Here is a 99081-nt window from a genome sequence, read left to right on the forward strand (position 1 = left end):
GGACTGAGGACTGAGGACTGAGGACTGAGGACTGAGGACTGAGGACTGAGGACTGAGGACTGAGGACTGAGGACTGAGGACTGAGGACTGAGGACCATGCGGTCACAACCTGTGTCAATCCCCTTCCGGGCTCCGCCCTCACCGCTCCGGACCGCGCGCCCGTGACGGGTCACGACGGGCGCAGCACGGACAGGCGCACGCCGCCTCTGGCAAAATCGGCACGCTTGCCCGGAGAGCGGCGCGACGTTCTTTCCCGCGCACGGCTTTCGCGCTACTCTCGCACAAACGGCACGCCAAGAGGCCACGAGCAGAGATGATCCGACGTATCGCACATTGCGCCGTTTGCTGCGCATGGTCCGCTCTTGCGGGCTGCGTCGATACATCACCGAAAACGCTGGAAGATGTGGCGCGGGCGGAACACCCCGGCGCCTATCTCACCCAGGTCGCCCCTGCAGACGCCATCGACCGCGCGCTGCGCGATGTGCTCTCGCAGAAGCCCGACAGCGCAACCGGTTTGGAGCACTTGGATGCGGATGGTCTTTGCTGGGCGCAAGAGACCATCCCCGCGGTGATCGGCCATGTTCCGGGCGAGGTTCTGATCCTGCCCGGCGCCTATGCCGAGGATGGCACGGAACTGCGTGCACCGATGTATCGCAAAACACTGGTGCCCAAGATCATCGAACCGAGCAAGGCGCTCCGGTTCGAGACGCCCTGCCCGTCTGTCTGGACCGAAGACTTCATTGCGACCCTGCAACGGGCCTTGCTGGCACGAGGCTATTTCAATGGCATTGTCAGCGGCCGGATGGACGATGCCACACGGGCGGCCGTGCGCCGCTACCAGACCGAGCAAGGTCTGGAGAGCGCGACGCTCTCGCTTGACACCGCCCGCACACTCGGCCTCGTGGCCATCGACTTGACCGATCTCGACGCCGCCCGGTGATCTTTCTCGATCAAGACACCGCGAGACCAGCCCTGGATGACCTGCGTAGATGTGCGGGGCGTCGATGAAATCGAACCAGTCTTCGCAATCCGGCACAAACGACAACAGGCGCCCTTTCGGACGCCTGCTGGCAGTGTGTGGGTCTCACGGTAAGCGCCGAAAGGCTTACTCCTCGGCCTCGTCGAGGCTCAGGGCAACAAAACGCGGATCTCCGCCACGGCGCACCAAGAGCAGGATCGACTTCCGACCCTCTTCGCGTGCCTCGTCGACCCGGGCCATGAGGTCGCCTGCGGTCAGCACGCGGGTCTGACCCGCTTCTGTGATCACGTCACCGCCGCGCAGACCCTTCTCATAGGCCTCGCTGTCTGCGTCCACGTCGATGACCGCAAGGCCTTCGGTATCGGCAGGCAATTCAAGCGTTGCGCGCAGATCGTCGTCCAGCGGCGCCAGCGTCAGCCCCATCAGCTCCATCTGGGCGGGTCCTTCCGGCGCATCCTCTTCGACCTGTGCGGCAGGCACCGCATTCTCCGCCTCTTCACGCCGACCAAGGGTCACGATCAGCGTCTCGGTTTCGCCGTCGCGGTTCACCACGACCCGAACCGATTTGCCGACCTGGGTATTGGCGACGATCCGGACAAGCTGGCGGGTATCCTCGACGTCGCGACCGTCAAAGGTCAAGATGACGTCTCCGGCTTCCATGCCCGCTTCGCGGGCCGGGCCTTCGGGCACATCGGAGACAAGCGCCCCCTTGGCCTCTTCAAGACCGAGCGCATCGGCGACATCCGGTGTCACGTCCTGAATGCGCACGCCCAGCCAGCCACGGCGGGTTTCGCCGAATTCCTTGAGCTGGTCGACAACGCGGGTGACAACGTTGGACGCCATCGAGAACCCGATACCGATGGAGCCGCCATTGGGCGACAGGATCGCGGTGTTCACGCCGATCACATCGCCGTCCATGTTGAACAGCGGACCACCGGAGTTGCCGCGGTTGATGGCGGCATCGGTCTGGATGTAATCGTCATAGGTGCCACTCAATGCGCGGTTGCGCGCCGACACGATCCCGGCCGAAACCGAGAAACCCTGACCCAGTGGGTTGCCCATCGCCATGACCCAATCGCCGACGCGCGCGGTGTCGCTGTCGCCGAAGGACACGAAGGGCAGCGGCCCGTCCGCCTCGACCTTGAGCAGAGCGATGTCTGTGTTCGGGTCGGTTCCAACCAGCGTTGCCGGCAATTCGTCCCCGGAGAAGAACTCGATCAGGATCTCGTCGGCGCCCTCGATCACGTGGTTGTTCGTGACGATGAACCCGTCCTCCGAGATGACAAAGCCGGATCCGAGCGCAGACGACCGGCGCGGGCGGTCACCATTGCGGCCGCGATCCTGAAATTCGCGGAAAAAATCTTCGAACGGTGAGCCTTCGGGCACGATACCCTGCGGCCCGGTGCGCCCGGCCACAGTGGTCGACGTTGTGATATTCACCACCGACGGGCTGATCATTTCGGCCAGATCGGCGAAGCTCTCAGGCATGCCGCGGCTTTGCGCGGAGGCCATCAAGGATTGCGACACGATGAGAACCATCGACAGCGTCGTCAGCCAGAAGAGCCGCAACGGCGTCGCGGTTTCGCGCGCAAGTGCGTGGATTTGGGGTTTCACGTGAACCTCCTGATTTGTGGGATTCCGGGTCGCCAGAAATGTATGCCTGTTGCGGTGGCGAGCCCGTTGACTGTCTTGGCAGTCTGACAAAGATAGGTGCGCTTGCGCAACACGTAAGACTGGATTTCCGGATCTCAAGAGAAAGTGAGGATCAAAAGCGCGTCCCCCTTGGTTTTGACCCGGTTTCAAACGTTTCAGCCGCTATTTCGAAGCGGGCCGGGCACACGCCCGTTGTGATCAACGGCAAAGGCATCGACCGCATCCCGGGACGCAACCGGATACGCATCAAAGACCCCTGAAAGCGGCAACGCATTGAAAACCGTGCTTTGCCGTGCCTGCGACAGCACCTGTGAGAACCAGAGGCTTCCACGCCTTTCGCGGCCGCCGCCCAGTCACGGACCGTCCCAAAGGGATGAATGCGCGATGATGCCACCGTTGGATCCGAGTCCGTCCAACGCCACAGGGCTCAGCCATGCACGATCCACAGCAAGACAAGACCCGTGGCCAGCGTCGCCAGTCCAAGCGCGCGCCGCGCGTCGAGCGGCATGGCGCGGAGCGCTTCAAGCAACCGTTCCACAAGCGAAGGGGCCAGTGCGTACACCAGCCCCTCGATCACGAGGACAAACGCGATCCCCGTCAGGATGACCTCTCCCGTCAATTCGAGACAGGCTCATCTTCGGTGGTTTCAGCCGGTTCGACAGCGGTCTCTTCGACAGGCGCGGGAGTTTCCTCGGCCTCTGGAGCCGGCAGGACGATCGCTTCCTCGATCGGTTCCACGACGTCCGCTCCGGTCACGGGTTGCGGTGGCAAGCCCGTTCCGCCTTCGGATGTGAAATACTCGAAGAACTGGCTGTCGGGCGTCATGACCATGGTCGAATTCGTGCCCTGCAGCGCGCGCTCATAGGCTTGAAGCGAGCGATAGAAGGCGAAGAACTCAGGGTCCGCTCCAAAGGCTTCGGCAAAGATCCGGTTGCGTTCCGCATCCGCCTCACCGCGCGTGACATTGGCTTCACGATCGGCTTCGGACTGGGTTTCCACCACGGTTCTGTCCGCAAGCGCGCGCACGCGCTGCGCGGCCTCGTTACCGCGCGCGATCTCGTCCGCGGCTTCCCGCTCACGTTCCGCCCGCATCCGCGCAAAGGTCGCCTCGAGGTTCTGCGCCGGCAGGTTGGTCTGCTTGAGGCGCACGTCCACCACGTCCAGACCAAGCGAGAGCGCTTCGGCCCGCGCCTGATCCCGGATCCGCGTCATCAGACCGCGTCTGTCGTCGGAAAGGATGGTGTCTGATGTGACCTGATCAGCACCAAGCACTTCACGGATTTTCGAGTTCAGGATCGACGAAAGCCGGTCTTCAGCGGTGCGAATGCCGCCAATACCCACGGCCTGCCGGAACTGCACCACGTCCGCGATACGATAGCGCGCAAAGGCATCGACCACGAGGCGGCGGTCATCCGACGGCGTGACTTCGATCGTCTCGGTGTCGAGAGACAGGATCCGGTCATCATAGCGCACAACTTCCTGAATGAACGGAATCTTGAACGCGAGGCCCGGGTCCTCTTTCACGGCCTTGATCTGACCGAATTGCAGAACAAGCGCCTTTTCGCGCTCGTCGACAACGAAAATGGACGACAGGCCGACGACCACGGCGACCACGGCGACGGGCAAAAGATAAGTCACCTTCATCTTAGTTTCCTCCGTTCGAGGAGCGCAGCTCGTTCAGCGGCAGGTAAGGCACAACACCGCCCCCGCCCCCTTCAGCGCCGGTCAGCGCCTGGTCGAGGATCATTTTGTCGACGTCACCCAAAACGCGCTCCATCGTTTCGAGATAGAGACGGCGACGGGTGACTTCCGGCGCCAGCGCATATTCCGTTTGCACGGCAGCAAAGCGCGATGCCTCACCGATGGCCTCGTTCACGACGCGGGCGCGATAGCCTTCGGCTTGCTCCCGGATCTGTGCGGCCTGACCACGGGCTTCCGCCACGACGCGGTTCGCATAGGCGTCTGCCTGACGTTCAAGGCGGTCACGCTCCTGTTCAGCGGCCTGCACTTCGCGGAACGCGTCAATCACCTCTGCGGGCGGATCGGCGCCTTCAAGGTTCACACGCACAACCGTGATGCCGCTCTCGTACTCGTCGAGTGTTGCCTGGATCTGGTCGCGCGCACTGTCTGCGATCAGGCCACGATCCCTGTTGAGGATCGGCGCAAGGTTGGACGCTGCGATGATCTCGCGCATCACCGATTCAGACACCGCCTGCACGGTCAGTTGCGCGTCGCGAATGTTGAACAGCAGCTTGGCCGGATCGTTGATATTCCAAACAACCTGGAAGTCGATATCGACGATGTTGGCATCGGTCGTGAGCATCAGACCGTCGCCCGAGCTACCCCGGCCCGTTCCGATATTTTCCGTCCGTTCGGACGTCACATTCACCACTTCGTAGGTCACGACGGGCCAGGGCGCGATGTTGAGGCCGGGCGTGCCGGTCGAGGAGTATTCGCCAAGGAAAAGCTCAACCGATTGTTCTTCAGGCCGCACGGTGTAAACGCTGGCAAAGAGCCAAAGGCCGAAGAGGCCCAGCACGCCGAGCAGAACCGTGCCGCGGGTGATGCCGGGGCCGCCACTGCCGCCCGGGCCGCCGGCGCCGTTATTGCCGCCGTCACCACCGCGTCCGCCCATGAGAACGCGCAAACGCTCCTGGCCCTTCTTCACCAGTTCGTCGATCTCGGGCATCTGACCGCCCTGATCGCCCGGACGGCGCGGACCGCCGCCATTGTTGCCGAATGGTCCGCGGCTGTCGCCATTATCCTTGCCGCCGCCATTGTTTCCACCACTGCCACCGCCCCCCCAGGGGCCGCCGCTATTGCCTGCCATGAAGCTAATTCCTTCCTCGCTTACGTCTGATGACGCACATGGTCCTCTAACTGTGGGCCGATGCGCGAAATTCAAGTTGTTGCGACCATTGCTCGCGGCGAATTCATGTCCGCGGGTCCTTCCATGACGCCGCCTACGCCGTCCGGACCGGGTTGCGCATGGTCACGATCTCTTCGGACATTGTCGGATGCACGGCGACCGTGCGGTCGAAATCTTCCTTGGTCGCGCCCATCTTGATGGCGACGCCCGCCAGCTGGATCATCTCTGCCGCGTTGGGCGCAACAATGTGACAGCCAAGCACCTTGCGGCTTTCGGCGCTGACGATGAGTTTCATCAGGACCCGCTTGGTGCGCCCCGCGAACGCCGATTGCATCGGACGGAAAGAGGTGCAGTAGGTCTCGATCGGTTCTTGCCGTTCGGCTTCTTCCTCGGTCATGCCAACGGTGCCCATCTCGGGCTGGGTAAAGACGGCAGACGGGATCAACTCATGGTCCACGGGCGTCTTGTTGCCTTTGAACACGGTTTCGACAAAGGCCATGCCCTCGCGGATCGCGACCGGGGTGAGGTTGACCCGGTTGGTCACATCGCCAATCGCGTAAATCGATGGGACCGCGGTCTGACTATACGCATCCACTTCGATCTGACCCTGGCGACCGAGTTTCACCCCGACCTCTTCGAGCCCCATATCCTTGGTATTCGGAGCGCGGCCGGTCGCGAACAACACCGTGTCGAACACCTTGGTCTTGCCATTGGTGGCCTTGATCCAGATCGGCCCCGCATCGGTCGGATGTCCGGTGCTGCCGCCGATCTGGCGCGCCTGCACCGGTGCGCTCATGGACTCGGCGTCCTCGGCCTCGGACGCCGGGCGCGCCTCCACGATATTGATGCCCGTATGCAGGTCGATGCCCGCCTCGCGCATCTCATCGGCGATCAGCCCGCGCGCCTCGTCGTCAAAGCCCCGCAGGATCTGTGCACCCCGGTAATACTGCGTCACTTCAACACCCAGACCATTGAGAATGCACGCAAACTCGCAAGCGATATAGCCGCCGCCAATGATCAGGATGGATTTCGGCAAAGCATCGAGATGGAAAATGTCGTCTGACACAATCCCACATTCCGCACCGGGCAGGTCCGGCCGGATCGGACGACCGCCGGTCGCAACCAGAATATGCTTGGCGCTTTTGGTTTCCCCCGTGGAGAGCGTGACCTCATGCGGACCGCTGACGGTCGCGCGCGCATCGAACATGTCCACGCCCGAGCCCTTGAGCAGACCGCGATACACCCCTTCGAGACGGTCCAGCTCGTCTTCGAGCTTGCCGCGGAATTTGCTCCAGTCAAAGGCGCCGTCCCCGATGTCCCAGCCATAGGCGCGTGCCATGCCCGGCACATCGGCATATTCCGACGCAAAGACCATGAGTTTTTTCGGCACGCATCCCCGGATGACGCAGGTGCCGCCGTAACGATCCTCTTCGGCAAGGGCGACCTTGGCTCCGGCCTCGCCGGCGGCCACCCGCGCTGCGCGCACGCCCCCCGATCCGCCTCCGATCACAAACAGGTCATAGTCGAAATCTGGCATGTTGGGTCTCCGGCGTTTTGACGTCGTCGAGAGGTATTTCACAGCGCAGGCATGAAGGCCAGCGCAGGCGGCGGGCAAATTTGGCTGCGCACCGCCCCCTTGCCGCATGCCGCGTTCGCCGCCTTCGAGCGATCAGCGCCGTTCTTTGCGTGCGGCACGCTGGCCATGCCTGTGACCCGCGCACCCGGCACGCCGCGCGAAAGGCTGCGCCCCGTGGATCCCGAGGGTCAGTCTGCGATATCGAGCCAGACCTGCACGGCGGCGACTGCAACGCTGGTCACGCCGCCAGTCTCGGGTTTGCCCTGATCCAGCCCGCCCTTTTCCGCCTCGACCGTGATGTCGCCATACGGGAAAACAGCCGCAACGGCTGCTGTATCCACCGCGTCGGGCTCTGCAACGCCGATGGTGCAGCGCACGACCATTTCGGACGGGTCCTTGCCCAGAGCATGCGCAACCGTGAGCGAATTGCGGTGCAGCGCATCCTTGACCGCCCGGATCGCTGCCTTTGTGTGATCCTGCCCGCGCAGATCCACGCCCATTCCAAACTCTGTTGCAAATCGTTTGAGCGTCATGTCTGTCTCCTTCATCCGTCACCCGGACGGCAAAACCAGCGCGCCACCGGCAAGCGGCAACGCGGCTGAACGTCAATCGTTCAGATCCGAAAACAGGTTCTCTTCGTCGACAAATGTCACGCGGTCTTCCGAGACCGTGCCCGCATTGATGTCGCGCAGTTCCACCCGGCCATCGCCGTAGCCCACCAACAGTTGATCGCAGATATCGATGAAAAGCCCGTTTTCGACAACGCCGGGGATCTGGTTGAGCACCATGCTCAACTGCCGCGGATTGCCGATGCGTTTGAGATCGAGATCGAGGATCCGGTTGCCCTCATCCGTGACAAAGAAAGTGTCACCATTCATGCGCCAGGCCGTATCGCGCCCCATCACATCCATCGATACGAGCATTTCCTCGATCAATGCCCGGGTCGCCTGCATCCCGAAGGGGATGACCTCCACCGGCAAAGGGAACGCGCCCAGCGTATCCACCTGTTTGGCGGCATCCGCGATCACCACCATCTGGTCCGAGGCAGTGGCAACGATCTTTTCCTGAAGCAGCGCGCCCCCACCGCCCTTGATCAAGGCCAGATCGTCATCGACCTCGTCGGCCCCGTCGATCGTGATGTCGAGCCAGCGCGCCTCGTCCAGCGTGACAACTTCGATGCCGACCTCGCGCGCCAGTTCTGCGGTGCGGGTCGATGTCGGCACGGCGCGGAACTTGAGCCCGTCATCGCGGACCATCTCGCCAAGGCAGCGCACCAGCCAAGCGGCGGTCGAGCCGGTCCCGAGCCCGACCCGCATCCCGTCCTCCACGAGATCGGCGGCACGGCGCGCGGCCACGTATTTGGCTTTGTCGATTGGTGAAAGCTCTCCACTCATCGCGGCGTCTCCTTGGGCACAGGACAGTTTTGCGCTCTTATAGGCGCGACGTGACCGGGGTGCGAGCGCAATTTGGCACGCGGGCTGCGGCCGGACTGCTTGGGCATCGGGGCGGTTGCGCGCGCCCTGCGCCGCCTGCAAATGCAGCCCGTCAAAGCGCTTCTCTCCAAGCCTGCAACGGTTGCGCGCGCCGCCCTTCAGCCGGGCGACAGCCCGATCCGATACCGACCCGCCGGCGTGGCTCCCGGCACCTCAAGACACGGCGCATCGACCCCGAGCAGCGTCTCCGCCACACCCACATTTGCAAGCCCCTGCAAACCATCGAGAAGCACTGTTCCGGAGGAATCCTCAATCCTTGCAATCGTGAGCAATTCATCCGCAGTTGCGACCATGGCAGGGTCTGAGCTTCCAATCGCTCCACAAATCAGGATTCTTTCGTCTCTTTGCATGAGCGACCACGCGATCAGAACGTCGCCGCGCCCGTCTCCCCACGACGTGCGCCCGCCGTTGAAGGCCTCCGTCACGGTCAGGCTCGGCGGCGCATCCGGACTGCCGGTTTCCGCCGCCGCACCCTCAAGCGCCGTGGTCACGCCAGCGATTGCGCACACCGACAGGCCCGTCAGAACCTTCCGTCCCACATCCGATCCAAGGACCATAAAGATACTCCACCCGTTCAGTGCACTGCAGGCCACCATGTCCCCCGCACGGAATGCAGGAAATGCCGCGGCGCAGCGTAGCCATTCCGCACGGCAAAAGCCCATGGCACACAGCGTCGCGCTTGGCAATTCCCCGAGCCCGAGACGCAAACGCGCGTCCTGCCCCGAAGCCGGCATACCGGCATTGTTTCATGCGTCAGGTCCGCTTTGCCGTGGAGTTGCGGCGCGGCGTCGTTTTCGAACAGTCGCGGATCAGAATTTCGCGTAGGTCAGGGGCAAGCGCGCCCAAGGAGTTGGCCATGTTCCTGTCTGTCTTCGACATGTTCAAGATCGGTGTCGGTCCGTCCTCATCGCACACGATGGGTCCCATGGTCGCCGGAGCGCGGTTTCTCGACGTGCTGCGCAAGGCGCCGTTTACCGCCCATGGGCTGCGCGCCTCTTTGCACGGATCCCTCGCGCATACTGGGGTGGGGCATGCCACCGACCGCGCCACCGTCCTTGGGCTTGCCGGGTTCACTCCCGACGCATACGACCACACGAGCGCGGAAGCCGCTCTGAAGACCATTCGGGACACCCGCCGCATCACTTCAGCGGGGCTCGGGTCGCTGGCGTTTGATCCGCGCAGCGACCTGCGGTTCGATTTCGGTCCGGCCTTGCCCGGGCATGCCAATGGCATGATCCTGATGGCCACCGACGCGCAGGGCGATATCATCCTGCAGGAGACCTATTATTCCGTCGGCGGCGGTTTCGTTCTGACCGAGGACGAACTGGCCAGGGGAAAGGACACGGATGAAGGCCCGCCCGTTCCCTACCCGTTCAAATCCGCGGCGGAAATGCTCGACATGGCCCGCGAGTCCGGGCTGAGCATCGCCGCGATGAAACGCGCGAACGAACGTGCCAGAGGCAATGCAACAACCCTTGAGCAGGGGTTGGCCCGGATCTGGTCGGTGATGGATGCCTGTATCGAGCGCGGGCTGGAAAGCGATGGCACGCTGCCGGGCGGGCTGGGGGTCAAGCGCCGCGCCCCCGACATCAAACGCCAATTGATGGATGAACGTGGGCGCAACCTGATCGCGCCGCACACGATCAACGACTGGATGACGGTCTACGCCATGGCGGTGAACGAGGAAAACGCGGCTGGTGGGCAGGTCGTCACCGCTCCCACCAATGGGGCCGCGGGTGTGGTGCCGGCGACCTTGCGCTATTGGCTGGACCATGTGCCCGGCGCGTCCCGGCGCGGCGTGCCCGACTTCCTGCTGACCGCCGCGGCGATTGGCGGCCTCGTGAAATACAACGCGTCCATCTCGGGCGCCGAAGCCGGATGCCAGGCCGAGGTGGGCAGCGCATCTGCCATGGCTGCGGCCGGGCTCTGTGCGGTGATGGGCGGGACGCCGGAACAGATCGAGAATGCGGCGGAGATTGCGCTGGAGCATCACCTCGGGATGACTTGCGATCCGGTCAAGGGGCTGGTGCAGGTGCCGTGTATCGAGCGCAACGGCCTCGGTGCGATCAAGGCGGTGTCTGCCGCGTCTCTCGCGCTGCGTGGTGACGGCACCCATCTCGTGCCGCTGGATGCCTGTATCGAAACCATGCGCCAGACCGGTCTGGACATGAGTGAGAAATACAAGGAGACCTCTCTTGGAGGGCTCGCGGTGAACGTCCCCAATTGTTGAGGCAGGGCGCAGGGCGCAGGGCGCAGGGTGCAGGGTGCAGTGAAAGAAAACCGAACACCCGCTGGTCTGACAATTCGCAACCGAAAGTTCGCGCGTTGAGCGTTCCGACAGGTTCGCAGAGTCTCAGCGCGGCATACAGAGCATGTAGCGCGCGCCCTGCCCGTTATCGGTCATGAACCGGGCTTCGCCAAACTGTCTATAGCGGAGCGCGTCACCGGGTCCGAGATCGTAACCCCGAAGGTCGATCTCCACCCGCATATAGCCTGAGATCATCACAAGGTGATGCTCCTGACCGACCGTATCGGGCACGCCGTAGCCAATTTCCGTGCCCGCGGGCATCTTGCATTCGATGATTTCCGCCCCAAGCGAAGCCGCGGCCGGCGACACCTCGCGCCGCGCAAAGCCGGTGTCCTCGTCTTTCCACGTCGGCTGTTCGTCCCGCGACACAAGCGCGGGGTAGCGGTCTTCGGTCAGCGCAACAAGCCGAGACAGGCTCATCCCATGCGCCTCCGACAACCGGTAGAGCACGTCCGCAGACGGGCTCACCTCGGCATTTTCAAGCCGCGACAACGCCGCTCGGCTTACGCCGCTCAGCCCCGCCAATTGGTCTAGCGTCCAGCCCTTCTGGGCACGCAGTGCTGACAGGCACTCCGCAAGACGCGAATTAAGCGTCGCCTTCATGGCATCCCCCGGGAGTAATTCCCGCCGTCGAGACTAGCGGGCAAGACTCTGACGACGCAAGGGAAATGACACGTGCCGCCCTGACTTCAGACACGAAACACAGCGTTTCAAGGGAAAATAGGCCAAGCCTATTGACCAAATCATGCACAGGATCACCGGAGAAGCTTGCCGCCATGCGGACAGGCTGACACCTGAGCGATTCTGTCGCCTTTCCGGCAGAACCCGGGACGATCTCTCACCTGTCCCGCCGACGCAGTCAGCGCCGCGCCGCCTTTTGGGCGTCCAGAAGCGCACGCGCCTGCGCGACCCAATGGTCACGTGTCACCTGCCCCGTGTAACCGGTCAGGTTCGCATCCATCCACGCGCATTCCTTTTCATCCCACGCGGCGATCTGTTCGAAATGGAACAGCCCCATGTCATGGCAAAGCGCTTCGATTTTGGGCCCGATACCCCGGATCTGCTGAAGCGGATCCGGCCCACCCGCACGGGGCGCGACCCGCATGGGCGGCTTGCGCCCCATTGGCATGCTTTCTGCCAAGCCGGACCGACCATGGTCGCCGTCTCTTGGATATGGGCCGTATGGAGTGCCTCCGTCGCGCCTCTCGGTTGCGCGCGACGCTGCCTCTGTTTCATCCGGAACGGGTTTCCCCGGCTCGATTGCAAGCGCGTCTTCGCGATCTTCGCGATCCCGCCGTGGCTCCGAAACGCGCGGGATCGGTGGCTGAGCTGTGTCCGCAACAACGGGCTCTGCCGGTTGTTCCGTCGCCCCTTCGTCCTGCGTTTTCTCTTGATCTGCCGTGCCATCCGCCGCTTGATCTACCGCCCCATCCGACCCGTCGATCATCTCCTTCGGATTTTCCGCGTCGAGGGCGTCGTGATGCGTCGGTGATTTGGCGTCCAATGCGGGCTTCTGCGCGTTCTTCTGTGCGTCAGGCGTGTCGTCCGCAGCTCTTCGGAGCGACGGCGCATAACGGAAAGCCGGCTCGGGTGCCGCCACCTCTGCGCGAGCTTCGCCGCGCGCCGCCGCGCGGGCCTCTGCGAGTTCGGTTTCAAGCATCTGGATGCGTCGGCTTTGCGCGCGGTGCTTTTCCTTGGCTTGCGCAAGGATCACGTCATCCGCTCCAAGCCACCGGGTGCGCGGATTGTCCGACCCGCTCCGCCCGCCAAAGATCAACCACCCGGACAAGAGGCCAACCACCCCGGCCGCGACCAGCAGCCCGGCCATTTCACCCAGCAAGAAGCCAAGACCGTCAGGTGTCATTGTCAGCCCCCTCCTCTCGTTCGGTTTGCGGCCCCGGCCTCGACGCGTCCTGCATATCCGGTCCCGGCTCCGCCTCCGACAGCGGAACAAGCGGCGGAGGAGCCACCGCCAAGGACGGCGGCGGATCGGGTTGGATCTCGCGCAGAATGCCTGCCGGTGCCGCGTCTGGCGCAGCCTGGGTCGGCGCAAGCGGGGCTTTGTCTGCGCCACTTTCTTCCGGTCGCGCGGTGGCACGCACGACATCAAGACTGAGTGAGACAGCCTCCAGCGCACCAAGCCGACGCTCGACTTGGGCAATCACATCATCATCACGCGCAACCCCTCTCAGCGAGAGCCTGCGCCCTTCGAGCGAGACCGTCCCGGCATCGAGCATATCCACCGCAGCCTGCGCCTCGCGCAGCATGTCAAACCAGTTGGACGGCGCACCGTCCGCTTCGGTGAGACCGGGCAGCGCCGCACCCGGTGGCGCAAACCCGGAATATTTCAGAACGCCGCGCGCATCCTTGTCGATCTGCGTGACAAAGGGACTGACATTTGCGCGTAAGCTGATCGCCACCCGCGTCCAGGGCGCAACCTCTGCCAACGCTGCCTGCGCCTTGGCGCGCTGCTCGGCATTGCGCGCGATCCCCTGAACGCTCAAGCGATCTCCCTCGATCTGCCATCCGCCATAGGCCAAGGCCTCGAGCGCGGTGACCCCGGCCTCAGCGAGCGCCTCCCAATTGCCCGGTGCGCCATCCGCAATCGCAAGCGCGCTCGTATCGAGCAGCGCCGCACCATAGTCAGAGGGCACATGGCCGGACAGTCTCGGCGCGCGGCCCTCGCCCTTGAGACCACCGGTGCGGAAGGGCTCGGCCAGGACGCGCACAACAATATTGTGTGTGACGCGGCGTGCGATATCCGTGCGCAGCGCTGCAATCGCCTGCTCGCGCAGCGCGTCGGAGCGGGCGACCCCTTCGAGATGGGTGTGCTGCCCGCTGATGCTCAAGGCGCCGCGGGCGAGCAGATCCAGCGCCATCATCCCCGCAGCGCTTGCCTCCCCGAAATCTGGCGGCGCGCCATCGGCCACCACAAGGGACGCCCCGGCGGCACCATACGTCTCGCGGGCCGCAAGCGACGGCACGAAACCCGACAATCGCGGCTTGCCTTCCCCGATCGACACGGCGCCAAAGAGATAGGGGTTCGCGAAAGGGATCACCGTGATCCGCACCACCAAACGGTCAGCCGGGACCGCGGCAAGTTGGGCCAGCGCCGCGTCCCGCTCTTCCTCGGACCGGGCCACGCCCTCTACCAACAGCGTCTGACCCTCGATCAGCCAACTGCCCCGGTGCAGCCTCGCAAGGGCGGCCTGCCCCGCAGTTGCCAGCGCCTCCCAATCCTGCGGCGCGCCATCCGCAATCGTCAACGCCGCAGAGGGGCCGTCCAGAAGGCGTTGCGCGTAGAGAGACGGCGCATAGCCGGAATAGGTCACAATCCCGTCTTCCCCTTTGGAGGCCTCGGAAAGATAGGGCGTGATCCGTGGCCGCAGCACGATGTCGGCCGTTGCGTCCGCCAGACCGTCAAGCGCCGCTTGAGCGGCGGCCCGGTCGTCGCGCGTCCGCGCCACGCCGGTGACGATCAGCGTTTCGTCCATCACGGCAAATTCCCCCGAAACCAGCGGTGCGAGCGCGGCATGGCCAACCTGCACCCTGTCTCGCCAGTCGTCCGGCGCTCCGTCTGCGCGCGTCAGTTGCTCGGCGCCGGGGAAAACGGTCAGATCTGCGAGCCGGGGGGCAAACCCGCTCATGGTCACCGGTCCTCCGGCATCATCCTCATCCTCGGCAGTTTCCGCCGCCGTCTTCACGGCGGTGGTTGTGAACGGGCTCATCAGCGGGATGACCGCGATCGCCACTTGCGCATCGAGCCCCCGCGCTGCGCCCAGAGCCTCTACTGCGCGATCATGCGCGCCTTGGCTGCGCGCAATGCCCGTCAGGCGGAGGCTTTCGTCCTGCAAGGTCCAGCGACCCTCGTGCAAATGGATGAGGGCGGACTGACCCGCGCTCGCCATGGCCAGCCACTGCGGCGGGGCACCGGACGCAAGATCGAGGCTCAGTGCAATATCGCCGATGGCCACGCGATCGGCTTCCGTGGGCACCGCGCCCGACAGCCCGCGCCCGCCATCCGCATCCCGCCACCCTTCGGTGATGTAGGGCGTCCGGCGCTCCAGAACGTCAAGCCGTGCGCGGACGTCCCGGACGCCTTCGATGCTCTGCAACGCCGCGACCACAGCGCGGGCATCTTCCGGGTCATCAGCGATACCGCTCACGAAGACATTCCGGCCTGTGACCTGCACCACCAGCGGGTGCCGCGCATCGGACACAACGGCCCGCGCATCGCTTAGGATGTCTGCCTGCACGTCCTGTGCATGGTCACGCCATCCCCAAAAGGACAGCGCCCCCATTCCGCATACGAACAACAAGACCCCTACAATACGTCGCACAGGCGCTCTCCCGTTCCGGCCGGGACCAAGGGCGGTGGATCAATCGGCATCCAAATCGTGGATACCACCGGCGCGGCCGGGCGCGCGATGAGACCGGCACGGGCCAGCCCCTCGATCCACGCCTGACAAGTGTGGCACCCGCCCCCGGCGGCGCGCAAGCGTGGAAATCCTGACGTTGCAGCATGAAAACCGACCAAGCGATGTCTTTGAACCAGAAAGACCGTGGTCTGAATTGCTGCCAGACTGACAAAGCAAACCGGGGTCCTGCGCCACGATGGTTCACCCGCGTCCTCGCGCCACATTGGACGGTGACGGCGCGGGGTAAGCCATGATTCGGTCAAACCGGGAAAACGGCGGCCGGGTTGCCGATCTGAAAATATGTATTTCAAACCTCTCTCTGGCGGGTCCTACGGTCGCGTCTTTCTCCAGATGTCATCGCGAGACATGAGACCGGGAGCAAGCAAATGAAAAATATCCAGAAAACGAAATAGCGGCCCTTTGCGGCCCTGTTTCCGTAAAGCGTAATCTTTAGTTTACACTTGCTATGTCTAAATTAAATGACACTATGGGGCCACGGTCGGGAGCGAGGTGCCGCGGCCGGGTAGTTGCAGGGCTGACTCGTCCGTTTCCGGGGGAGATTGTTTCTGCGCTTTGCTTGACGTTGCATTGGAGGAGTTTCCAAATGTCCGATGATACAGACAAGGTATGGCCAACCGGCCTGACCCTGAGCGAGGCCGAAGAGGTGCATAGCTATCTTATTGATGGCACACGCGTCTTTGGTGCAATTGCGCTGATCGCGCACCTGTTGGTCGCTGCCGCGACCCCATGGCTCGGATAAGGGAGGGCTGTCATGAATAATGCAAAAATGTGGCTTGTCGTCCCCCCAGCGGTGGGTGTTCCGGTCTTTCTTGGTGCCGTGGCGGTCGGATCCTTTGCGGTCCACGTTGCCGTTCTGAGCAACACGTCCTGGGTGTCCGATTTCCTTTCCGGAGTGGAGTTGGGAAGTGGCGATGCACAAGAGGCCGCCTTGCTCCAGAACACACAGACCGCCAAGGCGTCCTTCGTGATGCCGAATGCGGATGGCACGCAGCAGGTTCTGGTCATCATGCCCGACGGCACGACCACCACAGCAATCCTGCAAACCCCCGGAGCGGTGCCCGCAAGCGCGTCATCACCACTTGTGGTGGACCACTAGCACGGCCGATGTCGGGGCGTCGCAGGGCGCACCCGACCTCTGCCGAGACCTGACCTGCGGGCCATGCGTCCGCAGGTCGAACCGAACCCCGGGCACGGATGGGTCATGTTCGATTATCGCGCCATAGCATTGCGGAAACTGGCCTCGATCGGGCCGCGCTATCTGCCTTTCGCAGATGTCGCAACCGACGACGTGCCGCTCTCGCGGCTGATGCGCCTGTCCCTGTTTCAGGTGACGGTCGGCATGGCGATCGTGCTGCTTGTCGGCACCATGAACCGCGTGATGATTGTCGAACTGGATGTGCCCGCGACGCTTGTCGCGGTGATGTTGGCGTTGCCGCTCGTGTTCGCGCCGTTCCGAACCCTGATCGGATACAAGTCCGACACCTATGTTTCCGCGCTCGGGTTGCGTCGCGCACCCTTCATCTGGAAGGGCACCTTATATCAATTTGGCGGTTTCGCGATCATGCCGTTCGCCCTTCTGGTGCTGTCCGGCTATGGCGAAGCCGTGGACGCGCCGCGTTGGATCGGGCTGAGCTCCGCTGCGCTTGCCTTTCTCCTCGTCGGCGCCGGGGTGCATATGGTTCAGACTGTCGGGCTCGCATTGGCGACAGACCTCGTGGATGACGAAAGCCAACCAAAGGTCGTCGGGCTGATGTATGTCATGCTGCTTGTCGGCATGGTGGTGAGCGCGCTGGTGTTTGGCGCCCTGCTTGAAACCTATACGCCGGGCCGCCTGATCCAGGTGATCCAGGGCGCAGCCGTTGTGACAGTGAGCCTCAACCTGCTGGCCATGTGGAAGCAGGAAGCCCGCAACCGGGACCGCGCCCGGCAGATGGCCACGCACCGTCCCGAGCCTTTCGGCGTGGCATGGGCAAAGCTGATGCGCACGCCCGGCAAGCTCTGGCTGCTTGTCGTCATCGCACTTGGCACTTTTGGATTCGGCGCCGCCGATGTCCTGCTGGAGCCTTATGGCGGACAGGCTCTGGGCTTCTCGGTGGCCGAAACGACGCAGCTCACCGCCCTTCTGGCGGGCGGCACGTTGATCGGCTTTGGTATCGCCTCGCGCGTGCTGGGGTCGGGAGGCTCGCCGGAGCTGTTCGGGTTTCTGGGCGCCGTCATCGGCATTCCCGGATTTGCCGCGATCATCTATTCATCCCTCGGCGGTGGGCCGTTGCTTTTCACAACAGGCACGATCATCACCGGCCTTGGTGCAGGTCTTTTCGGTCATGCGACCCTCACGGCGACCATGCGGTCAGCCCCGCGCGAGCAAATCGGTCTTGCGCTTGGCACCTGGGGCGCGGTGCAGGCCACGTCCGCCGGTATCGGCGTGGCGCTCGCCGGAATCGTCCGAGACCTGATACTCAGCAATCAGGCCGACAGTGGCGTTGCGCCGCACACGCCCTATAATGCAGTCTTCATGCTGGAGATTGTCTTTCTTGGTCTCGCGGCCGCCGCTGTGGTTCCGCTGCTCCTGAGCAGCCGGAAAGCGGACAGGGCCAAGGCACCATCCATTCAAAAAGGGTCGTCTTCCGAGGACCTGCAATCCAACACGGCGGAGGCATCATGACAAAAGTCATAACGCGGTATTTCGAAAGTGCAGAGCGCGCCCGTTCGGTCGAGCGAGAAATGCTTCGCGAAAAGTTCTCTCGCCGGATCATTCACATATACACCGACGCCGACACGCTGGTTGATACGCTTGTCGCACGCCGGGTCGATCCCGCAACGGCCGAGGCCTATCAGCGCCGCGTGGCAGATGGCGGCGCGGTTCTGCTCGTGGAAGCCGGGTACAAGCCGCTGGGCGTCGCCAAGACAACACGCGACCTGACCGCAAAAATGGGCGCGGTTCCGCTCGGCAATCTGCCGGAGGAAGTCACCGTCAAGGATACGCGCTCCAAGAAAATCTCGGTGCTCACCGACCATCGGCATTTCCTGCTGCGCGAAAGAAACCCCTACAACACGAACTACCACATGGCGGATTGGCCGATCCCTCTGATCAGTCGGCGCAAACCCTATCGCGACATGCTGATCGATCCGCATGCGCGGATGGCCGCGTGGCCGTTGCCGCTCACTTTCCGGCGCAACCCGCGGGATTCGTTTGCCTTTCCGCGTCACGCGCGGATGGCCAATTTCATTTTGCCCCTGACGATCCGGCGCAAACCCTCCGACAGCTTCGCCTTTCCGCGCCATGCCCGGATGGCAAATTTCCCGCTGCCGCTCATCAGCCGCCGGAAACCCTTCGACAAGGTCGCCTTCCCCCGCCACCAGCGTATGGCCAACTGGCCGTTCCCGTTGCTGATCAATGGCGAGACAGGCAAGAACGCGATCATCCCGGGCTCGCCGCATATGGCCAATTACCCGATCCCGCTGATCAGCGACCGCAAGCCGGCCGACAAGTTTGCCTTTCCGCGTCACGCCCGGATGGCTGACATCCTTTTGCCCCTGCTGAGCAAACGCGAACCGGCCGACAAGTTCGCCTTCCCGCGTCACGCGCGCATGGCAGACAAGATCCTTCCGCTTGTGACAAAGCACGGGGCATCCTCGCGCAAGGGCGGTTTCTCGTTCTCCAAGATGCTGGGCTTGCCAACCCTGATCCGCCGCTGAAGGCGGATCGTTGCGGCCTCGCAACCCCGACCGAGACAGCCCGCACGGCCATGCACACCGGTCGTGCGGGTCTTGGTATGGTGATCGGTCGATTGCGGCTAGGCACTGTCCAGCGCGCGCAGGTGATCGGGCAGATCGCGCCACCGCATGAACGGGCGCGCTGTCGGACCATAACCAACCGCCCCGCCCTTCTGCCGCAGCGCATCCAGTGCGCCGGCAAGCGTCTCGCGTGCATCAGGCGACAGCGTACGGATTCCGTTGATACCGGGATAGAAGCTTTCCACCGGCGTTCCATTGGCAAACACCACCTCGTGGCGTGGCAGCATGAAATTGACATAGGTGACCGATTTTCGCCCCATGCAACGCCGCGCCTGTCCGCCGCGCATGCGGTCCAGATGCACCGCCCGTACGAAGACCTCTTCCCCGTTCACCCGCAGCAGAACCCCGTGCTGCGGTGACAGTTCAAGCGGCGCGAAGCCGCCCGCCACCTGTGGCGATACCCGGATCGGGCGCAAGGACGGATCGCGCTCCAGAGCAGCGCGGTCGAGGTGACGTGTGACCGTCCAGACGACCGGTTGCGGCCCGTGATCGCATGTCGAGACCGCATCGCCGCATTGCAGGCGCTCGACCGGGACCGGGCCCTTGGGCGTCTCGATCAACGTGCCAAGGGCGAAACACACCACGCCGGTATTGTCTGCGGTGAAGAAGCTGCTGTCCGCGCGCGCTCCTTCGAAGGTCAGGCTTCCCCGACCGAACTGTGCGTTGTCGCTATAGTCGACGGCATCGCCCCTTGCCGTTGTCGCGTTGGATTGATTGAGCACACCGTCATCGGCCTGGTCTGCATGCAATTCGCGGATATTGTCGTAAAACGCGCTGAGGTTGATGAAGTCGTTGTTGCTCCTGTCCCCGTCGTCCAGCGCGCCGGAGTTGCCGGTATTGAAGTCGGTGATCGTGTCGTCGCCATCACCCGCGCGATACAGGAACACGTCGTCACCCAGACCGCCGGTGATTGTATCGTCGCCCGCGCCGCCGTCGATCCTGTCATCGAAACTGCTGCTCACATTGGCGTCTTCGAGGGAGATCGCACGGTTGCCCGTGTCCGGTCCGGCGATCAAGACTTGAAGCCCGTTGTCGCTGCCTTGCTCCAGATAGAGGATTTCGATCAGGTGATCGCCGCCTGACAACTCCACAGCACCGGAGCCCGACGACGATGACAGCGCCGCGTCGGAACTGGCAAGTTCGACACCATCGACGTAGATCTTCGCGCTTCCGTTCGAGCTCAGGCCGATCTTGTAAGCGCCCTTTTCGCTGATCGTCAACGTGGTCGTCAGCTTGACCGCATAGGTGTCGTCACTGCCGCCGTGAAAGTTGTCGATCTGTGCGGGATTGATGGAGCCGACGGCGCCTTCACCATCGGGCGGATTGTCATTCTCCGTGCCCGAAGTGAAGCCCGCATCGGACAGCGTGGTCACGGACCGTTCCCCGTCCAGAGCGTAATATTCGTAACTGAAGGCCGTGTTGTCCTCGACCAGACCGTCGGTCTCGAAATCCGCGAGGATCAGGTCGTCTCCCGCCCCACCGGAAAGACTGTCGTCATGGATGCCGCCGACCAGGGTGTCGTTGCCATCCCCCCCTTCAAGCGTGTCGTTGCCCGCCGAGGCAATGATACTGTCATTACCCGCCCCGCCGACGAGGCTGTCATCCCCGCTCGAATTGGTCAGCGTATCGTCACCCTCTCCGCCGTCGAGAGTGTCATCACCGATGCCGGTGGAAAGCCGGTCATCCCCCTCGCCGCCTTCGATGTAATCGTCGCCCGCGCCGCCGGACAGCGTATCGGCCCCGTCGCCACCGCTGATCGTATCGTCGCCGATGCCGCCCTCCACGATATCGTCACCGGTTCCGCCAAGCAGGTTGTCTTCCCCCGCGCCACCGGAGAGCGTGTCGTTTTCCGCGCCACCCGAGAGCGTGTCATTACCCTCCCCGCCCAAAAGCTCGTCATCGCCGCCCTGGCCGTAAATGAGATCGTCTCCCTCACCGCCGCAGAGGGAATCGTTGCCCTGTTCGATCACGGTGGTGAGCGGATCCGAGATCAGATCGCCCGAAAACGTGAAACCCGATCCGGTGGTCCGCGCTTCGAGCGTGAATTCGAGAAAGGTCCGGTCTTCGAACGCCGCCGAAAACCATGCGTCTTGGTCGTCCGGGCTGTTCGCCTCCGTCCCCGATGCGCGAACGCTGCTTTCGGTTTCCGTCACCGAAAGGCTGGTCTCGTTGCTGGTGGAGTAGGTGGTGAAACTTTCCTTGCTGAGGGAGACCGCCTCGACGTCGCTGGGAAAGCGGTTCGCATCGAGGTCGTTGAAGGTCGCCACGCCATTGAGCGCAATCGGATCGCCGGTTTCGGGGTCAAAGAATTCGAAGCGGAACTGCGCCGTATCCCCCGTGCCGTTGCCATACATCAGGATCTCGAAGCCGCGCCCTCCGGCGAGGTCCACCCGCATGTTCGGATCCGATTTCCCGACGAGAACAAGACGACCGTAGACAGGGCTGCCATCTTCGAGCGTGCCGACATCCCGATAGATGACGTGGTCCTCTTCCTCTGCGAACCGGCTGCGATAGGATTTGCTCTCGACATTGTTGATGTCCAACGTGAGCGGGGAGCATTCGACGCTGAACCCGGTGCCATCCCCTGCATCCCCGTAGATGGTGTCGTTGCCCCCGCCGCCGATGATCATGTCACTGCCGCCTTCGCCGGAGGACATGTCGTCGCCGCCATGCAACTCGACCAGCTCATCCTCGTCGGACCCGTCGAAGATGTCCGCGTCGTCTGTCATTTCCAGCCGTTGGGTAACGCTGGCTGGCAACAGGTCTCCCGAGGAGGAAAGGATATCTTGCACCCAGCTCGGGAGGGTTACACTCGCTTCCGTGGCGCCGGCCGGCCCCAGCCCTTCGGTCTCGCTCTCAACCTGATCCACACCCCGACCGGAGTCGAGATCGCGCACCTGCGCGCCTGAGCCGATGATGATTGTGTCGTCATCGTTTCCGGTCTTGATGCGATCGGCATCGAGGCCGTCGCCGAATGTGACGGTGTCGTCGCCCTTATCGGTGACAATATCCTCAAACCGCGCGTCATTGCCGACAAGCATGCTGTCATTGCCGTCACCAAGCGTCCACTTCTTGTCTGTCGAGAATCCATTGCCGATAACGATGCGGTTATCACCATCGTCGGATCCGGTCAGCTTTCCAAAGGTGACGTCGTTGCCGGCGACGAAATCGAGCCCTGCGGCAAACTTCGCATCAATCGACAGGTCGTCGGCCATGACGCCATCGGCGATCAATACGGTCCCGGACAAATCCTCGCCGATGAAAAGTCTGACCGAATGGTCGTTGGACTGTGCGATCTGCACCGTAAAATGAGCGGGCCCGCCTTGTGCGCTTGCAAAGTTGATTTCGGCGTCGGCGGATGGATCAACGAGAAACACATCTCCCGGTTCGACATCAATTGTCTCTCCGGCGCGGATCTCGTTCGGAGCGAGCGAAGCCTTGATCGACGAGACGATGACATATGTCGGCATGATGCGGCCACCTGTATTGACGTAAGGTCCGACGGCATAGCGCACACGGCTTAGCGAAGTGCTAAGGACGCAGTCTTCATAAAACTGTTTCGACTATGCGACCCCAAGACGCGGTTTGGGGTTCCGTGCCACCAAGAGAGGCAGAGCGTGGCACGCGGGGTTGGGCCGCTCACCGCGGGTCGGAAGGATGCCGTTCCACGCGCCGTGTTTGTGTCGCAGCAGCAAGGACAGATCCGAGATGCGCATGCGAGGCAAATGCCAAGCCCCCCGTCCGTGACCCAGCCGGACCGCTTTCATAGGGTTGGGCGGCATGTGCGGAACGCCCGCTCACGCCTGCCGGACCGCTCTCTACCATCCCGGACGACGACGATACCGCCCCCGTGCGGCTGCAACCCGACCCGACCCGCCGTTCCCGCACCGTGGGAAGGCATCGCAATAGAGGCGCACCGCGCGCCTCCATACCGATCCGCCAGCCCACTTCGGTCCGGACGCCGCGCACCAAAGACGCGCAACGTCATGCGCGCACGGCCAAGCAGGCCAGCGCACCCTCACCGCCGATATTGGCACAAGTCACACCGCGCCAAGGCTGGCTGCCGTTGCCAAAAAGACCGGCCGCGTAATGCGTGACGGGGCGCAGATGCGAGGGGTCTGCCCCGCTCCCTGCGCCCCGTGGGCGGACGTCTTGAACCGAAGCCGTGCTTATTCTGCCGGCACCGGCTGCATTGCGCGACGGCCACCGAAATGGCGCCGGTTCAAGTGCAGGACAAGCCCGATCATCGCGACCTGACTGACGATCGCAAGCGCGGTGAGCGACCAATAGGCGACCCCGAACTTGGCGATGAGTTCAGCACCCACAAGCCCCTTGTTGATCCAGAAATGCAGCATCACGCTCAACGCCACTCCGGGACAGACAAGCGCGTAGGCCCCGACCGAATTGCGCGCGCCCCGCAAATAGGTATCGGCGTATTTCTGGCGGCGCAGCACAAGCAGACCGAGCGCAAGGAAGGCCACCTGCACAGCGAGGATCGACGTGGTCAGCAAGAGACTGTCGGCGACGCCCCCATGGGCATCGAACGTGGTATGCAGGCCGTGTTCCTGCCGCAGTGTCATGATGCCAAGAACGGTCAGGATGGGAATGACCATCATAAGCGTCGGCGCGCTTTCCCTCGCGGTGCCATGGTGCAGCATCGAGTTGACCGCCGTAACCGCGGCAACCAGCGCATAGAGCGCGGCAACCGTGCCCAGCATCACCGACAGGACCAACGACACACCAACCGTTGTTGCAACCGTGCTCATGGCGGCAGGTGCGGCCATCCCGACAGCGGTCATCGACAAGGCAAAGGCCGGGAGCAGCTGCGCAAACGAATTGTTCGCGGTCACATCGAACACGCCGCCTTCGCTCAGGACACGCCCGAGGAACGCCCCGATCTGTCGGAACGCGAGATAGGCTATTGCGGCAAATGCAATCATGGCCAGCGGGAAGAGATATTCCACCACGTTCCAGAGCCCGGGCACAAAGACAAGACCGACGATAAAGCCGGTGTTCACGCTCATGGCGAGCGCGAGCGGCATTGCCAGAAGCTGGGTTTCCCCGTTGGATCGCGTCAGCGTGATAAACCGCTCAGTCCTTCGAAACTCGGCGTAGCGAGCCAGATTCCAGATCAGCAGCTTGATGTTGAGGAAGGCAAAGCCCGCGATTCCGGTGACGGCAATCACGATGGCGGTTTTCAGTGCACTGCCACCGCTTGTGAACGCGGCAAGAATGTCTTCGAAGACCGGCACCGGCTGGCCCGGATGGGGCACCCAGAACATCAGATACATGAAGAAAGTGACGGAAAGCCCCCCTGCCCCGAGCGAGGCCAGGAAATACAACGGAGCCCAGGTATCGGCGGGGCGATGAACAGTAGTTTGCATGGCGATTCTCCACAATTTGTGACCCATGGATGCCACGGAGACCGCGCATCGGACGGTGACTTGGTCACAGACGGGCGTTGTCTGTTTCAGACGTCGCAAAAAGGGAGCTTTTCACCCGGATGACGATGTGCGGTCACGAAGCGCCCCCCGCGCGACACCTCGGTGGGCAGCCTGATCCTCTGGCGCTCCGCCTGTGTCGATCCCGGCCAGGGGGCGGAGACCCGGCTGCCACGACCGCGCACCAACGCCGGACGAGGGCCGGTTGACGGATGTCACCGGACGACCCCGCCGCGCTTCACGGGCGCATACGGACACACAGCGCGCGGATGCGCTTATGCGCGCGGTCTTGCTCGGGGATCCATGCGCAGTGTGGTGCGCGGTGCGGGCGTCCCGGTCTTGGTGGACCGCATGCCGGTCTTGCCGCTAAGGTGCCTGAAAACCTCAGGGAACGGGCGGGCCATGACAACAGATCAGCTTCTCATCGTGTGCGTGCTCGCAGCAACGATGGGCTTGTTCCTGTGGGGGCGGTTTCGCCACGACGTGATTGCGCTTGCGGCCCTGATTGCAAGTGTCGTGGCCGGTCTTGTGCCAGCCGATGCAGCCTTTGCCGGTTTCGGCCACCCGGCGGTGATCACCGTGGCCTGCGTGCTGATCCTGAGCCGTGGGTTGCAGAACACCGGTGCGGTGGATTGGCTGGCGCGCAGCCTGCTGCCACGCAATGCCGGACGGTTGGTCAGCATGACGGCCCTGATGGGCCTCGGTGCGGCGCTGTCCGGGTTCATGAACAATGTCGGTGCCATGGCGCTCCTGATGCCGATTGCCGTGCAGTTCTCCGAGCGGCTCGACCTCCAACCCGGACAGGTTCTCATGCCGTTGGCTTTTGGCACCATCCTTGGCGGAATGACGACATTGATCGGGACACCGCCAAACCTTATCGTTTCGGGTTTCCGGGCCGAGGCGGGGATGGGCCATTTCGCGATCTTCGATTTTGCACCCGTTGGTGCGGCGGTCGCCCTCGCCGGGCTTGCCTTCGTGGTCCTGATCGGCTGGCGGCTGGTCCCGGCGCGCACATCCGCCACCGGTGACGGGTTCGAGACCGGCGCTTATTTCACCGAATTGCGCGTCCCGGAGGGCAACAAGGCTGTTGGTCTGACCCTGCGTCAGTTCGAGAGCAAGATCGAGGACAGCGATGCCCAGATCGTCGGGCTGATCCGCAACGCCGTTCGGCTGACGGCGCCCCATGGCGGACGGCGCATTCGCAGCGACGATATCCTTGTGCTTGAAGCGGACGTTGATGCGCTTTCCGAGGCGCTTTCGGTGTTTGACATGACACTGGGCGATACCGAGCGCGAGGATGCCGATCGCGGCACGGCGTCAGCCGTCGAACCGCAGGCAGAGACCACCCCGGACCCCGAAGACCCGGATTCCGAAGACCCGGATTCCGAAAAGGACCGCGCGCCCAGCGGCGAAATCGTGCTGCGCGAGGTGGCCGTCCTGCCGGGGTCCACGATTGTCGGGCGGTCAGCCCGCGACCTGAGAATCCGCACACGCTACGGGTTGAACCTGCTCGCCGTTTCGCGCGCCGGCCATCCGCCGCGATCCCGTCTGCGCGGGATCAAGCTGCGCTCTGGTGATCTTTTGCTTCTGCAAGGGGCATCCGACGCGGTGACGGGCTTTATCAACGACACCGGTTGCGTGCCGCTGAGCCCGCGTGACCTGCGCATCCCCGACAAACGTATGGCCTTTCTGGCAGGGGCAATCATGCTCGGCGCCATCGGGATCGTGACACTCGGGGTGTTGCCAGCCGCGGTGGCTTTTGCGCTTGGCGTGCTTGCGTCGATGCTGCTGCGCACGGTGCCGCTGCGCGAGGTCTATACCGCGATCGATTGGCCCGTGATCGTTCTGCTCGCCGCCCTGATCCCTGTCGCCGGCGCGATGCAAAGCACAGGCGCGGCGGATTTGCTTGCCCGTGTGCTTGTGGATGGCGTGGCGCAAGGCAACCCGGTCATTGCACTGGTGGTTATTCTCGTCACAACGATGTTTCTGTCGGACGTGATGAACAACGCGGCCACGGCCGCGGTTCTCTGCCCGATCGCGCTCGGGATTGCAGGCTCTCTGGGGGTGAACCCGGACAGCTTCCTGATGGCGGTGGCCATTGGTGCATCCTGCGCTTTCCTGACCCCGATCGGGCATCAGAACAACACGCTTATTCTGGGACCGGGTGGCTTTCGGTTTGGCGATTACTGGCGGCTTGGCCTGCCCCTCGAAGCGGTGGTGATCCTTGTCAGCGTGCCGTTGTTGCTTCTCGTATGGCCCTTGTGAGCGGGTGTCGTATGGCCCTTGTGAACGCGCGTCGTATAGCCCTTGTGAGTGGGCGTCGTATGGCCCTTGTAAGCAGGCGCCGTATGACCTTTGTGAGCGGGCGTCGTATGGCCCTTGTAAGCGGGCGTCGTATGGCCCTTGTGAGCGGGCGTCATATGCCCTTTTAAGCGAGAGTCCGACGCCGCTCAGGTCACGGCGTCGAGTTCGGCAATCAACGCTTCGGTGGTGACCTGCCGACAATACCCTTTGATTGCCTGCAAGGATGCCGCCTGCCGCTCGGGTGTGAAAGTCGCGCAGGCATCGGTCACCTGCGTGACGAGGTAGCCAAGGTCGCAGGCATCGCGAATGGCGCTTTCGACGCATTGATCGGTCAACACACCGGAGACCACAAGCTGCTGCACACCGAGATTGCGGAGAATATAGTCGATATGCGTCGAGACAAAGACGCTCGACGAGGATTTGGGCAACACGATCTCATCGTCGCCGGGCGCGATCTCGTCAACGACGCGCCCGTCCCACGATCCCTTGGGAACGTTGAAACCGGTGATCTTGTAGTCGAGGCTGCGGTCGCGTCCGTCTTTGGTCAGGCTTTCGATCGTGGTGTAGAGCACTTCGATGCCGGCGGCGCGACAGGCCGCTTGCAGGCGTTGCATGCGGGGCAGAACGGCCTCTTTCATCTGTTTCAGGAAAGGCTCTTTCTTTGCCGCCAGCTCGTCGGGCGACATGCCGTCCCATTCCGCGCCATCCGCATGGCAGGAAAAATTCTGCACGTCGATAAACAGCAATGCGGCCCGTCCCGGGACCAGAGGGACATCGCGCGACGTGGTGGACAAGAACAGGTCAGACATCAGTAGGATCCTTTGGAGATGGCCTCGGAGAGCACGGCGGCCATTCGCTCAACAGCCGCCGCATCCTGAAGATAATCATTGCGCACTTCGATCAGGACATGCGGAAGGCCCCGCGCCTCGGCATGGACCGGGATCGTGTAGTCGCCGTCCTCTTCGATCTCGTAAGGGAGGTTGATCCCCAACGGCGCCAGCCACTCCACCCGCCCGAGGCTTTCGGCCAGATGTTCCGCAAGGGGATTGGCCTTGCGCCACAACAGCCCAACGGGCCAGGGGCGCAGCGCGCCATCGCCGCGGCGTTGCGGATCGTAGCTGTGCAGGGCGACCAGCGCCGTCGCCCCCTTGGCACAGGCTTGATCGACCGCGGCGTGAAACGGAGTGTGGATCGCCTCCCACCGCGCCTTGCGATCCGCATCGCTCAGACCGGCGTTGCCGGGAATGACGGTCGCATCGCTGATTTCGGGCATCAGGTCCGGCGCGCCCCAAGGGCGATTGCAGTCAATCACGAGGCGGCTGTAGCGCTGCGCGACCACGGTCGCCTTCAACCCCGGGGCCATGGCCCGCGCAAGATCGAAGGCGCCGGGATCCCAGCCAATATGGCGGGCAAGCTCATCCTCGGGCAATCCCAGCCCGGCAAGGCGGGCGGGCACCGCGCGACCGGCATGCTCGACGGTCAAGACAATGCCCGAGTCTCCGGGTTGGCAAAAGACCGGATCCGGGTCCATCGTTCCGAGCACTTGGTAACGCACGCCTCTATCCTCCTGTCCGGCGGCGCCGAACCCGCCGTCATCATGCCGGACCGCAGCGGCGGCCCCTTGTCCCGTGCGCACTCAAGCATTGCAATCCAAGGCACTTCTTTCCAGAGTGAAGCCGTTCCACCAACAAATGTCGAGTATGTCGATGGCGCTGACAATGGCCTGCACAAGTGATTTTTCCGGGCTGGTGCGCGGAAAGGGTTTCCTGTCCTCGGACCTTTCGAAACGCATCCAGAACGGCGTCGGCTGGACGCCCACCAATGTCCAGATCACCTGCTTTGACAGCATCGCAGACAGCCCCTACGGCGCCTTGGGTGACATGGTGCTCTGGCCGGATCCCGAAACGCGGGTTGAAACCATGCTGCCCGATGGCGCCCCGATGTCATTCCTCATGGGTCCGGTCACCGATCTGGATGGCGCGCCTTGGGAGTGCTGCACCCGGAGCATTCTGCACAATGCCATCGAGACGCTGCGCGCCGAAACGGGCCTCACCGTCAAGGCAACTTTCGAACACGAGTTCATGCTGTCCGGCGGGCGCGGGTCGCGCGGCTTCACGCTGGACGGGTTTCAAGAGCGACGCGCCTTCAGCGATGCGTTGGTCGAGACGCTCGGCGCTGCCGGAATCGAGCCCGACAGCATTCTGCGCGAATACGGCCCGGACCAGATGGAGATCACGCTCCCCCCTACGGACGCACTCAAGGCGGCCGATCAGGCAACCGCCTTGCGCGAAATCACCCGCGCGGTTGCCCGCGCGCTTGACACCAAGGCCACGTTCTCGCCGCTCTGCGCTCCCGATATCGTGGGCAATGGCGTGCATATTCATTTCAGCCTGTGGGATGCCGAAGGCCATCCGGCAACGCATGACCCGGCCGGACAGGACGGGCTGTCGCCACAGGCCTCGGCCTTTATCGCGGGCATTCTGCGCCACGCAAACGGGGTGACCGCGCTCACCGCGCCCAGTGTCTTGTCTTACGAGCGGCTTGTGCCGCATCGCTGGAGCGCGGGCTTCAACAACCTTGGCGCGCAGGACCGCGAGGCCTTGATCCGGATTTGCCCTGTTTCCGCGCGGGAGCCTGACGCCCGTGCGCGGCAATTCAACGTTGAGTTTCGTGCGGCAGACGCCGCGGCAAGCCCCTATCTCGCGCTTGCGGCGCTCCTTTCGGCAGGCACAATCGGCCTGCGCGAGACCCTGAGCGCACCAGCGGCAACAACCGAGGATCTCAGCCTGCTGGACGCCAAGAGCCTGGCGGATCGCGGACTCGCGCGCTTGCCGCAGAGCCTCGAAGAGGCGATTGCCGCGTTCGAGGCCGATGAAACGCTCCGCGCCTGTTTCCCCGACCGCATGCCCGCGATCTATGCCGCCCATAAAAGAGGCGAAATCGACCACGTGAAAGACCTCTCCAACGAGGAACTCTTTGCGGCCTATGCTGCGACGTATTGACTCCCGGCCGTCATTTGCAAGAATGCGCTATGCGAATTTTTGTTCGCCATATGAACAGGGAGACTTGAGACATGGATAAGGAACACCTGCTGCGCTCCATGGCGGGACGCAACCCGCTGAGCCAACCGATGCAGCATTCCCGGCATCGTCGCCGTTTTCTTAAGGGCATGGCGGCCAGCGTCGCCGCCGCGGGCATGCCGTCCATCGCGGCTGCACAGGACCGCCCGCTCTCGCTCCTGACTTGGGACGCCTATGCCGACCCGAACCTGCTGGCCTTATGGCGCGAGGCGACCGGCGTGGATGTGCGATACGAAATCCATATCTCCGACCCCTCCTCCGTCAACCGCCTGCGCGCGGGTGAAACATCCGTCTGGGACTTCATCAACGTCAACAACCCCTGGGCGCGCAACGTGATGTGGCCCGCAGGACTGATCCGCGACCTGCCGCGCGACCGGTTCGACCCGCTCTATGCCCAGATGAAGGACAAATTCGCCATGCCCTATAAATGGGCCATGAGCGAGGATGAGGAGCATCTCCTCGGTGTGGTGCAGCGCTACGAAACCTTCGACTTCGTCATCAATCAGGACGTGATCTCGCCCGAGCTTGCCAAGGACGAGGGCTGGGACCTGTTCAACAATCCCGATTTCGCGGGCCGCTACGGCATTCTGGCCTACGAGGACTGGAACGTCATGGATATCTGCATGGGCGCAGGCATCCATCCGTTCAAAGCCAAGAGCGAGGAGGATTTCGCCAAGTTCGAGGAGACCTGCAAACGCTGGATCGACAATGCTGCAATGATCACGACCGATTTCGTGCAGCTCAACCTCGCGATCCTCAACGGCGAGATCGACCTCTATTTCACTGGCGGCACCTATACCACTGCGGCTGCGCGGCTCGAAGGCGTGACAGAGCTTTACGCCATCACACCCAACAGCGGTCCCGCCGATGGCAAGGGCGGTATCAACTGGATCGAACTGAATTCGGCGGTCAACAACCCCGACTTCCACCCGGCGGCTTTTGACTGGCTGGAATGGATCGCGACGCCCGATGCCGCCGAGCTGGTGGCGCGCGGCAATGGCAACCTGCAACCCGTCAGCCAGATGTCTCAGCCGGAGCTGTTCTCGCGCTTTTCGAGCGAAGAGCTCAACGCGATCCAATGGGACGAATTCGACAGCCGCATCGCCAACGCGGTGGAGTTCGACATCGTGCCCGACTACGACCGTCTTTATGACATCTACTCCGCTGCGATGCGTGCACGCGGCTGAGCATGAAAGACGAAGCGACCCGCACTACGGACCGGCCAGTGATCCTGTCACTGGCCGGTTTGTCCAAGTCTTTTGGCGAGACCCAGGCGGTCAAGCCAATCTCGCTGGACATTCCGGAGGGAGAGTTTCTGACCATTGTCGGCCCATCCGGCAGCGGAAAGTCGACCATGGTCCGGTTGCTGGCCGGGCTGGAAGAGCCATCCGGCGGCGCGCTCTATCTGCGCGGCAAAGACATCACGGCCATTCCCGCCAACCAGCGGCCAACCGCCATGGTGTTCCAGTCTCTTGCCCTGTTCGACCACCGCTCGGTCGGCCAGAACATCGAATTCGCGATGAAAATGAAGGGTGTTGCACCGGCCAAACGCCGCGCCCGTGCCCTGGACTTGCTCAAGCTGGTGCGCTTGCCGGAGACCTATTACAGCCGCGCGGTGACGCAATGCTCAGGCGGTGAGCGTCAGCGTGTGGCACTTGCCCGCGCTTTCGCCTCTGATCCCGAGATCCTGTTCTTTGACGAGCCGCTTTCGGCGATTGATTACCGGTTGCGCAAGACGCTTGAGGTGGAGCTCAAGGAGCTGCACCAACGCACCGGGCGCACCTTTGTCTACATCACGCACAGCCTCGAAGAGGCCATGGTCATGTCTGACCGGATCGCCATCATGAAGGACGGCGACATCATTCAGATCGGCACGCCGTCAGAGATCTACGCACAGCCCGTGAACCGCTTCGTTGCGCGTTTCATGGGGGAAGTGAACATCGTGGCAGCCGATAAGTCCGCAACCTTCCCCGCGTTGTCCCGGAATGCCAAGGGGCAGTATGCCGTGCTCCGCCCCGAAGCACTGCACCCCGAGGAGGGCACCCTGAGAGCCCGACTGACCGTTGCACAACGGCTGATGCTCGGGTCACGCACGCAGCTGCATCTCACGGGTGACGCAGGCGAGAGTTTCGTCTCCGAAATCGCCGGAAGCGGGGACGCCTTCCTGCCCGGCACGGAGCACGAGTTCGGCTTTTCACCCGAAAATGTCGTTTGGGTGGACGCATGACGCAGCGCGACTCACCCGGTGCCTGGTTTGCGGCCCCCGTGGCACTGTTCATGCTGGCATGCTTTGCGATGCCGATCGTCATCGTGACCTGGTTCAGCGTCATGCCGCCGCGCTCTTTCGACCTGACCACCAATGTGACGCTTGAAAACTACCGTGCCGCGATCTCCGAAGGCTATGCCCGCCCGATGATGTGGTCGTTGCTCGGCGCTCTGATCACCACCTGCGTCACGGCCCTGCTGGCGTGGCCGGCCGCGGTCATCCTGCACCGCCACGCAGGCCGCTGGGCCGCGCTGGTCTCCGCGCTGATTGCGCTGCCGATCTTCATCTCCGAAAGCGTCCGGCTCTTTGGCATGTCGGTCTTCATGATGCCGCGCGGTGGCATCCTTGCAGGCACGCTCAACGCCGTATTCGGCCTGCAGATTGGCTCGATCCTGAACACCTGGGCCGCCGCGCTGGTGGGCATGATCTATGTCCATCTGCCGTTCATGTTGTTCCCGCTGATCCTTGGCATCAGCCTGATCCCCGCCGACCGGATTGAAGCCGCCCGTGATCTGGGCGCGAACCGATGGCAGGTCTTCCGCGAAGTGGAACTGCCCCTGGCGCTGCCCGGCCTCCTGATCGGAGCGCTCCTGACATTTGTGCTCTGCCTTGGTGCCAATGCGGAGGCCGCGATCCTTGGTGGACGCGCTGTGACGGTCATCACCGCCGCCATCGAACAGCGCTTCAATTACGCGCAGGACTGGCCGATGGGCGCCGCGCTGACCGTTCTCGTGATTGCGATTACGGCGGCAATCGTGCTGCCGATCCTGTCGCGGCTCGACCTCAACAAGCTGACAAAACGATGAGCCTGAAACGCGCAGCACCCACCCTGAGAGCGCTCTGGATCGTCGCGATCCTGGCATTTCTGTATATTCCCATCGTGTCGGTGGTGCTCGCGTCGCTGGCCAACACGCGCTACATGCGGTTTCCGCACCGGGTCTGGACGCTGGACGCCTATCGGGACGCTGTGGCCTCCTTTACAACGTGGCAGTTGCACACGATCTCGCTGAGCATCGCGGTATCGGTCGTGCTGATTTCCGTCGTTCTGGGGACGTTGGGAGCCGTGGCTTTTGCCCGCTATGACTGGAAGGGACGCGGCGTCTTCCAGCGGCTTCTGGTCTTGCCGATCTTCTTTCCGCAACCGGTTCTCGGACTTGCATTGCTCTTGTCCTTCACGGCCGTCGGTCTCGCCCCCAGCTGGAAAACAGCCGTGATTGCGCATCTCGTCTGGATCATCCCGATCGTGACACTGATCATCTCGATCCGCTTTTTCGGCTATGACGTGGCACAAGAAGAGGCCGCCTTTGATCTTGGCGCCAGCAAATGGCAGGTGATCCGCGAAATCACCCTGCCACAGCTCTGGCCGGGGATCTTTTCCGGCGTGCTGTTCGCCTTTCTTCTGTCGTGGTCGAATCTGCCGCTGTCGATCTACACCTCCGGCCCTGACACGCCCCTGCCGGTTTGGCTCTTTTCGCGCACGGCCACGAATTATTCGCCGCTCGTGCCATCAGTGGCGGTCATCGGAACGGTGGTCTCTGCGGTGATCGTCATGGCGTTGGTCGTAATCTTTTCCCTGGTGCAAAGACGAAAAGCCTGACGGTCACGCGGGTGGAGAGGCGGCCGTGCCATCCGTGGATCATCGCTCGGCGAGGAAGTCTCTGAAAAACAGGGGGCCCGAGAGGGTGCGCATTCTGACCCGCTCTTGTCTGCAAAGGCAGATTCAGGTCGGGCCGTTGTCCGACTGAGTAGACAGGCGGCGAGACGAGACCGCTTCCTCACCCAGCATTCATTGATACGCTGAAGCCCCCAAACGGCACCAGCCACGGAGAGTTCACGCGCAAAGCGCGGGATCAGAAGTGGCTCCTTCGCAAAGTGCCTATCGCATGCCAAGCGACGCACGTGCCTGAAAGCAACGCAAGGCAATCACACGACATCAAAGACGATGCTGACAAAGCCGGTGGTGAATGCGCCGAAACACAAGAATAGCCAAGGAACGAAGACCATGCGCCGGTTCGAGACGGTGCACGCGTTCAGCATTGGACACAGGGTCGATCACCGCCAGCCTCGTCATTGAGACAGCCACAGCCTCTTTATGGCCGGTCGGCAGCGCGTGGGTCATCGCGGCGTTTGCCCGGTATGCCCAAGAAATCGCCGATCGTGCACTTTCGTGTGACTCAGCGCCCCATGATCCGTTGGCGCCGCTCCGACATGCGCGCATGTGCTTCGCTTGTGCCATCGTGGAAAGAGCCGAACAGCTTGTCCCACGGAATTTCGAGAGAGCCGTAGTTACATTCAAAATACCGGTGATGCATTTGGTGGTGGAATGTGCCCAGCGCCAGACGGTTCTTGTCTTTCACCACAAGCCCCTCAAAGCCTGTGTGGGTCGTTGCCGCCGTCAGGGCGTAGTATTGGAGGTGGAACAGGATGTGGACCGGGTGCGCGGCCACAACCCAATGCACAAGCACCGAGCCCAAGAAGATCACATGCTCGACCGGGTGCATCGACAAGCCCGACCACGGGCCAACGTTGATATTGCGATGATGCAGGGCGTGCACGTGCCTGTAGAAGAACGGAATATGCAGAAACCTGTGTATCCAGTAGAAATAGAAGCTTTCCCACACGGGGATCAGCAAGAACAGCGCGATGAACCAGACAGGATGCGCGGCCCAGGTCAACATCGGAGCAAACCCGTTCGCCATGGCCCAGAACATCAGAACCTCATAGGCGGTCCACACCGTGACCCCGCTGGCCAGCGTCCAGAACATGTTGTCCCGGATCTGGCCGCCCAGCGTGAACTGGCGTCCGTTCTTCATCAGCGGACGCGGGTCATAGCGCAGCTTTTTGCCCTGTTTGGTGAACGTGTAGAAATACAGATGCAGGCCGCCCGCCACGGCAGTCATGAGCACGAGGTTGCGCAGATACATCTCGGCGATCCAGCCAAATGCGAGGGTCCTGGTTTCCTCCAACGGCGGCTGAAACCAGTAGAACGACACAAACGCGATGCCGACGATGATCAGCTTTTCGGTGATCAGGAACCACGCGTTCCAGACCCATGCGAGCATATCAAGCGGGCGCAGGGGCCATGTGAAGAACGGAGAGACTTTCAACGGGACCGGGGGAACATGGTTCCAACCCTTGAGGGGTGCATCGCTCATATCGCTCACCGTGGGTTGTGGCATCTGCGCCGGAGTTTGACAGAGCCCTCCTCACATGAAAAACAGTTTAATGTTGGTAATAAAATCTGTTTTTCCGAGGTGAAGATGGGCATTTCCTTGAAGGCGATGGAGTATTTCACCACCGCGCTGCGGCATGGCAGCATTGTCAAGGCGGCAGGCGAATTGAACATTGCGGCCTCCGCTGTCGCCACGGCGATAGACCAGGTCGAAGCCGCGTTCGACCTGACGCTGGTCACCCGGCAACGGTCGCGGGGGATTGAGGCCAATGCGAGCGGTCGGTTGGTGGCAGAAAAGCTCGGTCGTTTGCTGGATGAGTATCACGCAGTTCTGAGCGAAGCCGCGGAGCTGAAACAGGCCCTCAGCGGCCCATTGCGCATCGGGTATTACGCGCCGATCGCGCCCGCGTTTCTGCCTTCGATCCTTGCGTCCTTCGTGCCGCAAGGCAGCGCTGTCACACTTCATCTGGACGAATGCGACAACGACAGCGCGCAAGATGGTCTCCTGAACGGGGCCTATGACGCCATCCTCTTTGTCAGCGAGGATGTCCGGCCATCGGTCGAATTTGACGTCTTGATCGAAGCCCCGGCTTATTGCCTCGTCCCCGAGGATCACCCCTTTGCCACGCAGGGCAGTGTCACCATGGCGCAAATCGCCGATGAACGATTGGTTGTGCTCAATCGGCCAGTGGCCGGAGCCTATTACAAGGCGCTCCTTGATGCCCAAGGCAAAGACCTGTGCATTGCTGCCTATGCAACCTCGACCGAGATGGTGAGGAGCCTCGTAAGTGCGGGCCACGGCGTTGCCGTTCTGAACATGCAGCCAGTGACCCGGCAAAGCTATTGCGGAAACACGCTGTCAGGGGTTCCGATCTCGGACGCATTGCCTCCGTTGACCCTCTCGATCGGATACCAAAAATCGCGGCCCCGCAGAGTGGTCCAGCATTTTGTAGAGGCCTGCCGGACGCATTTTTCATCAAACGGCCCGCACCGATGCACGGTCACGCCGGTGCCGGAGTGACAAACGCACGGTGCGGGCAAGCGCCGAAAAAGAACGCCAATCCGGACAGTCGGGGCTGGTGCACCCGGCAAGGCGTGGTGGCGCGCGGTCACTGACGCCCATGTGCCGGACAGACGCCGATACACTGATCAGGGGCCCGCTTTCCGAAGCGTCGCGCAACCCGGCATCTTTGGGTGGGCCGCACGGGAACAGGCCGTGTCACCCGCGCCTTTGCCCTGCGCGATCAAGCGGCTCGACACAAACCACCATACCGCGCGCCTTTCATGCACGACGCGCTTTTGCATAATGGCCGATATGCCCAAACTGCCTCGATCTCCCCGATCCGGCATGGGCCGCTGGACTGTCTGTTCCGCGCCGGGCTGCTCGGCGCGCGCGCCCCGGCCATCGCTTGGGCACCCGACCCGCTCCCGCGCACCCAGCGCTTGTCACGTGCCATGCGCCGCCCATGTTCTCGTGATCCGTGGCTGCGTCACAATCCAAGCCGATCGGCAAGGGAAGCGGCTCGGAAATGGCTTGTCATCCGCCCGCCGCCTGCAATGCACCAGCGCACGAGGTGGGCGATTTGATCGGTCTGTTACCAGCGCCGGGTGCATCAGCCGCAGCCCTCTGTCCCCCATGAACACCACCGAGGAACCGGGATCAGCGGCGGATGATCACCCGCCGGTGCATGCACCTGATCCCAAGAACCGGCTGCAACCGCCATGTGCCGTCGCAGCCATTGTTTGCGGATCTTTCCTCGACTGATCAACTGCGGCTCATGAGACACGCGATTTCAAAAAAGCTCAGCATCGGCAATCGCGGCATCAAGATTGCTGAATTCGAGCAAGGTCAGCCTATTGCCATCGCCAAAGTCGAACACGAGATTGCCGGACGGATCGAGAGACGCGAAGTCGCGGAGATCTTCAACCTCTGGCGACGCGCCCAGCAAGGATGCCGCGATCTGCACCCCATCCACAGGCTGGAAATCGACCACCACGTCGGCCCCAGCAGTGTAGACGAACTGATCCGCGCCCAGCCCGCCGCGCATCACGTCGTCACCAGAACCGCCATCCAGCGTGTCGTTCCCGGCATTGCCTTCGAGCAGGTCATCGTCCGCACCTCCCATCAGCACATCGAAGCCATTGGCCCCCAGCAGCGTGTCATCGCCGTCACCGCCCTGCAGGCTGTCCGCGCCAAGACCGCCTTCGAGCAGGTCGGAACCCAACCCGCCATCGAGGCTGTCATTGCCATTATTACCCTGCAAGGAGTCCGCGCCATCACCGCCCGAGAGCGTATCGAACCCGTCACGGGCACGCAGGAAGTCGTTACCCCCATCACCGGACATTGCGTCAAACCCGAGACCGCCTTCGAGCGTGTCGTCGCCGTCGCCCCCAAACAGCACGTCATTGCCGAAGTTTCCTTCGAGCGTGTCCGAGCCGTCGCCACCGGACAAACTGTCAAAACCGTTGCGCGCGCGCATGAAGTCATTGCCCTCCCCGCCAGACATCTCGTCAAAGCCGAGCCCACCTTCCAGCGTGTCGTCGCCAACGCCACCGAGCAGCGTGTCATTGCCGTTGTTGCCCTCAAGGCTGTCATTTCCCGCGCCTCCATCCAGGCTGTCGAACCCGTTTGCGCCGAGAAGCGTATCGTTGTCATCACCGCCATCGAGCGTGTCGCTGCCATCGCCACCAGCGATCAAATCGTTACCGGCGTCGCCCGTCAGCAGGTCATTGCCGGGACCGCCGTTGATTGTTTCGGGGTCCACACCGCCGTTGATCGTGAGATCCTGCGAAATGGCGACGCCTGCGCTCTCCAAGCGTTCAGTTGTGCCTCCTGCGTCCGTGTAGGACACAAAGACGCTGATCTCGGCGCCGGCGTCCACGGTTTGAAGATCGTAGGTTGCCTCGGTCGCCCCAGGGACCGGAACACCGTCACGCAGCCATTGGTAGGCGAAGGGGCCAAGACCGTCTTCGTCCGCGATGGCCGTCGTGTCCGCCGTCAGCGTCTCGCCTTGCTCGGCAAGACCGGCGACAAAAACGGCACCCGTTGGTGCGCGATTGAATAGATCCCCCAGTCTGACGGACTGATCCGAAAACGCGACCTGCTCGACACCAATCAGCAGATCCGCTCCCTGGCTGGAGGTCACCAAGATCCCTTCTGTGGTCCGTTCAAGGGTCGCCGTGTCGCGTGCGGCATCAATGCCCGCCACATCCGTTCCCGGACCTCCATCCAGTGTATCATCCCCGGCCCCGCCGATCAGCGTGTCATCGCCGGCCTCACCGGCAATCTGATCCGCTGTGGCGCTTCCCGTGACGCTGTCATTGCCACCGCCGCTGGAAACCCGTTCGCCCCAGTCTTCCAGCGCAACCGTGTCATCGCCGTCAGAAAAGCGTCCGTCGGCTACAAATATGTCGAAACGATTGTCGTCGTCGCCAGTTCCCAGAATATTGAGGTTGGAATTGTAGGCGACGTGACCGGCGGAAGAGACGTGTGGCAATTGGCTGAAATTGCCGCCAATCGCCGGATCGACGCGCGTCATGGTCGCGGTCAGCCGGTCATACAGATACACCCCATCGGCACCATCGCTGTCATCGGTCAGATTGGTGGCGTTGGAGGTAAAGGTGATGTAGCGCCCGTTCGCGGAGATGTCGTTTGCGAAAGAACGCCCATCCGAGTCTCCGGTGGCGTTTTCCGAGATCAGCGTCGTCTCGTCGGTTTCGCGGTCATACAGAAAGACGTCGTGCAGGGTGTCTGTATCGCCGGGCACGACAGACGGGTCCTGCGAGTCGAAAAGAACAAAGCGCCCGTCAGCGGAGATGGACGCACGTCCGCTATCACCTGCGAAGACGCCGCCATCGGCCCGCGTGCCGACCTTGACCAACCCTTCGCCACCAAGATCATAAGTGAAGACTTCGTAATGATTGCTGTTGTCGTAATATGCCGCGCGCGTGAACGCGATAACCGCGCCATCCTGTGACGCGTCGGGATCGCTTGGATCGCCACCGACGGTCTGCGGGGTCAAGAGCCTGGTCTGCGCGAGGGTATCGGCATCGACGAGATAGATCTCGTTGCTGGCCTGCGTCTGGTAAACAAATCGCCCGTCGCCGATAAAGCTGACTTCGCGGGCAAGGCCGCCGCTGAAACCCTCGACGCTGCCATCGAACCGGTCGTAGACAAAGGCCATCTTGCTTGGATCGTCAGACAGGAAGCCGCGATTGAACATAGAGAAGGTGAGATAGCGGCCGTCCTGCGAAAGGCCTGTCCATCCGGAACTGCTGTTTCCCATCGCATCGCCAGGCGCATTCCCGTCCGGGGCAATGCTGATCCTTTCAACCGTGCCAGCCGCACGATCCGCGAGGAAGACGTCCCAACTGTCGTTTCCATCGTCTTCGTCGATGGTCCCTTGGTGGGCAAAAGCCACCCATCGGCCATCTTCAGAGATTGCCGGGTCCCTCGCATCTCCGAGAGACTTGTCGAAATCACGGGTGATGTATTCGATCGGAATCATGTGCGGCACCTCCCTGTTGCCGTGGCTGACGAGTTCCAAATCCTTTTTGACAAATGTATGCCAGATTTAGAATGCATCCTTGATCTGAATCATGACGGCACCCCTGCACATGACCGGCCAGTGTTTGGACTGCATCCGGTCGAATCCGCGCCGCGCGGTGTCAATGGCGCCCGTATCCGGCTCTCCGAATTGGTGACTGCAGGCAAATCCGGTGTGTTTCAGCCCGTCCGGGCAGCATGCGCATCGGGACATCTGCGAACCGCCGCATGCCCTCGACCGAAGGCAAGATGCGTGTTGGTCGACCAATGGCTGAAACGATGCAGGATTCCGGCCCGAGCGTGCAGGTTGGTCAGCCGCGCCGATGCGCGTGAGAAACGGGGCCCGGTCAAGTGCGCCCTGCGGCGGGAGACTTTCCTTGGCAACCGCGCGGTGACCATGTGCGCCACGGTTGTCGACGCATACAGAACCGGCACCTCCATGCCTCGCCCGTCTACCAAGGTTCCATGCCCGACCCTGTGTGGGTGATACATTTGCAGCACGCGGAATCCGGCAAACAAGGGGCGGTTCAACCTTCAGTTTGGGCTCTTCCGAGACATCTGAGTATTTCCCTCAGATGTCGGCTAAGTTGCGGCAAGCGGTCGTTCGGTGACGGAAAGCCGAAGTTTCAGTTCTCAATGACCGCTACGATCAGGAGCGGACGTTGGCGACAGGTCGAGCCATAACCGGGTTGCGGACGATCCAGACCTTGAATGGTGATTGAAAAGGCTTGCCTACATTTGATGCAGAGCAAGGCTTTCCATTGCGTTTGTGATAGCATGGTGTTGCGGCGAATACGTCGCGCAGAGGTTCGGAATTCTTTGAGCGCGTTCGGCGGTACCTAATCGGCATGGAGATCACCTTGGTATCAAGTTTGGCCCTGATCTTTGAGCAGGTGGTTCTCATTTACCTGATTTCTGACCTATGCAGCGGTCTCTTCCATTGGGCTGAGGATACATTGGGCGCAGATGATACTCCGATTTGGGGGCCACTCTTTGCTGCTCCGAATTCGAAGCATCATTCGGAGCCGACAGCTATGTTGAAGATACATTGGGCCAGAAACAACTTTCTGCCCGTTGCGGCTTCCATCCTTCTGGTGTGCGCTTTTCGGCTGTTTAATGCGCTGACATGGCAAATTGCCGTGTTCGCTACAATAGCCGGCTTTTCGCAGCAGGCTCATAGGTTTTCTCATACACTGAGAGCACGTCTGCCAATGACTGTTGTCTTGCTGCAGCGAATACACGTCCTTCAGGACGCGCGCCATCACTGGGAGCACCACAGGCCACCGCACCTCACCCGGTATTGCGCCTTGACGCCCTGGCTCAATCCAGTGCTGGACAGAATTCGTTTCTGGCGCGTCTTGGATCGGGTCTTTGTACCGGTTTTCGGGGCTCCGCGAAGATTGGATCTTTGCGACGAACCATGGTACCGCGATCGCGCGATCTGGGCTTAGGCTGGGGTCATTTTGAACCAATGCGCAATGGCAGAAGTGATGCAGGTTTCTCGGACGCCATGCGCGAGGCTTGAGTGGCGCGCGGCATTGGCTGGCGTCGGAGAAGCGCTCGAGCACGAAATCGCGGGGTTGGGTTTGGGGCGGACCGGTTGTGTCTATGGGGATTTGACGCGGCACATTGCCTTGGGTTCTTCCCAGCATGTTGGATCGAATGATTTGCCGCAGGCCGCCGCGTCGCGGGCTTCGAAGGTTCTGATCAACATTTGTTGTTCTCCGCGGATATCGACGGCCGTCTGACCATGACGATCCGGATCACGGGCATGCCACGCGTTGATGATAAACGCGCATAGAATTGAATTAAGGTTTTCCATCGCCTTGGCTTGCGCTGGCGTGACCTTTCCTCGGCAAATGCCGTTTGCAAGATGCTCTGTATCTGTCGGTAACGATGGATCCACAGGGGCATATCCCTGCGGTTGATGGTCCGTCTTGCCGCCTAACACCGCCCAAGGAAGACTGTGATGATCGACGCCACCTGCCTGAAGGCACGCCGCGCAACGTCCAGATTGGGCGTCCAACAAGGGGGAGGTCGCGTGATTGACCAAACCAACAGCGACATGCACCTTTGACCGGCAGAGCATTTCGAAACGAAATGTCCCGAGAGGAGCCAAGCTGCTTGCCATCAGCGGCAATCGGGAACGACCGCGAGACCTGTTCGTCGCAGCAGGTAAGAACCGTGGGAAATTCAGGTGTCATGGGTCTGAGGGGCGGCTTGCCCAAAGTGGCCAGCTTGCTCGGGGACCGAGGAAATAATCCAGATGGGTTACGAGAAGCGTTGAACGCGAGAGGGGCACAGGCCTGCGTCCCGATCCGCAAACGGCGGAACTCGGCGGTCAAATAGCGCTGGTGCCGCTACAATCGCAGCAACCGGGCCGGAATCATGTCCGCCACGGTGAATGACTGGCAATGCGGTGCGGCGTGAACCGATGGATGCCCGCAAGCCAGTCTATCATCAACCGTAATCGCAGATCTCTTTATGTATTGATCTCAGGTTCCGAGACTACTTTCGCCCGCTTGAAACCGGTTAGTGTCCCCACGCAATGCCACTAATAAAATCAATTTTTTGACCTATTTGAATTATTCACCTGTGCCGTGACTACTCAATATTAACCGAACCTGACCCATGTCTGGCGAGCCAAGCGCTGGTTTTCACGAAAGGCCCATCCGCGCTTGTTTCCGGGAGTGTGGTGAATGGTCGCTCAATTAAGCCAGTATTTCGAAAATGATAACGACTGGTTACCTGACAATCCAATACATCAGATTTCGATATGCCAATGCCTTGCTTGCATGGCCGCGAATGAGGGAAATGACCGCGACGCATATTCGGCCACGCCACTCCATTCAGACAGGGACCCGATCGGAAATCACTCCACGCTCGCGCAGATGGCCGAATTCCTCCAACTGGGATTCTGGGACGATGGGGTTGGCCGGCGGCACAATTTGGGGTCCACTGGGTTCGACCCCAATAACGGGGTTCTTCATTACAACCTGTCCGGGTTCGGCCCGCTCTCCTTCGGTGGTGGCGAGGATCCGGATGGCGTGACGGAAGCCCGCGCTCAACTGATCCGCGACGCGTTTGACGTCTACGAAGCTGCGCTCGGCATCCGTTTCGTGGAGACCACCGATACTGACAACAGCGTGGTGGATTTCTTTTTCTCCGATAACAAGAGTGGCGCTTATTCCGGGGCGACGCGCTACAGCGACGGGACGATCTACTACTCTTACATCAACATTGAACAGAGCTGGTCCGGTGGCACGTCCAGCTTTGATGATTATACGCTTCAAACGATTTTTCATGAAATTGGCCATGCATTGGGGTTGGGTCACGCCGGTTTTTACAATGGCCACGCGAGGTATGAGCAAGACACGGTTTTTACTTTGGACAGCTGGCAAGCATCGGCAATGTCCTATTTCTCGCAAACCAATAACACGGCAATCAATGCGAGTTTCAACTATCTTCAAACGCCCATGCCCGTGGATTGGCTCGCGCTTGACAAGATTTATGGCCAATTCGGCTATGGCACGGGCCATGCTTTCACCGGTGATACCGTCTACGGATTCAACACCAATATCAGTGCGGACGAAAGCAGGATCTGGAACGCGTTTGCCAGTTATGCACATCTCACGGCATCAACCATCGTTGATGCTGACGGCATTGATACCCTTGACGTGAGTGGCTACAGCGCAGACCAGACAGTGAACCTGACCGTGCAGACGGCCACGCAAAAGCATCAGGACAGTTCAGACATCGGGGGAGAACGGGGCAATCTCACGCTTGCGGTGGGAACCGTGATTGAAAACGCTGTTGGGGGCTCCGGGCATGACCTCATTGTCGGAAATCATGCTGGAAACCGCCTCGAAGGCACCTTGGGCGGCGACACCCTGAACGGAATGGCCGGGACCGACACCCTCTTGGGGGGCAACGGCAATGACCATCTCGACGGTGGCCCGGACAACGATACCCTGCGCGGCAACCATGGGAACGATACCCTCGTCGGGGGAGACGGTCGCGACCGGCTCGAAGGCGGAGATGGCACCGATAGCCTGTTCGGCGGCGATGGATCGGATCGCCTGGTCGGTGGTCTGGGAGACGATACCATCGACGGCGGGCAAGGCGTCGACACAGCCATTTTCACCAGACTCACCGCGGCGGTCACGATCGATCTCGAAGCCGGGCTTGCCACCGGCGGCGCAGGTTCCAACGTGCTCTCGAACGTCGAGCACGTATTTGGCTCCGCCTTTTCCGATCATATTACGGGATCCGAAGAGACCGGCAACCTGCTTCAGGGGAGTCTCGGTGACGACACCCTGTTTGGGCTTTCGGGTCGCGATACCCTCGTCGGGGGTGGTGGCGATGACAGCCTGTCCGGCGGATACGACGTCGACCGCCTGTTAGGCGGTGATGGCGCGGATACACTCGATGGTGGAGCAGGAACGGATTTCCTCTTCGGCGGCGCAGGGAGCGACACGTTTGTGTTCGGTGCCATTGACGATACCGGTGTCGGGGTCTTCCGCCGCGATGAGTTGCGCGATTTCGATGCCTCGGAGGGTGACGTGATCGATATCAGCGGCATTGATGCCAACACCGCGACGGTCGCGGACGAGGCTTTCACCGTGGTTGCCTCGTTTACCGGTAGAGCGGGCGAGTTGACCTTGCTCGATATCGTGCGCAGAGGCGTTGACGTGACTATTGCGAGCATGGATGTCGACGGCGACAAGAGTGCGGATGGGCAGATCTACGTGATCGGTGGAGCCATCGGCAGCGATTTCATTCTGTAGATCGGGTTCGCTGCCGGCGCCTGTGGGACGGTGAAAGCGGTCACGCGCCTAGCGGCCGAGTTTCATGGAAGCTGAGTAATCATGCACGAATTGCGAGCGGCGCTGCCTCTTCATGAGCGCGAGGGTCTTCGCATCCGCTCCCGCGCATCATGCCCGGTGCTGCAAAAAAGGAGGACAGTGTCCCTGCCGCTGTCTTTGGCGCCATCCAATTCCGATTGTGAAGAGGAACAAGCCTAACCGCACCCCGGCCCGATGCCCCCCAAGCTCATTTCTGCCAAACAAATGCAGCGAGCTTGGAGGGTTCTCAGGGTCATCCGGGATGCGACATTCCGTGTAACGTCACAGGACGCGTCGAGTGGCCAAACGCGACGCGCACCCCTTACAGGATGAAGTCGCTGATCGTTGCACCTCCGACGATATAGACCTGTCCATCGATGACGCTATCGCCATCCACGTCCATGGATGCGATGGTCACGTCCACCCCCGACAGGATGTAGTCGTTCAGAATGACTTCGCCGGCGTTCCCCGTGAACGTGGTGCCGACAAAGGTGAAGGCGTCATCGCCGGCGGTCGTCGCATTGGCGTCGATCAGAGCCAGGTCGATAATATCGCCTTCGGCCGCATTGAAGTCACGAACCTCATCGCGCTTGAAGCGCCCGACACCCGTGTCGTCAATATCGCTGAACACGAAGCTGTCCGCTCCGGAACCGCCGGTCAGGAAGTCCGTGCCGGCGCCGCCGTCAAGATAGTCATCCTGCGCGCCACCAAAGAGTCTGTCGACGTCGTTGCCGCCAAACAACCGGTCTTCGGAATTGCCGCCGAGCAAGGTATCGCGGCCCGAAAGCCCATACATGGTGTCGTCACCGTTCGATCCCTCAAGACGGTTGCCGTGCTGATTGGTGCCGTAAATGGTATCGTGGCTGGCTCCGCCAAACACGTTCTCGACATTGATGATGGTATCGGTTCCGGCACCGCCGGTGGCAAACTGGTTCTCCAGATTGACAACCACACTGGTGAAGATGCCGCTGAAGAGCGCGGTATCGACCCCCATGCCGCCATCGATGAGATCGTCGCCAACCCCGCCTTTCAGCGTATCCGCGTCCATGCCGCCGCTGAGCTCATCCGCGCCGGAGCCTCCGTCGAGCCTGTCACGCCCACCATTGCCTTCCATGGTATCGCTTCCGACACCACCAAAGAGCTGATCGTTGCCGCCACCGCCGACGACGCTGTCATCGCTGTCTTCACCGGTGATGGTAAACGTGACCGTGGCCGTGCTGCTACCGTCCAGCGTATAGGTGAAGCTGTCGGTCGCGGTGCCATTCGCTCCGGAGGTGACAGGATCGGGCAGCGTGTCGAATGCCCCGTTCGGGTCATAGCTGAACGTCCCGTCAGACTGCACGGACACAAGCGCTCCCGACTGCAGCGTGAGCGTGCCTCCGACAACCCCCTCAAAGCCGTTAACCGCCGTCACCTGGGAATTGCCATCGACATCGACATCAGGCCCGAAGCCATTATCGGCCAGCACATCGCCGATCACCGTCTCGCTCTCAAGCAAGGAGAAGGCGTCATCAACAGCCGTTTCGGCCGGGTCGTCCACCGTCAAGAGGTTCAGCGTCGCCGTGTTTGGCGTCACCGTGATCCCGTCTGCAACGTCATAGGTGAAGGTCACCGTGGTGTCGTCGTTCTCATCCGGGGTGAAGGTCCAGGTTCCGTCATTGTTGTCGATCAGCGAACCCGAGGAGGCCACGAGGTTCTCCACGCTGAGCATGTCACCGTCCTCATCGGTCGCACTGACGAGCAACTCTGCCGAAGTGATGGTCCGCTCCTCGTCCTCGTTCGATGCGGTGAGGTCGATGGCGAGCACCTCCGGCGCATCGTTCACGCCGGTGAGACCAATTGCGAAGTCGATCGCGTCGGTGCCGCCATTCCCATCATCGACGGTGACGGTCCAGGTGGCGGTTGCCAGGTCACCGTCAGCGAGGAAGTCCAGCGCCGCGTTGGCCAAGGTGAACGAGAACGGCACATTCTGCACGCCCGCTGCCGGAGACTGGTTCGGCATTGCTGTCGACAATGCGTTTTCCAGCAGGGCAATCTGTGCCGCGGTTGCCTTGCCTGCGGCAGCGCCGCTCAGCGCAAAGCTGGTGGACAATGTCGCCCCATCCGGAATGTCGACGTCAGAGAATGCGACATTCGCGTTTCCGGTGTAACCAGTGGCGGTATCCTCCACGATGGTGTTGACCGCGCCCGACGTCCAGTTCGAGTCGGAGGCAAGGAAAGAGCCCAGCGCCGAGATCTCCGGATCGTCGTTGACCCCATTGATCTGGATCGAGGAAGAGGTCGGAATAACAGACCCGTTGCCGTCGATCACCTCGTAGTTGAACGTGATCGTCTCCTGCTGACCAACGCCAAGGTCATTGAATTCATTGGCGTCGAAAGAGATGCCTCCGGTGTCGCTGACCGTAAGGCTCGTCAGCGCCCGGCCACCATCTGTGCGGGACAGGTTCTGGATCGACAATACGTCGCTGGCATCCACATCGGACGCGTTCGAGATGAGCGCATCGACATCAAAGGAAACGGTGCCCTGATCCTCGTCGGTGACATCCGATAGCGGACCGCTGACCTGTGTCAGATCGTTGGCGCCGTTGATCTGGACGGTGATGTCGGCCGTGTCCGTGCCACCGTTGCCGTCATCGGCCGTCACAGTGACGGTGACGGTGTCGCTCTCACCAACGGCGAGCGCTTCGAACTCGCCGTTCGGGTTGTAGAAGAGGTTGTCGCCAATGATGGAGAACACACCTGCCCCGGCATAAGCCGGATCCACGCTGTAGGTGAACGTCGAGGCCGGATCATCATCCTCGTCCACATCGCTGGTCAGGCTCGCAAGGTTGATCACCGGGGTGGAAAGGTCGTCCTCGCTGACCGCCATCGTTGCGGTTTCGTCCGCATCGGCAATCACCGGGTCGTCATTCTGCCCGTTGATGGTGACCGTGATGGTGCCCTCGTTCGAATCCACCGATCCGTCATTGGCCGTCACACCAATCGTAACCGTGGTGCTATCGCCACCGTCCAAGGCCTCGAACGCATCGTCCGGGTCGAAAACCAACTCTCCGTTGACAATGCTCGCAGTGCCGAACGCCGGGCCGGTTGTCACGCTGTAGGTCAGCGCATCGGTGGCGTCGAGGTCAGTGCCCAGAGTGTCGAGATCGATCGGTGTTGTGGCCGTGTCCTCGTCTGTGACCAGCGTGCCGTTCGCCATGCTGGGCGCGTCGTTGACCCCCGTCACCGTGATGGTGATGGTGCCCTCGGACGAGGTTGCGTTCTGCAGGTCCGTGGCTGTCACGCCGATGGTCACCTGCGCCTCTTCGCCAGCCGCAAGGTCCTGGAAGTCGGATCCCGGATCAAAGGTCAGGGTGCTTCCGCTGATGGACGCGCTGCCCTCACCGGTCGCGGCCAAATCCGTGGTGATCGCGTAGGAGAGGTTCGCGCCATTGTTTTCGGCATCAAGGTCGTCGCCAAGCGCCGAAAGATCCACGGTCGTCGACCCGCCATCTTCGAATGCGGAACCGGCGCCATCGTCCATCGTCGGGCCGTCGTTCTCGCCCTCAATGACGATTTCCACCTGCCCGCTGTCGCTCGCGTTGCGCTGATCGGTGACGGAGTAATCGACCGTCAGCGTGATTTGCTCGCCCGCGTTCAGCGAGTCGGCATTTGTGCCCTTGGCAACCAGCACACCCGTCCCCGAAAGAGACGTGTCGAACCGCGCTTCATCGTCGCCGGTAATCGCGTAGGTCAGCGACGTCTGATCATCCTCGGCATCGGCATCAACATCAGACAGCAGTGCAGCGATATCGACGGTGCCAAGGGACTCTTCGGTCAGAACCGGGTGGTAGCTGACCGTCGATGGCACCTCCGGCGCGTCGTTGACGCCGGTCAGGTCAACGGTCACCGTTGCCGTGGCCTGGTTCCCGTCCGCATCCGTCACCGTGTAGGTGAAACTGTCGGCAGCCGGTGCAGGCTCGCCTTCATTGAGCGCCTCGAAAACCCCATTCGGATCGTAGCTGTAGGTGCCGTCGGCGTTCAGCGTGACGGAGCCTCCATTAGCCGCCGTAAATGTGGCTGTGCCCGCTGCCAAGTGGGTGTCGGTTACTCCGTCGCCGCCTGCAACGATCGAAAGGCTGCCGTCCAGAGCGACGTCAAAGTCGTTATCCAGAAGGTTGCCAGTGCTGACGGCTGTGTCTTCGTCGGTAGAAATGCTGTCATCATTGGCCACGGCACCGATCGTGACATCGCCAAATGCGACAAGCTCGATATCGCTCAGCGTGTCGGTGCCCTGATTGCCATCGGTCGTGTCATTGTCTGTGACGGTCACATTGCCTGCATCCAGCGCGACGGTGAAGCCGCTCGACACACCTGAGAACACGGCCGTATCGGTAGCTTCTCCGCCGTCGATCGTGTCATCGCCTTCGCCGCCGGCGATCGTGTCGCCGCCACCGTTGCCGACGAGGAGGTTGGCATTCGCATCGCCGGTGATGACGTCGTCGCCAGACCCACCGAGCACCGTCTCAATGCCAGAGATCTGGTCGGACCCGACAGTGCCGCTCGTGGCCGTGCCCGCCGCAAGGTCAACGGTCAGCCCGCTGGCGTCACGAGACGCGTCGTAGGTGTCGTTGCCACCTTCACCGGAAACCACATCGTCGCCGGCCGAGGCGATGATAACGTTGTCATCCCCATCGCCAGTCAGCGTGTCGTTGAAGAAGCTGCCTTCGAGATTCTCGATTCCGGTAAGGCCCTGGATCTGACCACCGACAATCGCAAAGCCCGTGCCGGGAGCAAACGTGGCAAACGGGTTCGCGTTGAGCGCCACGGTCAGGCCACCGCCCAACGCCGCACCGCTGAAGAGGTCGGTGTCGGCGCCACCGTCGATGAGATCAGCCCCACCGGAAGCGACGATGGTGTCGTCGCCCGCACCGGCGGAGACCGTATCGGACGTGCCGCTGCCGCTGCTGGTGTTTTCGGTCGCAATCAGATCGTTGCCGGACGTGCCGGTGATGTAATCCGATCCGTTGCCCCCGAGGAAGACAAGCGTTTCACCAAGCCCGGCGGCGTTCCCGGTGGCATCGAGATCAAACGTGATGCCTGATGTCAGATTGCGCCCGTTGAAATCGGTATCGACATTTTCGAAGGTGGTGTCGGCGATATTCGTGATCGCACCGGCAGTCGGCACACCCAAGGAGATACCGGATCCGGCGTCGCGGATCGTGTTGCCCGTCACCAGCGTGGTGACGTTGTCGAAGCCTTCGAGGTTCATGGCCGTGCGCGTGTTCTCGAAGGTGTTGTCGACGATATCCACCGTCGCAGCGCCGTCATTGAGCCAAACGCCCCGGCCCCAGGCTGCCGTGCTGTATTTGTCGCCTTCCGAAAAACTGCTGTCGCCCGTGAACAGGTTGTCCTGCACCATCAGGGACCCGGAGTTCATCACCTGCGTATAGATCGCCGTGTCGTGGCGGCCACCGGTGTTTCCGCCTGCGACAGTGCTCTCGAAGACCGAGTCGTACACGCCAACATTTGTGCCGCTATGCACAAAGAGCGTATCGGTCTGCTGTGCGCCGTCATCGTTCAGGAACTTGAGGCCGTGGAAGTTCACGGAGCCTGACGAAACCACCGTCTCGCCGTCAATCACCGCTTCGGCGGCCCGACCCGCGTCGGTCCCTATGAGGCCATCATTCGGCCCGCGGATGTCGACATCTTTGGAGATTGCCAGATCCTCGGTGTAGGTCCCGGCAGCCACATTGATCGTGCTCCCTGGCGCAGCCGCATCGATGGCGGCCTGGATCGACATACCGTCGAAGACGTAATATTGCCCATTGGTGGTGTCGAGGATCACCTCGCCAGCGCCGATCTGGGCTGCGGCGGCGTTTACATCGGCAAATTCACCGGTGATGAGTGTGCCGCTCAACGTCTTGACGAGCCCGGAATTGGCCGTGCTCAACTCGACCGAATCCACCGGCACACCGCCTGTCACATCAATATTTGTGAACCAGCCATATCTGTTGCCGCCTACCTCGGTATCAATGGGATCCAGATCGCTGCTGCGCACTTCGGTGAAGAGCCAGGCCCCCGAGGCGTCATAGACGCTCATGGCAACTTCGAGATCGCCGTCGTCATTCTCGTAGAAATTGTGCTCAAGCGTGTACCATCCCGCCGTGTCGATCGACACGTGGTTCTTGGTCTCGAGATTGTTTTGCGGGTCGAAGTTGGTGTTATTGTCCGCTCCCACGAGGATAGTGCCGGTATCGGCGTCCTTGGTGACGTGGAAAATGAAGTCGCGCTTGAAACCGCCGGACTGGTTGCTGGATGCTACCGACCAGTCGAACCCTTCGCCATCCGCCCATGACGGATCGAGATAGACCTTGATCTGGGTTGTGTATCCGTCTGCGAAATCGGCCCGGTAGCCGTCAAACCGCGTGAACGGGCCGGTCAGACCGCCGGAGCCCGCGCTTTGCTCCGCGACCGCATACGCACCGCCATCGGCCGCGTCGATCCCGTTGGTTCCGCTGGCGACCATCGTCAGCGATCCGGCCCAGCCGCTGGATGCCGTCAAGAAACCGTCTGTATCGGTCTCAAACCCCTGCTCGAACTTTGTCGTATACCCCGAGACGTCCGGGCTGTTGGCGTCCAGTTCGAAATCGATCATGCCCATGGACACGGATTCGATGCCGCTGAGCGTATCGGTGCCTTCGTTGCCATCGGTCGTGTCGGTGTCTGTGACAGTATAGCTGCCGTCCGGGTTCTGCGTGATATCGAACCCATCGCGCATGCCGCCATAGAGCGCCGCATCCGTGCCGCTGCCGCCTGTCAGATCGTCGTCGCCGAGCCCGCCAATCAGCGTATCGTCACCTGCGCGGCCATCGATGGTCTCGTTGCCGCCAAAGTCGGTGAGATCGTCATCAGGCGCGTTCAGGAAATCATCGGCATTGGTGCCGATGATCGACTCGCTGCCATCCGCTGCCCGCAGGAATACGTCGAACGGCGCGCCAACCGAAGTGTTGGTCACGGTCAGGCCGGACAGGTCGAGATCGCCTGTGCCCGTTGCACCGGGGAAGTTGCCGGGCCGCCCGGACACACCCGCAGCCTCTCCGATCTGACCATCCGCAGGCTGGTCGATAAAGACGTTGTAGCCCCAGTTCGAGCTGCCCTCGATCGAGCTGTCCGTTACGGAGAGACCATCAAGGTCGGTGTAGCCCTGAATCGTCAGATGCGGCTTGTGATATGCCCCCGTCATCTGAACTTTGTCGAGAACCACGGTGCCAATCGGCGCGGTCACGTCGTAAGTGCTTGGTGTAAAGCCGGAAATCTGGATGGCATTGTCGCCGCGCCCCGCTTGTGCGACCGCATCGCCGACCCCATCAATGACGACGTTCAGAAGCGAGGCATCCCCGGTGAAGCCGAACAGGATGACGTCGCCAGAGCCATTGCTGCCGCCGGTGCCATTGCCCGAAAATTCGGAATCCGTGATCGTCACCGCACCCAGAGTGGGCGCGCCAGACCCGGTGCCGACCCCGTGCACGCTGTTGTCGTTGATCGACATATCATCCAGCGTCAGCTGCGACAGGGCAGTGGTGGAGGAGATCCGCACACCCACCGCGTAATCTTCGATCGTGAAGCCGCTGATCGAGACCTCTTCGGCGCCGCCCATGTCGATATCGCCCGTGATCGAGAAGCCGTTGCCGGACCCGAGGGAAGCGCTTTGCAGAACGGCATCCGACCCTTCTATGGTCAGCGCTTTGGAGACGGTGACATTCTCCGCATAGGTGCCGGCAAGAACTTCGATCGTATCTCCCGCAGTGGCCGCGTCGACCGCGTCCTGAATGGACATGCCCGCGCCGACGATGAAATTGCCGCTGGTGTTATCGACGATCACATCGCCCGCGCCCGCGGCTGCAACCGCATCGGCGGCTGTCGTGTAGACAGACTCCGAGCCCTGGATCGAGAACGCGCCCGGGACGAAGGTGTTCTCGCCCAACAAACCCAGATTGAGGTTGGGGTCGTAGTCAAAGAAGCCCTTGTTGAAGGTGTTGCCAGAAATATCGCCCGTGACCGGGTCCCAGCTGGCGCCGGCATTGCCAATGCCCATGTCCTCAAGCGTGTTGTCGAAGATGTTGTTGACAACAGAAAGGTGGCTGTTGCCCATCGTATAGGCATCGGCCGAGATGCCGACGAGGTTGCCATCATAAGTGTTGCCGCTGATCGTGATGTTGTTGGCGCCCTGAACATAGGTGCCGGTGTGGAAACCGGTAAACGCGTTGTCCGTGACTGTCAGACCGTCACCATTGCCCACCGAGTTGATAACCCCGCGCGATGTGTCTGCGTCAACAACGCCAGACCGATAGAAGGTCGAATTGGTAATCTGCGCACCCGACGCCTGCACGTGGATCGCCGCCAGTTCAAAGGCACCGCCGCCACTGCCCTCAGCGAACCGCATGCCGTCAACGGTGGTGTCGTTGCCCAAAACGACAAGCCGCCCCTGCACAGTCGATTCGTTTGCACCGCCCATCAGATCGCGACCCGCGTCTGATCCGTCGGTTCCCTGGAAGGCACCGAGGATCGTCAGACCGGTCAATGTCATGGGCACCGTCGCGTCGCCAACCCAGCTGCCAGCGCCAAATTCAATGGTGTAATTGTTGGAAGCCGCATCAATAGCGTCTTGCAAAGAGAGAAATGTCCCCACGGAAGCGAGAGAAGCGTCAAACAGTTCGATCGTATTGGAGGCAATAGGCATTCGGTGACCCCTTCTATACCAGCAAATGCGCTGAAAATTTCAGCGCTTTTTACGCATCGCGCGACACACGACGTGAAAAAGCCGGGAATTACTCGCCTTAAGCGTGTTCTAAACCCGGCAGTGATCTTTTCCGGCATGTTTGTGCCGAATTTGAATCAGTATTCATTAAAATCAGTCCATCGCAACCGGGAAATTCATATTGGTTAACGGAATCGTGCTTGCGTTCTGATTCCGCTGTGCCGGCAAAAGGTTACGGATATGTAGACGTGTCGTCCGCCCCCAAAAACTGTGTAGAACGCCAAATGAGAGCGCTATCAGGAGCAATCTTCCGCACTTTTCGCGACCGGAATTCCTTCACGCCGGGTCACGACCCCTCATCGCGTCGCCGATGCTCTTTGCGACGCCCGTGTCTTGGCGAACCCTGTTTCCGAACTCCGTGGCTTTCCCATGCATTTTAGTTAGGCGCGTGCCAGACGCAGTCCTGTTTCGCACACTCCGCCAGTGTCCCACAGTCCGGTCCGCAGAACCCGAGGATACAGCCGTAGTCAAGGGGGTAGCGCGCCAACCATGCGACCCACGCCGAATCGGCAAAAGGCACGGTTCACCGTGTCACAGGCGTCATTTTCAATATTACTTTCAGATATTTACCGGACAATCAATGCAACCTGCCGCCGAAGCGTTGCCAGATATCCTTCAACGCAATGCGCCGGGATGAATGGTCGGGCGATCCTCGTTATGGATCCCGCCATAAGCATCGCCTGTCGGGTCAGCGGTGCATAGGCTCGATGTTTCCCGGTCTCATGGCCGCCAGACTGAACAAACGCCGGAGCTCCATGCGGGCTTTCCAACAGCAAGTCAGCCCGACCGCGTCCAGATGCGTTCTTGTAAACATCACGCAAATGGATCGAGGAAAGGCGTTGGCATCGCTGTGGATCGCCCGACCGACCTTTCGGCAATGCAGTCGCCTTGCGCTCCAGTGAGCTATTCGCGCGTCTCCGCATTGCCTTCAACGGTCTTCGCACCACAAAAAGTGCCGGTCTCGATACTTCATGAAAAGCAATCTATCCTGTTTTGGAACATTGCCTAAATGCCGCCTGCAACCCTCTTGCACTTCAGCGCTCCATCCGGTGGATAAAGCATGGAGTCTCAGAGTATTGAACCAATTAGCCAATACCCCGATACACGCCCTTTCATTCATCCCCTTTTCAGACAACAAGCTCGCTGGTCGATCAACCTTTTGTGTGTCGTTACGAAACAATGATTGACAAGGCCAATACCCTTTGGCGCAAGGGTGAAAAGTAGCCCCCATCCCACTGCGTTTGGCGAGTCACAACGTATTATGACAACACGCGGGTTTTCAGCTGTTTGATCGGGAAACCGGATGATCGACCGTCGGATTTCAGGCCAAGCCCGGTGGAAAGGGGATTGGCGCCGAACCTTCCTTCATGGGAAGCCGCCGGTTTCAAAAGGGCTTCTGATCCTGGGGGCATGGGCGCGTGCGCGGCCCGTTGTCAGGCCTCATGCTGCGGCTGTCAGGGCACCGCGCAAAAATGGTGCTGCCTGCATCGGCGCCGGTATCAGGTTCGTCCTCATGCGCCGCCTTGCGTCAAGCTCTTCCGCGAGCGTCCGACAGGCAGTTGCCTCGTCCGCCACAGCGCCAGCAGCTTGGACTGGAAACTGTTCACAGGGATATCGCAATGCGCGATGCCGCCCTGCACCGTCATCAGCGGCGCCAGGTCGTGCAGGTGAACAGGACAGGATGCGCTGCTGTGTGCGGTCTGAAACCAGAGGTGATCGTCGCGATGGGCGGTTTGCGCCGTGCTTCGCGGCGCACGAATTGTTCTGCGCAGTCATCTGGTCGTTCGGGCCAAGCCATGCCTCACATCCCACATCGACAGCGGGGCGGGCAAAGTAGCGCAGGACCACATCCCAAGCGTCGAGACAGAGAGCCTGAAGCGCGTCCAGATCCGGCCATTGCTGCCCGCGGCGGCGGGGCGATCGGCCGCGCCATCGCTGAGAGCACGCTCGGGTGCAATCGTGCTGTCCTCGCCCTGCGCTCCATCCAGTGTGATCTCTATCTTCTCCCAAGCCAATTTCTGTTGGCGGGTGGCTCGGCGCATGTCCTTGACGGGCATCTTACCGTGGCAGTTCTTGGGTCCGGGTTTCTGCCTCGCCGCGCCCTCTGGTGGTCACGATGCGCGATCCCTCTTGTCGAAGCGCCATGGACTGCCCCGATGGTTCAGACGACAGACATAGGCATCCTTGGCAATTTCGCCCTGAGACGGTGCTGGTGAAACATGCAGGACCGAGGACACTAATCGTTTGAGGAGACAAGCGCGCCGTCTTGGATGGTCGGCTGTGCGTTGTTCAGCTTTTCCATAGCGAAGCCCGCGGCAGATTTGTACTTGGCCATGAAGTCCCGGCGTTCCTCATCAGGGATGACGTCTTCGATTCTCTCGAATACACCGCCGCACCTTTCGTCCAGAAGGTTCAGCAGCCCGAATGGTCCCGCACTCCGATTGCGCAGCACCAGTTCGGAGACCGGACCGCAGAGGTCCGCGTCGTAGGCAGACAACGCTTCGGGTGTGAGCCCATACTTGAGGAACTTTGCCCCAAGAACGCGGGCATCCACGATGGCTTGGCTCGCGCCATTTGACCCGGTCGGGTACATCGCATGGGCCGCGTCGCCCATCAGGGCAACAGGCCCATCGACCCAGGTCGGGATTGGGTCACGGTCAATCATCGGGTTCTCAAAGGCGCAATCCGCCTGTGCCAACATCGCGGGCACATCAAGCCAGTCGTAGCGGAAGCTCTTGAAGTGATGCGCAAACTCTTCGACCGCGACTTCGCGGAACCAGCCGTCCTGCTGCCAACCGGTGTCGTTGTCGACCGTCACCTCGGCAATCCAGTTGATCAAGGCATGACCGTTTTCGTCCGGTGCCGAAATCGGGTAGATGACCATCCGGTGGCGGTGCGTGCCCAAACCCACGAAAGACGATCCTGTGCGCAACGGCTTGGCGCGGACGGTGCCCCGCCACATGATCGCGCCACCCCAGTGTATGGGCGGTTGCGACGGGTGCATTTGGGCACGGACAGCCGAATGGATTCCGTCTGCGCCGATCAAGAGCTTTCCGTCAACTGTCACGCCGGAAGACAGCTGGACTGAAACGCCACCGGCCGTTGCGACGTAGCCAACAACTCTGGCGCCCAGATCAACCGCGTCCGGACCAAGCCTTTGCCGCACTTTTGCATAGAGCATCATGTGCAGATCGCCCCGATGCACGGCATATTGTGGCCAGTGGTATCCGGCCTCCAGCCCGCGCGGCTCTGCATAGACCTCTTTGCCATTCAGCCCGACCAGCGCCCATTCACGGACTTGAACACCGATGCGATCAAGATCCGCGTTTGTGACACCCATGTCTTGCAATTCGCGAACCGCGTTGGGCTGGATGTTGATACCAACACCGAGGGGCTTCATCTCGCGGGAGGATTCAAGAACGCGGCATGGGACACCGATCTGATGCAGCGTCAAGGCGAGCGTCAGACCACCGATCCCGCCGCCAGCAATCAGAACTGGTCGTGTCATGACGCCCCCAATACGCGACCTGCAAGGGCCTTTATCCGGGCCGCGTCAGCGTGCAGATCGGCCACCGCACGAATGCGGCGCCACACGGCATCCTGAAAAAGGGCGGCTGAGGTTTCATAAAATCCGCGGGCGCAGGTGCTTGGGTTGTAGGACATCTGCAACTCCTGCTTCATGCGCTGCCAAGTCGCCAGAACCGTCTGATCAGGAGCTTCACCGGAAATCCTAATGACAAAGTCTTCGAAGGCATCCGCCCCACCCCCGGGTTTCAGTCCACGTGTGGCCAACCCTTTGGCATGAATCCCGTTTGTGCCTTCGTAGATTGCACAGATGCGGGCATCGCGCCAGATTTGTTCCATGCCGTATTCGGTTAGGTAGCCATATCCCCCCATGACCTGCATCCCGAGGTCGGCGGCACGCGTCCCTGCCTCGGAGCCGAATACTTTGCACATGGAGGTCAGGAATTCGGCACGCGCGGGGGTGTTGCCGCGCTCAAGCTCGACAAATGTCAGGTGCACCATGGCACGCGCACCGATTGCAAGGATGGTCTGTTCGTCCAGCATCCGTGTCACATCCGCGTGGTCAGACAAAACAGCTGGCGCACCGTCGGCACCGCGACCCTGCTGACGGTTTTCGGCGTAGGCGCGGGCAATCCGGGCGGCCTGTGTTGCATGAGCGATGCCCTGCAAGGCAACATCCAGCCGCGCGTGGTTCATCACTGTGAACATCGCCTTCAGGCCCTGCCCTTCTTCACCGATCAGCTCTGCTTCCGCCCCTTCAAACACCATGTGACAGGTGGGCGACGCGTGTAGCCCCAGTTTTTGCTCGATCCGCGTAACCTTTGCCCCGGGCTGTTTGGCGCATAGAAACAGGGATAGCCCGCGTAGCCCGTCATCGCCGCTGCGCGCCAGAACCATGTGCAGGATATCTTCGGACATGTCCTGATCACCGCCGGAGATGAAGATCTTTTCTCCATCGAGCTTCCAGATATCGCCCTCGCGTGCCGCCTTGGTCCGGATCACGGAAAGATCAGACCCCGCCTGCGGCTCTGTCAAAGCCATCGTCGAAAGAGCCTCACCGCTCGCCAGTTTTGGGATCCAAAGCGCCTTTTGCGCATCCGTTCCAAATCGCAAAAGCGTCGTGACAGCACCCGGCACGAGGTTACAAACCATCTGCATCGCATGGTTTGCACCCGAGAATATTTCAGAAACGCCCGCGGCGATCAGCGGGCTGAGTCCCATGCCACCATAAGCTTCCGGCACCGTCAGCCCCTGCCATCCGTCATCAGTCAACCTCTTATAGGCATCCCGGAACCCGTCGGGCATCCGGACACGCCCATTCTTAAGGCGCGCGCCCTGCGCATCGCCTGTGGCATTGAGAGGCGCGATGAGACCTTCGGCAAAGGCACCGAAGTGACCAAGGATATCGGCAGCCGTTGCCGAGTCCCAGCCCTTGGTCAGGTCGGCACCCGCGACAGGGACAAGCGAGAACAGGATATCCTCCACGGGCGCCTTGAACGGTGTCATGGTCAATTCAGCAAGACGGGAAGTGTGACAGGTCCACGGAAGCCAAAGCCACGCCAGATGACAGCGTCTTGATCGGGGATCGATGCATTTGGAAAGCGGTCGAACAGGACGGGTAACATGATCTGCCCGACGGCGCGGCGGGCAACATGCGTGCCTTGGCAAAAATGCGGCCCGTTGCCGAACGACTGGTGGACGCAATCGTCGCGGTAGACATCAAAAGCCTCGCCATTCTGAACGACATCTTCGTCGCGATTTGCGCTGGCCTGTATGGTCATGACCGTATCGCCCTTGGGAATGTGATACCCGCGGATCTCCGTATCCTCGGTCACCAAACGAGACGAGGCCGAAATCGGCGCGACCCACCGGACGCCCTCTTCAAATGCCTTCATCCAGTCGCCGTTCTTCTTGACCTCGTCAAACTGATCGGGATTGGTCAGCAATCCGTAAATCGTGGTGTTGAGCGCGTCGCGTGGCTCGTTAATGCCGCCTCCAATCGCGATTTTGATGTTGGCGTAGATTTGCTTTTCGGGGATCGGATTTTCTGCGTTCAGCATGACCGAGAAAGCCGAACTGTTGGGCTCTGCGCGATGCCGGTCCTGCAATCTGTCCAAAAGCGCGTGAATAGCCTCGTTGGCCCGGTCTGCGCGCTCAAACGGCGCATCCCGCCAGCCAAAATTGCCAGCGCCTTCGATCAGAGCCTGGCTCCATTCCATCATCTCGTCATCGGTGGCGTCTTCCATACCCAACAGGATCGCAAGACCACGGGCTGCATACGCACCGGACAGGATTGCGAATAGATCGACCACCTCGCCGCGCGGCAACCGGGCCACATACTCCTCGGCGATCTTCTGATAGCGCGGCATCCAGTTCTGCGTGATCACCTTTGGCGCAAATGCCGGCGCCATCGCCATCCGTTCGCGCCTGTGCGCCTCGCCGTCCTTACGCATCAGGGTATGCGCCCAGAACGCGCGTTTCATTGGCGTGTTGGGATCGTCTGAGCTGAAAAGCGCAGGGTTGTCCTTGACGTATTTCGTGTCCGCAGCCTTGGTCAGGAGCGTCCGCCCGGTGGCTTTCACACGACAAACGGGCGCTTCTGCCCGCAGCCGCCGATAGATCGGAAAGGGATCACGGTCGAGCGCGTCGAGCGTAATGGTTTCGTCAAGAGGTGCCTGCTCAGCCATCGGTTTCACCCAACAAACGCAATGCGTTTTCCTTAAGGATCAAAGGTCGCACCTCGTCCTTGAACGGTGCCTTCTCAAAATCTGCCAACCATCGGTCCGGCGTGATTGCGGGCCAGTCCGATCCAAAGAGCATCTTTTTTTTCAGGATCGAGTTGGCATAACGGATGAAGGTCTCCGGGAAGTATTTCGGGCTCCAACCGGACATGTCGTAGTAAACGTTCGGCTTGTGCTGCGCGACGGCAAGCCCCTCTTCGGTCCACGGGAAGGACGGGTGTGCGAGGATGATTTTCATGTCCGGGAAGTCCACTGCGACATCATCAAGGTGCATTGGGTTGGAATACTTGAGGCGCATCCCCATTCCGCCCCGCATGCCCGACCCGACACCTGTCTGTCCGGTATGGAAGAGAGTGATAACCCCTTCCTCTGCACAGGCCTCCAGCACCGTATAGCAGGCGTCCCGATCATTGGGAAAGAAGCCTTGCATGGTCGGATGGAACTTGAATCCCCGCACGCCGAAATCCCGCACGAGCCGCTTCACCTCGCGCGCGCCCGCCCTGCCCTTGTGTGGATCGATTGAGGCAAAGGGGATCAGGATGTCGTCATTCTCGGCGCAAAGCTCGGCAACTTCTTCGTTCGAGTAGCGCCGGAAACCGGTCTCTCGTTCCGCATCAACCGGAAAGATCACCGCTGCGATGTTGCGTTCGCGATAATAGGCGGCCGTATCCTGAACGGTCGGCAGCATGCCTTCAGCCCCTGCCGGGTTCTTGAAATACGCCGCCATTCCGGCCTGGAACTCATTATAGCCGTCATCTCGCCCGTGGTTGCAGGGCTCTTCCGCGTGCGTGTGGAAATCGATGGCTTTGACAGCGCTGAAATCGACCATGAGACTCCTCCCTAGAAAAACCGCTATACAGAAGAACCGTTACATAGTAAAACAATTTTGGGGATGACGGCGGGGCGGACGACATGGCGGATGGAACCGGGCAGAAGACGGTCACTCGTGTCGATATCGAAGGCGATATCGCAACGATCACGTTCGACAGGCCCGAAAAGCGCAATGCCATGAACGACAAGCTCATCGCCGAGCTGGACGCCTTCTTTTCCTCACCGCCCGAGGGTGTGCATGCGGTGATCCTGCGCGGGGCGGGCGGACATTTTTGCTCAGGACTCGACCTTGCGGAGCATGAACACCGGGAACCGATCGAGGGTGTCTTTCATTCCCGCAACTGGCATCGTGTATCCGATTTGATCGAGTTTGGTGGCCTGCCAGTGATTTCAGTTCTCACCGGTGCCGTGATTGGCGGCGGGGTGGAGATTGCTGCGTCGACACATGTCCGCATCGCAGAGCCGGATGTCCGGTTCCAGCTTCCAGAGGGACGCCGTGGTATCTTTGTTGGCGGCGGCGCTACTGTTCGCGTGGGGCGCTTGATCGGTGCGGATAGACTGCGTGAGATGATGTTGACCGGACGCAATTACGGGGCTGACGAGGGACTGGCGCTCGGGTTGGCGCATTATTGCGTTGAGACGGGCGAAGGGTTGGCGCTTGCACAAAAGCTGGCGCGCAAGATCGCGGACAATGCCCCCTTCTCCAACTACCTGATGATGCAGGCGATATCACGCATTCAGGACATGCCACGGTCTGAGGGTTTGTTCACCGAAAGCCTGGCCGCAGCGATGTCGCAGACATCGGACGGCGCCAAGGAAGGTCTGCGGGCGTTTTTGGAGAAGAGGCCCCCGAAATTCAGATAGTGTCCTGTGGGCGTGGATAATCAAATGTCACATAAGGGAGGATGACATGAACAAACGGAACTTCATCAAATCGACCATCGCCGGGCTCTTTGCCGCGGCCGCGCTTGGTTCGGCTGCCATGGCCCAGGAGGTCACGCTGCGGCTGCACCAATTCCTGCCACCCCCGGCCCCGGTTCCCGCACAGATCCTCAAGCCTTGGGGTGAGATGGTCAAGGAAGCCTCTGGCGGCCGCATCGAGATCCAACATTTCGACGCGATGTCGCTTGGAGGACGCCCGCCGGAATTGATGGACCAGGCACGCGATGGGGTTGTCGATCTGGCGATGACCGTTGTCGGCTACACCCCCGGGCGGTTCCCCCGCACGGAGGTATTCGAGCTTCCCTTCATGATGACAAGCCCGGTTGCGACCTCCAAGGCCTATTGGGAAATGGTCGAAAGTGACTGGCAAAACAGCGAATACAAGGACGTCAAAGTTCTTGGCGCCTGGGTGCATGGCCCTGGTGTGATCCACACGCAAGACGGCGTTTCTTCGCTCGATGACATGCAGGGGCTGACCCTGCGCGGCCCGACCCGCATCATCAATGACCTGCTGTCCGAATTGGGAGCAGAACCTGTTGGCATGCCGCTGCCCGCGATTCCGGAAGCGATCTCCAAAGGCGTGGTGAAAGGCACGGTGATCCCGTGGGAAGTCACCACAGCGATCCGCCTGTCGGAACTTGTGGGCAACCACACCGAATTTTCGGGTGACGAAGCGCTCTACACTGCGGCGATTGTGCTGGTGATGAACAAAGCCAGATATGATGCACTTCCGGACGACTTGAAGGCCATTCTGGATGCCGAATCCGGCGAGAAACTGTCAGCCTTCGCAGCGCAGGTGATGTGGGATATGGACCCCCCCGCTCGCGACATTGCAGAGGGCGCGGGCAATAGCATCACCATTCTTGACGAAGCGGAGGTGGATCGTTGGAAAGCGGCAGCGCGCCCGGTTGTGGATCGCTGGGTTTCCGAAATGGACGGCAAAGGCATGGACGGCACGGCCTTGATTGATCAGGCGCGCGCGCTCATCGAAAAGCACGGCGGCTGATCCGCATCTCAAGTTCGGAGAGGTGCATTGCGCCTCTCCGTCCTGTCAGGGGCACTCACACATGTACAGCGCTCTCAGCAAACTGGCCGAAGCCATTGCCAATGCCCTAGCGATTGCTGGCGGTCTTGTTCTCTTGGCGATTGTCGTCCTGACCTGCGTGTCCATCGCCGGTCGTGCGCTGGTGCCGTTTGACATCGGTGTCGGCCCGATCCGAGGCATTTACGACATGACCGAAATCGGGATGGCCGCTGCGATTTTTGCCTTCCTGCCATGGGCGCAACTGAAGGATTCCCATGCGCGTGTCGACCTGTTTCAGCCCGTCATGCCCGCGTCACTGAACCGCGTGCTGGATCTGCTGTTCAACATGGCGATGTTCGTGGTGGCATCGGTGGGCACCTACCGGCTCTATCTTGGCATGCGGGACAAGCTGTCTTTTGGGGAAACCACGCTCATCGCCCAGATCCCGGTCTGGCAAGGCTACGCCGCCGGACTCGTTGGCGGCGTCGGTTTCGTCCTGATCGCCGCGTTCTGCATTCTGCGGTCCATGCGGCGGATAGCAGGTCTGCCGACGTGAACCCAATGGCGGAAGCTTCATCTCGAGTTTCGGGGACCCGACTATGACCAATATCGACCTTGCGCTCTGGTCTTTCCCCGTTCTGTTGATCCTGGTCTTTCTGCGCATGCCGATTGCGCTGGCGATGATCGGCGTGGGTGTCGGTGGAACGTGGCTGGTCATCGGCACGCCGATGATGACACTCAATCAGCTCAAGACCCTGACTTACGGGACGTTCTCAAACTACTCATTTTCGATCATTCCGCTGTTTTTGCTGATGGGCCAGTTCGCCACGCTTTCAGGGATGTCGGCGGCCCTTTTTCGAGCCGCCGAAGGATTCCTGGGACACCGCAAGGGGGGTGTTGCGATGTCGGCGGTCGGAGCCTGCGCCGGATTTGGCGCGATCTGCGGTTCGTCACTGGCAACGGCAGCCACCATGGGACAGGTCGCTCTGCCCGAATTGAAGCGCTACGGCTATCCCGGTTCTCTTGCCACAGGGTCGTTGGCCGCGGGCGGCACGCTCGGCATTCTTATCCCACCCTCGGTGATCCTTGTGATCTATGCGATCCTGGCCGAGCAAAATATCGAAAAACTCTTCATTGCAGCTCTCTTGCCGGGTATTCTGGCGGCGATCGGATACATGTTGGCAATCTCTGTCTGGGTGCGGGTGTCTCCCAACAGCGCTGCCGTGCGTGACCGGGTTCCGTGGCAGGAGCGCCTTGTATTGCTGGGCAAGGTCTGGCCCGTGGTCACAATCTTCATCATCGTCGTGGGTGGCATCTACGCGGGGATCTTCACCCCGACAGAGGCCGCCGCTGTCGGCGCGGCGGGCACGGGGATCGCGGCCTTTGCATCCGGACAAATGAACTGGGCCAAATTGAAAGAAGCCATTCTGTCAACGGCCGCATCATCGGCGATGATCTTTCTGATCATCCTGGGCGCCGGGATCTACAACAACTTCCTGTCTCTCACACAGTTGCCGCAAACCGCTTCGGTCTGGATAGGCGACCAAGGGTTTTCGCCCTGGTTCGTGCTGAGCATCGTGCTGGTGATGTATCTGATCTTCGGTTGTGTGATGGACTCTCTCTCCATGGTGCTGCTGACCGTCCCGATCATCTTTCCGATCATGTCGGTGCTCGATTTCGGGATGCACGCCAACGACTTCGGGCTGTGGTTCGGCATCCTCGTTCTCATCGTGGTGGAGGTCGGATTGATCACGCCCCCGGTGGGCATGAACTTGTTCATCATCAATTCGATGGACCGCGACACCCCCATCGGCCAAACCTACAAAGGCGCCCTGCCCTTTGTTATTACCGACATGATCCGCGTTGTGATCCTCGCCTGTTTCCCGGCAATCACGCTGTGGCTGGTCTGGGTGATCGACGCACTCTGACGGGCGGCGGGAACCGGCTGGAAGAGATCAAGGCAAAGGTATTCCATCCAGTTTCCTCTGCACGGCTTTCGCCCTCGAGATCCCGACATTGCCACCAAGTTGGAGACGATTTCGGGCGGGTTGGAGACACGTCGTGCGCTGGCCAAAACGGGTCTGGCGTTGCGGCCTGTCTCTCTGGCTCCCCTGCGCTCTCAGCGGTCCTGATCGAACGCATGAGCGGCCCGGCAGGCTTTTTGTTCGGCCGGACCAGACCGTCTCGAACCGACTGCCACTCTTGGAAGCGGACACGCTGGCACGGCAACTGTCGTCAATCGTCAGCGTTGGCGAGGATCACGTCTCCCTGCCCTGCGTAGAGCGCCGCAATCAGGGTCGCGTGGTTCTTCCGCATGGCACGTTGGTTGAGCGATCCTTTCTCGGTGATCTCCCCACGGTCAAAACTGGGCTCAGCCGCGAGCACAATGGCCCGCTTCACTCTGCTGGCCGACCCTGTGGCGGCTTGGGCGGCGGATTTCAGTTTCTCAGTCAACGTGTTTATCAGCTTTGGCGCGTTCATTTTCCGGGCCTTCTCCGATAGCAGAAGCAAAGCGCCCAGTTCGCCCTCGTTTTCGCCGGTGATCACCGCGTCGCGGACCAGACCGTCCATCGCATCGACCAACGACGCACGCACTGCACCGACAGCCACCCAGGTGCCCGTGGTCAGCTTGAAGTTCTCGGCCACGCGGCCATCAAAAAAGAACCCTTTGGTCAGATCGTCCGGATCGGCAGGCCGCAGCGCATCACCCATGCAGTAGTAGCCTTCTTCATCGAACGCTTCGGCCGTTCTTGCAGGATCGCCATAGTATCCCGGCGTGATGCTGGGGCCTTTGAGGCGCAACTCCAGCTTGCCGCCGTTCGGAACCAGTTTGAGAGACAAACCAGCCGCCGGAACACCGACATTGCCGGAGAATTCCTGAACCTCGGTACAGGCCAGCGCAAAAGGCGCAGTTTCCGTCGCACCAAGACTGGTGGCGAGCAGCACCTCGCGGCCGGTCGTCTCTCGTGCCACCGCGCGCAAACGATCCCAGGTATGTTGCGCCATCCCTGCGCCGGCATAGAACATCATGCCAAGCTGGCTGAAGAATGTCGCGGCGAGCTCAGGATCGGCCTCAAGCGCGTCGACAAGAATGTCCCAGCCAACGGGCACGTTGAAATACCAGGTACAGGCAACGTCACGCAGGTTGCGCAAGGTCTCGTCGAACTTGCCCGGCGCGGGCTTGCCATCGTCGATATAATAGGTGCCGCCATTGGTCATCACGAGGTAAGACACCTTGTTCCCGGCCGCGGTATGATTCCACGGGGCCCAATCCAGCACCACCGGCGGTCGCTTTTCCAGGAAACGATAGCAATCCCTGACCATGGCCTGCATGGAGCAGATCATGCGGTTTGTGTTGATGACGGCCTTGGGCGACCCGGTCGAGCCGGAGGTGAACAGGTACTTTACCACCGTGTCGCCGGTCACGGCTGCGCGTGCCGCATCACCCATCTCGGGATTGCCTTCGAAAAGATCCCCAAAACGCACCGTGTTCTGGCCTTCTATGCTGATGCGCGCCATGCTTGGCCGCGCGATGGACGCCACGGCAGGAGCAAAGGCCTCCCCGTCATCGGCAAAGACCGCACCGGGCTGCAACAAAGCCGCGATATCCTTCAGCTTGGCATGGTCTTTGGACAGCAGCGAATAGGCCGGGCTGACTGGCGCATAGGGAATGCCGACATAAAAGCACGCGGCCCCGAGCAGCGCATGTTCGAGAGAATTGCCAGACAGGATCAGGAGCGGCCGGTCCGGGCCAAGGCCCATCTCAAGCAGCCTTGCACCGATGCGCCGCGCCGCACCTCGCGCCTCACCGTAAGGGATCTTGCGCCAATGCCCCGCCTTGTCGCGCCGCGCAATCCAAGGCTGGTCCGGCGTCGCGTCCGCCCATTTGTCCAGATAATCCGCGAGCGTTGGCAGATGATGCGGCAGCGGGTCAGTTTGCTGCATCAGGATCGTGCCGTCGTCGCGCTTCACGATATCGAAACTCGGCGACCAGAAATCGCTCGGGTCGAGATTGCGCATGTCGGTCTCCTAGCGCGGCGCCATCCGGATGGCGCCGTCCAGCCGGATCACTTCGCCATTGAGCATCGGGTTGCGGGTGATCTGGCTTACCATGTCGGCATATTCGGCCGGGTCACCAAGTCGGGAGGGAAACGGCACTTGCGCACCAAGTGACGCCTGAACGTCTTGCGGCAATTCGTGCAGCAAGGGCGTCAGAAACAGACCCGGGGCAATGGTGCACACACGAACGCCCTTGTCCGCCAGATCGCGCGCCATGGGCAGGGTCATCCCGACGATTCCGCCCTTCGATGCGGAATAGGCCAGCTGTCCCACCTGCCCGTCAAAGGCCGCAACGGAGGCGGTGTTGACAATGACACCGCGTGCCCCGTCTTTGTCGACAGGCTCCGCTGTCACCGCCTTCGCTGCAAACTGGCTGGCGCAGTTGAACGAGCCCATCAGGTTGACCCGGATCACCTTTTCAAACAGGGCCGGGTCATGCGCCGCGCCCCGCGACACCGTTTTTGCGGCACCACCTATCCCGGCGCAGTTCACAAGCACCCGCGGCAGTGTCAGCGCCTGAATGGCTTCTTCAATACCCGCGGAGACCGATGCCGGGTCGGACACATCGACCCGAATGTAGTGCGCGCCGATTTTCTTCGCATGGGCACGCCCCGCCTCGTCGTTGAGATCGAACAATGCGACCCTGAGACCGTCCGCCGCCAAGCGTTCCGCTGTCGCCGCCCCAAGTCCAGACGCGCCGCCGGTCACGATAGCGCCGTGCCCGGACCAGTTCACGAGGCTCATTCCGCTTCCCCCCGAGCACGTATTCTCTTGAGCAAGGACAGAAGCGTTTCTTTCTCACCCGCGGTCATATCGGCAAACAGACGATCTTCATGCGCCTGAACCGCTGCAATGGCTTCGCGATACGCGGTGCGCCCGGCATCTGTGGGCACCAGCGCTTGCACACGCCTGTCACCCGGGACGGGCGCGCGGCGCAGGTAGGTCTTGGCTTCCAGCGCGTCAACGATGGCAACCAGCCCGGACCGCTCAATGCCCATCTTACGTGCAAGTTCGCTTTGCGTGATATTGGGATACCGGACGCACAAGGACAGCGCGGAAAAGACGCGCGCCGACATGCCATCATCGCCCAGCGTTCTTCGAAAATCCGTCTGCACGATGACGTAGGCACGCTTGAGGTTGTAGCCGATCAAATGTTCCAGATCGGAACTCTCGATCTCCGGGTCGATGCCTGTTGATCGTTTCAAAGCCTGGCGTGCCATATTCGGTCCTCCCATGCTTGGCAGTTTACTCGAAGTTCGTTACATAGGTAAACAGTTTTACATATGAAAGGCTTGTCTTGATGAATTTGCCGCGTCCCAAGCTCAACTTCGCTTGTCAGCTCCAGGTCGCGTTGGATCCTATTCGTGAAATGGGCAACGGTCGCGCCGGACACCGCCGGATCATCCCCATCATAGGCGGGACCGTCACAGGCGAACGGCTCTCCGGACGTCTTCTCAACGTCGGTGCGGACTGGCAGACGATTTTCGACACCGGGCTTGCGGAACTGGATACGCGATACGCGATGGAAACCCACGACGGGGCGACAATCGAAATCATCAATTACGGCTATCGCCACGGACCGAAAGACGTTCTTGACGCGGTTGCGCGTGGTGAAACCGTTGACCCGTCTGCGTATTACATGCGGACACATGCACGCCTAGAGACAGGTGACGCGCGTTATGATTGGGTCAATCGGACGCTTTTCGTTGGTGTCGGGGCAAGACAAAAACAATCTGTATTGGTTGACCTCTATGCGCTGGAATAGATCTGCTGGATCACGCTCAGTCCTGGCTTCGAGAAAGAAAAGCCACGGCGTTGGCCTCTGAGCGAAGGACATCCAGGTGACAGCTCAAAACCGCGCAATCCTGCTGATGATCGGGGCGATCTTCTGCTTTTCGATCATGGACGCCACCGTAAAGGCGCTCGCGCCAAGCGTTGGTGTCCTTCCTGCCCTCTGGGCGCGTTATACAGGACAAATGGCGCTGGTCTTTGTGCTCGTGGCCCCACGGTTGAAAACGGTCGCGCGCACAAAATACCCGGCTCTGCAATTTCTGCGGTCGATCTTGTTGATGAGCGCCACCGCGTTCTTTTTCACGAGCCTGAGCGTGCTTCCTTTGTCGGACGCAGCAGCGCTCATGGCAACGAACCCGGTCCTCATCACATTGGGCGCGGCGCTTTTCCTGGGCGAGAGGCTTGGACTGCGCCGCATTTCGGGAATTGGCGTTGCCATGATCGGAGCGCTGATCATCATTCGACCGGGGAGCGATGTCTTCAGTCCGGCTGCCCTTTTGGCTTTGGGCGCCGCGATCTGTTATTCGGGCTATGCGTTGCTGACACGCAAGGTCGGCGCCGATGAGGATGTCTGGACATCCCTCTTCTACACAGGGATGGTTGGGACCGTTTTGCTGAGCATCGCGGTCCCGTTTCAATGGCAATCCGTGGGCGTCACCAGCATCGGATTGATGTCAGTTGTGGCTTTGGCGGGCACCGTGGGACAGCTCGCCTTGATCAAGGCGTTCTCGGAAGGGGAAGCCGCAATGCTTGCGCCCTATTCCTATTGCGGTCTTGCTTTCGCTGCACTCTGGGGACTTCTGTTTTTCTCGGAATTTCCCGACTTTTGGACAATAATCGGCAGCCTGACAATCGCTGGTGCAGGTCTCTATGTCTGGTATCGGGAAACCTATGCAAATCGGTGAGTCTTGGTATCGGCGAGCATCTCAGGACGAAACGTCGAACCGTATGGCGCAAGCAATCCGCACGAACGCTATGCACGAGGTCAATGGGAACACACCTCTGCTCCCGTCTCTGCGCCATAGCTGCCGCATGATTGCGGAATGGCGCGCCGACTACTATCACAATCGGCCTCACTCCAGCCTCGCTGGTCTAACTCCACACAAATATCCTGACCAACAGAGGAAGGCCAACACCTGAACAGAGAGCCCCAATGAATGCGGACTCTCCAGGGAGCAGGTGAACTTGATCACGCTTCCTTGAGCGGTGCATGGCGGTTTAGCCCCACTTCCAGGCGGGTTTCGGGCGCGGGCGGTGCTGTTTGATCGCGAAATTACCCAATAAGATCAGTGGGTAATGGCGGAGACGAAGGGATTCGAACCCTCGAGACGGTTTCCCGCCTACTCCCTTAGCAGGGGAGCGCCTTCGACCACTCGGCCACGTCTCCGCCGACCCGTCTAATGCGAGCCTTCGAGGGAAACAAGACCAAAATCCGGTACACTGCGGCAATCTTGAAGGTTTGGCGTATGTTCGGCAAAGTCGTTTTTGGAACACGGCAGCGCTGCGGGTCCGAGACACAAGAGATCCACTTGAAAGACAAAGCATGCTGCATGCGGGCACAAGGAGAGGTCACATGAGTCGTCCGCACGCAGCGTCCCACACACCATGCGATGCCCGGTCACCCCGACCGTCGCTCGCGCCACATGACGCAATCATCTTCGATCTGGATGGAACGCTCATCGACCGCGCCCCGTGCCTGCATCGCGCGGCTTCACGGATGTTGAGGGAATTTGGAGGTCTGGCGCCGGATTTGGCAACGTTTCGAACGTTGATTGGTGGCGGTCACCAAGGTCTCGTCCGCTCATCGCTTGCCAATGCCGGTCTGAACCAAATCGATAGCGACGCGGCGCTGGAGCGGTTTCGCAACCATATCCCGGCGGGCCTCAGCCAACGCGCGGAAGTCTTCGGCGGCGTCGCAGCGATGATCGATACGCTCAAACGGCGCGGTATTCGCGTCGGACTGACAACGAAGAAACCACGTCGTGCCGCGCACCGTCTTCTCGATGCCATGGGACTGTCAGGCTTCGACTGCATCGTGACCGCAGAAGATGTTGATGCGCCGATGCCCAATGCCGCGCTGCTCGCAATTGCATGTGCCGCGCTTGCGACGGTTCCGGAGCGTGCGATCTTCGTCGGCGACAGCACGACCGATGCGCATCTTGCTGCCGCACTGCCGATCCGATTTGTGCATGTCTGCCCTGCCGGACGATCACCCAGACTTGCGGTTGCACCGGTGGTGACGGTGCAAAGCCCAGCGGACTTGCTGAAGGTCCTGATCTAGAGATCGCCACCGGGTGCCTGACAGAGCCAGACACGGGCGTAAGGTGGCAAAGCCACGGGGTCATCGTGACGTGCGACCCACGCTTCGGACAGAAGGTCATAAAGCCCCCCACCGTGCTCCCGCACCCAGTCCGACGACACTGTCTGCCAGGTCTCTGTAAAATTGAACACGCACACCACGGCCCCAACCGGCGCGCGCCGTGCGAAGGCAAACAGCGCCGGGTTGCCGGTGTCCAGAATATCGGTCGGATGACGGGCGTGAAACGCGTCCACCGCTGCGCGCCGTTGCAATATGCGGCGCAGCCCGTGAAAGACGCGCCCCGGAACGGTGTCCGGCGCCGCTCGGGCCTCTGCTACCCGGCCCCAATCCATCATTGGGCGATGCAACCACCGACTGTCCGCACTGTGCGCGGGGTCATCGCGGTAATGCCAATCGTTGAGCAAGGCAATTTCGTCGCCCATATAGATCAACGGGATACCGCCATAGCTCGCGATCAGAGCGTGCCCCATAAGTATGCGATCAATGGCCAGCGCAAGATGCGCCTGATTGCCCGATTCAAGCGCCGCCTCCACCCCGGCAAGCGACGCACAGCTTCCCGAGTTCCGCTTGTCTCCGGTCAGCTTGTTGACGCCAAAAAGCGCGCCCCGCGCAAAGCTCCCCGGGAACTGCCCTTCATAGAAATCGGCCAGAAATCCCCGATGTCCGGGACCACTCACACCGACCGCTGCGGCATCCTCATCGGTCACGGCCCAACCGATATCGTCATGGCACCGCAGGTAGGTCGCATAGGTTGCATTGTTGAGCGCGCGCGGGAAATGGGTGCCTAGCGTGTGGGTCATCAATCGGGTGTCTCGCGACGCAAGCGCCGACCAGATCTGAACCATGAGCGAATTGTGATAGGCAAGGTTGCCGAGACGTCCATCGTGCTCGCCGCGCCCGAGATAGCCGAGCATTTCTTCGGGGCCGACGATCGCCTCTTCGAGATGGATCACCGAAGGGGCCACGATCCGGCACACGGCGCGCAGGGCCTGCAGGAGCATGTGACATTCGGGCTCCGATTGGCAGCGCGTGCCAAGCCGTTTCCAGATGAAGGCCACCGCATCGAGCCGCAGGATCTCCACCCCCCTGTTGGCGAGCGCGAGCATGACCTGCGCCATTTCAAGGAACACGTCTGGATTGGCCCAGTTAAGATCCCACTGATGCTCGTTGAACGTCGTCCAGACAAAACGTCCCATGTCCGGGTAGTAGGTAAAGTTGCCCGGTGCGGTATCGGGGAACACTTCAAGCAGGCTCTGCTCATATTGGCGCGGCATCGTCTCATCCGGAAAGGTGAGGTAATAGTCGCGATAATGCGGATCGCCCGCCCGCGCCTTCTTTGCCCACTCATGTTCCTTTGCTGTGTGATTGATCACAAGATCCACACAAACCGAGATGCCGCGCGCCCGGCATGCGGCGGTTGCCGCTTCGAATTCCGCCATGGTCCCGTAATCCGGGTTGATGGCGCCATAATCCATGACCGAGTATCCGCCGTCATTGTCACCGGGACGCGGCTTCAGACAGGGCATGAAATGCACGTAAGTCACGCCGAGATCGGACAGATAGCCGAGCTTGTCCGGGATGCCCGCCAAATCACCGGCAAAGCGGTCGATGTAGAATGCATAACCAACCCGGTCGGGACGCTGAAACCAGTCGGGTTCAAGATCGCGTGCCATGTCGAGCCGCTTGAGTTCCCCGGGGCGTTCGTCCCAGGCGGCGCGCATGGCTGCATTCAGCGCCTCGCAAAACGCTTCGTAGGCCGGATGCTTGCCATAGATCCGCGCGAGCATCGGCCACAGGTCTTCATGGCTGCGCGCCGCGCGCATGTCGAAGAGGGTCGCGTCATCGACCGATGCCTTGATCTGCCCCATGGTGGTCCCCCTGCCCGATCAGATTGGTGTGGGGTAAGGCGTGTTCATGGATGGATTCAAGCGTTTTTTCATATGCACCCTGTGGCGAAAACTCGATATGGCTCTCGCGACAAAAGCGGCTTGGCATGCGCCACGGCACGGCACGGCGCAGGGTGATCGTCGACCGGTGAACAGGGTGTATTGCATCCCGATGGCACCGGACGGACCGCGCGCATGGTCGCGACGTCCGGTTCCGGTCTCACACCCCCAAACAGCTAGAGGATGAAATCGTCCACGCTTGCCGTCCCAACGATATAGAGCTGGCCGTCCGCGCGCCCGTCGCCATCCACATCCATGGACGCGAGCGTCACATCCCTCCCGGAGCGCACCAGCGATTGCAACACCAACTCGCCCGCCTCGCCCGTAAAGCGCTCCACTTCTGTAAAGGCCTGATCTCCCGCTTGCGTGACATCCGCATCGACAAGGAAAAGATTGATCCGATCACCCTCCGCCGCGGAGAAATCTCGGATTTCGTCACGCACATATTGCCCGACCGCTGTATCGGAGATCGAGCGGAGCACAAAATTGTCGGCACCCGGCCCACCAGTCAACAGGTCACGGCCCGGGCCACCATCCAGAAAATCGTTCTGCGCGCCGCCGAAAAGCTGGTCGCCATCGGAACCGCCGTAAAGGCGATCATCGCTGTCCCCGCCGAGCAGCGTGTCGCGCCCCGACAGCCCATAGAGCGTGTCCTCTCCGGCGCTGCCTTCGATGCGATTGCCATGGGTCTTGGTGCCATAGATCGTATCATGCGAGGCCCCGCCGATGGCATGCTCGATCTCGCTCAGGCGGTCGGTGCCGCCGCCACCCGTGGCACGGCCAGCTTCGAGGTTGAGCGCGACCGGTGCAAAGATGCCGGTATACAGAACGGTGTCGAAATTAGATCCGCCAGCGAGCGTGTCATTGCCCTCTCCGCCATGGATCGTGTCGCGCCCCGACCCTCCGTCAATCTCGTCATGGCCGTTTTCGCCGGTCACGCGGTCATCGCCGCCGCCCGCGCCGATCGTGTCGTCGAATTGCGTGCCCTTCATCTCATCGGCTTCATCGGTGCCTTCGATCAGAGGCGCCCCACCCGGATCGGGACTTCTGCCAAACCAGACATGGTGGATATTGCCTTGATAGGGCACGGAATAGTCTTGGTTGATCTCGACCCCGATCCCGATCGCTTCCCAAGTCCAATCGGACCAGATCGATCGGTTCATGATCACGTTGTCATGCCCGGACGATCCTTGCCACCCTGCCAACGCCCCTTCGACGGTGCGTGAACCGGCGGCGCTGATCTCGAAGCCGTAGTCAGGATACGATGTGTTGAGCCTTTGCGGGGCAAACCACATCACCTCGGCGGCGCTATGATCGCTGTAATAGGGCGCATCGGAAAAGCTGTGCAGATTTGCGCCCTCAGGCAATTGCAGCCCCGCAACCCAGATATTTTCATAGGTGTCCACCGCGTGCCGGCCTGCGGTGGCAGACAGACCCGCCGACAGCGGGATTACGGGCAAATTGGCGGTCGCGCGATACTCCATGATCAGGTGATACAGCTTCAGCTCGTCGGGGCTGATCGTGTCATGGGCGTTGGGAACGTAGATATTGACCAAACCGGCAACCTCACTTGCTTCAGACGATTGAGTCGACAGACAGACACCAGCAATGGGGCCAAATCATGCCGCGTTTGCGCAGGCGCCGTGGCAATCGGCACCGGGTTCATGCAACCCGGCGGACACGGCGCGCACCGCAGCGGACGCGCTGTCCGCCTTCTCCTTGTATAGAGGGTCGACGGAAACCGTGCTGGCAGCAAGGCATGGAATTGCTGACCCGGGCGCGCGGGTCGGCAAAGACCAGCGCGGTTTGCGTGCCTGCACCGCAAGCTCTCGGCAAAGCGGTGCCATCTTGCTGTGGACGCAGGCAAAACCCCGCTTGCGCCCGGATCAGATCGCGGCACAGACCACACAAGTGGCGGCAGCGTCCGGGCGTTTGCGTCTCACCTCCCGCAAAGGAGGTCGGTCCGGCATCAGAGGGTTTGCGGCAACAGGCGATTGCGCATCCGAACACCGAGCGGCCTTCAGTGATTGCGGCCCGTCACTACACTGACGGCTCCGCGCCAGCGGTCCGCGAAAAGGCGAAGCGGCAAAGCCGTCTTGTCAGGTGGCCTGAAAGCCGTGTGCGGCCTGGGACCGATGGCGTGTATGGGCAAGGTCCGGAGCATCTCGCAGACATCGCGCGGCACGGAATGTCCGGGGTGATCTGGCTATGCTCAGGTGTTGAACAAGAAATGCAGAACGTCGCCATCCTTGACCACGTAGCTCTTGCCTTCTGCGCGCATCTTCCCTGCATCCTTTGCCGGCTGTTCGCCGCCCAGCTCGACAAAATCGTCATAGGCGATGGTTTCCGCACGAATGAAACCCTTTTCGAAGTCACCGTGGATGACACCGGCTGCCTGCGGCGCCTGAGTGCCGACACGGATTGTCCATGCCCGCGCCTCCTTGGGGCCGACGGTGAAATAGGTCTGCAGATGCAGCAGGTCGTACCCGGCGCGGATCAGCCTGTCGAGACCAGCCTCCGCAAGCCCGAGCTCAGAGAGGAATTCGGCGGCTTCCTCCGACTCGAGTTGGCTGATTTCCTCTTCGATCTTGGCCGAGATCACCACGTGGCTGTTGCCTTGCGCCGCGGCCATGTCCGCAACCGCCGCACTCAGCGCGTTTCCGGTTGCGGCCTCTGCCTCATCGACATTGCAGACATAAAGCACCGGTTTGGCCGTCAGCAGCTGAAGCATGGTCCACGCCTTACGGTCTTCGGCGTCGATCTCGACCGTGCGGGCGGGCTTGCCCTCTTCGAGCACGGCGAGCGCGGTCTTCATCAGGCGTTCCTGCTGAATGGCCTCCTTGTCGCCGCCACGCACCTTGCGCACGATATTCTGCAGACGCTTTTCAAGGCTTTCGATGTCGGCGACCATCAGTTCGGTCTCGATGGTCTCGGCATCCGAAACCGGATCGACACGGCCGTCCACATGGGTGACGTCATCATCCTCGAAACAGCGCAGCACATGCGCAATGGCATCGACTTCCCGGATGTTGGCAAGGAACTGGTTTCCGAGCCCTTCGCCTTTGGACGCGCCTTTCACAAGGCCGGCGATATCCACAAACGTCATCCGCGTCGGGATGATCTGTTTGGATTTCGCGATGGCTGCAAGCCTGTCGAGGCGCGCATCCGGGACCGCCACCTCGCCGACATTGGGTTCGATCGTGCAGAACGGAAAATTCGCCGCCTGCGCGGCCGCGGTCTTTGTCAAGGCGTTGAAAAGCGTCGATTTGCCGACATTCGGCAGCCCGACAATCCCCATGCGGAAGCCCATGATGCGCGTGTCCTTCGTCTTTTCGTGAAATCGGCTCGGGCGCGGGATACTCCGGGCCGCGCATGGGTGCAAGGGCGCAGGCGGAGGCCAGCTGCGATCGACCGCGAGACTGTCCGGCGTGGCGCGGGTGTCGACGCGGCGCATGAGGGGCCAGCCCCTCATACTCCCCGGGATATTTCGCGCCCAAAGAAACAGCGGCCAAATCACGCAGAACCGCAGACGCGACAAGGGCGGAGCGGGTCAGGCGCGGGCGATCAGCACGGTCGGTCCCAGACGCCAGAACCGCCACCCCAGAAGCAAGGCCGCCACGGCCAGCCCGAGCGACAGGCCGAACCAGACCCCGACCCCTTCCATTCCCAGCGGGAAGCCCAGCAAATATGCCGCGGGCATGCCTAGCCCCCAATATGCCAGCGCCGCGAGGACCATGGGCACGCGGGTGTCCTGAAGTCCGCGGAGCAGCCCGATATGGACAACCTGCGCCGCATCGACCAGCTGGAACAGGGCGGCCATGGCCAAGAGACCACGGCCAACAGCGAGGATGGCTTCGCGGTCGGGGTCATCGGGATCGATAAACAGGCCCATGAGCAGGTCCGGCACAAGCAAGAAGGCCGCGACCGAAAGCGCCACGGCGATGCCGGAGAGGATCAGCGAGGCCTGCGCGCCACGCTTGAGATGGGTCGGATCCGCGCGCCCTACCGCATTGCCGGCGCGCACTGTGGCGGCGTTGGACAGGCCCATATGGATCATGAAGGTGGCGGAGGCGATCTGGATCGCGATTCCATGCGCCGCCAGCGGGATCGTGCCCAGCCAGCCCATCAACACAGCGGACGCGGCAAAGAGCGCGGCCTCCGCCAGAATTGTGATACCGACCGGCATGCCCAACGCAAAAACCTTGCGAAACATGTCCCAATCCGGGTTCCAGAAGCGGATGAAGATCTGATGTTCGGGTGTCTTTCTGGTTGCATAGGCAACCACCAGGAGCAGCATGACCGCGTTTGAGGTGACCGAAGCGAGGGCCGCGCCGGTGATGCCGAGCGCCGGCATGCCCCAATTGCCGAAGATCAGCGCATAATTCGCGAAGACATTGGCCACCGCTCCCGCCACAGTGATCCAGAGCACGATCCGCGTGTGTTCAAGCCCGGCGAGGTAGTTCTTGAGCACCATGACACCCAGCGCCGGCAGCATGCCAAAGCCCGCAATCCGCAGATATTGCTGCGACAGTGCCGCCATTTCCGCGGTCTGGCCGAGCCACAGCATGGCCTGACCGGAAAACCACAAGAGCGGCAGCACGAGCACGAAATACAGGATCGACAGCCACAGCGCCATGCGCGTCACGCGGCGGATCTGGGTCTCGTCCTGGCGGGCCGCATATGTTGCCACCATCGGCATGATCGCCCAGGCAAAGCCGGATCCGAGCAGGAAGATCGTGAAAAAATAGCTGCTTGCCAGTGTCAACGCTGCGAGTTCCGTGACCCCGTACCAGCCGATCATGACCGCATCGGTCAGTCCGATCGCGAACTGCGCCAAATGCCCGCCGACAAGCGGAAGGCCAAGCAACATCGTCGCGCGAATATGGCCTGACAACGGCAGATGCCGGCCATGACCGCTTGTCGCGGAGGTCGGATTGGGGTTTTCAGCAGAACTCATGAAAGTGCTCTAGGCTGGCGGGCGGGACCACGCAAGAGCCAGGGGGCAGCCTGCCGGAGTCGCGTTCGGTGTGCCGATGAGGCGGCGGCGGTCCTTCGAGCACCAGCCAGCGCCGCAGCCGGCGAGACATGGACCGGGGCAGGCCAGCAGCACCGCCGCGGCTCTTGATGCAGTGCACGCACAGCGACCGATGATGATCGGTGATTTCCGCGGCGCCGAATTGCGGGTCAGAAGGCGCGTTTGCCACCCTCACGGTCCGGGGTCCGTGCGTGCCGAATGCGTCAAGCGCCACGCTGCTGTTGAACATCACGGCGTGACCCGCGTCACCCTTCGGTGCCACGGGCGCGCCTCAGGCAGATGTAAAACACCGCTTTAAGACGGTGGGGTCCATCCTCCGCCCCGTCAGTTGCGCAACGGCCGAGACCGGATCAAAGCGCGCGCAGCACCATTTGCCCCGCCAACAGGGCAATGACAAGGCCTGCCCCCGCCTCGACCGCACCAACGGCCCGCAGGCCACCGGGACCGGAGACCAACCGCATGATCGCGCCTTCCCGAAAGCCGACGGAGGCCACGGCCACGGCAACCGTGACCGATGCGGTGCCGAGCGCCATGGCAAACGTGCCCGCGATTCCAGCCCGCGGCAAGCCGAGCTGCCATGTCAGGATCAACAGGAACAAGGCGCCGGTGCAGGGCCGCAGGGCGACAGCGCCGACAACCGCCAGCGCGTCGCGCAAAGACCGAACGGACTCGACCTGTTCGAGGCTCGGCGCATGAGCGTGACCGCAGCTGGCGCAGACGGCGGGATCATCGATATGCCCACCGGGGGCATGGTGGTCTGGCCCTTGCCCGTGGTGGTCATGCGCATGAGCATGCGTGTGGTGATCGTGGATGCGGCGATCACGGGCGCGATCGCCATCGGGGCCAGGCCCGGGCAAGAGCTTGCGCAACCCTCGCCAGACCAGCCACAAGCCGACGGCCGCGATCGCAGCATAGGACAAGGGCGCAAGCCATTGCTCGGTCACGCCTTGCATCTCCACGCGTCCCCAACCCAGAATCCACAGACCTCCATAAACCAAGGCCACCGCGGTGACCGCCTGGGCCAGGCTCGACGCCACCGCCAGCACCGACAAACGCATCATCGGCACACGCCGCGCCACACCATATCCACCGATCAGGATCTTGCCATGGCCCGGGCCGGCCGCATGGAAAAAGCCATAGCCGAAACACACCGCCATCAGGGCCATGAATGCACCGGGTTCGCCTGCGCGCAACGCCCGCAAGCCCTGTGCCATGGCGCTTTGCGCCTCGCGCTGACCCTCTGCTGCGACGGCGGCGACGCGATCAGCGCCGCCAAAGCCCCAGAGCCAGACGAGACAGGCCCCGACACAAAGCGCGAGGATCAGGAGGACGCGGCGCATGAAATCCTGACCCGATCCGCGAAGTGACGCCCGACCTGCATGATCTCGAACATGTCCTCGGGCATGGTGTTCAGCTCTTCTTCAACAATTTCTGCCGCGGCCTCGGCATCGTGAGGCACCACCTCGGCCTCACAGCCATCGCTGACATCGACCCGCGGCACAACGCTGTAGGCCACGTAATATGTGGGGTCGTATTGCAGCAGTTCGAGACCGTCCGCCGGCGCGTCAAGCGCGCGCGAATGCCGGGACACGATACGCCCCTCTTCAACGGAGATTTCGCCGATCACGGGATACTCAAGCGGGATTTTCACATCGCCCGCTGCATAGGCGTAAAGATCACCCTCGAAGCCTTCGGGCCAAACCTCGAAATCGAACCCCTGAAGCTGGTCGAGCTCCGCCTGCGTGAGAACGGCGTCGCCGTCGGGATCCAAACCCTTGTCCGCAAAGATGAGAAGCGAAAAGAAATCGTCCCAACGCCACGTCACGTCCACGCGGACCGCCCGGCCGTCTTCGACCACAACAGCGAGCGTCGTGTCGACAAAGACGTGCGGATGCGCCACGGCTACCGGGCTCGTCGCCAGCGTTGCGGCACATAGGACCACGCCAAATCGCGCTTTCATTCCGGTCAAACCCCCTGTCTGGTCGCGCCTTGATACAGCAAGCGTCAGACCTGTCACAAGACGAATGCCCCCAAGCGGCAAGAATGTGCTATGACATAACGACGAGGGAACGGGCCGGTCCCTGTACTGCCGGGCTCAATAACGAGTACGCGCAATTCAGCGCGTCGAGGGACGACGCTATGCCTGAACGTGCCGATCCAGCCATGTTGCTTTCCGATGCACGCGAGTTTTTGTCCGAATTGACCGAAAACAATTCGCGCAGCTGGTTCAAGGACAACAAACACGCATACGACGCCCGGTTGAAGCGCCCTGCCGAAAGGCTGATCGCGGAGGTCGCGCGTTGGCTGGAAGCCCGTCAGCCCCTTCCGGTGCGCGGAAAGCTTTTTCGCCCGCAGCGTGATGTCCGGTTTTCAGAAGACAAGACGCCCTACCACACCCACCTGCACATGCTCTGGTCCTTGCCGGACGGGCGTGGCTGGTTTCTCGGAATCGCAGTGGACTATGCCTCGGCAGGCGCTGGCATGATGGGTTTCGACAAGGACCCTCTGAACCGCTATCGCGATGCGGTCGCCGGGCCGGAAGGCGCAGAGCTGCAAGCGATCATCGACGCGGCGGGATGGCGCCTCAACGATACGGCGCTGCAACGGGTGCCGCCTCCGTTCGAAGCAGATCACCCGCGCGAGGCGCTCTTGCGCCGCAAGGGGCTGGTGGCTTGGCAGGATGATCTGGATGCCGCGCTGAGCCGCGAACCGGTGACCGCCACACAAGAGGCTCTCTCGGCATTCGATCCCCTGGTCGCTTGGCTGGAAGCAAACGTTCTGGCGCGATGACATGCGCATGACGCCGCTCTGGCATCATGTCCTTCACAACACTATCGGCACAACACAATCGGCCACATCAATCCAAAGTGCGTGCACGCGCACCCGATGAAGACAATGCAGCGTCAAATGACATACCGGAGCGCCGCGCCTGCGCCTTTTGCGCGGTTTTTTGCCGACACACCTCATGGGGAGCGCGCGGTGCCGCCACAGAGCGGCGTATTGCGGCGAAACTGCCACTGATTGCCGTTACCGCTAACAAAAACGACATGGCGACCCTTGCGGGCCTACCGCCTAATGCGGCAAAGCAGCAACAACCGTTCCGCGGGCCACAAGATTCGGCCTGGTCAATCTCAGGATGATGCCCGCGACCGCCCTGAATGAGGACGACGCCATGAACCAAACGACCCCTGTGCACCCCGCCCTGCGTGACCAGATCCTGCATCACCTGACCTATACCGTGGGCAAGGATGCCGACCACGCGCAACTCAGCGACTGGCGCTTTGCCCTGAGCCACGCCCTGCGCGACCGGATCGTCGATGCCTGGATGAGCGCCACGCGGCAGACCTACAAGGCCGATGCAAAACGGGTTTATTACCTGTCGATGGAGTTCCTGATCGGGCGGCTGCTCGAAGACGGGCTGAACAATCTCGGGCTTGCCGATGAGGCGCGAGCCGCGCTGTCGGACATGGGTCTCGACCCCGAAGCGGTGCTGCACGACGAGCCGGACGCGGCGCTTGGCAACGGTGGCCTTGGTCGGCTTGCCGCGTGTTTCATGGAAAGCCTGGCGACCCTCGGCGTGCCGGCCTATGGCTACGGCATTCGCTACGAACATGGACTCTTCCGCCAGAGCTTTGCCGATGGTCGACAAATGGAAGCGCCCGAAACATGGCTCGACCAGCCACATGTCTGGGAATTCGAACGGCCGGAAGCGCGCTTCACGCTCGGCTTTGGCGGCGACGTCACAACCCGCGACGGCAAGACAGTGTGGCAGCCAACCGAGATGGTGCAGGCCGAGGCGTTTGACACGCCCATGGCCGGCTGGAAAGGCCGATGGGTCAATACGCTCCGACTTTGGGCGGGCCGCGCGGTTGACCCGTTTGACCTCGAACGGTTCAACCGTGGCGACTTTGCCGCCGCCTCCGAGGGCGAAGCATTGGCACGGACAATCAGCCGCGTGCTCTACCCCGAAGACAGCACGGAGATCGGCAAGGCGTTGCGGCTCAAGCAGGAGTATTTCTTCTCCGCGGCCTCGATCCGGGACATCCTGCGCCGGTTCGAAGCCGATCACGGGGATCTGACCGCCCTGCCCTCCAAGGTCGCAATCCAGCTCAATGACACCCATCCTGCAATTGCCGGGCCGGAACTGATCCGCATTCTGCACGATGAGCGCGGCATCGCGTTTGATGACGCGATGCATATTGCGCAGAATACAGTGAACTACACCAACCACACATTGCTGCCAGAGGCGTTGGAATCCTGGGACGAGGGACTCTTTGGCCGGTTGCTGCCCCGCCATCTGCAGATCATCGACCGGATCGACGACGCGCATGCCAAAGCGCATCCGAAGCGCACCGTGACGGCGCGCGAGCATGGGCAGGTGAAGATGGGCGAGTTGAGCTTCATTCTCGCCAACCGGGTCAATGGTGTCTCCGCGCTGCATACAGGGTTGATGAAAACCACTGTCTTCAAGGATTTGCACGCATTGCACCCCGAGAAGATCGTGAACCAGACCAATGGCGTCACCCCGCGCCGCTGGTTGAACGCCTGCAACCCGGCGCTTTCAGGGCTGATCAGCGACACGATCGGCACAGGATGGATTGGCGATCTGGAGCAACTTGCCACGCTGGAGCCGCATATGGACGACGCCTGGCTGGAGCGGTTCCGCGCGGCCAAACGCACCAACAAGACTGCGCTGGCCGATTTCGTGCGGGAACAGCTTGGCATGACGCTCAACACGGATGCGATGTTCGACGTCCAGATCAAGCGGATGCACGAATACAAGCGACAGCATCTCAACATCCTTGAGGCCATCGCGCTGTGGCAAGAAATGCGGGACGCGCCCGATGCGGGCTGGACCCCGCGCGTGAAAATCTTCGCGGGAAAGGCCGCTCCCGGCTACTTCTTCGCCAAGGATATCATCGGCTTGATCAATGACGCCGCCGCGGTGATCAATGCCGACCCGCTCACCCGCGATATGCTGCAGGTGGTCTTCCTGCCGAATTATAACGTGACGCTCGCCGAGCGCCTGATCCCGGCAGCCGACCTTTCGGAGCAGATCTCCACCGCCGGCAAGGAAGCCTCCGGCACCGGCAATATGAAATTTGCACTGAACGGCGCGCCAACCGTCGGCACGCTTGACGGCGCAAACGTGGAAATCCGTGAACGCGTGGGCGCCGAGAACTTCTTCCTGTTCGGCATGGAAGCGCATGAGGTCGATGCCCGGCGCGCGATCCCGGATCATGCAGCACAGGCAATCGCCGCTGATCCGCGCCTCGCCCGCGCCTTGCGCGCAGTCTCGGACGGCACGTTCTCCAAAGACGAGCCGAACCGCTATGCCGGGATCGTGGAGAACCTCTCTGGCCCGGATTATTTCCTCGTGTGTTCGGACTTCACGGATTACTGGCGCGCACAGCGCGAAGCCGATGCAACTTATCTCGATGCAAAGCATTGGTCGACAATGGCCGCGCTCAATGTGGCTCGGTCGGGCTGGTTCAGCTCGGACCGGACAATCCGGGGCTATGTCGCGGATATCTGGAAGGCCAGCAGTCTGCTCTGACGGGTCAGTTGCACATTGAGCCCCGGGCGGTAGGTTTGGGAACAGGAACAAGCGAACAGGCCCGGTTGCGGGCTTCGCGCAAAACAGGAGGGGATATGACCGCGATCAATCCGGATAAAGTCGGCAACCAATCAGCTTTGGAAGCCATACTGGACGGCACGCAGGACGATCCCTTCGCCATTCTGGGTCCTCACAAGAAAGGCCGCCTGCGCCACGTCACGGCCTTCGACCCGGGCGCAGACTCGATGCAGGCGATTGCGGGCGGCAAGGTCTTCGATCTTGACCCTGTGGATGGCATGGCCGGTCTCTTTCACGGAAAGGTGACCGGGTCCGCCCCGTATACGCTGCGCGGGCAAGCCGGCGACAGCGTTTGGGAGGTCGACGACGCCTATCGCTTCGGTCCCGTGCTGGGCGAGCTGGACGAATACCTGCTTGGCGAAGGAGCGCATAAACGGCTCTGGGAGGCCCTTGGCGCGCATGTGATGACACATGAAGGCGTGCCGGGCACCCATTTCGCGGTTTGGGCGCCCAACGCCCGCCGGGTGTCGCTGGTTGGGGATTTCAACAGCTGGGACGGTCGACGCCACGTGATGCGCAAGCGCGGCGTCACCGGGGTCTGGGAAATCTTCATGCCGGGTCTCGGCGATGGGACCGTCTACAAATACGAGATCATCGGTGCGCATGGCGAACGGCTGGAAAAGGCCGACCCGGTCGGCTTTGGCTCACAACACCCGCCGGAGACCGCGTCAGTCGTACGCGACATCCGTGGTTATGGCTGGGACGACGCGCGCTGGATGGACAAACGCGCGGCATTGCATGCCACCGACCAGCCGATCTCGATCTACGAGGTCCAACTCGGATCCTGGCGCCGGAAGCCGACAGAGGGCGGACCCGACCGCCCGATTTCCTACCGCGAAGCCGCCGAAGAGCTTGTCACCTACGTCAAGGAGATGGGCTTCACGCATATCGAGCTTCTGCCGGTGTCGGAATACCCGTTTGACGGCTCATGGGGCTATCAGCCCGTCGGTCTTTACGCGCCGACCATCCGCTTCGGCCCGCCCCATGAATTCCGCGATTTGGTAGATGCCGCACATGCCGCCGATATCGGTGTGTTGCTGGATTGGGTTCCCGGGCATTTCCCGACCGACGCACACGGTCTGGGCAAGTTCGACGGCACGTCACTGTATGAACATGCCGACCCTCGCGAAGGGTTTCATCAGGACTGGAACACGCTGATCTACAATTACGGGCGCACGGAGGTGAAAAACTTTCTCACCGCAAATGCGCTCTACTGGCTGGATGAATACCATATCGACGGGTTGCGCGTGGATGCGGTCGCGTCGATGCTTTATCGCGATTACAGCCGCAACGATGGCGAATGGATCCCCAACCGCGACGGCGGGCGCGAGAACTACGAGGCCATTGCCATGCTCCAGGAGGTCAATATCGAGACCTATGGCGCCCATCCGGGTATCATGACCGTCGCAGAGGAAAGCACCTCGTTCCCGCGCGTTTCAGGCCCGGTGCATGACGGCGGGCTCGGCTTTGGCTACAAGTGGAACATGGGGTGGATGAATGACACGCTGGACTACATGGAGCGGGATCCGATCCATCGCCAGCATCATCACCACCAGATGACCTTTGGGCTGACATATGCCTTCTCGGAGAACTTCATCCTTCCGATCAGCCATGACGAGGTGGTGCACGGCAAGGGCTCGATGATTGCCAAGATGCCGGGGTCCGAGTGGGAGAAATTCGCCAACCTGCGTGCCTATTACGGTTTCATGTGGGGTCACCCGGGCAAGAAACTCCTGTTCATGGGTCAGGAATTTGCCCAGACCACGGAGTGGAACCACAACACGGCCATCGATTGGGCCTGTCTGGAGAACCCGATGCACGCGGGCATCCAGCGGCTCGTGCGCGATCTCAACACGCTGTATCGCGGCACGCCCGCCCTGCATGAGCGCGACTGCGACCCGTCCGGCTTTCAATGGATCGAGGTCAACGACGCGGCGCATTCGGTCTACGCCTGGATCCGGCGCGGCGCCGAAGGCAGTCCGGACGCTGCTGTGATCTGCAATTTCACCCCCATCGAGCGCAGCGATTACCAGATTGGCCTCCCGGCCGAAGGGCGCTGGCGCGAAGCACTCAACACCGATGCCGAGATCTATGGCGGTGGCGGGCGCGGCAACATGGGGATGGTCACTGCGGTCAATGGCGAAAGCCACGGCTTCCCGGCGCGGGCCACGGTTGTCATACCGCCGCTGTCCTGCGTGGTTCTGGTGCAGGACGACCCAGAGGCCAACATCGATCCAGACGCCGATCTGACCGGCGGCGAAACCATCTGACACCCGGGGCGGCGGACCGGCGCGGGAGGCGCTCGCCGCTTCAGAACAATGATATAAAGGGAGAGACAACAATGGCACCTGAGACAGCCCGGCTTTCCAGCCGCACCATGGCGTTCGTTCTGGCCGGGGGGCGCGGCTCCCGCCTCAAGGAGTTGACGGATCGTCGCGTGAAACCGGCGGTCTATTTTGGCGGCAAGACCCGGATCATCGACTTTGCCCTGTCCAACGCGCTGAATTCGGGCATCCGCAAGATGGCCGTTGCGACGCAATACAAAGCCCACAGCCTGATCCGCCATTGCCAGCGCGGCTGGAGCTTTTTCCGCGCCGAACGCAACGAATTTCTCGATATTCTGCCAGCCTCACAGCGCTACAACGAGAGCATCTGGTATCGTGGAACAGCGGACGCAGTGGCCCAGAACATCGACATCGTCGACAGCTATGACGTCGACTACGTGGTGATCCTCGCGGGCGACCACATCTACAAGATGGATTACGAACTGATGATCCGTCACCATGTCGAAGCCAAGGCGGATGTCACCATCGGATGTTTGACCGTCCCACGCATGGAAGCGACAGCCTTTGGCGTCATGGCGGTGGATGAAAGCGACCGGATCACTTCGTTCCTCGAAAAGCCGGCAGACCCGCCCGGCATCCCCGGCGACACGGACCACGCGCTGGCTTCCATGGGCATCTACGTGTTCAACTGGGCGTTCCTGCGCGACATGCTGCTGCGTGACATGGAGGACGACAATTCCAGCCACGATTTCGGCAATGACCTGATCCCGGAGATCGTCAAGAACGGCAAGGCGCAGGCGCACCGCTTCTCCGACAGCTGTGTGCGTCACAGTGCCGACGCCCCAGCCTATTGGCGCGATGTGGGCACGGTCGACGCGTTCTGGAAGGCGAATATCGACCTGACCGAATTCGCTCCCGATCTCGATTTGTGGGACCGCGACTGGCCGATCTGGACCTATTCCGAAGCCGTTCCTCCGGCGAAATTCGTGCATGACGAAGATGGCCGTCGCGGCAGTGCGGTGTCCTCGCTCGTGTCCGGCGGATGCATTATCTCAGGCACCGAGATCCGCGGATCGCTGCTGCATACGCAGGTTCATACGAACAGTTTCGCCAGCTTGGATGGCGCGGTTGTGCTGCCCTATGCGACCATCGGGCGGCATGCACGGTTGCGCAATGTCGTGATCGACCGCGGGGTATCCATCCCGGAAGGCCTTGTGGTCGGAGAAGATCCGGAGGCGGATGCCGAACATTTCCGGGTCTCGGAAGGGGGCGTGACGCTGATCACCCAGTCGATGCTGGACAAGCGGGCAGCAAGCGGGAAGTAATGCGCCCCGGGATGGTGGGAACATGCCTTCCATTCTCTCAAGGTCCGCAACGCACCGCGCCCGATATCGGAGCGGGCGCTGCGCGATTGGACACTGCGCAAGGCGACGCCATCGTGCCGCCCTGCGCGCCTCAATAAGGCGCTGTGCCCCTTCGGGCTTGCGCCAGCACTTGTGAAGTCTGGTGCCCTGCCCATCGCGGCACCTGTCTGGAGTAAGGATGACAACAGTTCTTTCGGTCACCTCCGAATGCGTGCCGCTGGTCAAGACCGGCGGTCTTGCCGATGTGGCCGGCGCCCTGCCGGCTGCGCTCGCTCCGTTTGGGGTCGAGATGCGCACGCTGTTACCGGGCTATCCCGACGTGATGACAGCGTATCCGGATGCGCCCGTGATGCGCGATCTGGGCGACCTTTTTGGCGGCACGGCCTGCCTGCGCCGGGGGGCCTTGGGCGAAAACGTCCTCTACATCCTCGACGCGCCGCATCTGTTTGATCGCGCAGGTGGCATCTACCTTGGTCCTGACGGCCGCGACTGGCCGGACAACCCGATGCGCTTTGCCGCCTTGAGCAAGGCCGCGGCGCTGATTGCCGCAAACGGGGTCGAAGACTGGCGGCCCGACGCGCTGCATCTGCACGACTGGCAGGCCGCACTCACCCCTGTCTACATGCGCCAGCTTGGCGTTGGGCATGTTCCAAGCCTGATGACCATCCACAACATCGCCTTTCAGGGCCTCGCACCCGCGCATCTTCTGGGCGCGATGGAGTTGCCGGGGCATGATTTCCACAGCGACGGGTTCGAGTATTACGGCCAGATTTCGGCACTCAAGGCCGGCATTCTTTACGCTCACAAGGTCTCGACCGTCTCGCCGACCTATGCGCGCGAATTGATGACGCCGGAGTTCGGCATGGGACTGGAAGGCGTCCTGCAGCACCGTTCGGCGGATTTTCTCGGTATTCTCAACGGCATCGACCTTGATGTCTGGACCCCGCCCTACGACACGCCAGAGCAGAAGCGGACGCATCGTGCGGCCCTGCGCGCGGAGTTCGGACTTCCCGATGCGGAAGGGCCGCTGTGCGTCGCGATTTCGCGACTGACCGGACAGAAGGGGCTCGACCTCTTGATCGAGGCATTGCCGGCCTTGCTGGAACAAGGCGGACAGCTCGCACTTCTGGGCTCGGGCGATGCCGCGTTGGAAGCGCAGTTCCGGCAAGCGGCGGAGCGCCATGCGGGCGTCGCCGTTCGTATCGGCTATGACGAACCGCTGAGCCGGCGCATGATGGAGGGGGGCGACGCGATCCTCATTCCATCGCGGTTCGAACCCTGCGGGCTGACCCAGCTTTACGGGCTCCGCTATGGCACGGTGCCGGTGGTGGCCGCCACGGGCGGTTTGGCCGACACGGTGATTGATGCCAACCCTGCCGCCGTCACACGGGGTGTCGCAACGGGCATCCAGTTCCACCCGGTCACCGGACAGGCGCTGAGCGGCGCAATCCAGCGGCTCGGCGTGCTCTGGCGCGACCGGTCGACCTGGGCCCGGACCAGCGAAAATGCCATGGCCCAGCCCGTCGGCTGGGACGCATCCGCGCAGGTCTATGCCGCGCTTTTCTCCCGCATGGTTCAGGCTTAAGAAACGATGACGCAGATCATGATCCGGGAAGGCCGCGCGGCCCCGCTTGGCGCGACATTTGACGGCGAAGGCGTGAATTTTGCGGTCTTTTCCGAGAATGCCAGCCGCATCACGTTGTGCCTGTTTTCCGAGGAAGGCAAGACGGAGACTCACCGGTTCGACCTGCCGGAACGGGACGGGGATATCCGCTATGGCTATGTGCCCGGTTTGCGACCCGGCCAGAAATACGCGCTGCGCGCCGATGGCCCTTACGCGCCGGAGGACGGGCACCGCTTCAATTACAACAAGCTGCTGCTCGACCCCTATGCCAAGCGCCTGACCGGCCACCCGGTCTGGCACGACGCGCTTATGGGCTACACCGTCGGCCATCCCGACGGGGATCTCAGCTTCGACACCCGCGATAGCGCGCCCTACATGCCGCGCTGCGTGGTGGTGGACCCGAGCTTCAGTTGGGGCACGCAGACGCGCCCCAAGACGTCCTTTGCCGACAGCATCCTCTACGAAGCCCATACCAAGGGCCTGACCCAGTCTCTTCCGGGGGCGGCGCCCAAGGGCGGATTTCTCGCCCTCGCCTCGGATCGGGTGCTCGATCACCTGACCGATCTCGGCGTCACGGCGCTGGAGCTCTTGCCGGTTCACGCCTTCCTGAACGACCGCTTTCTGGTGGAAAAGGGGCTGACGAATTACTGGGGCTACCAGAGCATCGGCTTTTTCGCGCCTGACCCGCGATACCTCGGGCAAGGCGACATTGCAGAGTTTCAGCACATGGTCGCGCGCCTGCACGCGGCCGGGATCGAGGTCATTCTCGATGTGGTCTACAATCACACCGGGGAAGGGAGCGAGACCGGCCCGACGCTCAGTTTCCGCGGGCTCGACAACCTCAGCTATTACCGCGCGATGCCGGAAAAGCGTTACACGATCAACGACACGGGCACCGGCAACACCATCAACATGGATCACCCGATGGTGCTGCGCATGGTGCTCGACTCCTTGCGCTACTGGGTCGAGGTCATGCATGTGGACGGGTTCCGGTTTGACCTCTGCGCCACGCTCGGCAGACGTGCCGACGGGTTTGACCGCGACGCTCCGTTCTTTCACGCGCTGCAGCAGGATCCGGTTCTTAGCCGGGTGAAACTCATCGCTGAACCTTGGGACATCGGTCCGGGCGGCTATCAGCTTGGCGCGTTCCCACCGCCTTTTGCAGAGTGGAATGACAAGTATCGCGACGGTGTGCGCCGCTTCTGGCGCGGCGATACCGGCCATGTGCCGGAGCTCGCGGAACGGATCACCGGGTCTGCGCTGCAATTCGACCATTCCGGGCGTCCGGCAACGGCCTCGGTCAATTTCGTGACCGCCCATGACGGGTTCACCCTGGCCGATACCGTGCGCTACCGACATCGGCACAACATGGCCAATGGCGAAAACGGCAAGGACGGCCACGGCGAAAACTTCTCGGATAATTTCGGGGTCGAAGGTCCGACGAGCGATCCCGGGATCAAAGCCGCCCGCGCGCGCCGACAGCGCAACATGCTGGCAACGCTGATGCTCAGCCAGGGCACGCCGATGCTGCTGGCTGGCGACGAGATCAGCAACAGCCAGAGCGGCAACAACAATGCCTATTGCCAGGACAATCCCATCGGCTGGATCGACTGGGACAACGCCGATGCGGAGATGCTGGACTTCACGAAGCGGCTGATCGCCTTCCGGAAGCACCATCCAATCCTGCGCCAGAAACGGTTCCTGCATTCGCAGGAGCGCGTCACGGACGGCCGCGAAGACCTGTTCTGGCGCCGCGCCGACGGCAAGCCGATGGAGCAGCCCGACTGGGACGATCCGGAACTCCGCGTGCTGTGCGCCGAGATGCGTATGGCTTGGGACACGCCCTCCTACGCGCAGGGCGAGGATGCGCTGTTTTTGGTGTTCAACGCCGGCAAGGCCGTCAATGTTCGGATGCCGGCCGCGCCCAGCGTGTGGCAATGGCGGCTCGGGATCGATACGAACCAGACCACCGCGCTGCCGGTCTCTCCGAAAGGTCCGATCGTTCCCGTGGCACACGAAAGCGTCCAGGCCTGGTATCTTGAACGTCCCTCGGGTGCCGGGATGACACGCCGATGACGGCGGCCACGCGGCCTCTCGCCCGCGCGCTGGGAATCGTTCCGCGCTACACCGATCAGACCGGGGAGCGGCGCACGACAGGTGTGGACAGCGCCCGCGCGCTGATCGCGGCGATGGGGGTCGATCCTGCTGCCAACGCACGGGACGTCTTGGCCGATCTGCCCGAAGATCTCGTCGTGACCGCCGGTGCGGTCCCGGATTTTGAACCCGACGGCGACTGGACCCTGACCTTCGAGAACGGCGCGCAGCGCGAGGGGCGCGGGGCACTGCCCGCCCTGCCGCTTGGAATCCACCGGCTTGAGACCGGCTCAGGCGCGCGCGTCACGCTGCTGGCCGCGCCTCCTGCCCTGCCTCTGCCACCACGGTGCTGGGGGCTGATCGCGCCGCTTTACGGGCTGAGCGCCACCGGCGTCGGAAGCTATGGCGACCTTGGCCCGCTTCTGGACGGGCTCGGCGCTCTTGGCGCCGGGTTTCTTGGTCTCAACCCGGTGCATGCAGGTTTTCCCTGCGCGCCGGAGGTGTATTCCCCCTACACACCCTCGCACCGGCGCAGGCTCAACGCGTTGCATCTCGTTCGGGGCAGCGATGCCGCGGATCCGCTGATCGACTACGCCATAGAGACGCCCGCGCGCGCAGCCGCGCTCGATGCCGCATACGCGGCTTTTGAAGGCGATCCAGCCTTTGACGCGTTTGTGGCCGATGAAGGAGCGGCGCTGCAGCGGTTTGCCCTGCATCAGGCGCTGTCCGAGCGCCACGGCGCGTTCTGGAACAGCTGGCCCGCCGCCTTGCGCGATCCCGAAAGCGCGCAGACACGGGCCGCGCGCGCGGAACTTGGCGCATCAATCCGGCGTCACGCGTGGTTCCAGTGGCGTGCGGAAGAGGCCTTGAGCGCGCTTCAAGCCCGCGCAAGGGCCGGTGGCATGGCACAGGGGCTCTATCTCGATCTGGCCGTCGGAACCCATCCCGACGGCGCGGAGACATGGGAAGATGCGGGCGCCTTTGCGCTTGGCGCGTCGCTTGGCGCGCCGCCCGATGCGTTCTCCGCCGACGGCCAGAACTGGCAATTGGCACCGTTCAACCCGCTCGCCCTGCGCCGGCGGGCCTACGCCCCGCTCGCCGAAACCCTGCGGCGACAATTGCGGGTATCGGGCCTTTTGCGGATCGACCATATCCTTGGCTTCGAGCGGGCTTTCTGGGTGCCGCAATGCGGCGCACCCGGTGCCTATGTCACCATGCCGCGCGCCGCGATGCTCGCTGTGGTGCGGATTGAAGCCGCGCGGGCCGGTGCGGCGGTGGTCGGCGAAGATCTGGGCAATATTCCGAAGGGATTGCAGGGCGCTCTGCGCGAAGCCGGCATCATGGGGTGCCGGGTCGCCATGTTTGAACGCAGTCGCTGGAAGCCTCCGGTGTTCCGGAAGGCCGACGCCTATGACGAAGCGGCAATCGCCAGTTTTTCAACGCATGATCTGCCCACCTGGGATGGATGGCTGGCAGGCGCGGACATTGCAGCGCGCGAAGCGGTCGGCGATCTGAGCGCCGAACGCGCCTCCCGGGAGACGGCCATCCGCGCCACGGAGAGCCGCGCGCTTGTGCGCCGCCTCGGGACGGCATCGGTCGACGCCATGCACCGGTTTCTGGCCGCCACCCCGGCGCGGCTTGTCGCGGTGCAGGTTGAAAATACACTCGGCATGCAGGCGCAACCGAACCTGCCGGGCACCACAACGCAATATCCAAACTGGCGGCAGCGTTTGCCGGTTGCGGCCAACGCATTGTGCGCCACGCAAGGGCTTGCGGATGCCGCGGCCGCCATGGCCGAGGCCGGCCGCTCGGCCCGGCCAGCGGAGTCGAACAGGAAATAGAGGGACGAGGAGGAGATGATCATGAGCATCACAACAGTTGCAACCACCCCCATCGAGGGACAAAAACCAGGCACATCCGGCCTGCGCAAAAAGACCCCGGTCTTCATGGGGCCGCATTACCTCGAAAACTTCGTGCAAAGCATCTTCGACGGAACCGGCGGCGCACAGGGCAAAGTGTATGTTCTGGGAGGCGATGGCCGCTATTTCAACGATCGCGCCGCACAGGTGATCCTGCGCATGGCCGCCGCCAACGGCGCGGCGCGGGTGATCGTCGGCCAGGGCGCTATCCTGTCGACGCCTGCCGCATCAAACCTGATCCGCAAGCGCGGCGCGGATGGTGGAATCATCATGTCCGCGTCGCACAATCCGGGCGGACCGGAGGAAGATTTCGGCGTCAAGTTCAACGCCGCCAATGGTGGCCCCGCCCCCGAAGGCATGACCGCCAAGATCTTCGACGCCACCAAGGCACTCTCCGAATACCATATTCTCGAAGCACAGGACGTCGACCTGTCCGTGCCTGGCGAAAGCCGCCTTGGCGAAATGGTCGTCGAGGTGGTCGATCCGGTCACCGACTATGCTGCGCTCATGGCCGATATCTTCGATTTCGACAAGATTCGCACGCTTTTTGCCTCCGGCTTCCGGATGCGGTTTGACGCAATGCATGCGGTGACCGGCCCCTATGCCAAGGCGATCCTCGAAGGCACGCTTGGTGCGCCCGCGGGCACCGTGGTCAATGCCGTGCCAAGCCCGGATTTCGGCGGCGGGCATCCCGATCCCAACCCGATCTGGGCCAAGACGCTGATGGACGAGATGTATGGTGACTCTGCTCCGGATTTCGGCGCAGCCTCCGACGGAGATGGCGACCGCAACATGATTGTCGGGCGGCATGCCTACGTCACGCCTTCGGACAGCCTCGCCGTACTTGCGGCCAATGCCACGCTGGTCCCGGCCTATGCCAAGGGGCTTGCCGGGGTCGCCCGTTCCATGCCGACATCGAAGGCGCTTGACCGGGTCGCCGATGCGCTGGGGATCGACTGTTACGAAACCCCCACCGGCTGGAAGTATTTCGGCAACCTGCTCGATGCCGGGCGCGCCACGCTCTGCGGCGAGGAAAGCGCCGGCACCGGCTCGGACCATGTGCGCGAGAAGGACGGGCTCTGGGCAGTGCTCTTCTGGCTCAACGTCCTCGCAGAGCGCAAGATGTCCGTGGCCGAGATCCTTGCCGACCACTGGCAGAAATTCGGGCGCAACTTCTACTCGCGCCACGATTACGAGGCCGTGGACAGTGCAGCGGCCGAAGGCCTGATGCAGGGTCTGCGCGATGCGCTGGCCACCTTGCCGGGAACAGACGCCGCGGGTCTGACCGTCGAGACGGCCGATGAATTCACCTATAACGACCCCGTGGACGCATCGCTCAGCACCGGTCAGGGCATCCGCATCGGGCTGGCCGATGGCGGGCGCGTCGTTTACCGCCTGTCCGGCACCGGGACGGAAGGCGCGACACTCCGGGTCTATCTCGAACGGGTCGAGACCGATCCCGCGCGCTTCGACGCCGATCCGCAAGACGCGCTGGCCGGGATCATCGCCGCCGCGGATGCTCTGGCTGATATCAAGGGCCGGACGGGACGGTCCGCTCCCGACGTCATCACCTGACCACGGCTTCGGACCTTAAGGTTTCAGCGGGCGCCCCATTCGGGGCGCCTTTCGTTTTTGTCCTGCCTATCTTGTCAGAGCGGCGCATCAGCGGAACCAACGATCCCATCCATCAAGGTAATAGCCGACAAGCGCATGGCTCTGGATGTCATTGATGGACACGGGCACCCGGTCCATATCGGGCGCAAAAACCTGCGCGGCTTCCCAGATTTCGGGCGTCAGGAAAGCCAACCCCTCCGGCAGCTGCAATGCCCGCCGCGCCAGAGGCATCGGGGTTGCCATGGCAAAACCCCACTGGCCAAAGCTCGGCACATACACGGTGTAGGGCCGCAAACTGAGCCGCGCCGCCGGACCGCTCGGACTGCGCGTGGCCTCAAGCGTGGTGACAATCGACCAGAACGCCTCCCGTGCAAAAAGCGGCGACCCCGCTTGCGTGACCAGAACTCCGGTGCCGGACAACCGCTCGACCAGCAACGCATAGAACTCCCGGCTGTAAAGCTTTGAAAGCGCGATGGTCTTCGGGTCCGGCAGGTCGGCGATAATCACGTCATAGGTGCCGCGATCCTGTTCGGCAAATCGCCAGGCGTCCATGTTGACGATCCGCACGCGCGGGTCCGACAGGGCCCTGTCGTTCAACGGTGCCAAATCGGGGTGGTCGCGGAAAAGCTCCGTCACCCGCGGGTCGAGATCCACGAGCGTGACCGCTGCCACATCCTCGTGGCGCAGCACTTCGCGGACCGCCATCCCATCTCCCCCGCCCAGAATCAGGACCGACTTGCGCCGCGGCGCTAGCGCCATGGCCGGATGTACAAGCGCCTCGTGATACCGATGCTCGTCCATCGTGTCGAACTGGATCGACGCGTCGAGGTAGAACCGGACGCGATCCCCGAAACGGGTCAGTGTGACGGTCTGGTAAGGCGTCGCCTCCGACAGGACCACGTCATCCTCAAAGAGCTGCGCCTGCGCCACGGACACCAGCCGCTCCGCCTGGATCAAGGCCAGCAGGCTGGCAAGAACCGCCACACCCCAGAAGCCCCATTGCGCCCGCGTCGCTGCCGCCCGGAACAACCACAAGGACAACCCGGCCACGGCCAGGTTCAAAAGACCGAATACCAGGGATGCCGACATCAGGCCGAGATAGGGGATCACGAAAAGCGGAAAGGCCAACGACGCCACCAGCGCCCCGACATAATCCACCGTCAAGACGTTTTCGAACCGGAATTCCGGGGCGCCGATCTCCTTGAGCACCCGCGCGATCAGCGGGATTTCCATGCCGGACAGAATCCCGACCGCGATCAGCATCCCGTAGAGCGGAAAGGCCACCTCCCCAAGCGCGGCGTAGGTAAAGAAGAGGACCGGCGCCATGAAGCCCCCGACAACGCCAAGACAGATCTGTGCCCAGACGAAGCCCTGCATGGCCTTTCCGACATACCGTGACAGGTAGGCGCCCACCCCCATCGAAGACAGGAACACCCCGATCACAAGCGAGAACTGCCGCACGCTGTCCCCGAGAAGGTAGGACGATACCGTTGCCGCGATCAGCTCGTAGACCAGCCCGGCAATGGCAATGATGAATGTCGCAAGCAGCAGCCACAGCTCGCGGATCCGCACCGCGCGCTCGACAGCCTGCCCCGTCACAAACCCGCCCTCACCGCGCGGCGCGCGGCCGCGCAAGGGCGTGCCGACACGCAGGCCCGGACAAGCCGGGATCCATGTGTCTGACAGATGATAGCCTGCAAAATGCCCTCGACGCGCCCGCGCCTCTGTTTCTTCTGTCGCGAAATACTCCGGGGAGTGTGAGGGGCTGGCCCCTCACGACACAGCCACCACGCGACCGGTCCCGCACCCGTCTCAGGGCGGTGCCCCATCAGGACCGGATCACTGCCCCGATGATCAGGGCAAGCGCGATAAAGACCGCCCCGATCAGGATCGCCAGCGCGATATTCTGTTTTTCCTCGATTTCCTTGACCACCGAGAAATGCGTGAAGCGGTCGATGATCCAGTAAGACGCCCCCATCAGCGCCACGCCGATGAAGGTATAGATCACCGTCGAGATGAGTTCAGACAGTTGAATCGTGATGTAGGCGTCCATGGACGTTCCCCTTGATCTGCATTTATTTCACGCGACCGCCGACAAAGGCGCCCCCGGATCCCGTGCGCACCGACCGGTCCAGATCGAAGCTCTCTCCACCTTGCCCATACCACCCGACATAGGCCGTCCCGGCCACGGCGGTGCTGGCAAGAACAAGGAACAGAACCCGGATGATACTCACGCCGCCGCTCCTGCGGTGTTCTCTTGCGGCGCGTCATCGGCGCATACACTCCGGACCATGCAGGCACGACGCCGGCGCATCCCGTCCGGGGAAAGCTGAAAACAGCCGGTTATGCGTATCGGGCCAAGCCGCGCCATGTCAGTCCTCGTCGCTCCAATCAGAATGCGCCCAACGGCGACGGTTGTGTATGAAAGACCCCGCCGAAAGCACCAATGCCAGCATTCCGAGCAGCACCGCAAGCACCATCGGATAATAGCCCGACGACATGCCCGTACGGGCCGAGACCTGCACCCAGGAGGCGCTCCGGCCACCGGATCCCCAGAGCCCTTGCTCCACCCCCCCGATCGACAAGGTGTATTCACCCGGGACCGTTGGCAAGAAATGCAACGATGCCGACCGCGACCCTTCCGACCAGCTGCCATCGCTGTCACGACCGAAATAGTATTCCATGGTCCGCCCGGCCTCGAAAAGCACCTCGTCATTCGGGTCCGTCAACTCGAGATCGATATAGGCCCAGCTGTTGGACACGTTGGCAGAGAAATACAGCCCCGCAAGCTTGTCCGCCTGCGCGTCGATCCGAAAGCTGACGTCACGGGGCAACTGGTTGAGCCCGACGGTGGTCGGCTCAAGCACCAGACGTCCCGGCATGATCGCAAGGATCAACCCGATCGCCAACGCCACGGCGGCAAATCCAAGCGCGGCATTCCGCAGGAATGCTGCTTCTTTCCACCCATGATAGGGCTGGGTCGGATGCACCCCTTTGGGCCGGAGGGTGGTTTCGGGCAGTCGAAAGGCGGCCAATGCCGACGGACCATCCAGATAGACCACACGATGCACTTCGCGCTCTTGTCCGGTTTCGGCAAAATCGAGCATTTCGTCATCGGCCAGCGCTGAAATTGCCGTTGTCCGATCGTCGAATTGCGGTGCCCAGGTGAACTCGCCCTCGGCATAGAACACCGTTGAAACAGTGGTCGAGAGGTATTTGTAGCGCCGCCCGTCATGAAAGACGGAGGGCGGGTTTTCCGATGCTTCAACCCCGGTCGAGGACATCCAGACGGATGCGGGCGTGCCACGCACCCGTCGGGCAAAGGTCAGATGGCCATCTTCCAGCGTGAGCCACGCATAGCCATGGGTGGGGGAATAGAGCTGGTGATCGACCCATTCCCACACCTTCCCGGCCCAGCGTTCGCGGTGGCCCAGCAATCCGATGACGGTCCATTCGACACCGTAGAGCGTGCCGCTCATCCCGATACTGAATGGCGTCTCCGGGCGCGGCGCGTCGGAGAATTTCTTCAGCGCGCGGTACCCGTCAAGCGCATCGAGCGCCGTGCCGCAATACGGACAGATATGGGTGGTGACACGGCCACCGCCGAGAACGTCGAGACCGGCTCCGCAAGTGGCGCAATCGATCGCCTTGATATCGGGTGCGCGGCTCATGCCAGATCCCACTCTTGCGCGCGCCGGCCTGTCGCATGGCCTTCAACCGGCCCGAAGGCCGTCTCGTCCGAGATCAATCCGCTCATCCTTTGCCCCATGGCCCGTCAAAGGAACCACCAGAGGTTCCCGCGTCCCCTGGCGGCGGTGGCGGCGGCGCCATGCCGGGCGGCGGTGGCGGCGCATCGCCGCCATCCCCCGTGCGGGCGCCTTCCCAGTCCCGCGCGCGCCCGTCAAGCACCGAGACCGTGGTTTCGAACGGATCATACCACCGCCCCAAGGACCAAGCCTGCCCGCCTTCCCAGAATTCACCGGAAAGCAGGCTGCCATCGCTGCCATTGGCATTGAGGTATTCGTAGGTTTCACCAATTTGGAGCGCCTCGCCAAACACGCCGCGCAGCGCAACACAGGTGCCTTGATCGCGCTCCGTGATCACGAAGGACTGTCCAAATGCCTGTATCCCCGAGCCGACGCGGATATTCCGCGGAACCGCGGGCCAGCGGTCCCGTGGGACAAGCACCTGCAATACGATATCGCCCTCGTCCACGGACAGCCACGCACCGCCGCCTTCGGCATCCTCGACCCAGAACTCGTCCCACCAGCCGCGCCCATAGCTGAAACGCGCATGGCCCAGAACGTCGTAGGTGTCGAGTCCCAGCGTCACCCGGTCGCCCACGTCGAACAGCAAGGGCGCATCGAGCATCTCACCCGCCGTGCCCGCGTGCCGCAGCCGGCCGCCATCTACGTAGAGCGTGGTCGAACAAGACGGGCAGGTCAGCATCACCGCCCGCGCAATGGCGGTCGGCACGCGGTCTCCACAATTCGGGCAATTGGCGTCAGACATGGTGCCATGAAAGCAACGCAGCAGCGCGTTGTCCACGGCAGAAATACCACCAGTGCCGGCAAGGTGTGGTTTTCCCGCAATGGCGCGGAATGGCCAGGACCATCGGACACGCTTTGGGGGTGCTGCACGGCGGATGCCACCACCGCCCAATCCGGCTCTCTTGGGACAATCGCTCTGGACATGGGCGCGGATCCGTCTTATCGCGACGCCTTCATGCGGGGTGACAGCCTTGGAGGCACCCTGCCCTTACAA

At 61.9% G+C, this 99081-nt stretch carries 70 protein-coding genes and 1 tRNA gene; 32 read left to right on the forward strand and 39 right to left on the reverse strand.

Annotation, left to right across the window (positions count from 1 at the left end; translation table 11 throughout):
- The first annotated feature begins 313 nt into the window (after positions 1–313).
- Positions 314–940 (forward strand): peptidoglycan-binding protein, encoded by a 627-nt coding sequence (locus tag J1C49_RS11165; protein WP_227445910.1) that lies wholly within the window; start codon positions 314–316, stop codon positions 938–940.
- A 165-nt stretch (positions 941–1105) separates the two neighbouring features.
- Here J1C49_RS11165 and J1C49_RS11170 read toward each other — a convergent pair whose 3' ends face one another.
- From J1C49_RS11170 to J1C49_RS11205, 9 genes are all read right to left on the reverse strand, one after another.
- Positions 1106–2518: a DegQ family serine endoprotease gene (locus tag J1C49_RS11170; protein WP_227445975.1), complete on the reverse strand. Its 1413-nt coding sequence runs from the start codon at positions 2516–2518 to the stop codon at positions 1106–1108.
- A 541-nt stretch (positions 2519–3059) separates the two neighbouring features.
- Positions 3060–3251 carry a DUF2065 domain-containing protein gene (locus J1C49_RS11175; protein ID WP_227445911.1) on the reverse strand — a complete coding sequence of 64 codons (192 nt, stop codon included), beginning with the start codon at positions 3249–3251 and terminating at the stop codon, positions 3060–3062.
- Positions 3248–4276 carry a protease modulator HflC gene (gene hflC, locus J1C49_RS11180; RefSeq protein WP_227445912.1) on the reverse strand — a complete coding sequence of 343 codons (1029 nt, stop codon included), beginning with the start codon at positions 4274–4276 and terminating at the stop codon, positions 3248–3250. Before hflC ends, J1C49_RS11175 begins: the two co-directional genes overlap by 4 nt.
- A gap of 1 nt (position 4277) precedes the next feature.
- Complete coding sequence (hflK, locus tag J1C49_RS11185) at positions 4278–5462, reverse strand: FtsH protease activity modulator HflK (RefSeq protein ID WP_227445913.1); 1185 nt, start codon at positions 5460–5462, stop codon at positions 4278–4280.
- A 133-nt stretch (positions 5463–5595) separates the two neighbouring features.
- Positions 5596–7038: an FAD-dependent oxidoreductase gene (locus tag J1C49_RS11190; RefSeq protein ID WP_227445914.1), complete on the reverse strand. Its 1443-nt coding sequence runs from the start codon at positions 7036–7038 to the stop codon at positions 5596–5598.
- Positions 7039–7076: 38 nt separating this feature from the next.
- Positions 7077–7205 (reverse strand): hypothetical protein, encoded by a 129-nt coding sequence (locus tag J1C49_RS21725; RefSeq protein WP_255670669.1) that lies wholly within the window; start codon positions 7203–7205, stop codon positions 7077–7079.
- 60 nt (positions 7206–7265) lie between these two features.
- On the reverse strand, positions 7266–7610 hold the full coding sequence (locus J1C49_RS11195) for a Lin0512 family protein (protein WP_227445915.1): 345 nt from the start codon (positions 7608–7610) through the stop codon (positions 7266–7268).
- A gap of 72 nt (positions 7611–7682) precedes the next feature.
- Complete coding sequence (gene rpiA / locus J1C49_RS11200; RefSeq protein ID WP_227445916.1) at positions 7683–8471, reverse strand: ribose-5-phosphate isomerase RpiA; 789 nt, start codon at positions 8469–8471, stop codon at positions 7683–7685.
- A 197-nt stretch (positions 8472–8668) separates the two neighbouring features.
- Positions 8669–9127: a hypothetical protein gene (locus J1C49_RS11205; RefSeq protein ID WP_227445917.1), complete on the reverse strand. Its 459-nt coding sequence runs from the start codon at positions 9125–9127 to the stop codon at positions 8669–8671.
- A 299-nt stretch (positions 9128–9426) separates the two neighbouring features.
- Between J1C49_RS11205 and J1C49_RS11210 the strand changes: the two genes are divergently transcribed.
- On the forward strand, positions 9427–10800 hold the full coding sequence (locus tag J1C49_RS11210; protein ID WP_227445918.1) for an L-serine ammonia-lyase: 1374 nt from the start codon (positions 9427–9429) through the stop codon (positions 10798–10800).
- Positions 10801–10923: 123 nt separating this feature from the next.
- Here the strand turns inward: J1C49_RS11210 and J1C49_RS11215 are convergent, their stop codons facing one another.
- The 3 genes from J1C49_RS11215 to J1C49_RS11225 all read right to left on the reverse strand — a co-directional run bounded on the left by J1C49_RS11215 (position 10924) and on the right by J1C49_RS11225 (position 15218).
- Positions 10924–11481 (reverse strand): XRE family transcriptional regulator, encoded by a 558-nt coding sequence (locus tag J1C49_RS11215; RefSeq protein WP_227445919.1) that lies wholly within the window; start codon positions 11479–11481, stop codon positions 10924–10926.
- 256 nt (positions 11482–11737) lie between these two features.
- A complete protein-coding gene (locus tag J1C49_RS11220) occupies positions 11738–12742 on the reverse strand; it encodes a hypothetical protein (protein WP_227445920.1) in 1005 nt (334 codons plus the stop codon).
- Positions 12732–15218 (reverse strand): BON domain-containing protein, encoded by a 2487-nt coding sequence (locus tag J1C49_RS11225; RefSeq protein ID WP_227445921.1) that lies wholly within the window; start codon positions 15216–15218, stop codon positions 12732–12734. Before J1C49_RS11225 ends, J1C49_RS11220 begins: the two co-directional genes overlap by 11 nt.
- A 682-nt stretch (positions 15219–15900) precedes the next feature.
- On the opposite strand from J1C49_RS11225, the gene pufB reads away from it, so the two are divergent.
- From pufB to J1C49_RS11245, 4 genes are all read left to right on the forward strand, one after another.
- Positions 15901–16056, forward strand: coding sequence for a light-harvesting antenna LH1, beta subunit (gene pufB, locus J1C49_RS11230; RefSeq protein WP_227445922.1), 156 nt, complete (start codon positions 15901–15903; stop codon positions 16054–16056).
- 12 nt (positions 16057–16068) lie between these two features.
- Positions 16069–16413 (forward strand): light-harvesting protein, encoded by a 345-nt coding sequence (locus J1C49_RS11235; protein WP_227445923.1) that lies wholly within the window; start codon positions 16069–16071, stop codon positions 16411–16413.
- A 105-nt stretch (positions 16414–16518) separates the two neighbouring features.
- Positions 16519–17982, forward strand: a complete 1464-nt coding sequence (locus tag J1C49_RS11240) for a PucC family protein (protein WP_227445924.1) — start codon at positions 16519–16521, stop codon at positions 17980–17982.
- Positions 17979–19016, forward strand: a complete 1038-nt coding sequence (locus J1C49_RS11245) for a PucR family transcriptional regulator (protein ID WP_227445925.1) — start codon at positions 17979–17981, stop codon at positions 19014–19016. Before J1C49_RS11240 ends, J1C49_RS11245 begins: the two co-directional genes overlap by 4 nt.
- 98 nt (positions 19017–19114) lie before the next feature.
- Here the strand turns inward: J1C49_RS11245 and J1C49_RS11250 are convergent, their stop codons facing one another.
- Both J1C49_RS11250 and J1C49_RS11255 read right to left on the reverse strand, forming a co-directional pair.
- On the reverse strand, positions 19115–22585 hold the full coding sequence (locus J1C49_RS11250; RefSeq protein WP_227445926.1) for a Hint domain-containing protein: 3471 nt from the start codon (positions 22583–22585) through the stop codon (positions 19115–19117).
- Positions 22586–23284: 699 nt separating this feature from the next.
- The gene (locus tag J1C49_RS11255) at positions 23285–24499 is read right to left on the reverse strand and encodes a hypothetical protein (RefSeq protein WP_227445927.1); all 1215 of its coding nucleotides are present in this window, start codon (positions 24497–24499) and stop codon (positions 23285–23287) included.
- A gap of 459 nt (positions 24500–24958) precedes the next feature.
- On the opposite strand from J1C49_RS11255, the gene J1C49_RS11260 reads away from it, so the two are divergent.
- A complete protein-coding gene (locus tag J1C49_RS11260; RefSeq protein ID WP_227445928.1) occupies positions 24959–26821 on the forward strand; it encodes an SLC13 family permease in 1863 nt (620 codons plus the stop codon).
- Between the two features lie 185 nt (positions 26822–27006).
- Here the strand turns inward: J1C49_RS11260 and J1C49_RS11265 are convergent, their stop codons facing one another.
- Complete coding sequence (locus J1C49_RS11265; protein WP_227445929.1) at positions 27007–27669, reverse strand: isochorismatase family cysteine hydrolase; 663 nt, start codon at positions 27667–27669, stop codon at positions 27007–27009.
- Positions 27669–28415, reverse strand: coding sequence for an N-formylglutamate amidohydrolase (locus J1C49_RS11270; protein WP_227445930.1), 747 nt, complete (start codon positions 28413–28415; stop codon positions 27669–27671). The genes J1C49_RS11265 and J1C49_RS11270 overlap by 1 nt, the downstream gene beginning before the upstream one ends.
- Before the next feature lie 163 nt (positions 28416–28578).
- On the opposite strand from J1C49_RS11270, the gene J1C49_RS11275 reads away from it, so the two are divergent.
- The 5 genes from J1C49_RS11275 to J1C49_RS11295 all read left to right on the forward strand — a co-directional run bounded on the left by J1C49_RS11275 (position 28579) and on the right by J1C49_RS11295 (position 33803).
- The gene (locus tag J1C49_RS11275; RefSeq protein ID WP_227445931.1) at positions 28579–29862 is read left to right on the forward strand and encodes a glutamine synthetase family protein; all 1284 of its coding nucleotides are present in this window, start codon (positions 28579–28581) and stop codon (positions 29860–29862) included.
- A 71-nt stretch (positions 29863–29933) separates the two neighbouring features.
- Complete coding sequence (locus J1C49_RS11280) at positions 29934–31127, forward strand: PotD/PotF family extracellular solute-binding protein (protein WP_227445932.1); 1194 nt, start codon at positions 29934–29936, stop codon at positions 31125–31127.
- A gap of 2 nt (positions 31128–31129) precedes the next feature.
- The gene (locus J1C49_RS11285) at positions 31130–32167 is read left to right on the forward strand and encodes an ABC transporter ATP-binding protein (RefSeq protein ID WP_227445933.1); all 1038 of its coding nucleotides are present in this window, start codon (positions 31130–31132) and stop codon (positions 32165–32167) included.
- Entirely contained in the window at positions 32164–33012 is an 849-nt protein-coding gene (locus tag J1C49_RS11290) for an ABC transporter permease (protein ID WP_227445934.1), read from the forward strand. The genes J1C49_RS11285 and J1C49_RS11290 overlap by 4 nt, the downstream gene beginning before the upstream one ends.
- Positions 33009–33803 carry an ABC transporter permease gene (locus J1C49_RS11295; protein WP_227445935.1) on the forward strand — a complete coding sequence of 265 codons (795 nt, stop codon included), beginning with the start codon at positions 33009–33011 and terminating at the stop codon, positions 33801–33803. The genes J1C49_RS11290 and J1C49_RS11295 overlap by 4 nt, the downstream gene beginning before the upstream one ends.
- Before the next feature lie 577 nt (positions 33804–34380).
- Here the strand turns inward: J1C49_RS11295 and J1C49_RS11300 are convergent.
- Positions 34381–35361: a sterol desaturase family protein gene (locus J1C49_RS11300; RefSeq protein ID WP_227445936.1), complete on the reverse strand. Its 981-nt coding sequence runs from the start codon at positions 35359–35361 to the stop codon at positions 34381–34383.
- 105 nt (positions 35362–35466) lie between these two features.
- Between J1C49_RS11300 and J1C49_RS11305 the strand changes: the two genes are divergently transcribed.
- The gene (locus J1C49_RS11305; protein ID WP_227445937.1) at positions 35467–36399 is read left to right on the forward strand and encodes a LysR family transcriptional regulator; all 933 of its coding nucleotides are present in this window, start codon (positions 35467–35469) and stop codon (positions 36397–36399) included.
- Between the two features lie 772 nt (positions 36400–37171).
- Here J1C49_RS11305 and J1C49_RS21825 read toward each other — a convergent pair.
- Positions 37172–39886, reverse strand: a complete 2715-nt coding sequence (locus tag J1C49_RS21825) for a hypothetical protein (RefSeq protein ID WP_304522425.1) — start codon at positions 39884–39886, stop codon at positions 37172–37174.
- Between the two features lie 886 nt (positions 39887–40772).
- On the opposite strand from J1C49_RS21825, the gene J1C49_RS21960 reads away from it, so the two are divergent.
- Positions 40773–41375 (forward strand): fatty acid desaturase family protein, encoded by a 603-nt coding sequence (locus J1C49_RS21960; protein ID WP_227445938.1) that lies wholly within the window; start codon positions 40773–40775, stop codon positions 41373–41375.
- Positions 41376–41530: 155 nt separating this feature from the next.
- On the opposite strand, the gene J1C49_RS11340 is transcribed toward J1C49_RS21960, so the two are convergent.
- Positions 41531–42055, reverse strand: coding sequence for a hypothetical protein (locus J1C49_RS11340; protein WP_227445939.1), 525 nt, complete (start codon positions 42053–42055; stop codon positions 41531–41533).
- 760 nt (positions 42056–42815) lie between these two features.
- Here J1C49_RS11340 and J1C49_RS11345 point away from each other — a divergent pair.
- The gene (locus tag J1C49_RS11345; RefSeq protein WP_227445940.1) at positions 42816–44711 is read left to right on the forward strand and encodes a M10 family metallopeptidase; all 1896 of its coding nucleotides are present in this window, start codon (positions 42816–42818) and stop codon (positions 44709–44711) included.
- 379 nt (positions 44712–45090) lie between these two features.
- On the opposite strand, the gene J1C49_RS11350 is transcribed toward J1C49_RS11345, so the two are convergent.
- From J1C49_RS11350 to J1C49_RS11370, 5 genes are all read right to left on the reverse strand, one after another.
- Entirely contained in the window at positions 45091–53490 is an 8400-nt protein-coding gene (locus J1C49_RS11350) for a VCBS domain-containing protein (RefSeq protein WP_227445941.1), read from the reverse strand.
- Positions 53491–55804: 2314 nt separating this feature from the next.
- Entirely contained in the window at positions 55805–57076 is a 1272-nt protein-coding gene (locus J1C49_RS11355) for a flavin-dependent oxidoreductase (protein ID WP_227445942.1), read from the reverse strand.
- Positions 57073–58599: an acyl-CoA dehydrogenase family protein gene (locus J1C49_RS11360; RefSeq protein WP_227445943.1), complete on the reverse strand. Its 1527-nt coding sequence runs from the start codon at positions 58597–58599 to the stop codon at positions 57073–57075. The genes J1C49_RS11355 and J1C49_RS11360 overlap by 4 nt, the downstream gene beginning before the upstream one ends.
- Before the next feature lie 2 nt (positions 58600–58601).
- On the reverse strand, positions 58602–59780 hold the full coding sequence (locus J1C49_RS11365; RefSeq protein ID WP_227445944.1) for a cytochrome P450: 1179 nt from the start codon (positions 59778–59780) through the stop codon (positions 58602–58604).
- Positions 59773–60663, reverse strand: coding sequence for an amidohydrolase family protein (locus J1C49_RS11370; RefSeq protein WP_227445945.1), 891 nt, complete (start codon positions 60661–60663; stop codon positions 59773–59775). Before J1C49_RS11370 ends, J1C49_RS11365 begins: the two co-directional genes overlap by 8 nt.
- A gap of 83 nt (positions 60664–60746) precedes the next feature.
- On the opposite strand from J1C49_RS11370, the gene J1C49_RS11375 reads away from it, so the two are divergent.
- The 4 genes from J1C49_RS11375 (at position 60747) to J1C49_RS11390 (ending at position 64559) form a co-directional block, all read left to right on the forward strand.
- Positions 60747–61529 carry a crotonase/enoyl-CoA hydratase family protein gene (locus tag J1C49_RS11375; RefSeq protein ID WP_227445946.1) on the forward strand — a complete coding sequence of 261 codons (783 nt, stop codon included), beginning with the start codon at positions 60747–60749 and terminating at the stop codon, positions 61527–61529.
- 46 nt (positions 61530–61575) lie between these two features.
- Positions 61576–62613 carry a TRAP transporter substrate-binding protein gene (locus J1C49_RS11380; protein ID WP_227445947.1) on the forward strand — a complete coding sequence of 346 codons (1038 nt, stop codon included), beginning with the start codon at positions 61576–61578 and terminating at the stop codon, positions 62611–62613.
- Between the two features lie 61 nt (positions 62614–62674).
- Entirely contained in the window at positions 62675–63187 is a 513-nt protein-coding gene (locus tag J1C49_RS11385) for a TRAP transporter small permease (RefSeq protein ID WP_227445948.1), read from the forward strand.
- A 43-nt stretch (positions 63188–63230) separates the two neighbouring features.
- Positions 63231–64559 (forward strand): TRAP transporter large permease, encoded by a 1329-nt coding sequence (locus tag J1C49_RS11390; protein WP_227445949.1) that lies wholly within the window; start codon positions 63231–63233, stop codon positions 64557–64559.
- A 307-nt stretch (positions 64560–64866) separates the two neighbouring features.
- On the opposite strand, the gene J1C49_RS11395 is transcribed toward J1C49_RS11390, so the two are convergent.
- From J1C49_RS11395 to J1C49_RS11405, 3 genes are read right to left on the reverse strand one after another with little or no spacing between them, the layout of a single operon-like run.
- Positions 64867–66651 carry a feruloyl-CoA synthase gene (locus tag J1C49_RS11395; protein ID WP_227445950.1) on the reverse strand — a complete coding sequence of 595 codons (1785 nt, stop codon included), beginning with the start codon at positions 66649–66651 and terminating at the stop codon, positions 64867–64869.
- Positions 66652–66660: 9 nt separating this feature from the next.
- Positions 66661–67434, reverse strand: a complete 774-nt coding sequence (locus J1C49_RS11400) for an SDR family NAD(P)-dependent oxidoreductase (protein WP_227445951.1) — start codon at positions 67432–67434, stop codon at positions 66661–66663.
- The gene (locus tag J1C49_RS11405) at positions 67431–67910 is read right to left on the reverse strand and encodes a MarR family winged helix-turn-helix transcriptional regulator (protein WP_227445952.1); all 480 of its coding nucleotides are present in this window, start codon (positions 67908–67910) and stop codon (positions 67431–67433) included. Before J1C49_RS11405 ends, J1C49_RS11400 begins: the two co-directional genes overlap by 4 nt.
- A gap of 80 nt (positions 67911–67990) precedes the next feature.
- Here J1C49_RS11405 and J1C49_RS11410 point away from each other — a divergent pair, with 80 nt between their 5' ends.
- The 3 genes from J1C49_RS11410 (at position 67991) to J1C49_RS21735 (ending at position 69621) form a co-directional block, all read left to right on the forward strand.
- Positions 67991–68455, forward strand: coding sequence for a DUF3237 domain-containing protein (locus tag J1C49_RS11410; RefSeq protein ID WP_227445953.1), 465 nt, complete (start codon positions 67991–67993; stop codon positions 68453–68455).
- A 76-nt stretch (positions 68456–68531) separates the two neighbouring features.
- On the forward strand, positions 68532–69386 hold the full coding sequence (locus tag J1C49_RS11415; protein ID WP_227445954.1) for a DMT family transporter: 855 nt from the start codon (positions 68532–68534) through the stop codon (positions 69384–69386).
- A gap of 70 nt (positions 69387–69456) precedes the next feature.
- The gene (locus tag J1C49_RS21735) at positions 69457–69621 is read left to right on the forward strand and encodes an integrase core domain-containing protein (protein ID WP_370639407.1); all 165 of its coding nucleotides are present in this window, start codon (positions 69457–69459) and stop codon (positions 69619–69621) included.
- A gap of 157 nt (positions 69622–69778) precedes the next feature.
- Here J1C49_RS21735 and J1C49_RS11425 read toward each other — a convergent pair.
- Positions 69779–69868 (reverse strand) — tRNA-Ser (locus J1C49_RS11425).
- A gap of 186 nt (positions 69869–70054) precedes the next feature.
- Here J1C49_RS11425 and J1C49_RS11430 point away from each other — a divergent pair.
- Entirely contained in the window at positions 70055–70762 is a 708-nt protein-coding gene (locus J1C49_RS11430; RefSeq protein WP_227445955.1) for an HAD family hydrolase, read from the forward strand.
- On the opposite strand, the gene J1C49_RS11435 is transcribed toward J1C49_RS11430, so the two are convergent.
- From J1C49_RS11435 to J1C49_RS11460, 6 genes are all read right to left on the reverse strand, one after another.
- Complete coding sequence (locus J1C49_RS11435; protein WP_227445956.1) at positions 70759–72669, reverse strand: alpha-amylase family protein; 1911 nt, start codon at positions 72667–72669, stop codon at positions 70759–70761. The genes J1C49_RS11430 and J1C49_RS11435 overlap by 4 nt on opposite strands.
- 254 nt (positions 72670–72923) lie before the next feature.
- Complete coding sequence (locus J1C49_RS11440; protein ID WP_227445957.1) at positions 72924–74303, reverse strand: M10 family metallopeptidase C-terminal domain-containing protein; 1380 nt, start codon at positions 74301–74303, stop codon at positions 72924–72926.
- A gap of 656 nt (positions 74304–74959) precedes the next feature.
- Entirely contained in the window at positions 74960–76057 is a 1098-nt protein-coding gene (gene ychF, locus J1C49_RS11445; protein WP_227445958.1) for a redox-regulated ATPase YchF, read from the reverse strand.
- A gap of 240 nt (positions 76058–76297) precedes the next feature.
- Positions 76298–77704, reverse strand: a complete 1407-nt coding sequence (locus tag J1C49_RS11450) for an MATE family efflux transporter (protein ID WP_370639406.1) — start codon at positions 77702–77704, stop codon at positions 76298–76300.
- A 428-nt stretch (positions 77705–78132) separates the two neighbouring features.
- Entirely contained in the window at positions 78133–79122 is a 990-nt protein-coding gene (locus J1C49_RS11455) for a nickel/cobalt transporter (RefSeq protein ID WP_227445959.1), read from the reverse strand.
- The gene (locus J1C49_RS11460; RefSeq protein ID WP_227445960.1) at positions 79104–79742 is read right to left on the reverse strand and encodes a DUF1007 family protein; all 639 of its coding nucleotides are present in this window, start codon (positions 79740–79742) and stop codon (positions 79104–79106) included. Before J1C49_RS11460 ends, J1C49_RS11455 begins: the two co-directional genes overlap by 19 nt.
- Positions 79743–79921: 179 nt before the next feature.
- On the opposite strand from J1C49_RS11460, the gene J1C49_RS11465 reads away from it, so the two are divergent.
- From J1C49_RS11465 to J1C49_RS11500, 8 genes are all read left to right on the forward strand, one after another.
- Positions 79922–80572: a TIGR02453 family protein gene (locus tag J1C49_RS11465; protein WP_227445961.1), complete on the forward strand. Its 651-nt coding sequence runs from the start codon at positions 79922–79924 to the stop codon at positions 80570–80572.
- Between the two features lie 382 nt (positions 80573–80954).
- Positions 80955–83339: a glycogen/starch/alpha-glucan phosphorylase gene (locus tag J1C49_RS11470; protein ID WP_227445962.1), complete on the forward strand. Its 2385-nt coding sequence runs from the start codon at positions 80955–80957 to the stop codon at positions 83337–83339.
- Positions 83340–83434: 95 nt separating this feature from the next.
- Complete coding sequence (gene glgB, locus J1C49_RS11475) at positions 83435–85687, forward strand: 1,4-alpha-glucan branching protein GlgB (RefSeq protein ID WP_227445963.1); 2253 nt, start codon at positions 83435–83437, stop codon at positions 85685–85687.
- Positions 85688–85758: 71 nt separating this feature from the next.
- A complete protein-coding gene (gene glgC / locus J1C49_RS11480; RefSeq protein ID WP_227445964.1) occupies positions 85759–87027 on the forward strand; it encodes a glucose-1-phosphate adenylyltransferase in 1269 nt (422 codons plus the stop codon).
- A gap of 217 nt (positions 87028–87244) precedes the next feature.
- Positions 87245–88651 carry a glycogen synthase GlgA gene (gene glgA, locus J1C49_RS11485; RefSeq protein WP_227445965.1) on the forward strand — a complete coding sequence of 469 codons (1407 nt, stop codon included), beginning with the start codon at positions 87245–87247 and terminating at the stop codon, positions 88649–88651.
- A 6-nt stretch (positions 88652–88657) separates the two neighbouring features.
- Positions 88658–90766: a glycogen debranching protein GlgX gene (gene glgX / locus J1C49_RS11490; protein WP_227445966.1), complete on the forward strand. Its 2109-nt coding sequence runs from the start codon at positions 88658–88660 to the stop codon at positions 90764–90766.
- Positions 90763–92625 carry a 4-alpha-glucanotransferase gene (gene malQ, locus J1C49_RS11495; protein WP_227445967.1) on the forward strand — a complete coding sequence of 621 codons (1863 nt, stop codon included), beginning with the start codon at positions 90763–90765 and terminating at the stop codon, positions 92623–92625. Before glgX ends, malQ begins: the two co-directional genes overlap by 4 nt.
- 21 nt (positions 92626–92646) lie before the next feature.
- Entirely contained in the window at positions 92647–94278 is a 1632-nt protein-coding gene (locus J1C49_RS11500; RefSeq protein WP_227445968.1) for an alpha-D-glucose phosphate-specific phosphoglucomutase, read from the forward strand.
- Positions 94279–94365: 87 nt separating this feature from the next.
- Here the strand turns inward: J1C49_RS11500 and J1C49_RS11505 are convergent, their stop codons facing one another.
- The 5 genes from J1C49_RS11505 to J1C49_RS11525 form a co-directional block, all read right to left on the reverse strand.
- Positions 94366–95916, reverse strand: coding sequence for a polyamine aminopropyltransferase (locus tag J1C49_RS11505; protein ID WP_227445969.1), 1551 nt, complete (start codon positions 95914–95916; stop codon positions 94366–94368).
- A 229-nt stretch (positions 95917–96145) separates the two neighbouring features.
- Positions 96146–96370, reverse strand: a complete 225-nt coding sequence (locus J1C49_RS11510; RefSeq protein WP_227445970.1) for a DUF350 domain-containing protein — start codon at positions 96368–96370, stop codon at positions 96146–96148.
- Positions 96371–96392: 22 nt separating this feature from the next.
- Positions 96393–96551 carry a hypothetical protein gene (locus J1C49_RS11515; protein WP_227445971.1) on the reverse strand — a complete coding sequence of 53 codons (159 nt, stop codon included), beginning with the start codon at positions 96549–96551 and terminating at the stop codon, positions 96393–96395.
- Positions 96552–96689: 138 nt separating this feature from the next.
- Complete coding sequence (locus J1C49_RS11520; RefSeq protein ID WP_227445972.1) at positions 96690–97988, reverse strand: DUF4178 domain-containing protein; 1299 nt, start codon at positions 97986–97988, stop codon at positions 96690–96692.
- An 82-nt stretch (positions 97989–98070) separates the two neighbouring features.
- The gene (locus J1C49_RS11525; protein WP_227445973.1) at positions 98071–98793 is read right to left on the reverse strand and encodes a DUF4178 domain-containing protein; all 723 of its coding nucleotides are present in this window, start codon (positions 98791–98793) and stop codon (positions 98071–98073) included.
- A 42-nt stretch (positions 98794–98835) separates the two neighbouring features.
- Between J1C49_RS11525 and J1C49_RS11530 the strand changes: the two genes are divergently transcribed.
- Positions 98836–99081 (forward strand): hypothetical protein (locus J1C49_RS11530; RefSeq protein ID WP_227445974.1); only part of this gene is annotated, 246 nt, incomplete at its 3' end.

This window comes from Cognatishimia sp. F0-27, from assembly GCF_020667845.1.
GTDB lineage: Bacteria > Pseudomonadota > Alphaproteobacteria > Rhodobacterales > Rhodobacteraceae > JAFMPQ01.

What these genes read in the sequence shown, in the direction of transcription:
- J1C49_RS21825 (WP_304522425.1), bottom strand. Translation starts at nt 39,886, where the DNA reads ATGATTCCGATCGAATACATCACCCGTGATTTCGACAAGTCTCTCGGA.
- J1C49_RS11255 (WP_227445927.1), bottom strand. Translation starts at nt 24,499, where the DNA reads ATGCAAACTACTGTTCATCGCCCCGCCGATACCTGGGCTCCGTTGTAT.
- J1C49_RS11285 (WP_227445933.1), top strand. Translation starts at nt 31,130, where the DNA reads ATGAAAGACGAAGCGACCCGCACTACGGACCGGCCAGTGATCCTGTCA.
- J1C49_RS11305 (WP_227445937.1), top strand. Translation starts at nt 35,467, where the DNA reads ATGGGCATTTCCTTGAAGGCGATGGAGTATTTCACCACCGCGCTGCGG.
- glgX (WP_227445966.1), top strand. Translation starts at nt 88,658, where the DNA reads ATGACGCAGATCATGATCCGGGAAGGCCGCGCGGCCCCGCTTGGCGCG.
- J1C49_RS11280 (WP_227445932.1), top strand. Translation starts at nt 29,934, where the DNA reads ATGGATAAGGAACACCTGCTGCGCTCCATGGCGGGACGCAACCCGCTG.
- J1C49_RS11450 (WP_370639406.1), bottom strand. Translation starts at nt 77,704, where the DNA reads ATGAGTTCTGCTGAAAACCCCAATCCGACCTCCGCGACAAGCGGTCAT.
- J1C49_RS21735 (WP_370639407.1), top strand. Translation starts at nt 69,457, where the DNA reads ATGCACGAGGTCAATGGGAACACACCTCTGCTCCCGTCTCTGCGCCAT.
- J1C49_RS21725 (WP_255670669.1), bottom strand. Translation starts at nt 7,205, where the DNA reads ATGGCCAGCGTGCCGCACGCAAAGAACGGCGCTGATCGCTCGAAGGCG.
- J1C49_RS11275 (WP_227445931.1), top strand. Translation starts at nt 28,579, where the DNA reads ATGGCCTGCACAAGTGATTTTTCCGGGCTGGTGCGCGGAAAGGGTTTC.
- J1C49_RS11400 (WP_227445951.1), bottom strand. Translation starts at nt 67,434, where the DNA reads ATGAGCCTCGTGAACTGGTCCGGGCACGGCGCTATCGTGACCGGCGGC.
- J1C49_RS11350 (WP_227445941.1), bottom strand. Translation starts at nt 53,490, where the DNA reads ATGCCTATTGCCTCCAATACGATCGAACTGTTTGACGCTTCTCTCGCT.
- glgC (WP_227445964.1), top strand. Translation starts at nt 85,759, where the DNA reads ATGGCACCTGAGACAGCCCGGCTTTCCAGCCGCACCATGGCGTTCGTT.
- J1C49_RS11295 (WP_227445935.1), top strand. Translation starts at nt 33,009, where the DNA reads ATGAGCCTGAAACGCGCAGCACCCACCCTGAGAGCGCTCTGGATCGTC.
- hflK (WP_227445913.1), bottom strand. Translation starts at nt 5,462, where the DNA reads ATGGCAGGCAATAGCGGCGGCCCCTGGGGGGGCGGTGGCAGTGGTGGA.
- J1C49_RS11300 (WP_227445936.1), bottom strand. Translation starts at nt 35,361, where the DNA reads ATGAGCGATGCACCCCTCAAGGGTTGGAACCATGTTCCCCCGGTCCCG.
- J1C49_RS11235 (WP_227445923.1), top strand. Translation starts at nt 16,069, where the DNA reads ATGAATAATGCAAAAATGTGGCTTGTCGTCCCCCCAGCGGTGGGTGTT.
- ychF (WP_227445958.1), bottom strand. Translation starts at nt 76,057, where the DNA reads ATGGGCTTCCGCATGGGGATTGTCGGGCTGCCGAATGTCGGCAAATCG.
- J1C49_RS11165 (WP_227445910.1), top strand. Translation starts at nt 314, where the DNA reads ATGATCCGACGTATCGCACATTGCGCCGTTTGCTGCGCATGGTCCGCT.
- J1C49_RS11390 (WP_227445949.1), top strand. Translation starts at nt 63,231, where the DNA reads ATGACCAATATCGACCTTGCGCTCTGGTCTTTCCCCGTTCTGTTGATC.
- rpiA (WP_227445916.1), bottom strand. Translation starts at nt 8,471, where the DNA reads ATGAGTGGAGAGCTTTCACCAATCGACAAAGCCAAATACGTGGCCGCG.
- J1C49_RS11205 (WP_227445917.1), bottom strand. Translation starts at nt 9,127, where the DNA reads ATGGTCCTTGGATCGGATGTGGGACGGAAGGTTCTGACGGGCCTGTCG.
- glgB (WP_227445963.1), top strand. Translation starts at nt 83,435, where the DNA reads ATGACCGCGATCAATCCGGATAAAGTCGGCAACCAATCAGCTTTGGAA.
- J1C49_RS11510 (WP_227445970.1), bottom strand. Translation starts at nt 96,370, where the DNA reads ATGGACGCCTACATCACGATTCAACTGTCTGAACTCATCTCGACGGTG.
- J1C49_RS11195 (WP_227445915.1), bottom strand. Translation starts at nt 7,610, where the DNA reads ATGACGCTCAAACGATTTGCAACAGAGTTTGGAATGGGCGTGGATCTG.
- J1C49_RS11430 (WP_227445955.1), top strand. Translation starts at nt 70,055, where the DNA reads ATGAGTCGTCCGCACGCAGCGTCCCACACACCATGCGATGCCCGGTCA.
- J1C49_RS11260 (WP_227445928.1), top strand. Translation starts at nt 24,959, where the DNA reads ATGACAACAGATCAGCTTCTCATCGTGTGCGTGCTCGCAGCAACGATG.
- J1C49_RS11435 (WP_227445956.1), bottom strand. Translation starts at nt 72,669, where the DNA reads ATGGGGCAGATCAAGGCATCGGTCGATGACGCGACCCTCTTCGACATG.
- J1C49_RS11380 (WP_227445947.1), top strand. Translation starts at nt 61,576, where the DNA reads ATGAACAAACGGAACTTCATCAAATCGACCATCGCCGGGCTCTTTGCC.
- malQ (WP_227445967.1), top strand. Translation starts at nt 90,763, where the DNA reads ATGACGGCGGCCACGCGGCCTCTCGCCCGCGCGCTGGGAATCGTTCCG.
- J1C49_RS11355 (WP_227445942.1), bottom strand. Translation starts at nt 57,076, where the DNA reads ATGACACGACCAGTTCTGATTGCTGGCGGCGGGATCGGTGGTCTGACG.
- J1C49_RS11250 (WP_227445926.1), bottom strand. Translation starts at nt 22,585, where the DNA reads ATGCCGACATATGTCATCGTCTCGTCGATCAAGGCTTCGCTCGCTCCG.
- J1C49_RS11395 (WP_227445950.1), bottom strand. Translation starts at nt 66,651, where the DNA reads ATGCGCAATCTCGACCCGAGCGATTTCTGGTCGCCGAGTTTCGATATC.
- J1C49_RS11265 (WP_227445929.1), bottom strand. Translation starts at nt 27,669, where the DNA reads ATGTCTGACCTGTTCTTGTCCACCACGTCGCGCGATGTCCCTCTGGTC.
- J1C49_RS11455 (WP_227445959.1), bottom strand. Translation starts at nt 79,122, where the DNA reads ATGCGCCGCGTCCTCCTGATCCTCGCGCTTTGTGTCGGGGCCTGTCTC.
- pufB (WP_227445922.1), top strand. Translation starts at nt 15,901, where the DNA reads ATGTCCGATGATACAGACAAGGTATGGCCAACCGGCCTGACCCTGAGC.
- J1C49_RS11290 (WP_227445934.1), top strand. Translation starts at nt 32,164, where the DNA reads ATGACGCAGCGCGACTCACCCGGTGCCTGGTTTGCGGCCCCCGTGGCA.
- J1C49_RS11190 (WP_227445914.1), bottom strand. Translation starts at nt 7,038, where the DNA reads ATGCCAGATTTCGACTATGACCTGTTTGTGATCGGAGGCGGATCGGGG.
- J1C49_RS11240 (WP_227445924.1), top strand. Translation starts at nt 16,519, where the DNA reads ATGTTCGATTATCGCGCCATAGCATTGCGGAAACTGGCCTCGATCGGG.
- J1C49_RS11375 (WP_227445946.1), top strand. Translation starts at nt 60,747, where the DNA reads ATGGCGGATGGAACCGGGCAGAAGACGGTCACTCGTGTCGATATCGAA.
- J1C49_RS11385 (WP_227445948.1), top strand. Translation starts at nt 62,675, where the DNA reads ATGTACAGCGCTCTCAGCAAACTGGCCGAAGCCATTGCCAATGCCCTA.
- J1C49_RS11210 (WP_227445918.1), top strand. Translation starts at nt 9,427, where the DNA reads ATGTTCCTGTCTGTCTTCGACATGTTCAAGATCGGTGTCGGTCCGTCC.
- J1C49_RS11360 (WP_227445943.1), bottom strand. Translation starts at nt 58,599, where the DNA reads ATGACACCGTTCAAGGCGCCCGTGGAGGATATCCTGTTCTCGCTTGTC.
- J1C49_RS11345 (WP_227445940.1), top strand. Translation starts at nt 42,816, where the DNA reads ATGGCCGAATTCCTCCAACTGGGATTCTGGGACGATGGGGTTGGCCGG.
- J1C49_RS21960 (WP_227445938.1), top strand. Translation starts at nt 40,773, where the DNA reads ATGGAGATCACCTTGGTATCAAGTTTGGCCCTGATCTTTGAGCAGGTG.
- J1C49_RS11470 (WP_227445962.1), top strand. Translation starts at nt 80,955, where the DNA reads ATGAACCAAACGACCCCTGTGCACCCCGCCCTGCGTGACCAGATCCTG.
- J1C49_RS11370 (WP_227445945.1), bottom strand. Translation starts at nt 60,663, where the DNA reads ATGGTCGATTTCAGCGCTGTCAAAGCCATCGATTTCCACACGCACGCG.
- J1C49_RS11365 (WP_227445944.1), bottom strand. Translation starts at nt 59,780, where the DNA reads ATGGCTGAGCAGGCACCTCTTGACGAAACCATTACGCTCGACGCGCTC.
- J1C49_RS11520 (WP_227445972.1), bottom strand. Translation starts at nt 97,988, where the DNA reads ATGAGCCGCGCACCCGATATCAAGGCGATCGATTGCGCCACTTGCGGA.
- J1C49_RS11215 (WP_227445919.1), bottom strand. Translation starts at nt 11,481, where the DNA reads ATGAAGGCGACGCTTAATTCGCGTCTTGCGGAGTGCCTGTCAGCACTG.
- J1C49_RS11500 (WP_227445968.1), top strand. Translation starts at nt 92,647, where the DNA reads ATGAGCATCACAACAGTTGCAACCACCCCCATCGAGGGACAAAAACCA.
- J1C49_RS11170 (WP_227445975.1), bottom strand. Translation starts at nt 2,518, where the DNA reads ATGGTTCTCATCGTGTCGCAATCCTTGATGGCCTCCGCGCAAAGCCGC.
- J1C49_RS11410 (WP_227445953.1), top strand. Translation starts at nt 67,991, where the DNA reads ATGAATTTGCCGCGTCCCAAGCTCAACTTCGCTTGTCAGCTCCAGGTC.
- J1C49_RS11405 (WP_227445952.1), bottom strand. Translation starts at nt 67,910, where the DNA reads ATGGCACGCCAGGCTTTGAAACGATCAACAGGCATCGACCCGGAGATC.
- J1C49_RS11245 (WP_227445925.1), top strand. Translation starts at nt 17,979, where the DNA reads ATGACAAAAGTCATAACGCGGTATTTCGAAAGTGCAGAGCGCGCCCGT.
- glgA (WP_227445965.1), top strand. Translation starts at nt 87,245, where the DNA reads ATGACAACAGTTCTTTCGGTCACCTCCGAATGCGTGCCGCTGGTCAAG.
- hflC (WP_227445912.1), bottom strand. Translation starts at nt 4,276, where the DNA reads ATGAAGGTGACTTATCTTTTGCCCGTCGCCGTGGTCGCCGTGGTCGTC.
- J1C49_RS11340 (WP_227445939.1), bottom strand. Translation starts at nt 42,055, where the DNA reads ATGGCAAGCAGCTTGGCTCCTCTCGGGACATTTCGTTTCGAAATGCTC.
- J1C49_RS11465 (WP_227445961.1), top strand. Translation starts at nt 79,922, where the DNA reads ATGCCTGAACGTGCCGATCCAGCCATGTTGCTTTCCGATGCACGCGAG.
- J1C49_RS11220 (WP_227445920.1), bottom strand. Translation starts at nt 12,742, where the DNA reads ATGACACCTGACGGTCTTGGCTTCTTGCTGGGTGAAATGGCCGGGCTG.
- J1C49_RS11460 (WP_227445960.1), bottom strand. Translation starts at nt 79,742, where the DNA reads ATGAAAGCGCGATTTGGCGTGGTCCTATGTGCCGCAACGCTGGCGACG.